108 protein-coding genes, 1 pseudogene and 3 riboswitches (2 of these 112 cut by a window edge) are annotated in these 115,343 nt (G+C 43.9%); of the genes and pseudogenes, 83 read left to right on the top strand and 26 right to left on the bottom strand.

Annotation, left to right across the window (positions count from 1 at the left end; genetic code table 11):
* Positions 1–920, bottom strand: the 5' end (the start) of a protein-coding gene (locus Q7P33_RS04245) for a cadherin-like beta sandwich domain-containing protein (protein ID WP_303867613.1). The gene continues 2,806 nt to the left of window position 1, outside the view; the window shows 920 of its 3,726 coding nt (coding positions 1–920); the start codon lies at positions 918–920; its stop codon lies beyond the left edge, outside the window.
* A 472-nt stretch (positions 921–1,392) separates the two neighbouring features.
* Between Q7P33_RS04245 and Q7P33_RS04240 the strand changes: the two genes are divergently transcribed.
* The 28 genes from Q7P33_RS04240 (at position 1,393) to Q7P33_RS04105 (ending at position 35,773) form a co-directional block, all read left to right on the top strand.
* Positions 1,393–2,121: a hypothetical protein gene (locus Q7P33_RS04240; protein ID WP_303867611.1), complete on the top strand. Its 729-nt coding sequence runs from the start codon at positions 1,393–1,395 to the stop codon at positions 2,119–2,121.
* Between the two features lie 344 nt (positions 2,122–2,465).
* On the top strand, positions 2,466–3,068 hold the full coding sequence (locus Q7P33_RS04235; protein ID WP_303867608.1) for a bifunctional 2-polyprenyl-6-hydroxyphenol methylase/3-demethylubiquinol 3-O-methyltransferase UbiG: 603 nt from the start codon (positions 2,466–2,468) through the stop codon (positions 3,066–3,068).
* 19 nt (positions 3,069–3,087) lie between these two features.
* On the top strand, positions 3,088–5,298 hold the full coding sequence (locus tag Q7P33_RS04230; RefSeq protein ID WP_303867607.1) for an MrcB family domain-containing protein: 2,211 nt from the start codon (positions 3,088–3,090) through the stop codon (positions 5,296–5,298).
* A gap of 68 nt (positions 5,299–5,366) precedes the next feature.
* Positions 5,367–7,739 (top strand): restriction endonuclease-like protein, encoded by a 2,373-nt coding sequence (locus tag Q7P33_RS04225; protein ID WP_303867605.1) that lies wholly within the window; start codon positions 5,367–5,369, stop codon positions 7,737–7,739.
* 109 nt (positions 7,740–7,848) lie between these two features.
* Positions 7,849–8,055, top strand: a complete 207-nt coding sequence (locus Q7P33_RS04220; protein WP_303867603.1) for a hypothetical protein — start codon at positions 7,849–7,851, stop codon at positions 8,053–8,055.
* 3 nt (positions 8,056–8,058) lie between these two features.
* A complete protein-coding gene (locus Q7P33_RS04215; protein ID WP_303867602.1) occupies positions 8,059–9,099 on the top strand; it encodes an LPO_1073/Vpar_1526 family protein in 1,041 nt (346 codons plus the stop codon).
* Positions 9,100–9,158: 59 nt separating this feature from the next.
* A complete protein-coding gene (locus Q7P33_RS04210; protein ID WP_303867601.1) occupies positions 9,159–10,229 on the top strand; it encodes an NERD domain-containing protein in 1,071 nt (356 codons plus the stop codon).
* A 40-nt stretch (positions 10,230–10,269) separates the two neighbouring features.
* Complete coding sequence (locus Q7P33_RS04205; protein WP_303867599.1) at positions 10,270–11,013, top strand: NERD domain-containing protein; 744 nt, start codon at positions 10,270–10,272, stop codon at positions 11,011–11,013.
* Between the two features lie 201 nt (positions 11,014–11,214).
* Positions 11,215–11,883 (top strand): alpha/beta hydrolase, encoded by a 669-nt coding sequence (locus Q7P33_RS04200; protein ID WP_303867597.1) that lies wholly within the window; start codon positions 11,215–11,217, stop codon positions 11,881–11,883.
* Positions 11,884–12,063: 180 nt separating this feature from the next.
* Complete coding sequence (locus Q7P33_RS04195) at positions 12,064–12,546, top strand: hypothetical protein (RefSeq protein WP_303867596.1); 483 nt, start codon at positions 12,064–12,066, stop codon at positions 12,544–12,546.
* A 227-nt stretch (positions 12,547–12,773) separates the two neighbouring features.
* The gene (locus Q7P33_RS04190; RefSeq protein WP_303867595.1) at positions 12,774–13,094 is read left to right on the top strand and encodes a hypothetical protein; all 321 of its coding nucleotides are present in this window, start codon (positions 12,774–12,776) and stop codon (positions 13,092–13,094) included.
* 42 nt (positions 13,095–13,136) lie between these two features.
* A complete protein-coding gene (locus tag Q7P33_RS04185) occupies positions 13,137–13,463 on the top strand; it encodes a molybdopterin-dependent oxidoreductase (RefSeq protein ID WP_303867594.1) in 327 nt (108 codons plus the stop codon).
* Positions 13,464–13,513: 50 nt separating this feature from the next.
* Positions 13,514–14,317, top strand: a complete 804-nt coding sequence (locus Q7P33_RS04180) for an EFR1 family ferrodoxin (protein ID WP_303867592.1) — start codon at positions 13,514–13,516, stop codon at positions 14,315–14,317.
* 164 nt (positions 14,318–14,481) lie between these two features.
* Complete coding sequence (locus Q7P33_RS04175) at positions 14,482–16,752, top strand: HD domain-containing phosphohydrolase (protein ID WP_303867591.1); 2,271 nt, start codon at positions 14,482–14,484, stop codon at positions 16,750–16,752.
* Between the two features lie 159 nt (positions 16,753–16,911).
* Positions 16,912–19,383: a hypothetical protein gene (locus Q7P33_RS04170; RefSeq protein WP_303867590.1), complete on the top strand. Its 2,472-nt coding sequence runs from the start codon at positions 16,912–16,914 to the stop codon at positions 19,381–19,383.
* A 156-nt stretch (positions 19,384–19,539) separates the two neighbouring features.
* Positions 19,540–20,097 (top strand): TetR/AcrR family transcriptional regulator, encoded by a 558-nt coding sequence (locus Q7P33_RS04165; protein ID WP_303867589.1) that lies wholly within the window; start codon positions 19,540–19,542, stop codon positions 20,095–20,097.
* 106 nt (positions 20,098–20,203) lie between these two features.
* On the top strand, positions 20,204–20,572 hold the full coding sequence (locus Q7P33_RS04160; RefSeq protein WP_303867588.1) for an HsmA family protein: 369 nt from the start codon (positions 20,204–20,206) through the stop codon (positions 20,570–20,572).
* Between the two features lie 256 nt (positions 20,573–20,828).
* Positions 20,829–23,261 carry a transporter substrate-binding domain-containing protein gene (locus Q7P33_RS04155; RefSeq protein WP_303867587.1) on the top strand — a complete coding sequence of 811 codons (2,433 nt, stop codon included), beginning with the start codon at positions 20,829–20,831 and terminating at the stop codon, positions 23,259–23,261.
* A 71-nt stretch (positions 23,262–23,332) separates the two neighbouring features.
* Positions 23,333–25,516 carry an HD domain-containing phosphohydrolase gene (locus tag Q7P33_RS04150; RefSeq protein WP_303867585.1) on the top strand — a complete coding sequence of 728 codons (2,184 nt, stop codon included), beginning with the start codon at positions 23,333–23,335 and terminating at the stop codon, positions 25,514–25,516.
* A gap of 330 nt (positions 25,517–25,846) precedes the next feature.
* A complete protein-coding gene (locus Q7P33_RS04145; protein WP_303867583.1) occupies positions 25,847–28,771 on the top strand; it encodes a chemotaxis protein CheW in 2,925 nt (974 codons plus the stop codon).
* A gap of 12 nt (positions 28,772–28,783) precedes the next feature.
* Positions 28,784–29,221: a chemotaxis protein CheW gene (locus Q7P33_RS04140; protein ID WP_303867581.1), complete on the top strand. Its 438-nt coding sequence runs from the start codon at positions 28,784–28,786 to the stop codon at positions 29,219–29,221.
* Complete coding sequence (locus tag Q7P33_RS04135) at positions 29,214–31,592, top strand: methyl-accepting chemotaxis protein (protein WP_303867580.1); 2,379 nt, start codon at positions 29,214–29,216, stop codon at positions 31,590–31,592. The genes Q7P33_RS04140 and Q7P33_RS04135 overlap by 8 nt, the downstream gene beginning before the upstream one ends.
* Positions 31,593–31,604: 12 nt before the next feature.
* Positions 31,605–32,216, top strand: coding sequence for a CheB methylesterase domain-containing protein (locus Q7P33_RS04130; protein WP_303867579.1), 612 nt, complete (start codon positions 31,605–31,607; stop codon positions 32,214–32,216).
* A gap of 1 nt (position 32,217) precedes the next feature.
* Entirely contained in the window at positions 32,218–33,072 is an 855-nt protein-coding gene (locus Q7P33_RS04125; RefSeq protein ID WP_303867577.1) for a protein-glutamate O-methyltransferase CheR, read from the top strand.
* Positions 33,069–33,443, top strand: a complete 375-nt coding sequence (locus Q7P33_RS04120; RefSeq protein ID WP_303867576.1) for a response regulator — start codon at positions 33,069–33,071, stop codon at positions 33,441–33,443. The genes Q7P33_RS04125 and Q7P33_RS04120 overlap by 4 nt, the downstream gene beginning before the upstream one ends.
* Positions 33,443–33,928 carry a chemotaxis protein CheX gene (locus tag Q7P33_RS04115; protein WP_303867575.1) on the top strand — a complete coding sequence of 162 codons (486 nt, stop codon included), beginning with the start codon at positions 33,443–33,445 and terminating at the stop codon, positions 33,926–33,928. The genes Q7P33_RS04120 and Q7P33_RS04115 overlap by 1 nt, the downstream gene beginning before the upstream one ends.
* Positions 33,929–33,942: 14 nt before the next feature.
* Complete coding sequence (locus Q7P33_RS04110; RefSeq protein WP_303867574.1) at positions 33,943–35,616, top strand: response regulator; 1,674 nt, start codon at positions 33,943–33,945, stop codon at positions 35,614–35,616.
* 25 nt (positions 35,617–35,641) lie between these two features.
* A complete protein-coding gene (locus Q7P33_RS04105) occupies positions 35,642–35,773 on the top strand; it encodes a hypothetical protein (protein WP_303867573.1) in 132 nt (43 codons plus the stop codon).
* Between the two features lie 213 nt (positions 35,774–35,986).
* Here the strand turns inward: Q7P33_RS04105 and Q7P33_RS04100 are convergent, their stop codons facing one another.
* Complete coding sequence (locus tag Q7P33_RS04100) at positions 35,987–36,133, bottom strand: hypothetical protein (protein ID WP_303867572.1); 147 nt, start codon at positions 36,131–36,133, stop codon at positions 35,987–35,989.
* Between the two features lie 468 nt (positions 36,134–36,601).
* On the opposite strand from Q7P33_RS04100, the gene Q7P33_RS04095 reads away from it, so the two are divergent.
* Both Q7P33_RS04095 and Q7P33_RS04090 read left to right on the top strand, forming a co-directional pair.
* The gene (locus Q7P33_RS04095; protein WP_303867571.1) at positions 36,602–38,350 is read left to right on the top strand and encodes an HD domain-containing phosphohydrolase; all 1,749 of its coding nucleotides are present in this window, start codon (positions 36,602–36,604) and stop codon (positions 38,348–38,350) included.
* Between the two features lie 150 nt (positions 38,351–38,500).
* Positions 38,501–38,773, top strand: coding sequence for a late competence development ComFB family protein (locus Q7P33_RS04090; protein ID WP_303867570.1), 273 nt, complete (start codon positions 38,501–38,503; stop codon positions 38,771–38,773).
* Between the two features lie 81 nt (positions 38,774–38,854).
* Here Q7P33_RS04090 and Q7P33_RS04085 read toward each other — a convergent pair whose 3' ends face one another.
* From Q7P33_RS04085 to Q7P33_RS04065, 5 genes are all read right to left on the bottom strand, one after another.
* Entirely contained in the window at positions 38,855–40,060 is a 1,206-nt protein-coding gene (locus Q7P33_RS04085) for an aspartate kinase (protein WP_303867569.1), read from the bottom strand.
* Between the two features lie 521 nt (positions 40,061–40,581).
* Positions 40,582–41,337 carry a 4-hydroxy-tetrahydrodipicolinate reductase gene (dapB, locus tag Q7P33_RS04080; RefSeq protein ID WP_303867568.1) on the bottom strand — a complete coding sequence of 252 codons (756 nt, stop codon included), beginning with the start codon at positions 41,335–41,337 and terminating at the stop codon, positions 40,582–40,584.
* 9 nt (positions 41,338–41,346) lie between these two features.
* Entirely contained in the window at positions 41,347–42,225 is an 879-nt protein-coding gene (gene dapA, locus Q7P33_RS04075; RefSeq protein ID WP_303867567.1) for a 4-hydroxy-tetrahydrodipicolinate synthase, read from the bottom strand.
* Between the two features lie 424 nt (positions 42,226–42,649).
* The gene (locus Q7P33_RS04070) at positions 42,650–43,648 is read right to left on the bottom strand and encodes an aspartate-semialdehyde dehydrogenase (RefSeq protein ID WP_303867565.1); all 999 of its coding nucleotides are present in this window, start codon (positions 43,646–43,648) and stop codon (positions 42,650–42,652) included.
* Positions 43,649–43,922: 274 nt separating this feature from the next.
* Positions 43,923–44,096, bottom strand: a riboswitch (Lysine riboswitch).
* 228 nt (positions 44,097–44,324) lie between these two features.
* Positions 44,325–44,537 (bottom strand): DUF1858 domain-containing protein, encoded by a 213-nt coding sequence (locus tag Q7P33_RS04065; RefSeq protein ID WP_070372286.1) that lies wholly within the window; start codon positions 44,535–44,537, stop codon positions 44,325–44,327.
* A 169-nt stretch (positions 44,538–44,706) separates the two neighbouring features.
* Here Q7P33_RS04065 and Q7P33_RS04060 point away from each other — a divergent pair, with 169 nt between their 5' ends.
* From Q7P33_RS04060 to Q7P33_RS04015, 10 genes are all read left to right on the top strand, one after another.
* On the top strand, positions 44,707–44,982 hold the full coding sequence (locus Q7P33_RS04060) for an HPr family phosphocarrier protein (protein WP_070372285.1): 276 nt from the start codon (positions 44,707–44,709) through the stop codon (positions 44,980–44,982).
* Between the two features lie 165 nt (positions 44,983–45,147).
* Complete coding sequence (gene cobS, locus Q7P33_RS04055) at positions 45,148–45,909, top strand: adenosylcobinamide-GDP ribazoletransferase (protein ID WP_303867563.1); 762 nt, start codon at positions 45,148–45,150, stop codon at positions 45,907–45,909.
* A gap of 208 nt (positions 45,910–46,117) precedes the next feature.
* Positions 46,118–48,106, top strand: a complete 1,989-nt coding sequence (locus tag Q7P33_RS04050; protein ID WP_303867562.1) for a YgiQ family radical SAM protein — start codon at positions 46,118–46,120, stop codon at positions 48,104–48,106.
* Positions 48,078–48,452: a metal-dependent transcriptional regulator gene (locus Q7P33_RS04045; RefSeq protein WP_303867561.1), complete on the top strand. Its 375-nt coding sequence runs from the start codon at positions 48,078–48,080 to the stop codon at positions 48,450–48,452. The genes Q7P33_RS04050 and Q7P33_RS04045 overlap by 29 nt, the downstream gene beginning before the upstream one ends.
* A 26-nt stretch (positions 48,453–48,478) precedes the next feature.
* On the top strand, positions 48,479–49,840 hold the full coding sequence (rlmD, locus tag Q7P33_RS04040) for a 23S rRNA (uracil(1939)-C(5))-methyltransferase RlmD (protein WP_303867560.1): 1,362 nt from the start codon (positions 48,479–48,481) through the stop codon (positions 49,838–49,840).
* Positions 49,841–50,453: 613 nt separating this feature from the next.
* Positions 50,454–51,362 carry a homing endonuclease associated repeat-containing protein gene (locus tag Q7P33_RS04035; protein ID WP_303867558.1) on the top strand — a complete coding sequence of 303 codons (909 nt, stop codon included), beginning with the start codon at positions 50,454–50,456 and terminating at the stop codon, positions 51,360–51,362.
* A gap of 495 nt (positions 51,363–51,857) precedes the next feature.
* Complete coding sequence (locus Q7P33_RS04030) at positions 51,858–52,625, top strand: type IV toxin-antitoxin system AbiEi family antitoxin (protein WP_303867556.1); 768 nt, start codon at positions 51,858–51,860, stop codon at positions 52,623–52,625.
* Complete coding sequence (locus Q7P33_RS04025; RefSeq protein WP_303867554.1) at positions 52,618–53,562, top strand: nucleotidyl transferase AbiEii/AbiGii toxin family protein; 945 nt, start codon at positions 52,618–52,620, stop codon at positions 53,560–53,562. Before Q7P33_RS04030 ends, Q7P33_RS04025 begins: the two co-directional genes overlap by 8 nt.
* Positions 53,563–53,618: 56 nt before the next feature.
* Positions 53,619–55,190, top strand: coding sequence for a hypothetical protein (locus Q7P33_RS04020; protein ID WP_303867553.1), 1,572 nt, complete (start codon positions 53,619–53,621; stop codon positions 55,188–55,190).
* A 20-nt stretch (positions 55,191–55,210) separates the two neighbouring features.
* Positions 55,211–56,104, top strand: a complete 894-nt coding sequence (locus Q7P33_RS04015) for a phospholipase D-like domain-containing protein (protein WP_303867551.1) — start codon at positions 55,211–55,213, stop codon at positions 56,102–56,104.
* 436 nt (positions 56,105–56,540) lie between these two features.
* On the opposite strand, the pseudogene Q7P33_RS04010 reads toward Q7P33_RS04015, so the two are convergent.
* A pseudogene (locus tag Q7P33_RS04010) lies at positions 56,541–56,673 on the bottom strand (IS30 family transposase); the annotation flags it as partial.
* Positions 56,674–56,928: 255 nt separating this feature from the next.
* On the opposite strand from Q7P33_RS04010, the gene Q7P33_RS04005 reads away from it, so the two are divergent.
* From Q7P33_RS04005 to Q7P33_RS03970, 8 genes are all read left to right on the top strand, one after another.
* Positions 56,929–58,029 (top strand): FIST signal transduction protein, encoded by a 1,101-nt coding sequence (locus tag Q7P33_RS04005; protein ID WP_303867549.1) that lies wholly within the window; start codon positions 56,929–56,931, stop codon positions 58,027–58,029.
* A gap of 11 nt (positions 58,030–58,040) precedes the next feature.
* Positions 58,041–58,997, top strand: coding sequence for a methyl-accepting chemotaxis protein (locus Q7P33_RS04000; RefSeq protein ID WP_303867547.1), 957 nt, complete (start codon positions 58,041–58,043; stop codon positions 58,995–58,997).
* 448 nt (positions 58,998–59,445) lie between these two features.
* Complete coding sequence (locus Q7P33_RS03995; protein ID WP_303867546.1) at positions 59,446–61,575, top strand: chemotaxis protein CheA; 2,130 nt, start codon at positions 59,446–59,448, stop codon at positions 61,573–61,575.
* 85 nt (positions 61,576–61,660) lie between these two features.
* Positions 61,661–62,182, top strand: coding sequence for a chemotaxis protein CheW (locus Q7P33_RS03990; RefSeq protein WP_303867544.1), 522 nt, complete (start codon positions 61,661–61,663; stop codon positions 62,180–62,182).
* On the top strand, positions 62,166–63,890 hold the full coding sequence (locus tag Q7P33_RS03985; RefSeq protein ID WP_303867543.1) for a methyl-accepting chemotaxis protein: 1,725 nt from the start codon (positions 62,166–62,168) through the stop codon (positions 63,888–63,890). Before Q7P33_RS03990 ends, Q7P33_RS03985 begins: the two co-directional genes overlap by 17 nt.
* 55 nt (positions 63,891–63,945) lie before the next feature.
* Positions 63,946–66,225, top strand: a complete 2,280-nt coding sequence (locus tag Q7P33_RS03980) for a PAS domain-containing protein (RefSeq protein WP_303867542.1) — start codon at positions 63,946–63,948, stop codon at positions 66,223–66,225.
* Positions 66,222–67,112 (top strand): response regulator, encoded by an 891-nt coding sequence (locus tag Q7P33_RS03975; RefSeq protein WP_303867540.1) that lies wholly within the window; start codon positions 66,222–66,224, stop codon positions 67,110–67,112. The genes Q7P33_RS03980 and Q7P33_RS03975 overlap by 4 nt, the downstream gene beginning before the upstream one ends.
* A 1-nt stretch (position 67,113) precedes the next feature.
* Positions 67,114–67,509 (top strand): response regulator, encoded by a 396-nt coding sequence (locus Q7P33_RS03970; protein ID WP_303867539.1) that lies wholly within the window; start codon positions 67,114–67,116, stop codon positions 67,507–67,509.
* A gap of 79 nt (positions 67,510–67,588) precedes the next feature.
* On the opposite strand, the gene Q7P33_RS03965 is transcribed toward Q7P33_RS03970, so the two are convergent.
* A complete protein-coding gene (locus Q7P33_RS03965) occupies positions 67,589–67,990 on the bottom strand; it encodes a bacteriohemerythrin (protein WP_303867538.1) in 402 nt (133 codons plus the stop codon).
* 231 nt (positions 67,991–68,221) lie between these two features.
* Between Q7P33_RS03965 and Q7P33_RS03960 the strand changes: the two genes are divergently transcribed.
* The 14 genes from Q7P33_RS03960 to Q7P33_RS03895 all read left to right on the top strand — a co-directional run bounded on the left by Q7P33_RS03960 (position 68,222) and on the right by Q7P33_RS03895 (position 84,001).
* Positions 68,222–69,049, top strand: coding sequence for a protein-glutamate O-methyltransferase CheR (locus Q7P33_RS03960; RefSeq protein WP_303867537.1), 828 nt, complete (start codon positions 68,222–68,224; stop codon positions 69,047–69,049).
* A gap of 51 nt (positions 69,050–69,100) precedes the next feature.
* Complete coding sequence (locus Q7P33_RS03955; protein ID WP_303867535.1) at positions 69,101–70,981, top strand: leucine-rich repeat protein; 1,881 nt, start codon at positions 69,101–69,103, stop codon at positions 70,979–70,981.
* A gap of 197 nt (positions 70,982–71,178) precedes the next feature.
* Positions 71,179–72,171: a sensor domain-containing diguanylate cyclase gene (locus Q7P33_RS03950; protein ID WP_303867533.1), complete on the top strand. Its 993-nt coding sequence runs from the start codon at positions 71,179–71,181 to the stop codon at positions 72,169–72,171.
* A gap of 296 nt (positions 72,172–72,467) precedes the next feature.
* On the top strand, positions 72,468–73,751 hold the full coding sequence (locus tag Q7P33_RS03945) for a helix-turn-helix transcriptional regulator (RefSeq protein WP_303867532.1): 1,284 nt from the start codon (positions 72,468–72,470) through the stop codon (positions 73,749–73,751).
* Positions 73,752–73,958: 207 nt separating this feature from the next.
* Complete coding sequence (locus Q7P33_RS03940; RefSeq protein WP_303867531.1) at positions 73,959–74,384, top strand: MarR family winged helix-turn-helix transcriptional regulator; 426 nt, start codon at positions 73,959–73,961, stop codon at positions 74,382–74,384.
* Positions 74,385–74,818: 434 nt separating this feature from the next.
* A complete protein-coding gene (locus Q7P33_RS03935) occupies positions 74,819–75,109 on the top strand; it encodes a helix-turn-helix transcriptional regulator (protein ID WP_070372257.1) in 291 nt (96 codons plus the stop codon).
* Positions 75,106–77,607: a DsrE/DsrF/DrsH-like family protein gene (locus Q7P33_RS03930; RefSeq protein WP_303867528.1), complete on the top strand. Its 2,502-nt coding sequence runs from the start codon at positions 75,106–75,108 to the stop codon at positions 77,605–77,607. Before Q7P33_RS03935 ends, Q7P33_RS03930 begins: the two co-directional genes overlap by 4 nt.
* 125 nt (positions 77,608–77,732) lie before the next feature.
* A complete protein-coding gene (locus Q7P33_RS03925) occupies positions 77,733–78,287 on the top strand; it encodes a zinc ribbon domain-containing protein (protein WP_303867527.1) in 555 nt (184 codons plus the stop codon).
* Between the two features lie 228 nt (positions 78,288–78,515).
* Positions 78,516–78,929, top strand: a complete 414-nt coding sequence (locus Q7P33_RS03920) for a Fur family transcriptional regulator (protein ID WP_303867526.1) — start codon at positions 78,516–78,518, stop codon at positions 78,927–78,929.
* Positions 78,930–79,173: 244 nt separating this feature from the next.
* Entirely contained in the window at positions 79,174–81,057 is a 1,884-nt protein-coding gene (cooS, locus tag Q7P33_RS03915) for an anaerobic carbon-monoxide dehydrogenase catalytic subunit (RefSeq protein WP_303867525.1), read from the top strand.
* Between the two features lie 12 nt (positions 81,058–81,069).
* Positions 81,070–81,519, top strand: coding sequence for a 4Fe-4S dicluster domain-containing protein (locus Q7P33_RS03910; protein ID WP_303867523.1), 450 nt, complete (start codon positions 81,070–81,072; stop codon positions 81,517–81,519).
* Positions 81,516–82,748, top strand: a complete 1,233-nt coding sequence (locus Q7P33_RS03905; RefSeq protein ID WP_303867522.1) for an NAD(P)/FAD-dependent oxidoreductase — start codon at positions 81,516–81,518, stop codon at positions 82,746–82,748. Before Q7P33_RS03910 ends, Q7P33_RS03905 begins: the two co-directional genes overlap by 4 nt.
* Positions 82,749–82,858: 110 nt before the next feature.
* Positions 82,859–83,353, top strand: a complete 495-nt coding sequence (locus Q7P33_RS03900; protein WP_303867520.1) for a peptidylprolyl isomerase — start codon at positions 82,859–82,861, stop codon at positions 83,351–83,353.
* Positions 83,354–83,413: 60 nt separating this feature from the next.
* Positions 83,414–84,001 (top strand): zinc ribbon domain-containing protein, encoded by a 588-nt coding sequence (locus Q7P33_RS03895; protein WP_303867518.1) that lies wholly within the window; start codon positions 83,414–83,416, stop codon positions 83,999–84,001.
* A 65-nt stretch (positions 84,002–84,066) separates the two neighbouring features.
* On the opposite strand, the gene eutL is transcribed toward Q7P33_RS03895, so the two are convergent.
* The 15 genes from eutL to Q7P33_RS03820 form a co-directional block, all read right to left on the bottom strand.
* Positions 84,067–84,711: an ethanolamine utilization microcompartment protein EutL gene (gene eutL, locus Q7P33_RS03890; RefSeq protein WP_303867517.1), complete on the bottom strand. Its 645-nt coding sequence runs from the start codon at positions 84,709–84,711 to the stop codon at positions 84,067–84,069.
* Positions 84,712–84,849: 138 nt separating this feature from the next.
* Positions 84,850–85,644 (bottom strand): acetyl-CoA carboxylase carboxyltransferase subunit alpha, encoded by a 795-nt coding sequence (locus tag Q7P33_RS03885; protein ID WP_303867515.1) that lies wholly within the window; start codon positions 85,642–85,644, stop codon positions 84,850–84,852.
* A complete protein-coding gene (gene accD / locus Q7P33_RS03880) occupies positions 85,631–86,518 on the bottom strand; it encodes an acetyl-CoA carboxylase, carboxyltransferase subunit beta (protein WP_303867513.1) in 888 nt (295 codons plus the stop codon). The genes Q7P33_RS03885 and accD overlap by 14 nt, the downstream gene beginning before the upstream one ends.
* Positions 86,519–86,533: 15 nt before the next feature.
* Positions 86,534–87,886: an acetyl-CoA carboxylase biotin carboxylase subunit gene (accC, locus tag Q7P33_RS03875; RefSeq protein ID WP_303867511.1), complete on the bottom strand. Its 1,353-nt coding sequence runs from the start codon at positions 87,884–87,886 to the stop codon at positions 86,534–86,536.
* Positions 87,887–87,897: 11 nt separating this feature from the next.
* Positions 87,898–88,314, bottom strand: coding sequence for a 3-hydroxyacyl-ACP dehydratase FabZ (fabZ, locus tag Q7P33_RS03870; RefSeq protein WP_303867509.1), 417 nt, complete (start codon positions 88,312–88,314; stop codon positions 87,898–87,900).
* A gap of 108 nt (positions 88,315–88,422) precedes the next feature.
* On the bottom strand, positions 88,423–88,896 hold the full coding sequence (accB, locus tag Q7P33_RS03865; RefSeq protein WP_303867508.1) for an acetyl-CoA carboxylase biotin carboxyl carrier protein: 474 nt from the start codon (positions 88,894–88,896) through the stop codon (positions 88,423–88,425).
* Positions 88,897–88,909: 13 nt separating this feature from the next.
* Positions 88,910–90,148: a beta-ketoacyl-ACP synthase II gene (gene fabF / locus Q7P33_RS03860; RefSeq protein WP_303867507.1), complete on the bottom strand. Its 1,239-nt coding sequence runs from the start codon at positions 90,146–90,148 to the stop codon at positions 88,910–88,912.
* A 9-nt stretch (positions 90,149–90,157) separates the two neighbouring features.
* Entirely contained in the window at positions 90,158–90,898 is a 741-nt protein-coding gene (gene fabG / locus Q7P33_RS03855; RefSeq protein ID WP_303867505.1) for a 3-oxoacyl-[acyl-carrier-protein] reductase, read from the bottom strand.
* Positions 90,892–91,833 (bottom strand): ACP S-malonyltransferase, encoded by a 942-nt coding sequence (locus tag Q7P33_RS03850; RefSeq protein ID WP_303867504.1) that lies wholly within the window; start codon positions 91,831–91,833, stop codon positions 90,892–90,894. Before Q7P33_RS03850 ends, fabG begins: the two co-directional genes overlap by 7 nt.
* Positions 91,821–92,768 carry an enoyl-[acyl-carrier-protein] reductase FabK gene (fabK, locus tag Q7P33_RS03845; protein WP_303867503.1) on the bottom strand — a complete coding sequence of 316 codons (948 nt, stop codon included), beginning with the start codon at positions 92,766–92,768 and terminating at the stop codon, positions 91,821–91,823. Before fabK ends, Q7P33_RS03850 begins: the two co-directional genes overlap by 13 nt.
* Before the next feature lie 20 nt (positions 92,769–92,788).
* The gene (locus Q7P33_RS03840) at positions 92,789–93,010 is read right to left on the bottom strand and encodes an acyl carrier protein (RefSeq protein ID WP_070372239.1); all 222 of its coding nucleotides are present in this window, start codon (positions 93,008–93,010) and stop codon (positions 92,789–92,791) included.
* An 82-nt stretch (positions 93,011–93,092) separates the two neighbouring features.
* Positions 93,093–94,052 carry a beta-ketoacyl-ACP synthase III gene (locus tag Q7P33_RS03835; RefSeq protein ID WP_303867501.1) on the bottom strand — a complete coding sequence of 320 codons (960 nt, stop codon included), beginning with the start codon at positions 94,050–94,052 and terminating at the stop codon, positions 93,093–93,095.
* A 15-nt stretch (positions 94,053–94,067) separates the two neighbouring features.
* Positions 94,068–94,550: a MarR family winged helix-turn-helix transcriptional regulator gene (locus tag Q7P33_RS03830; protein WP_303867499.1), complete on the bottom strand. Its 483-nt coding sequence runs from the start codon at positions 94,548–94,550 to the stop codon at positions 94,068–94,070.
* A 130-nt stretch (positions 94,551–94,680) separates the two neighbouring features.
* Complete coding sequence (locus tag Q7P33_RS03825; RefSeq protein ID WP_303867498.1) at positions 94,681–95,751, bottom strand: nitronate monooxygenase family protein; 1,071 nt, start codon at positions 95,749–95,751, stop codon at positions 94,681–94,683.
* Positions 95,752–95,827: 76 nt separating this feature from the next.
* Positions 95,828–96,757 carry a DMT family transporter gene (locus tag Q7P33_RS03820; protein WP_303867496.1) on the bottom strand — a complete coding sequence of 310 codons (930 nt, stop codon included), beginning with the start codon at positions 96,755–96,757 and terminating at the stop codon, positions 95,828–95,830.
* 131 nt (positions 96,758–96,888) lie between these two features.
* Between Q7P33_RS03820 and Q7P33_RS03815 the strand changes: the two genes are divergently transcribed.
* From Q7P33_RS03815 to Q7P33_RS03780, 8 genes are all read left to right on the top strand, one after another.
* A complete protein-coding gene (locus Q7P33_RS03815) occupies positions 96,889–97,596 on the top strand; it encodes a histidine phosphatase family protein (RefSeq protein ID WP_303867495.1) in 708 nt (235 codons plus the stop codon).
* Positions 97,597–97,618: 22 nt separating this feature from the next.
* The gene (gene ybeY / locus Q7P33_RS03810; protein WP_303867493.1) at positions 97,619–98,086 is read left to right on the top strand and encodes an rRNA maturation RNase YbeY; all 468 of its coding nucleotides are present in this window, start codon (positions 97,619–97,621) and stop codon (positions 98,084–98,086) included.
* A 34-nt stretch (positions 98,087–98,120) separates the two neighbouring features.
* Positions 98,121–98,504 carry a diacylglycerol kinase family protein gene (locus Q7P33_RS03805; protein WP_303867492.1) on the top strand — a complete coding sequence of 128 codons (384 nt, stop codon included), beginning with the start codon at positions 98,121–98,123 and terminating at the stop codon, positions 98,502–98,504.
* Positions 98,505–98,524: 20 nt separating this feature from the next.
* Positions 98,525–99,421, top strand: a complete 897-nt coding sequence (gene era, locus Q7P33_RS03800) for a GTPase Era (protein WP_303867490.1) — start codon at positions 98,525–98,527, stop codon at positions 99,419–99,421.
* 20 nt (positions 99,422–99,441) lie between these two features.
* The gene (recO, locus tag Q7P33_RS03795; RefSeq protein ID WP_303867489.1) at positions 99,442–100,194 is read left to right on the top strand and encodes a DNA repair protein RecO; all 753 of its coding nucleotides are present in this window, start codon (positions 99,442–99,444) and stop codon (positions 100,192–100,194) included.
* Between the two features lie 52 nt (positions 100,195–100,246).
* Complete coding sequence (locus Q7P33_RS03790) at positions 100,247–100,636, top strand: VOC family protein (RefSeq protein ID WP_303867488.1); 390 nt, start codon at positions 100,247–100,249, stop codon at positions 100,634–100,636.
* Positions 100,637–100,851: 215 nt separating this feature from the next.
* Positions 100,852–102,018: an MFS transporter gene (locus Q7P33_RS03785; protein WP_303867487.1), complete on the top strand. Its 1,167-nt coding sequence runs from the start codon at positions 100,852–100,854 to the stop codon at positions 102,016–102,018.
* Positions 102,019–102,109: 91 nt separating this feature from the next.
* Positions 102,110–105,037, top strand: coding sequence for an EAL domain-containing protein (locus Q7P33_RS03780; RefSeq protein ID WP_303867486.1), 2,928 nt, complete (start codon positions 102,110–102,112; stop codon positions 105,035–105,037).
* Positions 105,038–105,145: 108 nt separating this feature from the next.
* Here the strand turns inward: Q7P33_RS03780 and Q7P33_RS03775 are convergent, their stop codons facing one another.
* Positions 105,146–105,703, bottom strand: coding sequence for a DUF3793 family protein (locus tag Q7P33_RS03775; protein ID WP_303867485.1), 558 nt, complete (start codon positions 105,701–105,703; stop codon positions 105,146–105,148).
* Positions 105,704–105,705: 2 nt separating this feature from the next.
* Positions 105,706–106,038 carry a DUF2325 domain-containing protein gene (locus tag Q7P33_RS03770; protein ID WP_303867484.1) on the bottom strand — a complete coding sequence of 111 codons (333 nt, stop codon included), beginning with the start codon at positions 106,036–106,038 and terminating at the stop codon, positions 105,706–105,708.
* 484 nt (positions 106,039–106,522) lie between these two features.
* A riboswitch (cyclic di-GMP riboswitch) is annotated at positions 106,523–106,607 on the top strand.
* 79 nt (positions 106,608–106,686) lie between these two features.
* Positions 106,687–106,771: riboswitch (cyclic di-GMP riboswitch) on the top strand.
* A 79-nt stretch (positions 106,772–106,850) separates the two neighbouring features.
* On the opposite strand from Q7P33_RS03770, the gene Q7P33_RS03765 reads away from it, so the two are divergent.
* The 13 genes from Q7P33_RS03765 to Q7P33_RS03705 form a co-directional block, all read left to right on the top strand.
* The gene (locus Q7P33_RS03765) at positions 106,851–107,528 is read left to right on the top strand and encodes an A24 family peptidase (RefSeq protein WP_303867483.1); all 678 of its coding nucleotides are present in this window, start codon (positions 106,851–106,853) and stop codon (positions 107,526–107,528) included.
* Between the two features lie 54 nt (positions 107,529–107,582).
* A complete protein-coding gene (locus Q7P33_RS03760) occupies positions 107,583–107,750 on the top strand; it encodes a Flp family type IVb pilin (RefSeq protein ID WP_084633732.1) in 168 nt (55 codons plus the stop codon).
* Positions 107,751–107,803: 53 nt separating this feature from the next.
* Positions 107,804–107,971, top strand: a complete 168-nt coding sequence (locus Q7P33_RS03755; protein ID WP_303867482.1) for a Flp family type IVb pilin — start codon at positions 107,804–107,806, stop codon at positions 107,969–107,971.
* A gap of 55 nt (positions 107,972–108,026) precedes the next feature.
* A complete protein-coding gene (locus Q7P33_RS03750) occupies positions 108,027–108,194 on the top strand; it encodes a Flp family type IVb pilin (RefSeq protein WP_148637096.1) in 168 nt (55 codons plus the stop codon).
* A 53-nt stretch (positions 108,195–108,247) separates the two neighbouring features.
* The gene (locus tag Q7P33_RS03745; protein WP_148637096.1) at positions 108,248–108,415 is read left to right on the top strand and encodes a Flp family type IVb pilin; all 168 of its coding nucleotides are present in this window, start codon (positions 108,248–108,250) and stop codon (positions 108,413–108,415) included.
* A gap of 172 nt (positions 108,416–108,587) precedes the next feature.
* Positions 108,588–108,998 carry a TadE/TadG family type IV pilus assembly protein gene (locus Q7P33_RS03740; RefSeq protein ID WP_303867480.1) on the top strand — a complete coding sequence of 137 codons (411 nt, stop codon included), beginning with the start codon at positions 108,588–108,590 and terminating at the stop codon, positions 108,996–108,998.
* Positions 108,998–110,035, top strand: coding sequence for a Tad domain-containing protein (locus Q7P33_RS03735; protein WP_303867479.1), 1,038 nt, complete (start codon positions 108,998–109,000; stop codon positions 110,033–110,035). Before Q7P33_RS03740 ends, Q7P33_RS03735 begins: the two co-directional genes overlap by 1 nt.
* 68 nt (positions 110,036–110,103) lie before the next feature.
* A complete protein-coding gene (gene cpaB / locus Q7P33_RS03730; RefSeq protein ID WP_303867478.1) occupies positions 110,104–110,781 on the top strand; it encodes a Flp pilus assembly protein CpaB in 678 nt (225 codons plus the stop codon).
* Between the two features lie 51 nt (positions 110,782–110,832).
* Entirely contained in the window at positions 110,833–111,984 is a 1,152-nt protein-coding gene (locus Q7P33_RS03725; RefSeq protein WP_303867476.1) for an AAA family ATPase, read from the top strand.
* A gap of 31 nt (positions 111,985–112,015) precedes the next feature.
* Entirely contained in the window at positions 112,016–113,359 is a 1,344-nt protein-coding gene (locus Q7P33_RS03720; protein WP_303867475.1) for a CpaF family protein, read from the top strand.
* Between the two features lie 23 nt (positions 113,360–113,382).
* Positions 113,383–114,315, top strand: coding sequence for a type II secretion system F family protein (locus Q7P33_RS03715; RefSeq protein WP_303867474.1), 933 nt, complete (start codon positions 113,383–113,385; stop codon positions 114,313–114,315).
* Between the two features lie 33 nt (positions 114,316–114,348).
* Positions 114,349–115,263 carry a type II secretion system F family protein gene (locus tag Q7P33_RS03710; RefSeq protein ID WP_303867473.1) on the top strand — a complete coding sequence of 305 codons (915 nt, stop codon included), beginning with the start codon at positions 114,349–114,351 and terminating at the stop codon, positions 115,261–115,263.
* Between the two features lie 12 nt (positions 115,264–115,275).
* Positions 115,276–115,343, top strand: the start of a protein-coding gene (locus Q7P33_RS03705; protein ID WP_303867471.1) for a DUF192 domain-containing protein. 280 nt of this gene lie beyond the right edge of the window; 68 of the gene's 348 nt are visible here — the first part of the coding sequence; it begins with the start codon at positions 115,276–115,278; its stop codon lies off the right edge, out of view.

Below are 115,343 nucleotides of genomic sequence, written 5' to 3'. Positions count from 1 at the left end.
ATGGTCAGATTCCGGCTGATCAGCATATTCTGTAGGACAACCCGACTGGCTTTTATGGTTACGTCGCCGGATAGTGTTTCGAGCCCAATTTCCGGTCCATAAGTACCGGCCTGATCAAAAGTCTTTAAGGTAACCAGAGCCGCATAGGCATTTTGAATTGTTGCGGTTGCGGTGTCAATTTCAGCTTGAATATTGGCTTTCGAAACCGCATTTTCGGCAAGCACCGCCTGAAGATTACGCCATGTATCGGCGGCGTAGTCGTTTTCCTGTAACTGAGCGATCGTGTCAAGCAGCGTCTGATAGCGACTTAGATTGACTTCCTGTTTGACAAGTTTAACCTGCAATTCTTCCAGACGCAGGCCAGAACCGGTGGTTCCCAGCTCCGCCCCATTTTCAACCCAACCCCAAGCGTCGCCGGTTAGGGGAAGATCACCGCGGTTTTGGACATGACCGCGATAGCAGATATCATACCCGGGAAGATTTTCAAGCCAAATTCTGATCGACTCAACCCGCAGGCCGCGGCCACTGGTGCCGGCAAAGGCCCCATCACTGACCGGATCAAGCCAGCCCAGGTTCTCGACATGAACCTGGTACTTAAGACTGGCCCCCTCGGGGATGGCACCGGTCATTTCGATCCAGAAGCCTTCAATGCGGAGGGACTGGCCGCGCGTCCCGATGGCATCCGGCCCGATCAGCATCGTCCCTTCAGGCTTGGGCATATTGCCGTAATTCTGAATGTGTCCGCGATACTGTATCCCGATCGATGTATTTGCGTCAGCAGGGACATCGTCGGTATTGGCGGATACAGTGCCTGGGCTGCATAAAAAAATGATAAAAAAGAAAATAAACGAAACAATCGTCGCCAGTGAATAAGTAAAAAAAACCTTGTCACTGTTTTTGGGTTGCATAACCGTTTTCATCTCAACTTCTCCCTTTCTCCTAAACGATAAACGTTTTCTATGCCTTAATTATATCAAGCGCATCACGCTTCATCAAGTGAAAGCACTCCATAAAAATAATTAATAATGATTATCGATAACATATCATTGTGACAAAGCGGGGATCTGACAGAGTTCAGGCCAGTTTTGGGCTCAATGTAAAACCCGAAGCTCAATGGGTCAGGCGATTATTTACCGCTTTAAACCTTTGAATTATTTTAAAAACGGCGTATAATAAAAGCATTAAAAAAGCGCCGGGCCATCCGCCAGTCAAGGCCGGGTGAGGCAAAAGGCAGAAACGGAAGGACAATGGATAAACCCCCCCACAAAGGCCACCGCCAGCGGGTCAGGACCCGGGCCATCGTTGACGGCATCGACAGTTTTGAGGTGCACCAGATTCTGGAGCATCGGCTGTTGTGATGCGGTGCTTAAACGTTAGAAAAGAGGAAGTTTGATGATTAAACAGGGTTTGCGTTGGTGGCTGGTGTTGCTTTTGCTGTTGGCAGTGGCGGCGATTGCGGCCGGTTTGTTTATCCAAGACGAGTTGCTCTGGGGCTTGGGCCTGGGGTTTCTGCTGTTTTTTATGATGCTGGTGCCGGTTATTGCCATGCGGGCCAGACGGCTGGGGCGCGTTGACCAAACCCCGGCCCTGGCGACCTGGCGCTACACCCCCGATGAAGCCCGCCAGGTGGCCCGCGATCTGCTGGCCTGGCAGCGGCAGCGTAACCGCTGGCTGGTGCCGTTTACAGCCGGCTGTCTGGCGCTGCTCGGCGGGGTTTTTGCGGTGATTCTGCATCTGGAGTTTCCCGACCGGCCGCTGTGGCAATGGTTGCTGCTGGTAGTGCCGGCAGGCTTACCCTGGGTTGTCCGGGGGGCCTATCACGGCTATCTGCGCCACCGGATTAAAAGAGCCCCCTGCGAAACCCGAATCGGCCGCCATTTTTTAATCTGGGGCAATGTCCGTCCGGTCTTTAATGAACGCGATACGCTGGTCGTCACTGCCGCCGACTACCTGAGCGAAAACGGCCGGCACTACCTCAAGGTCTGTTATCACAGTACCGAGCGGATGCGCTATGGCAAGGCAGAGTTTGACGATTGGGTGCTGCTTTTGATTCCGGCGGGGCACGAAAGCGAAGCCCGGGCACTGTTGACCATAATCGGTGACCAAAGCGAGCAATCATAAGCACCGCCGATCCAGGAAACGGTCGCCGATAGCCTCCGGACATTACCAAGCCGCCCCTCCATTACTGCAATGGTGGGGCGGCTTTTTCGTTTGGCTGTGTGCGAGGCAAATAAGAGCTCGGGCGCGCTGAGCCGCCCGCTAAATTTAGCAGATGTCAACTTTTTCTAGGGCTGACTTTCTGTCAGGGCGTGGTAGTTGATAAAAAAGGCAATAATTTTCGCGGGAAGGTTTGGCATTAGGGGGGAATGGGCGTATAATAGAAAGGTAAGACTAAAATTTACGAAAATAAGCATTTTTAACACATTTAAATACCCAAAGGGGCCACCACCGATCAGGAGAAAAAGATGTCTCACAATCCTAATAAAACGCTGCACTACTATAACCATACCGCCCACACCTTTGTTCAGGGCACCGTTGATGCTGACCTTTGCAAACTGCATCGCCTCTTTTTAAAGCTGCTGCCAATCCAGGCCCACATCCTCGATCTGGGCTGCGGCTCCGGCCGGGATGCCAAGGCGTTTATAGATGCCGGATATAAGGTTACTGCGATGGATGGCTCCGACGGCTGTTGCAAACTGGCCGGCGATTACATCGGCCAGCCGGTGCTCTGTCAGACCTTTGACGAACTCGATTTTGTGAATGCCTTTGACGGCGTCTGGGCCTGTGCTTCGCTTTTGCATGTGCCCTACGGTGAACTGACCGGCATCTTTGAAAAAGTTGTTCGGGCCTTACGTCCCGGCGGCACTCTGTACGCGTCCTTTAAATACGGTGATTTTGAAGGGGAACGCAACGGCCGGTATTTTACCGATCTCACCGAAGAACGGCTGCTGGGGCTGCTGGAGCCGATGGCGGGGCTGGAGGTTGTGGAGACCTTTGTGACTGGAGATGTAAGAGAAGGTAGAGATGCGGAGAAGTGGTTGAATGTGATTGGAAAAAGAAAAAAATAAACAAGAATTTGGGGAGAATATGAAACAGAAGTTTTTTGATTATATCGGAGATAAAGAAAATTTAGCAAATTATCAGAAATCGTATAAATTAGTTTTTTTAAAAGCAATCTTTGAAAACATGGATCAAGAAGGAAAAGTTTCGGCAGCCAAGATAGCCGAGACCTTTAAAAGTTACTATGTAGCTCGTGTTGACAGCGGAAAAGAACCAGATTTTGATGTTGAGTCACGTATTCGTAATGTTAAAGAGTCTTCAATTGAACAAATCCTTGCTGTGATTAAAGATAATCCCTACCGAGTGATTAATGAAAAAGGCTATATTTCTTATAAAACAATAAATGATGTCGATTATTTTTGTCTCAATCCTGAGTTGCTTGCAGAGCTAGATTCAACTGACATCGATGAGCTTAAGAAAACTTTCGATTATAAACTCAACAAATATTTCAAACTACGTGATGAAACCCTAACGCTGCGCGACGGACTTAATACCATGTTGGAAAACTATGCGAAGGCGCGAAATTCGGAACCATTCACAAAGAATCCATTAGGTGACTTAATGCGTAAAAAAATCCCGAAAGCAATTGAACTGTTGCCTTTTTTTGATGGCCAAAAATATTTAATAAAAGGTAGTATTGGACAGGGCAATTGGGCAGTGTCACCCTGGATTGGGATTTTTGATAAGACAATAACAAAAACACCGCATAGTGGAGTTTATATCGTCTATACTTTTTCAGTTGATGGTGAAAGCCTTTACCTAACTCTCATGCAAGGCGTTACCGCATTACAGAAGGAGCTAAAGCCAAAAGGTGCATTACGAAGACTAGAAGAAATTAGAGATGCAATCCGTAGTCAAATCAATCCCCGTAATTTTAGTACAGACAACAATCTACTAACTGGCGAAGACTCTCTTTATGCAAGTACGATTTTTCATAAAACTTACAAGAAAGGTCAACTGCCTGACAATTCGCAATTAGCAACGGATTTGGAAGAAATTATGGGTCTTTATCAGGTGTATCATACATTATTTGTGGAACATCCAGAGAAAATTGGCCTTGAGATTGAAAGTTTACCAGAAGTATATATTGAAGATCAAAATGACATATCAGTAACCGACGAATTAGCTCGGATCAGTGATTATATCAAAACCAGAGGCTTTTCCTATGAAGCCGGGATGATTGAAAATTTTTACCTGAGTCTCAAAACCAAGCCATTTGTGATTTTAGCCGGCACCTCAGGTACCGGTAAAACTAAACTGATTAAACTTTTTGGTGAAGCCATTGGCGCGACCAGAGAAAACGGCCAGTATCTAATGGTACCGGTGCGCCCTGATTGGTCGGATTCGTCGGATTTATTAGGCTATCTTGATTTAAATGGCAAGTTTGTCCCCGGGGTGATTACTAATTTTATTTGTACCGCCATCGGCGACTTAGAAAAACCCTATATCCTTTGTTTAGACGAAATGAATCTCGCTCGGGTTGAATACTATTTCAGTGATTTCCTCTCGGTCATGGAAACCAGAGAAAAGTCAAATGAACGGTTAAAATCCACGGAATTACTAAACCCCAATCTCTTTGGCCAGGATGAAGCCGCCCGTAGTCAGTATCAGGGGCTCCACATTCCCGAAAATCTTTATCTTATTGGTACCGTCAATATGGATGAAACCACCTTTCCCTTTAGCAAAAAGGTTCTCGATCGGGCTAACACCATTGAATTATCCTATGTCGATTTGGATTTGATCATTGGACAACAAAAAAGCCCGGTATTTAATGTTGTTCCCAATACATTTCTAAAAACAGAATATCTCTACCTTAATGAATGTCAGGATTGTGAAGACATTTTGCTCGAAACCATTTCGACCCTCAAGCAAATAAACGCGGTTCTGGGTGCCGGCTTTGCCCAATTTGGTTATCGGGTACGTGATGAAATCTGTTTTTACATGGTCAATAACCAGAATAATGAAATTTTAGAACAGAATATTGCTATGGATTATTGCATCCTACAAAAGATTTTACCGCGTATTCAAGGGAGTAGCATGAATATTAAGGACGTGATGATTTCATTATTTGCAATCTGCGCTGGGACATCAAATGTTTTAATTGAGAGGGACAATGCCAGCACCAAGATGTTTGAATATTTGCAAGTAAAGAATATTTTTTATCGCAAGAGTGCTGAAAAAATTGCCTTTATGACACAGCGCTTAGAAGAAGATGGTTTTACATCTTACTGGTTATAAATATGGATCTCTTGTCATTCACGAATCAAAAGATTAGGGTAACCATTCGTGGTAATCCCGGAAATTGTTTGTATCATTATAGTGGAGAAGCTGAAGATGCGAGTATCCAAGTCTTTGCCCAGGATCATGGCGAACTCACTTACAATGAAGGAGACAACGAAAAAACCGCCAGTATTCAACCCAAACAGCGTTTCTTTATAAGCACCCAGCCGTTATTTTTTGAGTACCAGAGCTATGAAATGATCATCGAAAATGAATCGGGTAAAGTTTTGGAATTTTGGCATCAAAGTCCTTTGATCCGTGATAAGATCAAACCGCTGGGGCGATCCGGAAAGCTTTACACGGGGGTTGTCAATTTAGCCGGTGAAATTGGCTATAGCGATTTTGAAATTCTATTGGATGGCAAACGTAATCTCAACCTTACCATTGAGATATTTCCGACCAAGATCAGTTACCGCAAAGACTACAATGAGCTGATGATGGACGTCACCAATGAGGTTTATGAATTAGCTTTTGATTTTATCAAAAGAACCTACCAAGGCGCTAGCCTCAACCAGAAACAAAACAAAGATGCTACGGTTTTTTATAGCATCCTGCGACAACTCTATGACCCCTTTATCCAAGCCCTCGATCAGTTAATGTTGCGTCCCCATCATCAGCTTCATAAGGTGAGTGAGGTCGTGCCGGCAAACAAGGTCAAACGAACTAACCGCGACACCATCAAATGGCTGCGTAAAAATCAACGGGAGATCACAAAAAAAGATAGCGGCTATTGTATCAACCGAGCTTTGACAGTCAAAAAAGAAATCACCTACGACACTATGGAAAATCGCTTTGTCAAGTTTATCGTAAGCACCATTCGACAACGCATTCAAAATGTCAAGAATCATTATGAAAAATTAGCCCGTACCGCTGACCCTGCCTTACTGGATACCCTCCAAGGGATGATCCGCGGTATCGATGTCCGGCTGTATTCAGATTTTCTCAATCGGGTGGGGGAATTTGACAGTCGCACCAGCATGTCGTTGGTGTTTATGATGGCTCCAGCTTATCACAGTCTTTATCATTATTATTTAATGCTCAATCAGGGGTTGACCTTAACTGGGGATTTATTCCATATTTCCACAAAAGATTTGCCAGCCCTTTATGAATATTGGTGTTTTATTAAATTAAACGCGATCTTGAAAACAAAATATGAACTGAAAGCCCAAAATATCATCAAGGTCCATAAAAACCGTCTTTTTGTGACATTAAAGAAAGGGGCTGAGTCCCGGGTTCGTTATCTCAACCCACGAAATGGGGAAGAGCTGTTCTTAGCCTATAACCCCAAAAGTCACGCCTTACCAACGGTTACCCAAAAGCCTGATAATGTCCTGACCCTTAAGAAAAAAGAAAACGGCTTGACCTATAAATATATCTTTGATGCCAAATACCGCATCAATACTGCCCTTCCCGGAAGCGCCTATCAGCAGATTTATCAAAACCCCGGCCCACAAGAAGATGACATCAATACAATGCACCGCTACCGCGATGCCGTGGTTTATGAAACCACCGGCAGCCACCAATACCAACAAGGGATGTTTGGTGCCTATATTCTCTTTCCCTATCACAACGAAACAGAATACCTGCACCACCGTTTTTATAAAAGTATTGAAACGGTCAACATCGGTGGCTTACCCTTTCTACCATCGGCAACTAACTTGGTCGAAAAACAATTGGCAGAGCTGATCGATGAATCGGCAGAATCAGCCTTTGAACGAGCGCTCTTGCCCATTGGCATTGAGAACAAATTAAAGCAGGTTGACTTTAGCCACCGGGATGTTTTAGTCGGGGTGGTTAAAGACGAGAAGCAATTAGCCGCCAATCTAAGCCACTGTTTTTATCATATCCCTCAGAGAAGCGTGGCTGAAAAACGTTTTCCGATTCATACTATTGCCTTGTATCAATCCATTAGTGCGTTTGGGAAAAAGGAATCAGGTATTTGCTATTATGGCGAAGTGGTCAGCTATGAAACGATAAAACGTGAACAGATTACCGAAATTCCTAGCAAACAAAATGTTGATGAAGTTTACTATAAATTCACCGTAAGAGAATGGTTGCAACTGTCAACCCCCATCAAACCAAAAGAAATCGGGCCGCTTGTCAATACCTACACCAACCGGTACCTGTTAGAAAACGCCACCCACGTAGCAGAGCTATATATAAAAACGGAGGAAGAATACCGCCTCTACTACGAACTAAAAAGGATCACCGATATCTCGATTCAAGAACAGAATAGTGAAGTACAAGGATTTTTGTTTGGTAATAACTGCGTTGTGATCCGGGATGGCAAGATTCACCTCTTTGCGGAGGATGGGCGTGAATTAGAGTTTGCAGTTACGGAGTTTAGGAGGCGGCCTAGGGAAGTGATGAGAGGGATTGGGATTATGACGAAGATTTAAAATTATGTTTATTTTATAGTTTGCATAGTTTCGCAAAAAACATATCAATAATGCTGGGTTTTGCATTTCACAAATTCTTTTAATGTTTTAAGATAGGAGATCGTTATTTATGCAATGGATAAACGAAAATAAAGAATGGTTGTTCAGTGGTTTAGGCTTAACACTATTAAGCATAGTTGTATTTATTATAAAAAGATTTTTTAAAAGTGGTGTTTCTAAAAATGATCATGTAATAATGAAACAAAATAACAAGAAAAATTCAAAAAATATACAAATAAATGAATTTAATTTAAATATTGATAGGAAAGAAGAATGAAAAGTGGACGAGAAATTGTATCAAAAAAACGGTAGAGAAAGTAATAATATTCAAGTAGGAACGATTAACAGTTTTGGATTGAGTTATACAGAAACTAAAGAACTATGCCGTGATTTAATAAGTGATGAGTTGTCTATATATAAGAATGAGGCAGAAATAGAGGCACATAGAAGAAATGAAAAGTTTTTGGATGATTTCATTTTACGCTTAAAGGATGAAAAACTGACAAATGAAATAGTCTTAGAGGAATTTAAGAATCCGGACACACAGCATTGTTTTGTCAATGCGCAAAAAGCGTTTATTAGAACTGGCACACCCGAGATGGAAGAAATATTAACACGACTGATGGTGGATAGAATAAAAGAAAATAAGAGAACTCTTTTACAAATTGCATTGAATGAAGCGATTACAGTTGTTCCTTTACTTTTGCCTGAACAGTTTGACATACTTGCGTTGGTTTTTTTACTGAGATATACAATAAATAATACTATTGTTTCAAAGGAGACTTTTAAGAATTATTGTAAAAATTATTTATTGCCACAGATTATAGGCCTCAATAAAAAAGAATCACTATATCAACATATCGAATATGCAAAATGCGGTAGCATTACATTAGCTGAAAATAGACTGTCAGATATTTTCAGCAGAAGATATAGAGGTCTTTTTTTACATGGTTATACTAAACACGAGATAGAAGATTTGTCAAGTAAGTATCCTCAATTATTCACAAGTTGTTTGAATGATGTCGAATTAATTCAGTTTAATACTATAAATGAAGATTCTCTGGTAAATGCATTAAAAGAATACAAAATGAACGAAGAAGAAATTAATCGTACTGTCACATTATTTAATTCAAATGTTATGGATAATGAAAAGATTACTAGTACTGTATGTGATTTGGTACCTGATATGAAACAACTATTTGAAGACTGGGATAATTCTAGTATGAAAAACCTTACGTTAACATCCGTGGGAATAGTAATTGGAGCTACTCATCTGAAAGAACGGAGCGAAGAAAAGTTTGATTTAAATATTTGGGTTTAATTATTTTAAAAATATAAATCACGAAAAGAGAAAAAGTTTCAATTAGGAGGTACCCGCCCATGTCCCTATTCACCCCCAACACCACCCCCATCTTCTTAAAAGAAGATTCCGATACCAGCCAGCAGATTGCCCGACTAAAAGAACTCCATGAGCAGGCCACCGGCAAGCTCAAAGATGATATAGCCCGGGAGCTATCCCTGGTCAGCTATGGCGAAGTCGGTGAGAAAAACATTGCCTTTGAGTTGAAGAACTCCGGCATGCCGATGGTTATTATCCACGATCTTCGCCTGGAGTTTGAAGAGTTGTCCGCCCAGATTGACTATGTGGTGGTCACCCGCAAGCTGATCTTTTTTATCGAGTGCAAAAACCTTTATGGCAACATCGACATTGATGACCAGGGCAATTTTGTCCGCAGCTATCCCTGGAATGGTCGCACCGTCAAGGAAGGGATCTATTCACCAATTACCCAGAACCAGCGGCATTTAGAAGTGCTCAAACAAATTGGGCGATCGAACCGCAATAATGCTCTCACAAAAACGCTCTATGATAAGAGTTTTGAGGACTTTCATAAAAGTGTTGTGGTACTGGCTAATCCCAAGACGGTGCTCAATGCCAAATCGGCCCCAAAAGAAGTCAAAGATCAGGTGATCCGGGCCGATCAGCTGATTGCCTATCTAAAAAATGCAGAAAAACGATCAAAAGAAATGGGTAGTAATGATAAACGGATGCGCTCGCTCGCAGAAGGTCTTTTAACCCTGCACAGACCGATCCAAACTGACTACGTCCAAAAATTCGAAGACCTGATCAGTCAGCAAACAGCAACAATCATAAAAGCAGAACCCGTCCAACCGCTTGCGGCGGCCAAACAACCGGCGATAGAACCGGTGGTTGAACCATTGCCACTAGCCGCTCTTGCTGCAAACGATGAACTGGTCAGCAAACTCAAAGACTTTCGGCTGAAACAAAGTCGGGCTGAGAATATCAAAGCGTATTGTGTATTCACCGACAAACAAATGCAGGATTTACTAAACAAGATGCCAAAAACCGCAGATGAACTGCTGGGAGTAACCGGTTTTGGTCCGGTAAAGGTCGAAAAATACGGGGCTGCAATTATCGATTTATTAAAATAGAGGATGCGTTTTTTCTAAACAGTTGCTTTGGGGAGGGGTTATGTTTTTTATATTACTCGATCTGTTGTTAATTGGTGGTTTAGTCGCATTAATAATTCATCAAGTCAGGCTGAAAGGTTATCTTGGTGAAAAGGCGGTTGAAAAAATCCTTACTACGTTGCCAAAAGATCAGTATGTCGTTTACAACAATATTTTGCTTCAATCCGATTATGGAACGACTCAAATTGATCATATTGTTCTTTCCGTATTTGGTGTATTTGTCATTGAAACTAAAAACTATCAAGGTTGGATTTTTGGAAATGAAAGAGATGACTATTGGACACAGAATATCTATGGAAAAAAGACCCGGTTTAAGAATCCGATTCGCCAAAATTATGGTCATGTCAAAGCCATCGAGCGTATTTTTTCGGACATTGATGCATTAGAAATCATTCCGATTGTCGCTTTTTCAGGTAGAAGTCAGCTGAAGGTCAATGTGAGTTCAGAAAATGTGATCACATTTTCGCAATTAAAAGACCGAATTGGATCATATACAGTAAAGATGATGAATTTTGAAACAGTTCTGAAGATGGGTGAAGTTTTAATCAAAAACAATATTGACAGCAAAGAAAACCGCATTGAACACAACAGAACAATCAAAAGTAATTTAAAAAAGAACAATCTCAAAATTGCCAATAATGTTTGTCCCAGATGTGGGGGAAACCTGGTCAATCGCAATGGAAAATATGGTCGTTTTATCGGTTGTAGTAATTACCCGAAGTGCCGCTTTACTAAGAAAATTTAAAACAACTATGTTGAAATTTCTAACCATACTTTATATTACCAGTCATCCGTAGAGCCGCGTCCGATTATAGGCCAATAAAAATAGCAAAAAAAGGAGTCTCACTTCTGGGCACTCCCCTAAACGGTCGCGCTAAGCCCCGAACGGGCAGGCATTTCCATATGACCTGGCATTGGACAGGTGTGTTTTAAAAAGGAGAAGAGGATGAATCAACAGATTATCGAAATTGGTAAACGACACGTTACGGTGATGGCTGACCCAAAAGCAAAATGTGGCCCAATTATCTACCTCCACATGGTGGGGGCGGAGCTATCCGATCTGGCCGTTAAACAAGCTGGTGAGCCGGCGGTTCTGGTGGCCATCGATCACGTCGACTGGAACCGTGAGCTAACCCCCTGGCCGGCAAAACGGGCCTTCCGGGGTGGCGAAGATTTTGGCGGCGGGGCTGACGCCTATCTGGCGGAACTGACCGACACCATCGTTCCGGCGGTGGAAGCTTCTCTGGGCATCAGCCCGACCGTCCGGGGGTTGGCCGGGTATTCGCTGGCGGGCCTGTTTGCCCTGTATGCCGGTTATCGCAGTTCTTTGTTTACGCGCATTGCGTCAATCTCCGGCTCCTTATGGTACGATGACTTTCTCGAATTTTGCTTAAATAACCAGCCGCCTGTGGTTTTGGAGCGGGTCTATTTTTCCTTGGGTGACCGCGAAAAGATCGCCCGTAACCCACGCATGGCCCGGGTTGAGGAACACACCATAAAAATTGAAGCGCGGCTGCAAAGCCTGGGTGCTAAGACGATCTTTGAGAAAAACCCCGGCAACCATTTCGACAACACCCGCGACCGGATCGCCAGGGGGCTTTCCTGGATTATCTAAATGTGTGTCGCGTTAAATAAGGCTTAAGGAGACCTCCCCAAGCTGACATCCTCGCCAATCCCCGAAATGATCGCAAAAAACCTGCGGGAAGTTTCCGTCTTTGGCCCGGTTAAGAATGATGGCTGCTTGCCCACGCAGGTCAGCCCGGATCGCAATGAATTCCTTTGAAAGCAGGTAAAAATGAAAATCAATCGAATGCAATTATTTAAAATCGCCGCAGTTATTCTTTATCTATTGTTTTTTTTACTGATGCAGGAGCTGTTTACCAACCTTGAAAATTCGCCCAATACAATAATGTCTTTGGACGAAAATTTCTATCGGCTATTGGGGGTAAAGCTTGCGCTGACCCACTTTTTCCAATGGTTCTTGTTGGGGGTGGTGCTCGCTTTTCTTAATGTGAACGATCGTCCCAGCTTTCATTTTAAAAAGGGTCTTTTTCTGATTGCCATCGCCTGGATGGTTCTGGCTTTTTTGGGATTGTATCCGAATGTTGTTATTATGAGTTTCCCGCACTCAAAGTTTCTGGAATTATTGCGTAATGTGGTACCGGTTTTTTCTGGTTTCTTTCTTTTTAAAAGCCTGTTTGGTGAAGAAAAACGCACCGGTCCTGATCGGAACGAGATTGATACTGCCGATCCTTTTTCAGGTTGGCACTCATCCTAGGCCTGGGATACGGGTGTTTGGCTTTTGCAAAGGCATTGAGAATTGCTCAAAAAAACCGCCCTTGAGTTTTTCCCGATGGTTTGAATGAGTGATTTGGCCATGAAACGGACTAATTGCCAACAAAACAAGGCGACTGTTGCGATTACCTGTTTACAACGGCGTGGAGTGGATACAATATAAGTAAATTTGTCAGGTGGACGCTAAAAAAATGAAAAGGAGATCAGACCATGCGACGAACAGTTAGTATAATAAGTGCGGTGATTGTCCTGGGGATCGCCGTTTACCTGATCAGTACGATGAACTTGTTTTCAGAAAATAACAAGGGCACACCAGATGGGGTTTCCCAGGCGACAGCCGATCGCTATCAGGAAAAAGAAATCCGCGACTATCAGGGGGTTCGGCTGGACCCGGCCATCGGCCCCCGGGATAATTCAATCGCCGGGATTCAAACCGTCGCGCTTGACAGCTATCAGCTAAAGCTGACCGGTCTGGTTGAGACGCCGGTCAGCTTCAGCTATGACCAGGTCCTGGCCAAAGCGCCGGAGTAGCGCCTGATCACCCTCTATTGTGTTGAAGGCTGGCAGGCCACGGTGCTCTGGGAAGGGGTGCAGATCACCGATTTGCTGGCTGATGCCGGCATTAAAGACGAGGCCACCACGGTGATTTTTCACTGTGTCGATGGCTATACCACCTCGCTGCCCCTGGCGACCATTAAAGACCAGGAGATCATATTGGCTTATGCGGCCAATGGCGTGACCCTGCCAGCATCAATGGGATTTCCGTTTATTGTGGTGGCTGAAGATAAACTGGGCTATAAGTGGGCTCGCTGGGTCAGTGAAATCGAACTGTCCAGTGATGAAACCTACAAAGGATATTGGGAAAAGCGGGGCTATGATAACGACGCCGCTGTGAATTAAAATGCCTGCCGACCCGGCCCAAATAGTGTGATGATTGAGAAGGAGATAAAATGAAATTTACAACCTTTTATTTTAGCGGCACGGGCAACACCCGCTGGGCCGTTTATGAATTTGCCCAAATCGTCGGGGAAAAAGGCCATCAGGCCGACGTGGTATCCATCGATATCCAGACCAGGCTCAGTGACGAGCAGATCCGGGCAATTGTTGCCGATGCCGATGCCATCGGCTTTGCCAACCCCATTTATGGTGGCGATATCCCGCCGATCATGCGGGCCTTTATAAGCCGGGTGGTGGATCAGATCGGGCCGCAGAAAATGGCTAAAAGCGCCTATGCCATCAACACCTATGGTTATGTCAATGCCTTTGGCCCCACCGAGATGCAAAAGCTGCTGGATGGTTCGGGGCTTTTACTATCTGCCTACGTTAATCTTGGGCTGTGTAATAATGTCACCGGCAGCAAACCGCTGGATCGGGCCAAACTGGCCAAGCGGATGGTCAAGGGCCAAAAAGAACTAAATCGCCTGGCCGATTGCCTGATCGCCGGTCGCAAGCGGATCAAGGGCCATGGGCCGCAGCTGATGATTGGGGCGATGATCCGCAAAAAAATCCCCGAGGCGATTGCCAAATTTTATCAGACCCTTGGTGTTGATAGCACCCTCTGCACCCACTGCATGGCCTGTGTTGAGAACTGCCCCAGCGGCAGCATTCGGCTTAAAGGCAAACAGTTTGTTTTTTCATCCGGCTGCACCGCCTGCATGCGTTGCTATAATTTTTGTCCCACCGGCGCCATCACGATCGATGGCGTCCGAACCGATCCCCACAAATTCCCCCGCTATCAGGGGCCAGATGCCTAAGCCGAAGGGATGACCGCTCGCTATTTAAGACGCGCAAGGCCGTTTTTTTAAAAAACACTGGCAAACCCGCTCACTGCCCAAAAAGATAGAAACCGACAAACCGGGGTATATACGGTTACAAAAGGCTCGAAATCAACTATCTTTTGGGAGAAAGAGGGAAAACGATGAAACAGAATGATGATAACTTTTTGTTAAAACGGATTGCCAAAAAGAAAAGCACCGAAAGCCCGGCCACGGTGATTGCCCCTAAAGTCAAAAAAGGCTGGCGCCGACGGCTGGGCGAAGCGGACTATCTGGAGATGATGGTGGAGTATAACTCCGAGGCGATGGCGCTGCTTTATAAAACGACCACTGGCTGGGTCTATTGTTATAACAACTGGGAACACGAAAAATTAACCGGGTACAGCCAGAAAGCGATTCGCAATCAGAGTTTAAAAACGGTGCTTGGCGAAGCCTATTTTAAAGTCTACGAAAAAAACGCTGACTGGTGCCAGGAAAGTGGGGAAACCGTTCTTTTTAAAGGGACGGCCAGTTGGAATGGCGAAGTCAAAGAGCGGCTGTGCCGCATGACCCCGGTTACCGTTGCTAACCAGGACTATATTGTGGTGATTGAGCTAAATACCAAAGCGTTAAAGGACTGGATGGCTAAAAACCATCTGGCCACAACGCGCTTCGATGCGATGTTTCAGACCCATACCGCCACCATGCTGCTGATCGAACCGTCATCCGGGCGCATTGTCGAGGCCAACCCGGCGGCGCTGGCTTTTTACGGCTACACCCTGGAAGAGCTCACAGCAATGACCATTGACGAGATCAACACCCTGTCTTCGGCGGCGGTTGAGCAGCTGCGGCAGCAGGCGCTGTCGAGGCAGCAACGGTACTTTTTATTTCCGCACCGGCTTAAAAACGGCGAAATCCGGATGGTCGATGTTCATTCCAGTCCGCTGGAGCTTGACGGTCAGCCGTATCTTTTTTCGATCATCACCGATGCCACCGAACGGGAACAGAATGCTGCCGCCCTCTATCAGGAAAAGGAACTTCAAAAAACCACCATGGATGCCATCCATGACGGGGTGATCACCACCGATGCCGAAGGTAACATAAGCTACCTCAATCCGGCGGCTGAGCTGGCCAGCGGCTGGCAGGCTGGCGAGGTGTTGGGTAAATCCTTTGAGGCGATTTTTCCGATGGGTCATGAATATACAAGAGAACCGCTGATCGGGCTTGTGGCCGGGGTGCTGGCTGGTGGCCAGAGCGTAGAAATCACCGAGCCCACGGTGCTGTTTAAAAAGGATGGCGTGATGATTCCCATCGAAACCAGCCTTGCCCCAATCCGCACCAAAAACGGCACCATCGGTGGGGTAGTGATGGTCTTTCGGGATATTACCCTGTCCCGGGAAAAGAAACGCCGCATCGAATACTTAAGCTATCACGATGAGCTTACCGGCCTTTATAATCGCCGCTTTTATGAGCAGTATTTCAGTCAGAAGGAGATCCGGCTAATCCATCCGATGGCCTTTATTATGGGCGATGTCAACGGTTTGAAGATGACCAACGACGTGTTTGGACACACCATCGGCGATCTACTCCTTAAAGATATTGCCGTCACCCTTAAGCATGCAGCCGGTGCCCGCCATCAGGTGATTCGCTGGGGTGGCGATGAGTTCATGATTGTGATGCCCGGCTCGGACTTAAAGGATGCCGAACGGCTGGTCAGACAGATTAAGGAGCAGCTCCAGGACATTCGTATAAATGGCACCATCGAAGCCAGTGTCTCCTTTGGAGTGGCGCTCAAACAGAGCCGGGATGATGAGCCCGGGGCAGTTCTTAAAAAAGCCGAAGAAATGATGTATCAGATCAAGCTGCTCGAAAGCAAAAGCATGCGGGGCACCACCATCAACGCCCTGCTGGCGGCCCTCGACGAAAAAAGAGCCGAAACCAAGGCCCATACCTTGCGCTTGTCCGACCACGTCTTGAAGCTGGCCGAGCAGCTTAGCCTGAATGTCGAAGCCAAAAACCGCCTGATCCTTTTGACGATGCTCCATGATATCGGCAAAGTGGGGATTCCCGATTATATTCTTGGCAAGCCCGGGCACCTCACCGAGGAAGAATGGCAGATCATGCAAACCCACTCAGAAATCGGCTATCGGATTGCCAGCAATGTGCCGGAACTTCATGTGGTCACCGAAGAAATCCTCCATCATCATGAAAAATGGGACGGCAGCGGTTATCCCTCGGGGCTCAGTGGCGAGAAGATCCCCCTCAACAGCCGGATTCTGGCTATCGTAGATGCCTATGATGTGATGACCCATGATCAGGTGTACCAGCCGGCCCGTTCCCATGAAGACGCCATCCGGGAATTACAGATACAGTCCGGCAGCCAGTTTGACCCCCGCCTGGTCGACCGTTTCATTGACCAGGTGTCCCACTGGTGATGCTTACGACAGCCAAGCCGTAGCCTTGTAAAGAGTTAAAGCCCTTACAGACAATCAGTAATAATGAATAAAAAAGAATGAAAAATGTGAAAACGATGCTTTTATTTGAGGTTGGATCGGGTATAACCAGATTAAAATAAATCGAAAAAGGAGTATTTTATGAAACAGTTGAAATGTCTACTTTTTATCGTATTGCTGGCGGCCGTAGTCGGAGTCAGTCCGGTGCTGGCCCAGGAAGCCACCGAAAACTGGCAAAAAAGTGACGGGGTCTGGAGTGTGCCGTCTGACTGGCCGGACAGTCAGCCCAGTCGGGACACCAGCCAGCCCAGTAACCTGGTTTCCAGTGCTGGTGGGCCGGTCATTGTCCAGCAGCCCCAGGACGTCAGCTTCAACATTCCCCACCCGGCCAGTATGTCCATTACGGTGGAGAACCCGGAAGCCTGCGATTTTCAGTGGCAATGGCGTCTGCATCAAGAAGGGAAAGAAGATGAATGGTTTGATTTTGAGGGATATGGCTCCCAACGGGCGACCCTGGAATACAAAATAACCGGTTTTCTGCTCTCTAACGAGACCGTCCGCTGTATTGTGACCAGTAAAAGCGATGCGTCAAAGGTGACCGTCTCGGATGCGGCCACTTTTATCCAGGACGGCGAGCCATCGGATTATTATGCCACCCTCGGCGACCAGTTTGTGGAAATGGGACAAACCATTGATCTGACCGGCGGTGGTCAGGCCCGGCTCAGCAGCGATGGCAAAACCCTGACCCTGGAAAACGCCACGGTCAGCTACAGTAGTGATTTCAACAGTGATTATCAGGGCCTTGGGGTTGAGTATGTGTCAACTGCCGATGACCAGGACAATGCAGTAACCGTCGAATTAATCGGTGAGAATATCATTTATGCCGACACCGAAAAAAGCTACCGCACCGGGGATGGCATCCGCCCGAGTTTTTCCGGGTTGAAGTTTTTACAAAGAAATTCCCTAAACGCCGATCTGATGACCTTCAAAATTGGCGGCAGTGGCCAGTTGCGGCTGGACAGCCCGACCCAGAAGGCGGGCGATATCTTCGACTATTATGGTATTTATGCCCCCGCTTTTGTACGTTTGACAGATCAGGCCCAGGTGACTATCAGCAATAAATTTGTGGGCATTCGCTGCGCCGAGCTGGTCATGGATGAAAAGACGACCTTAACGGTTGCAGCCGAATACAGTGGCCTGGAGATCAATAAATTAAATAATGCGCCCGGCAATCTGACCCTGAAGCCGGAGACCGTGCTGGATGCCAAGGCCAAGATGGGTCCGGTGGTGTCCGTGTCCGGCGATGGCCAGGTGAATGCTGAGGCAGCGACGATTAAGCTGGAGGGCAAAATGAGTGCCACGGATCTGCCTGTCAATGAGGATCCAATTATTGTGGTCGGTTTGATGACAAGCCGCTCGCAGACAGCAGATCCGGGCGCCGGTGATGTGAATCTTAAAAACTGTCAGCTGGAGACCAGCCTCAGTACCAATCATCAACAGATTCAGTTTCAGCAGGGCATCCGCGTATCCGGTGATTTGGTGGTTGATGGCGGGTCGGTGACGATTGGTTCGGAAATTCTTGATAAATCGGCCAATAGCCGGGGCGTGATTGGTCTCCAGGGCGACAATGTCAGCTTTAAAAATGGGGCGGTCATTGAATCAAACGTTGCTGGTTCCAATCTGGTCATGAGCGCAATTGCTGGTGACCAAATGAGTATCGACGATGCCGTCGTTAATACGGTAATCGATAACAGCGCCGGACGCTTTGATGCCAGCGATACTGAAGTGGTTGGCCTCGGTGCTCAGCATATGAATATTAATCTGACTGGGGCAGGCGGTCGTGTCAATGCCCAGATTCTCGGCTATGACAATGGCCTGCCCCTGGCCAATTATCTGACTTCCAGCGACACCCGCCAGGACTATGATCCGGCCTATCAGGCCGTGGCCCTGACTTTAGCCGGAAAGGCTCAGTTTATTTTGCCGGCAGGTAGTCAGGCCACCCTCAATCAGGCCAGCCTTGAAGCGCATCAGGTTTTGGGCAAGCCCCAAAATAAATATTCCGTGTACGAGGCGACCTACAATAAAAATGATACCAGTAAAGCGGTTCAGCAGATAACCATTGCCGACAGCACCCCCGTCGGTACTGTCAGTTACAGCACCCAGATCCAGGACATCGGCTGGCAGCAGGCGGTGACCAATGGGGCCATCAGCGGAACCACTGGCCAAGCCCTGCGACTGGAAGCGATTAAAATAAACCTTGATGGTTTCCCGGAAACCGGCAGCATTGAGTATCGCAGTCACATTCAAAATAAGGGCTGGGAACCGGGCTTTAAAAGTGCCGGAGAAATTAGTGGTACGGTTGGAGAAGGGCTCCGTCTGGAGGCGATCGAGATCCGCTTAACCGGGGCCATGGCAGAAAAATATGATGTGTATTATCAGGTCCATGCCAAGAATTTTGGCTGGTTAAACTGGGCGAAAAACGGCGACCCGGCCGGAACTGAAGGCCAGTCCCTGCGACTGGAAGCAATCCGGATTCAGGTTGTTCCCAAAGGCACCGTGGTCAGCAGTGAAGGCACCAATCCATTGGCCTATGTTACCCTGGCTGATCTCTAAACCTTGTAATAACCCAAAACGTGATTGATCACAGTTAAAAAATAGCGGTCAGGCTGGCCGCTATTTTTATTTCTGGTACGAACGACTTGCTTGACAATCCCGGTAAGATATTTTAGAATGAACGTAGTTCATTTTATAACGGAAGGAGGGAGGATCGTGGCAAGGGTCATTGAAAATCCCAAACAGCTTATCTTAAGTCACGCCAAGGAGATCTTATATCAACAGGGGTACCAAAAGTTAAGCATGCGGGCTTTGTCAAAAGCCTGCGGCATCGCTCTCGGTACCATCTATAATTACTATCCGACCAAAAAAGACCTGGTGTTTGAAATGATGACCGACTATTGGCAGCACTTCCTTGATGCCGTTACTGCAATCATTGCAACAGATGCTGATATTTATCAGAAGCTGAATCAGGTTTTTAATGAATTGGAAATCTTTATCAGCAACTTCCAGCAATATTGGCTGACTCCGGCGCTCTACGGGGATCAGGCGTATCGCAAGGGAGGAATACAACCGGATCATCGTTTAATCGACCAATTGATTGACCTGATTGCCGGAGAGTTGACCCGCGCAGCGGCGGACAATACCATCCGAATCAGATTGGGTGCACAGGAAACAGCAGAATTCATCGTCCTAAATTGCATCACCATGGTTCAGATGCCGTCATTTCGGTATCAATCGTTTGAGTTGTTTCTTGCACAGCTACTGGAATAAATCATATCACGTTGATGTGATTTTATTTTTAATATCAAATGAACGTTGTTCAGATAGTAGCTCGATTTAGTTTAGCACAATCTAAAAATAGTCAGGAGGAATATTAATGCTAGTTTATGCAAGTACCGCCATTACGATGGCGTTGGTTTTCTATTCGATCGGGGTCTGGAGTGAGAAGCTTCAGGGCCAACTAAAAGTGTGGCATCTGATCGTGTTTTATCTTGGTCTGGTCTGTGATACCATCGGTACCATGCTGATGGGTGAGCTGGCAGGCGGTGTCACATTGCTTAGCTTCCATGGACTCACCGGCCTGTTAGCGATTCTATTGATGCTTTTTCACGCCATTTGGGCCACGGTGGTGCTGGTCAGAAATGATCACAAAGCCCGGGCCAGTTTTCACAAATTCAGTTTGATTGTCTGGCTGATCTGGCTGATCCCCTTTGTTTCCGGAGCGATCTTTGGGGTCGCCTTTTAACGGCGCAGTTTCTGTTAAAAGCCCCCCGGATCAAAACCATCGCCGGGATTCCCACCATCGCAACTAGTCGGGAACTGCCAGCCGGTTTGATCCCCGGCTGGTGAAGCACTCGCTGAGCAGGTGGGTGCCCTGGGAAATACGCTTAAATAGCCCTGATCGGATCAACAGGGTTGACGGTGTGAAACGCTTGACTTTTGGAGTCGCGCTTTATACAATGTAGATACATTAAGCGCTAACGAAGGGATGGTGGCAGACAATGAAAACAAATAAAAAAGTCTTCATGATGATCCTCTTCGTCCTGCTCTGCCTGCCAATCGTGACGGTTTTTTCTCAGGGTAAATCAGTATCCGAAAAACCGGTGCTGATCATCGGCGATGACATCAACTATCCGCCCTACAGCTTTCGTGATGCCAATGGAAATGCGACTGGTTTTAACATCGATTTGGCCAGAGCGGTGGCAGCGGCGATGGGCTATGATGTCGAATTCCGGCTGGATGAATGGGACAAAACCCGGGCCGCGCTGGAAGCCGGTGAGATTGATGCCATTGCCGGGATGTTTTATTCCGATGAGCGAAAGGAAACCTATGCCTTCACTGCCAAACACAGTGTCACAAATGGGGATATCTTCACCCGCAAAGATATCGTAATCGAAACGGTTGATGCCTTGCGAGATCAGACCGTCGTGGTTCAGCGGGGAGATATCGTTGCAGAGTATCTGTCCCAACTGGATTTAAACATTAACCTGGTTGAGGTTGCCACCGTCAATGAAGCGCTGAGATTGGTTGCCGAGGGCTACTATGACTATGCTGGTGTTTTGAAGTTGCCAGGCCTCTACAACATCAAACAAATGGATCTTAAAAATCTTCGGGCCCAAAATCTGGTTTTGACCCCCAACGATTATTGTATGGCGGTTGCCAAAGACAACGAAACGCTGCTGATCACCTTAAACAGTGGCTTACAGATCATCAAAGCCACCGGCGAATACGATCAGATTTATGAGCGCTGGCTTGGCGTATACGAAAAACAAACGGTTTTCACCCTGATTGAAGAATATCGCTGGCCAATCACAATTGTTTTGGCAATCATCCTGATATTGGGAGCAATGAATCTGCTGCTCAATCGGATGGTTACGATCCGAACCAGGTCACTTAACGAAATGAATGCCCGACTGCAGGCCAATCAGGAACAGCTTGAAGCGGCTAATCTTCAGTTGGAAGACAAGATGAGCGAATTAATTTCCATGGAGTCCTCGATTCGCGAGCAATACGATTTACTCCAGGCCAGTCAGGCCCAATTGCAACGCAGTGAAGAAAAGAATCGCTCAATCGTTCAGGCCTTGCCGGATATCGTCTTTACCATCAATGACGACGGTCGCTATCTCGAGTGTCAGGCCAGTGATGAAAAGCTTCAGGCCGACTTAGTATCGCGATATCTGGGTAAATCCCTCAAAGAGGTGTTTCCGCAGGATATTGCGGCCGAAGCGCTCGCAAAAATCAGCACGGCAATTGCCACAAAACAGCTGCAGACCTTTGAATATGAACGGTTTATCGATGGCCAAAGGGAGATATTTGAAATGCGGCTGGTCAGAAATAATCAGCATGAAGTGATCGGCATCACCCGCAATATTACTGCGGCGAAATTATCTCTGGAGCGAATCGAGTATTTAAGCTACCACGATCAACTGACCGGACTCCATAACCGCCATTATTTTGAAGTTGAGTTACGACGCCTGGATCATCCCTGGAATTTGCCGCTTTGCCTGATGATGGCCGATGTCAATGGACTTAAACTGGTTAACGACACCTTTGGGCATGCCTTCGGCGATCAATTGCTAAACCGGGTGGCAAAAGTCTTACAAAAAGCCTGTGGTCTGCAGGGCATAATCGCCAGAATCGGCGGTGATGAATTTATCATTCTGGTGCCCAATTGTACTGTCAACGAGACGCTGCTTCTCGTTGAGCGGATTCAAAAACTGAGTGCCCGCGAAAAGATCGGTTCGATCCAGCTTTCAATCTCATTGGGATGGGGCATCAAATCGACCATCGATCAAGATGTTCAGGAGGTATTAAAGCTTGCCGAAACAAAAATGTATAAGCAGAAACTCTTTGAAGGCCCGAGCATTCGGGGTAACACCATTCAGGCCATTATCTCAACTTTAAACGAAAAAAATAAACGGGAAGAGCAGCATTCCGATCGGGTCTCAACGCTTTGCCGTCAATTTGCCCAGGCCTTACATTTCTCGGAACAGGAGACGAAGGAAATTGAATCTGTTGGCTTGCTCCATGATATCGGAAAAATTGCCATCGACGAAGCGATTCTCAATAAACCCGGGAAGCTGACTGACGCTGAGTACGAAGAGATGAAGCGACATCCGGAGATTGGCTACCGTATTTTAAATACCGTCAATGACATGGCAGAAATAGCTGATGTGGTCCTTAATCACCATGAACGCTGGGATGGAAAAGGGTACCCCCGCGGTTTAATAGGCGACCGCATTCCGCTTCAGTCGCGTATGATCGCCATTGCCGATGCCTATGACGCCATCACCAGTGATCGCAGTTACCGCAATAAACGGACCGATCAACAGGCCTGCGATGAACTGCGAAAAAATGCCGGCAGTCAATTTGACCCCTGGCTCGTTGAGGTCTTTATCGAGGTCGTCTGTCCGGCTGCGTCAGGCAGGGAGTAATTTTTTTAATAAATAGCGGAACTACCGACGATTTGGCGATTGGCTAAACATCAGAAGGGAACGGAATCATCGTGAAAACTAAAAATCAGAGAGAACTGGGTAACGATAATCAGCAGTTTACCGTTAACATAAACCAAAAACAAAAAATTTGGGGAGTCGCACTGCTCACGCTCTGTGTGATCGGTCTGAGTGGTTTGTTTTTGTGGTTTCAATGGCACCGCTACCAGGAAATGGCGAAAAATGAAGCCATCCAACTCGCCGAATCGGTGGAAGCTTTGTTGCACACCGAACATATTGCCAAACTGACTGGAGCGACCACTGATCTTTCGCTTCCCGAATACATCATGACCAAGGCCAGCTTTGTCCGTTTGGTGGCAGCCACCAATCCGTTTCATTTTGCCTACCTGATGCAGGAAAAGGATGGCCAGATTATCTTTCTTCTCGATTCGGAAGAACCCGACTCGCCAGATTACTCGCCTCCAGGGCAGGTCTATGATGAAGCGGATGCGGTTTTGTGGGAGGTCTTTACTGGCGGTAAAACCGTTCTTACCGAGCCGACCGGTGATCGATGGGGCAACTGGATCAGTGCCCTGGTGCCGGTAAAAGATCCTGTCACCGGCGAAACCATAGCCGTTTTCGGGCTTGATTATTCGGCCGAGGAGTGGAATACCGCCCTCTTAAAAAAAATGATCCCCGATCTGATTATTGTTTTATTTATGATCATACTATTGTCAGCGATTCTGTATATTTCGTTTCAGAATCGCAGCATCAAAAAACTGGTCACTAAAATCGCATTGGATGAAGCCCTCTACCGGAGTGTCTTTGATCAGACCCCGGTTGGTATTGCAATCATGAGCGATAAAAGCTTTTCATCACAATCGGAACTGGGGCGCGTAAATATTAATCCAATGTTTGAAACAATTCTGGCCCGAAGCAGCCAGGATCTCGAGCAACTGACATGGATCGAAATTACCCATCCGGAGGATCTTAAGGAAGATCTGGAAAAATTTGATTTGTTCACGAAGCGCGTCATTCCCGGATATTCCATGGAAAAACGGTTCATCCGGCCGGACGGAACAAGTGTCTGGACCAATATGAAGGTGGCTCCGCTGCTGGGGCTACCCTATCAACACACGATGCATCTCTGCTTGATCGATGACATCACAAAAAGCAAAGCCGATTTGCTGGAAAAAGAAGAAATCGCCAGAGAAAATGCTTTTTTGGCCTACCACGATTATCTGACTGGCAGCTATAACCGCCGTTTTTTTGAAAAGGAATTTAACCGCAGAGTCCTCCGTGGCGATTTTCCGGTCGCAATTCTGAGGGGAAACATCGATGGTTTTAATGAATTCAACAGCACCTATGGGCATCTGGCCGGTGATCAGCTCTTAGTTACGATCACCGAACGAATTACGGCCTGCCTCAGCGACAGCGATATTCTCGCCCGGATGTGCGGCGATGATTTTGCCATTCTCGTCTCCGGCCGGGATGAAGCTGATATCAGACAATATCTGGAGACGCTCAATCATCATGTGGTCGCTGATTTTATCAACCACGAAAAGTATCAAATGGTTGATATTTCCTGGGGGTATAGCATCCAAAAAAAACCGCAGGACCCGTTAGATAAGATTTTTGATGAAGCCGAAACCTTTATGAATAACCGTAAGTTCTACAATCAGAAAAGCATCCGCAGTAAAACAATTAATGTCATTATGCAGACGCTGTTTATTAAGAGTGAACGGGAGAAAAAACATTCCGAGCGGGTTGGAAAGCTGTGTGAAAAAACTGCTGAAAAACTCGGATTGAATAAGTCTCAGATTGATAAGGTTCGCGTCGCTGGATACCTGCATGATATCGGAAAGATAGGTGTCGATGAAGCCATCCTCAATAAACCCGGTAAGCTCAATGCCCAGGAGTGGGAAATAATGAAACATCATCCATCTAAAAGTGCAGAAATACTGGCAACAACCCGGGAATATCGCGATATCGCCGAGATTGTCAGTTCCCATCACGAACGTTATGATGGCAGCGGTTACCCGAACGGCTTGACTGGCCCAGAAATCCCCTTGATGGCTCGGATTATTGCGATCTGCGATGCCTATGATGCGATGACTGAAAAACGGACCTATCACGATCCCTTACGAAAAAAAGAAGCGATCGTCGAGCTTAAACAATGTGCCGGCACCCATTTTGACCCGGAAATCGTCGCTGTTTTTGTCAATAGGGTGATTGGCGAAAAAACATCAGCTCAATAATAAAGGTTTCTTTAGAATATCAGGATGATGATGTGTGATCTGGTTGATCCCCTTTGTTTCCGGAGCGATCTTTGGAGTGGCCTTCTGATTGTTTTTGGCGAAAAGGTGTAAAAAATTGAGTTGTGCGTTGTCGTACGCCGGATAGTTTGTTATAATGATCAAAGTGGTTGACCCCACGGAACGCTGATCTTTGGAAGCAGGTTCCCTGGGGTTTTTCCGTGCGCGATAAAATGAGTGGTATAAAAAAACCACGATGTATAACCGACGTCAGATAACCGCAGGCCTTAAGAAACACGAACAGGCGAATACGAGCGAAAAGGAGGGATAGCGTTGCTTAAAAACGAAGATTTTATTCAGGAATTTGTTGACGAAGCCCGGGATCATCTCGAGAATTTTGAACAGGCATTGCTGACGGATCCGGCCGAACTCTGTGCCGACCAGATCAACGATGCATTTCGGGCGGTACATAGCATCAAAGGCACCGCTGGCTTTTTTGGTTTAACCCGGATTGTCGCCATCGCCCATTCGATGGAAACCATTCTGGATTTCGTTAATCGAAAAAAGATTCCTTTTGGCGACGTTGAGATTGACCTGCTGCTGGAAGCCAAGGACCGATTAAAGGTTCTGGTAAATGATGTCAAACAGAGCGAAACCTATCCCATCGACGATCTTCTGGAAAAACTGACCGTCGCCGAGGCGGATATTTCAAAGCAGGCTGCAATTGAGCCGGTTGCTGTATCAGAACAGGCGTTTCCGGATAACACAAAGTATGACGACTGGTTTGATTTTGATTGGCAGACACAGGAAAAAATTGCCGCTTACCGAAAATTCGGCCATTATATTTATGCCATCAATCTGCCCCTGACCGAGCAGTATCTTAAGAACAGCGGCGGGCTGGCGGCGTTTATTGATAATTTCACGGCGGTTGCCAACGTTATTTTGATCACCAGCCCGGAAGGTGAGCCAATTGGCTGGGATGACCTCGCAGCAGATTCGGCTGATGATCAGCTTGTCCGGATTCTTTCTTCAAGTATTCTCGAAGAAAGCCTGCTACTCAAGGTGCTGGGTCTGTCCTCCAGCTGTATCACCGTCCTGACCGAGAATCCCGACACGCCGGTGGTCGAGCCGCTGCGCTTTTTGGGTAGCGAGCCCGATCTTGGCGCGTCACAGCGTTCCGACCGGTGCCCGCCGGAAAGCAGCGAAATATCAGAGAGCCTTCGGGTTAATATCCGGCTGTTGGATGATCTGATGAATCTGGCCAGCGAGCTGGTATTGGGACGTAACCGGCTGCTGACTCTTCTGGAACCCGAAAAGAAACGGATTTCAGAGCTCCCTCAGGTGCTACAGAATATTGATCGGCTCACCAGCAGCATTCAGGAAAAAATCATGCAAACCCGAATGCAGCCGATCGGAAGCCTGTTTAACCGTTACCCGCGCCTGATAAGAGATCTGTCCAAAAAGCTCAACAAGAAGTTGTCGCTGCAGATTGAAGGCGGCGATGTCGAACTTGATAAGTCGATTCTTGAAGGGTTAAGCGATCCGCTGGTGCATCTGCTGCGCAATGCTGCGGATCATGGCATCGAAAATGCGGCGATCCGCAAACAGAACGGCAAAAGTGAAATTGCCACCATCAGCCTTACGGCCAGCTATGAAGGCAGTGTGGTGAATATTTTAATTTGTGACGACGGCGCCGGGATCGATTTGGCCAAAATCGCCCGTACCGCCCGGAAAAAAAAGCTCTACACCGAAACAGAGCTCGACCAGATGTCCGAAAAAGAGGTGTTAAACATCCTCTTCGATCCGGGTTTTTCAACATCAGACCACTTAAGTGAAGTATCTGGCCGTGGCATCGGCATGGATGTGGTTCGAACCAATCTTGAAAAAATGGGTGGCAGTGTTGAAATAAAAACCCAACTTGGCCAGGGCACCCGCATCAAACTGATGATGCCACTGACGGTCTCGATTATTCAGTCGTTGGTGGTGGCATCCAGTAAAATAAAAATGGTCATTCCCCAGGCTGATGTCCAGGAGACCATCAAGATCAACAAAGAATCCCTGGATCAAAAAATCGAAGCGATCAATGGCAACTATTTCTATCGGCTCCGTAGTGAGCTACTGCCAGTTGTCTACCTGAGTGACTTATGGCAGCCGCCTCCGGCAAACCGGATTCTACTCGACTCCAAAATTGTGGTGCTCAAGTTTGGGCAGCAGCGATTCGGGTTACTGGTTGAGGCGCTGCTAGGTATCGAAGAGACGCTGATTAAGCCGCTGCCGGCGGTTCTTAAAGCGTGCGGCATTTATTCCGGTTTGACGATCATGGGCGACGGCAAAGTTGCCCCGATTCTTGACATTGCTGCAATAGCCCGAAAAACGGCCCTGGTAAATGAGAGCGAGATGAAGTCTCAAACCGTCCCCGACTACCCGGGCTTGACTGCGGTAGCCGGGGATGACCGCGAGGATTTTGTGTTGTTTAAAGGATCCGGAAATGAAACGCTGGCGCTCAATATTGCTCTGATCAAACGCATTGACAAAATTAAAAAAGCCGATATTGAAAAAATCGGCGACCGCACCTACATCACCCGGGGTGGGCAGCCACTGCGTGTCATCCGACCGGAGGATTACCTGGCGCTTAACCGCAACCCGAGTGATTGCGACGACTATTATGTGATCACGCCCAAACTGGTGCCCCAGCCGATTGGAATTTTAGCAAAAGAAATCATCGAAAATGTCAACTTTGAGCCGGTCATCGATGCCAGTCAGCTGAAAATGGACGGGATCTTTGGGGCGGCGGTCTATCGCGAAAAAATGATCCTAATCATTAATATTTACGCCCTGTTGGAACGGGTTGAACCGGAAGCCTTTACCTTTATTGCTTCACCCCAGGTAACCGGGTGCAAAATTCTGCTGGTTGAAGATTCGCCGTTTTTTCAAAAGGTTGAGCAGAATTACTTAGAAAGCGGCGGTTACCAGGTAGCGTTGGCAGCTAATGGTCTGGAGGCCCTCGAGATTCTTAAGCATGAGCCGATCGATGTGGTCTTGACCGATATTTCGATGCCGCTGTTAAATGGGTACGAGCTGCTTCAAAGAATCAGGCAGCAGCCAGCCTATGATCGCATCCCGGTGGTGGCCATCAGTGCCCTGACTGGGGCGTTGAATCGGGAGAAGGGCCTGGCCAGCGGGTTTGACCGCTACGAATATAAACTGGATCGGGAAAGTTTGCTTAGAACCCTCGACGAACTCATCAGGAAGGCCTAAAGAGGTGAAAAGATGCTAAAAGTACTGAGCTTTAAATCAGGAGATAATCTTTATGGTATCGAAACGCGATTTGTTAAAGAAATCAACCGCAATCCCGAAATTACCTCGATCCCACTGGCCCCGAAAACGGTAGCCGGGGTGATGAATCTACGAGGGCAGGTCGTCAGTCTGCTGGATTTTGAGGCAATTATGGGAATTCCGGCAGCGGAGGAGAAAAAACACTCGATTGTCCTTAAAAAAGAAGTGGGTAACCCTGATGTCATGGCTTTACTGGTTGAAAAAGCTGCCGATGTCATTGACGTTGATACGATGATCTGTGAAAAACCCACACCAGAGTTGGAAAAACACTACGGCCAAACCATTCAATGCATTGCCAAACTGGCGCAGCAGCTGCTGATTATCGTTGATAAAGAGAAATTAATAAAAGTGAGTGAGGAGTCAAATGTTTAAATTTTTTGATAATGCAAAAATGCGGAGCAAGTTAATCATCTTTTTTATCCTGACCGGGTTGATCCCGATTGCGATTATTGCCGGGCTTTCCTACAACCAGGCCCGTAACAGTCTGACCGAGATGAAACTCGAAGAGATGGCCCTTTATTCCAAAGTCACCCAGACCCGGTTTATCCAGGAATTTTCCGACAAAGCCTTTTATACCAGCAATATTTTGTCAAATCTGGCAATTGTCGAAAACCTCCTGACCCAGTCGCCACCAGGCGGCGCCAAAGGGGAACAATGGGATGCTACTTATGCCCGGGTTGAAGCCGGGCTACCGGCCCAGCAGACCGCCAATCAGATCGAAAGTATCTATGTGACCGATACAGCCGGTAACTGCATCTATGCATCGGGTCAGCTGAAGGCGACCCTGGAAGGAACCAACCTGTCGTCCCGGGATTACTTCAAGGCGGCCATGCAGGGGCAGAGCAGTGTGACCCCGATCCAATATTCGGATATCATCAATAAATATTATGTGACCCTGTCGGCACCTTTTTACAGCTCCCAGAATGGCAGCATTATAGGTACCGTCAATTCGCTTATTTTAATGGACAGCATTGAAGAAATACTCAATGAAGGGATCAGTGATATCGGTGCAACCGGTAATATCTATCTGGTTGACAAGACGGGCTTGCTCAATACAAACCCGAGTATCGGCGGAGAAACCGAAGCAAAGGCCTTTACAACCACCATCGCAACGACGGCGGTGGATCAACTCAACTCGCATTTTGACAGTGACAGCAATGATTTTAGGTACACCGGGATTTATCAGAACTATCGCGGCAAACAAGTATTGGGAACAGCGTCCTTCGTCGAAATTGGCGCAACCAAACTGGGTATGATTATCGAAGACGATGAAGCTGAGGCATTAGCTCCGGTTAAAGATCTGCAGATTATGGTGCTGATTGTGCTTTTCCTTGCCATTGTCGCCAGTGTGGCCATCGTATCGGTTCTATCGCGACGCATTACCAAGCCACTTAAGACCGTCTCAGCATTGATGGGCGAGGCCGGACAGGGAAACCTTGCGGTTCGCGGGGAGTTTGAGAGTAGTGATGAAATTGGCAAACTCTGTCTTGATTTTAATCAACTGGTAGAAAAAATTAGTGGCTCATTAAAAGAGATCGTTCAGGCAACTGAAGTATTAAACGATTCGGCGGATGCGATGGATCGGGTTGCCAGCAGCATTGCCGTCGGCTCTGAAGAAACCAGCGCAAAAATTAATGTAGTCAGTGCAGCAGTTGAAGAAATCTCGGCCAGCATGACACAATTCAATGTTACCCTTCTGACAACGGCAGACAATACCAATCAAATTGCTTCAGCCATCGAAGAAGTCAGCAGCACCACCAGAAATTTGGCGGCGGCCTCGGAAGAAACAGCGTTAAGCGTGAATCAGACTATTTCACTGATGGGCCAGATTTTTCAAAGCATCCGTGAGGTGTCCACATCGGCGGAAAATGTCAACGCCGAAGTCAATACGGTGGTCGATGCTGTCAAAGAAGTGAATCTGTCGGTCAATGAAATTAACAAGAGCTGTGAGCAATCACTTAAAGTAACCCAGGTGGCCGACAACGAGGCCAAAAACACTGAGGAGATCATTCGCACCCTGAATCTGTCGTCCAAAAAAATCAATAAAATCGTTAAAATCATCGATGACATCGCCGACCAGACTAATATGCTCGCCCTGAATGCAGCCATCGAGGCGGCCGGAGCCGGTGAAGCGGGCAAGGGATTTGCCGTGGTTGCCAATGAGGTGAAAGAACTCGCCAAGCAAACATCAGAAGCCACCGACGAAATCGCTGACCAGATCGAGGGTATGCAGGAAAATATGGAGCAGGCGGTTTTGGCCGTGGCGCGCATCAATGCAGTTGTAGATGAAGTGACGACGATCACCACCTTAATTGCCACGGCAATCACTGAACAAAATGCCTCAACCCAGGGGATTTCCGAAGCGGCGATCCGGGCTTCGCAACGCCTGGATACCATTACTCTTGAAATCAGAGAAATTGATAAGAAAGCCGGTGAAGTCAAACGTGGTGCCGAAGAATCCGGACAGGCAGTGAGCGAGATTGCCAAAAGTACCGCAGAGCTGGCACGTGCCGCTGATGATGCGGCAGTGAACACCGAACGGATGTCGGTCAGTATGACCCAGTTAAGCCGTGCCACCGATGAAACCGTCAAGGGCGCAGTCGAAATTTCCCACAGCATCCAGGAGATTAACAAAGCCTCGGATGAAATCAGCGAGGGGGCATCAAAAACCTCGATTGCCGCCAGCCGTCTAGTTGATTTATCACTGAAACTGGGCGAATCCGTTTCGCAGTTTAAATTATAACGTGATGCACCCATGAACAGAAATAAACCCAAAACCGGTTTTTCACCGGAACTCCTGATTTTGGCGGCGTCCACCGGAGGCCCGGTGGCACTCGAGCAGATAATTGGGACACTGCAAAAAGATTTTACAATTCCGATTGTGGTGGTTCAGCACATGCCGAAGCACTTCACTGCGGCTCTGGCCAAGGCCTTAAACCGCAAGAGTGAACTGGAAGTCAAAGAAGCCCGGGATGGAGATTGCTTAAAAGCGGGATACGTCTATATTGCTCCGGGCGGATCTCATCTGAAATTAAACCCGAAGCGCAAAGGGGTTCTGGCACTTTCGGATGAAGCGCAGATTAATGGCGTTCGCCCTGCTGTCGATGTGCTGCTGTGGTCGATAGCCGAGAATCTCTTTATCGAGCGTATCGTAGTGGTCATCTTAACCGGGATGGGCGCCGATGGCCTGGCTGGCTTAACGCACCTGCACCAAAAAAAGCAGGTCTACTGCCTTGTTCAGGATGAAGCAACCAGTACCGTTTACGGGATGCCAAAACGCATTGTCGAAGCGGAACTGGCCGATGAAGTGCTGCCACTGTCAAAAATCGCCGCAAGGCTATCTGTGCTGGCCGGAAAGGAGAAATAAGATGGTTGCTTTGTCAGATCAGGAATATCATCTGTTTCAGCGCTATATCGCCGAAAAATGCGGGATCGCGCTGGATGAGAACAAGGCCTATCTGGTCGAATCACGGTTGGCTAAGCTCTTGATTGATGCAAAGTGTGACAGTTTTTCTGAACTGTTTTTACTGCTGCAAAACCATTCTGATGCCAATATTGAAACCCGGGTGATTGATGCCATTACCACCAATGAAACCTATTGGTTTCGCGATCCGGGCGCATGGCAGATGATTACAAAGGTCTGGCTGCCGCAAAAAATTGCGGCGTTTCAGGCCGGCAGGTGTGAAAAAATCCGGGTCTGGAGTGCTGCGGCATCAACTGGCCAGGAAATCTATTCACTTGTCATCCACATATGTGAGTACTTAAAAAACAACCAGATTACCACAGTGACACTCGATGATTTTGAATTTGTCGCGACGGATATTTCAAGCAGTGTTTTATCCATTGCCCGACGCGGTCACTATGACCCGATAACCATCATGCGTGGCCTAAAAGCGGATCTCCGCGAGGCTTATTTTAAGCGCGAGGGTACCTCCTGGGTGTTGGATGAGGCCTACCGGAAGCGGGTACGCTTTGAGTCGTTCAACCTGCAAAACAGCTTTTTGCTGTTGGGCAGCTTTGATCTGGTTTTCTGCCGCAATGTTCTGATTTATTTTACCGACGCATTGCGCCGTGATGTGTTAAAAAAAACGGTCAAGATACTAAAACCGGAAGGTGTTCTGCTCATCGGCGCCGCCGAGATCTATTATGCGATGGATGATTATTTTGATAAAAATCTCACCAGTGATGGGACTTATTTTACAGTGAAGGAGGCAACCAAATGAAGATGTTGACGATCGACGATTCGGCCGTTGTGCGTAAAATTATTGGGGCAGCGGTGGAAGTGCTGGGTCATGACTGTCTGGAGGCGGAGTCCGCCCAGGATGCACTCAATCTGTTGGATGGGCCGGAAACCATTGAGCTAATCTTTCTGGATTGGAACATGCCGGGGATGAACGGTCTGGAGTTTTTAAAAACGATCAAAAAAAATGATCAGTTCAAACACATTCCGGTGGTGATGGTAACCACCGAAAACATGCCGGAGAGCGTTATCGAGGCGGTTCGGGCAGGAGTGTCCCAATACATCACCAAGCCCTTTTCGATTGAAGAACTGATGAAAAAAATCATTGACAGTTTGGGCGGGGAGGTCAATTAATGAATAAAAAACCGGATTACACGACCTATGAGGGAATACCTGGACAGGTTTTTGTTGCTGCTTTACGAGAAAGCGTGGAACGGATGAGTGGCTTTGTTTTAAACGTAGTGAAAAACGAATCCGACACCGTGCCGGTTCACGAAATTATCGGGGCAATGGTGCTCCAGGGTGATAACGCCTTACTGTTGACCCTGGAAACCAATAAGTGCAGCGCCGCCCCGCTGGTTTCATTTATGACCGGCATTGAAACCGCCGCCCTGGATGATGCATTGTTAAATGACGGGATCACCGAGTTGATCAATATGGTGGGCGGATCGGCCCGGGCCCGTCTGGAAGCCAGCAATTACAAGTTTTACTTATCGGTTCCTTTTACGATAGCTGGTGAAGGGATCAACATTGTTGTAAAAAAGCGAACCGACAGCTTTACGGCCAGACTGGTCTGTGACGGGATTGATCTGATGCTGAGGTTATATAAATTATCATGAGTACGGAGTATCAAATGGACACAGTTGAACAAAGCAAGTTGGCCATATTATCAGAAATTGACGCGTTGCTTATAAAAGCACTAAAAAATTTTGTGGTGTTTAGTATTGAACCAAACACCATCAGGCTACAGATGATGGCAGCCTTTTTCTCGGATGTTAAAGCGCTGGCAATTAAAAATGATTTTCGTGAGTTGGGGTATCTCTGTCTTAAGAGTGAAGAATTCATCAAGCAAAACGAGCGTGAACTTTCTTATGACAGTACCTATCTGATTAAATTGGCAAAAGGATTTGGCGAGATTACCCAGTCCCTGGAAAATCTTCTAACGGTGGCAACTTATCAGGAAAGCGGTGCGGAGAATTTAGTCTGTTGTGTCGCGACTCGTGAGGTGATCAATCTCGCGGCTCAAAACTATCCGATCAGTTGTCTCACCCTGGGACGTGTTCTGGTGTTTGATGATGACATGGTGGTTCTTAATATTATCGAAAGCGTTTTACGGAATCGCGGCTATGATGTCCTGGTTACTAATGATGCCGATCAGGCGCTGGAGATACTACGGGCCCATGACGCCGATATTCTGATTCTGGATATTGTTATGCCAGGTAAAAGCGGCATCGATTTTTATCGGCAATTGAAACAGGAAAAAATTGCCCTGCCAACAATCGTACTGACAGCCTCCACCAATACCGAAGATCATGTGTTGGCACTGAAGGAAGGGATTGATAATTTTTTACGCAAACCCTTTGAAGCGGATGTGCTTGTGGCCAATGTCGAAAAATTGCTCAATAAAGAGCACAAACATAAAAATGCCTTATTAAAAGATGCCTTGACATCGGCCTATACCCGCAGTTTTTTTGCAGAGCGGTTTGCTCAGGAAAAAGCTAAATATCTGCGGGACGGACGGTTTTTTTCTGTGGTTTTTATTGATATTGACCATTTCAAAGAAATCAATGACAGCTATGGGCATCTCTTTGGCGATACGGTGCTTAAAAGTTTTGTGTCGGAATTTAAAAAAGGTTTCCGGCCAACTGATCAAATCTCGCGGTTTGGCGGCGATGAGTTCCTGCTGCTGTTACCGGAAACAAATGCGGTTGAAGCGTTTAAGGTGGTTGAACGCATCCGCCAGAGATTTCAGCGGAAAGCCTTTAATCCACCCGACTGCAAACATCAGCTTTATTTGACTTTCAGCGCCGGTATTACCGAGTTTAACGGTGGCGATAAAACCCTGGAAGCGGTACTTGAAGAGGCCGACCGCCAGTTGTATCGGGCCAAAGAACGGGGCCGGGCGTGTACCAGTTTTATCTACGATGCTCTGGATACCGGCACTGAAAAAAGCCGCATCCTGATTTGTGACGACTCATCAACTGTCAGCCGCTTGATCAAAAGCCGACTCAGTCGCTTAGGGTTGGAGACCCAGGTGGTTTCAACCGGCACCGAGGCTCTGGCTGTTTTTTCAGAGTTTAAACCGCATCTTCTGATATTGGATATTATTCTGCCGGATTTAAATGGCGTGGCCGTTCTTCAGGAAATCCGCCGGATGGAGCTCGAAAAGCAGGTCAAGGTTATTCTCATCAGTGTCAAGAACCTGGGCGAAAATGCTCAACTGCTGAGTGATCTCGGTTATGATGACTTCATTAAAAAACCGATTTCGCTGGAGCGGTTGGAGCACAGTGTCAAGCGTCTCATTTAGCTGAGCCCGGGGAATATGCTTCAGATTGTCAGAACAGACAGCCTGGCTCCAACCTGCGTTAGAAGAGCTTTTTCAGCGGGTCGCCTGTACGTTGATCGACCAGTTTACGGGTGGTCAGAAACGGCGTTTATTGAAAAAACCGGTTAGCGGTAGCTAGCCGGTTTTTTATTTAATTCTCTTCAGTATCAAAGAAATCCAGCTCATTCAAGACTGTAAGGATTTATGCAGATAAATTTCGTTGGTCAGTAGCTAACGGTGGACGATCCGGTTTAAGATATACAGGCAAGATGCCGTCGGCTTGTTACCGGGTAAAATACAAAAAAACTCTCGTCCTGGCTGCTAAACTTGGACAAAGTGTGGGCAAAGACTGCTAAAAAAATACTTGGGCAGTAATCCCGGTGGCAGTCAGCCGGACCGTGATCGTCGCCGGGGCAAAGCTGCGGGAAAAATCGCTGCCGACCCAGGCCGAAGGAACAGCCGTGCGGCTGAGGTTTTCGGAAAAGTCATAAATCGGCATGGAATCAATTTCCAGTCCGCAAAAATGCCGGTAAAATAGCGAGAACTCTCGCTGCTTGTAGCTGCGTCGAAGGTAAAAACGATTGCGCTGTGCGGGGCTTGTTTGTCGTTTAGATCAATCATGAGGAAATTATTCCTTCCTCGATGCGATATTTTGATGAAAATTCGTAAAATGATGGTGATTGGCTGATTTTGTAATTTTTATGTTGTTGTTATACCATAACATTTGTTAGTGAGACTATTTTTAGATGGATCGCTCTGATTCTTAATGAAAGCCCCCGCGCTGAAGGATATGGTTGTTGATTAAAAGTCTGTTCAGGGGTGGGGTATTATGGTAAAATAGAAAGAAATTTAGTTAAAGTAGTAAAAAAAGCGAAATATATGGGACAAAACAACAAAAAAGCATCGACAGAAGCACCTAGCTGTGACTGTCCCTAAAAATAAACCAAAATGAAAAGAGGTTACATTTATGGAAAGATCGCAGTCAATAACCGCCAATCAGCAAATCCGGATGACCATTGTTGGTCTTTGTCTTCTGGGAACAATATTTGTGGCAGTGTATTTTAATTACTTTAAAGGGATTGATGTGGTTTACTCCCACCTGTTTTATGTCGTGATTGTACTGGTCGGTCTTTGGTACAAGCGCTACGTCATTCAGGTGGCGATTTTTCTGGGGGGCTTCCATATTATAATGGATTTTCTTAGTCAGGGGGCTTTTTTGATGGCACCAATTCTGCGGGCCGGCATCCTGTTGTTTGTCGCATCAGGGATTTATTTTCTGATCAGCCAGTTAGAAAGCAGTCACAAAAATCTGGATCGGGTAATGAAAAGCGTCGGTGATGGCATTATCGTGGTCGATCTGGAGAAGCGGGTAACGCTACTCAATCGAGTGGCTGAAGAACTGACTGGTTGGGCAAGTGACGAGGCCCGGGGAAAACGGTTCGAGCTGGTTTTTAAGCTGTCCCATGAAAATCCCGAATATCAGGTTTCAAATCCGGTAGATGAGGTTCTAAAAACCGATCACAGTATCGTCTCATCTCACCATGCCGCGATCACTGACCGTCAGGGCCATTGCTTTCATATCGAGAATAGTGCTACCCCAGTGAAGGACGGAGACGGGGCCACCACCGGGGTAGTTCTGATCTTTCGGGATATTTCAGAGCGGATGGCCCAAAATAAGCGGATTGAGTACCTCAGCTACCATGATCACTTGACCGGACTTTATAACCGCCGCTATTTTGAAGAAGAACTCAAACGGATCGATGGCCGTCGTCATTTTCCACTATCAATTATTATGGGTGATATCAACAGCTTAAAAATGATCAATGATGCTTTTGGCCACCTGACCGGAGATGAGGTGATCTATGCCGCCGGCAAAATGATTAAGAAATTCTGTCGGCCCAACGACGTGGCGGCTCGCTGGGGAGGAGATGAATTTGTTTTGCTGTTGCCCAATACCGATGCGGAAACCACCGCGAAAATCGTCGAGCGGATGAACCAGGCCGTGGCCCTGGCTCCAGTCGATCAGGGGATGCTCTCGATGGCCTTTGGCTGGGACACCAAAAAAAACCTGTCGGAAGATGTGCTGACAGTATTTAAGAACGCTGAAAACTACATGTACAAGCACAAACTGCAGATGAAGCCTCAGGTTCGGGACACGACCATCCACCTGATTATGGCATCGCTCTATTTGAAATGCGGGGCTGAGAAAAGCCATAGCGACGCCGTCAGCGATTATGCTCGGCAAATTGGAGAAGCCTTGCAGCTCAGCAAAAAAGAGCTGGCAGCGCTTAAATGGGCGGCCCAACTCCATGATATTGGCAAAGTCACCCTGGCCTCGGGACTGCTTGATAAAACCGGGAGCTTGGCCCCGGAAGAATGGCTGGCGATCAAACGGCATCCGGAAATTGGCTATCATATTACCAACATTGCCGCCGATATGGCCGAAATCGCCCTGGCGATTCTTAGTCATCACGAATGGTGGGATGGCAGTGGCTACCCCAAGGGCCTAATTGGCCAAAAAATTCCCCGGCTCGCCCGGATCATTGCCATTGCTGAAGCCTATGATGCGATGCGCAGCGACTATCCCTATCGTCCGGCATTGTCTCCCAGTCAGGCACTCCATGCCATCGTTCATGGTGCTGGCACCCAATTTGACCCGACCATCGCCGGGGTTTTTGTAAACAAGGTGCTTGAAAAGCAATCAGGATGCGAGTAAACGAAATTTTAGTCATGTTTACAATAAATATCGAACCGTGAACTGAAAACGGTTGAAATAGCGCTGTTTTAATAGTATACTAATGTCAGGAAAGTGTTTTTCTGAATCGATAAAATCAATTACTAAATCGACAAACTTTGGAGGGAAAAGATGTTAAAAAATTACATGGAGGATGCGGTTGATTCATTTTTACCACACATGCTCAAACAGTATCCAGATATTTGCCGCTGTGAGCTCTGCATTGAAGATATTAAAGCGATTGCCCTGAACAAGCTAAAACCCGCTTATTTTGTAACCCACGAAGGGCTGTTGTTTTCCAAAATCGATGAAATGACGACCCAGCATAAGGCCGATCTGACCAGCGAGCTAACTCGGGCTATTGATATCGTCTCAAAAAACCCCCGTCATCCCAAACAAGCATAAACCGTTACCCAACAATAAAAAGCCAGTAGTTCAAACCTCAGGGTCTGAAATGCTGGCTTATTTTTTAAGATCCGATAAATTTTATAAATCGAAGGCTTCGGCTGTGGCTGTCACCGCCAGATCCTTATCTTTTTCGGGAATGATGCAACTGATCCGAATTTCGGAGGTCGTAATCATCATCATCTGGATGTTGTTATCGGCGAGTAGCGCAAAAAACTTGGCGGCCACGCCGGACTGGCTGCGCATCCCGATGCCGACCACCGACAGCTTGGAAACCTGCTCGTTGATAATCACACCGATGCCGGGGTGTTTTTCCTGAAAAGCGTTGAGGACTTTCTTGGCATCTTCCAGATCGGAAGCCGGGGCGGTAAAGGAAATATTGATCAGATCATCGATGGGGGCACTTTGGCTGATCATATCGATGTTAATACTTTTGGTGGCAAATTGACTAAAAAATTGGGAGGTGATGTTCCGGTCAAAGGGAACGTCACGGATGGTGATCATAATTTCGTCATTGTCAATGGCCACGCCGGTGATGGATTGTCCTTCCATGTTGTTTTCTCCTTTTGTAATGATGGTACCGGGTATTTCCAGTTCGCTGGAGGCGACCCAGATGGGGGTGTCATACTTGCTGCCCAACTCAATCGCCCGGGGATGCATAACTCCGGCGCCGAGACTGGCCATTTCCAGCATTTCTTCATACGATACGGTGTCGAGCTTCTTGGCTTGGGGATAAAGGCGGGGGTCGACCCCATATATACCTTCGACATCGGTGTAGATTTCGCAGGGGGCCTCAAGCACACAGGCCAGCGCCACGGCACTGGTATCCGAGCCACCCCGGCCGAGGGTGGTGACATCGTCATTTTCATTAACGCCCTGAAAACCGGCAATAATGACAATTTTATCGTCGTTTAATGATTCTAAAATCTTGGTGGTGTCGATCCCTTCAATCCGGGATTTAGTATGACGGCCACTGGTGCGGATGCCGACCTGGGGGCCGGTAAAGGAAATGGCATCGTGACCCATGGCCTGTAGCGCCATCGACAGCAGTGAAATGGAAATCTGCTCGCCAGTGGATAAAAGCCGATCCATCTCCCGCTTGGGAGGAGTGGGGTTGATGTCATAAGCCAGCTTGACCAGCTCATCGGTGGTTTTGCCCATGGCAGAAACCACTACGACAATCTGATGGCCGCTTTGTTTTTTGGCAATGATGCGCATGGCAACATTTTGAATCCGTTCGGTGGAACCTACCGAGGTTCCACCATATTTCTGCACAACAATATTCATGTAATGAACCTCTAAATCAGTAGCAGTTATGATAAGTCGACTGTTATGTGATCCTTTCTGTTAATGGTGTGGGGAGCGATGTGAAATACCATACCGATACGATTCTCTGTAATTCTTACACGGAGGTCTTAAGATCGGGGGTTGCATCTTAATACCGTACCGACCAATTATTAATCTGTTGTTCGCTGCGGAATCGGACAGGTTTATCAACCTGTTCGTTCCGATGCGAACAACATGATGTAACAATTGTCGGTACTACTTGGGTATAATACAAAACGTTTCACGATTCAAGGTAAGAATTAAAAACAGTGTTTTCTTTTTAACGGTACTGGTGCGTGCTTTGTTTTTCGGCGCTTACAGCTAGACTCAATTGCCTGGATACGGGTTTCATAATCAATTTCGTAACGTGTAGGCGAACTGGCGATAGCCTGTACGCCGTACAGTGTAGAAATTGCTTTATGAAAACCAGTAGCTAGGCTAACAGTACTTAATATAAGCGCCTTGAGGGCCATGGTCGTCAACTAGTCGTTGACGACCATGGCCATGTCGTAGCGGCCGGGGGCCTGGCCAACCAGGAATTGAGCGGCTTTGACGGCGCCTTCGGCGAAAACTTTTTTGGACAGGGCGATGTGGTTGACTTCGATGATTTCGTCGTTGCCGGCAAAGATTACCGAGTGTTCGCCGGGGATGGTGCCGCCACGGATGGCGTGGATGCCCAGCTCGTTTTCGGTGCGTTTGGCGTCCCGGCCGTAGCGGCCGTAGGTGTAGTCTTTTTTGGTGACCAGGCCGTCGTTGATGGCGTCGGCTAAAAGCAGGGCAGTACCGCTGGGGGCATCGAGCTTTTTATTGTGGTGCTTCTCAATAATTTCAATGTCAAAGCCCTGTTCCAGTTTGCCAACCATTTCGTTTAACATCTTGGCAATCAGGTTGATGCCCAAAGACAGATTGGCGGTTTTAAAAACTGGAATTTCCTTGGCCCCTTCATCGATAGCAGCCAGATCCGCCTCAGACAGGCCGGTGGTGGCGATAACAATAGGGATTTTACGGCTCCGGGCAAAGCCGAAAATTGACGGAAAGGCGGCAAAATGAGAAAAATCGATAATTACATCGACCGCCTCACTACACTTGGTCAGATCATTGTAGACCGGAAAGGGCAGAGTGGTCAGCGCCTGCTGATCAAATCCGGCCACTACCTGAGTATCGGGGTTGGCGGCAATGATCTGTTGTAAGGTGCTGCCCATGGCACCGGAGACGCCGCTGAGTAAAATATTGATCATAGCGGCCTCCTATAGCAAGCCGTAGGTTTTTAAATCGGCAATCAGTTTTTCTTTGTTGGCTTCTTCCATCTCAATCAGCGGCAGCCGCATTTCTCCGGAATCCAGACCCATCAGGCCCATGGCGGTTTTAACCGGAATCGGGTTGGTTTCATAGAACATCGCCAGATTAACCAGGTTGGTTTTAAACTGCAGTTCCCGGGCTCGTTCGATATCCCCGTCCATAAAGCTGGCGACCAGCGCGTGCATATCTTCAGGAATAATATTGGCAGAGACCGAAATCACGCCTTTGCCGCCAACGGCCAGAATCGGCAAAACGTGGTCATCATTGCCGCTGTAAATATCAATATCGTTGCCACAGACCCGGGCAATTTCAGTCACCTGACTGATATCGCCGCTGGCTTCCTTAACGGCCGCCACGTTGGGGATCTTGCTCAGTTCTTTAATGGTAGCCACCGAGATGTTCATGCCGGTGCGGCTGGGGACATTGTAAATAATCACCGGAATCGTGATGGCATTGGCAATGGCAGTGATATGGGCAATGATCCCCCTCTGGGTGGATTTATTGTAGTAGGGGTTAATAATCAGGCAGGCATCAGCGCCAGCCTTTTCGGCTTCTTTGGACAGCATGATCGAATAGGCGGTATCATTACTGCCGGTTCCTGCTACAAAAGGAACCCGGCCGTTAATGTACTTGCCGGCATCCCGGAGCAGTTCGAGATGCTCATCATCGGTCAGGGTAGAGGTTTCACCGGTGGTGCCGGCAATCAGAATGGCATCGGTTTTGTTTTCAATCTGCCAATCAATCAGTTTATGAAAGCGTTCAAAATCAACTTTCCCATCTTTAAACGGGGTCACCAGTGCGACACAGCTTCCTGTAAAAATACTCATTTCAATCTCCTTTGATTGTAGTTTTTGTGTATAATAGCGTACCGACCAATTGTTAATCTGTTGTTCGCCACAACCACGAGAAATCCGCTACGATTCTTTCTCTTTGGTTCACGGGCAGTCGCCAACTATAAGCAAGCTTATGATTGGCGACTGCCTTCGCGAAAACTCAGACAGGCTAGCGCCGTGTCCGCCTTGATGCGTAGGGTCTGAGCCCTAGGTCACAACATGATGAAACAATTGTCGGTACTGGGTTAGTGTTCTAGATAATTGTTCTTTAAAAAGAATAACCTTGATTGCTTTGGTACCGGTTTTCAGAAATAGTTTCGTAACGTGTAGGCGAACAGGCGGTAGCCTGTACGCCGTACAGTGTAGAAACTGTTTGCTGCATGGCGGTAGCAAAGCCAACGGCACTTAATTTTTGAGTTTAGATCAAGCCCCGTTTAGCCAGTTCGAAGGCAATCTGGACAGCGTTGGAGGCGGCGCCTTTGCGGATGTTATCGGCGACAACCCAGAGGTTTAGACCATTATCAACACTCTCATCACGACGCAATCGGCCGACGTATACTTCATCGGTATTTTCAGCGGTGCGGGCCAGCGGGTAGACGTTGTTGGTCGGGTCATCCTGGAGTACAATCCCTGGCGCGTTGCTAAAAATCGTGCGGACGCCATCCAGCTCAAAGGGTTTTTTGAGCTCAACATTGACGCTCTCGCTGTGGCTGTAGAAAACCGGCACCCGGACGGTGGTGGCGGTAATCCGCAGGCTGTCGTCGTGGAGAATTTTCCGGGTTTCGTTGATCATCTTCATTTCTTCCTTGGTGTAGCCATTGTCAAGGAAGGAATCGATGTGCGGCAGCACGTTATAGGCAATCGGGTGGGGGTAGAAGGCATTGGCTTCGCCTTTGATGCCGTTTTCCAGATCGACATAGCCCTTGACGCCGGAGCCAGATACCGCCTGGTAGGTGGAATAGACTATTCGATCGATGCCAAAGGCATCATAGAGCGGTTTTAAGGCTACTACCGCCTGAATGGTAGAGCAGTTGGGATTGGCGATGATATTTTTATGCCAGTCCAGATCTTCGGGATTGACTTCCGGAACCACCAGGGGCACGGTGGGATCCATCCGGAAAGCGCTGCTGTTGTCAATGACAATGACACCTTTCGCGGCTGCCACTGGCGAGAAGCGTTCGCTGGTGTCGCCACCGGCGGAGAACAGGGCAATATCAATATCCTGGTCAAAGGCTTCGTCACAAAGCTCTTGCACCACGTAGGTTTTTCCATTAAAGCTTATTTCTTTGCCGGCCGAGCGTTTGGACGCCATCGGATACAGGTTTTTGACCGGGAATTTAAGTTCCGCCAATACCTGAAGCATTTTCTGTCCCACCATCCCGGTAGCACCAACAACTGCAACATTATAAGATTTCATAAGTCCTCCAAAAAATGAAATTATAGTTAATTGCAAAATTTACATCAGCGAACATTCATTGCTTTGATGTTGGTTTCCACAACACACGCGTGTAACGTGTAGGCGAACAGGCGGTAGCCTGTCCGCCGTACAGTGTAACACGTGTTTGTGGGAAACCGGCAGCGAAGCTCACGGCAGTATAGCAGTTTCGCAATCGTCCATTTGAAATTAAAAAAAAGCCGGTAACGGGTACCGGCTAAAAAACAAAGAAACACTCAAAAAAAGCTTTCATTGGGTTTTAGATAGCACTCCATCATAAAAATGATGACAGTCTCACTGCTCTTAACAGTAAGCCCAGGAAAAATGCTGGCAAAACATTGTCCTTCGGCGAGCTTTCCTTTCACAACGCGTCATCCCACTAGCCATGGTCACCGCCGTTAATCTTAAAGTCCGCACCTCTATCGTAATATTCGATTCTGATTATTGTAACAATTATTCCTGGTTATTTCAAGGGGTATTGACAAAAAAATAAAAAAAGCAACGCATTGATTAAAATGCGTTGCTCAGACTATCAAAAAAGATAACCCAGTACCGACAATTGTTACATCATGTTGTGACCTAGGGGTCAGACCCTACGCATCGGAGCGGACAACAGATTAACAATTGGTCGGTACGGGAGTTTAGCGACAACCTTAAACTATTTTGTTAAATCAACAGCGTCAATGGCGTCATTAATTGATTTAATCAAGGCATCGACATCAATGCCGTGGGCCAATGCCCCTTCTTCGATGCTTTCAAAACGTGCTGCCATACAACCAAAGCAATGCATGCCATAAGCCTGGAAGACGTTGACAGAATCCGGATATGCGTTAACGGCATCAAGGATACCCATATCTTTAGTAACTTTCATTTTTTTCACCTCCGCAAAGTGTTAATCACATTTGACATATGATACATTATAAAACTTAAAAAAAGATTTTACAAGTTAAAAAGAAATAAAAGTCGTTTACTTGCTAAAATTGCAGTCTAAGGTTATAATACTAACATAGGGGAATTTTATAGTAAAGGGGTGGATTATTGTGATAGTTGATAAAGTAATCGTTAATAACAAGGCCGGACTCCATGCAAAACCAGCCTCTCTTTTTGTCCAAAAAGCAAATGAGTTTAAAAGCGAAATCTATATCAAAAAAGAAACGACCCGGGTTAATGCCAAAAGCATTATGGGTGTGATGATTTTAGCTGTTCAAAAAGGTGATGAGATACAAATCGAAGCGAATGGCGATGATGAAAAACGGGCCATTGAACAATTGAAACAAATGATTGAAAATCGTTTTGATTTTGTGGATGAAGTTTAAGATGATCTATGTCTTATAAAAACGAAAATTCAGAAACCATGGCCGGATAAAGTATGAATGCAAATTCATGCTTTTCTTTTTTCGGGCAAAACTGGCGTAAGCTCAGTGTTTATTTTTAAAACCACAAAAAACCATGAATTTTTAAGAGTATATTTGGAGAACAACATGAGAAAACTACTGATTGCAATATCATTTTTTACCCGCATCCCGATTAAGCTTAATGATGTCAGTGCCGAGGATTTTTATGAGTCGATGATTCTGATTCCTCTGGTGGGGGTTTTTATCGGGGTGGTGCTGTATGGAGCGGCCCAGCTGTTTTCATTGATCCACTTTGTTCAGCTGCAGGCGCTACTGATGGTGATTACCTATATCTGGCTCACCGGCGGTCTTCATCTGGATGGCTTTGCAGATACCACCGATGCGCTGTTCTCGGCCAGGGATCGGGAAAAGATGATGGAAATCATGAAAGACAGTCGTTTAGGAGCCTTTGGCGCCATTGGACTGATTCTGATTATTTTAACCAATTGGATGGCGTTTACGATGATTCTGCCAGAATACAGCAGTGCCCTGCTGGTGATGCCGGTGTTTGGCCGGACAGCTGCGATCATGTCGACCTGCTTTTCTACCTATGCGCCTGGCGGCGGTGGTTTGGGTAAACGCTTTGTGGAAATGACCCAACTCCACCATTTTATTATTTATCTGGTGTTACTCCTGGGTTATGCCACCCTGATTCTGGGTCTGCCCGGACTGCTGACGGCGGTGATCTGTCTATTGCCAGCGCTATTGCTGATGAAAAATCTCCAGCATAAAATCGGCGGGATGACTGGCGACACCATCGGGATGACCATCGAACTCAACCAAACCTTTTTTATGGTGGTGTTTGCGATCATCCTGATTAACTTTCCAGTTTATTTTAAACTTTTTTAGAAAAAGACCGAACAATGGTTGCTTTGATGGCTGTCTTCACTACATATGTGAACGTGTCGACGAGTTGGTGGCAGTCTGTTCATCGTGTTGCGTAACACATGTTTATAGGAAACAGGCTGTGAAGCGTACAAAGGTTTTGTCAAAGTGTCTAAATCTTTTTAGCGGTTTGCAGCAAATAGATGTGAAAAATTATTAAGAAAGGGTATAAATGTATAAGTCAAGCAACGATTCCGGGCAAAAAGCCCGAGTCGATAAAACCCCCAAAGAAAATCGGGGGTTTCTGCCAATGTCGATAAAAGAGATGCAGGCCCAGGGAATAACCCAATGCGATTTTATACTCGTAACGGGTGATGCCTATGTCGATCATCCCTCGTTTGGGGCGGCGATCATTGGCCGGGTACTTCAGTCCCGGGGTTTTTCCGTGGGGATTATTGCCCAGCCCAACTGGCAGGAAAACACCGACTTTAAGCAGCTGGGGGCCCCTCGGCTGGGGTTTCTGGTTACCGCTGGCAACCTTGATTCGATGGTCAATCATTTTACCGTCAACAAAAAGCGCCGTCGGGAAGATGTCTATGCCCCTGGCGGTAAAGCCGGCCTGCGGCCAGATCGGGCAACGATTGTATATTGCGGTAAGATCCGCGAGAATTTTGGCGAAATTCCCCTGATCATCGGTGGGATTGAAGCCAGTCTGCGGCGCTTTGCCCATTATGATTACTGGCAGGAGAAAGTGAGACGGCCGATTCTTTTTGACTCCCGGGCCGATCTGTTGGTCTATGGAATGGGCGAACGAGCGATACTTGAAATTGCCGAAAGCCTGGAAGCCGGAATTCCGGTACACCAGCTGACCCATATCCGGGGCACCGCGGTGATCAGCCGGGAAGCCGGGGAAGGGGTTATGTTGCCGTCCACCGAGCTGGTCAGCGCCGATACAAAGGCCTATGCCACGGCTACTGCCCTGATTTATCGGAGTAATAATGCCTATGATCCCCAGGCATATATTCAACCCACTGGCAATCGCTATCTGTGGCAGAATCCGCCCCAACCACCGCTTTCCCAGGCGGAGTTTGATGATCTGTACGATCTGCCGTTTACCTATCGCTGGCATCCGGCCTATGATCCGGTCGGGGGTGTACCAGGGCTTAGCGAAGTCAAGTTCAGTATCACTGCCAACCGGGGCTGTTACGGCAACTGCACCTTTTGTGCGCTGGCCATTCACCAGGGTAAATATGTCCAGATGCGCAGCCGTGATTCAATTGTCCGGGAAGCCAAGCGAATGACGAAAGAGCCGGACTTTAAGGGTTACATTCACGATATCGGCGGACCGACGGCTAATTTTTCTCATCTGGCCTGCAAAAAACAGGCCACCCGGGGTTACTGCAACGATCGGGAGTGTTTGGCGCCAACTCCCTGCAAAAACATTGATCCCAGCCATAAGCCGTATCTGGAGACGCTTCGGGCGGTTCGGAATCTGCCGGGAATCAAAAAAGTGTTTATCCGTTCGGGAATCCGTTATGATTATTTGGCGCTGGATTCAGACAAGGCCTTTTTTCGGGAACTGGTGGAGCACCATATCAGCGGCCAGCTGCGGGTCGCTCCGGAACATGTATCCGATACGGTGCTTGCTCACATGGGCAAACCGGCCTTTAACGTCTATGAAAACTTTGTACGTCAGTTTAAGCAGATTGATGGGCAGCTGGACAAAAACCAGTTTGTATTGCCCTATTTCATTACCGGTCATCCCGGTTGTACCCTTCAGGATGCTGTCAAACTGGCTGAATACATTCGGGAGATGGGCTTTTTCCCGGAACAGGTACAGGATTTTTACCCGACTCCGGGTTCAGTGGCAACCGCCATGTACCATACCGGTGTCAACCCGCTGACAATGGAAGCGGTTTATGTACCCAAGGGCCGGGAAAAAAACATGCAGCGGGCACTGGTGCAGTATAACAAACGGGAAAATTATCTGCTGGTGCACGAAGCATTGACAATGGCCTATCGGGACGATCTGATCGGAAGTGGCAAGAAAGCATTAATTCCGACCAAGGTAAAAAGTGGCGATCGTCAATCCCCGCAGGCAAATCTTAGCCGGAACACAAAGGGAAAAAAAGCCAGACCCACTACAACAAAGCAATCAAAAATAAATCAAAAAGATAAAAGCAGAGGTAAAAATGGAAAAAAAACTAACAGAATCCATTGAGGATTACATCGAAACCATTTATCTGGAGAGTCAAAAACACGGCAAAGGGGTGCGCATTACCGATGTCGCCCTGGAACTCAAGGTCAGTAAGGCCAGCGCCAATGATGCGGTTCGCAAACTGAAGGACTTGGGCTATGTCGAACATGAGCGCTATGGCCAGATCTATCTCACTGAAGCCGGAAAATGCCGGGCGGTAAAGGTCTACGAAAAGCATCGGCTGATTACCGAGTTTTTGATGAAGGCCCTGGATGTGTCCCTGGCTAATGCGGAACAGGACGCCTGTGGTATTGAGCATGTTATCTCGGATGAAACCTTCGAAAAAATGAAGGCTTATCTCGCGCAGTAAAAAATAAGAAAATTAAGGAAGTAAGAATGAACGAAACAAGCAACCCGTTACAAGTTGGCCAACAGTATTCCATGGAATTGATCGATATTACCCATAGCGGGGAAGGGGTGGGTCGGCTTGACAACATGATTGTCTTTGTGGACGGCGGCCTTCCCGGGGATGTGGTGGAGGTGGAAATTAAGAATGTCAAAAAAACCTACGCACAGGGAAAACTACTGTCAATCAGTCAGGCATCACCCGTTCGGGTAACCCCGGATTGTTCCTATTTTGACCAATGTGGCGGTTGTCAGATCCGCCATATGAGTTATCCCGGCCAACTTCAGGCTAAGGCCAAAATGGTGGGGGATGCACTCCAACGAATTGGGGGCTTTAAAGAAATCGAAGTGGCACCGATTATTGGCATGGACGATCCGTTACGTTACCGCAATAAGGCGCAGTTTAAACTGGATCGCAAGGGAATGGGCTTTTATGCCAAAAAATCCCACCAGCTGGTTCATATTGACGACTGTCTGAACCAGCCAGAATCAACGGCGGCGGCCATCAAAACCATCAATGCGCTGGTTCAGGAATTGAATTTAAGCATCTATGATGAACGCACCCATAAGGGTTATCTCCGGGGTGTATTGCAGCGTACCAACCTCCAGGGCGAAAATATGATCACCCTGATCATTAATGGTAAAGAGTTAAGTCAACGGCAGGCCATTATTGAGGGCATTCTGGCTGGAATTCCCAATGTTAAAAGTATTTATGTCAATATCAACCGTGAAAAAGGTAATGTCGTACTGGGCAAAAAAAGCCTCTGTGTTTATGGCGCAGCTCGGCTGGTGGAGCAGATCGGGGAACTTCGTTTTTCGATTTCACCAAACTCCTTTTTTCAGGTCAATTCAAAACAGACGAAGAAGCTCTATGATACGATCAGAGCCTTTGCCGAGTTGAAGGGGACTGAAACCGTCTTTGATCTCTATTGCGGTACCGGCACCATTGGCCTGTATCTGGCGTCTCAAACAAAGCAGATCGTTGGGATTGAAAGTGTTGGCGATGCAGTTCTTGATGCCCGGGAAAACGCCGGTCTCAATCAGATTGAAAATGCCCGTTTCTATTTGGGCCGGGCCGAAGATGAAATGCTCAAGATTACCAAAGAAGAAGGGATCAATCCCGATCTGATCATTCTTGATCCACCCCGTAAAGGCTGCGAAGAATCATTGCTGCAAGCCATCAGTAAGTTGGATACGCCCAAGCTTATTTATGTCTCCTGCAACCCTTCAACCCTGGCCCGTGATCTTAAGTTTATGACCGAAGCCGGTTATAGCATAAAAACTGTTCAACCGGTGGATTTGTTCCCGGGAACCGGTCACGTTGAGACGGTCGTATTGATGTCACGGGTATAAAAATAAACCGCTGAAAAGTGCTGAAATAAAGGGATTCTGCAGTTCCAACTTCGCTGGAATTGCAGAATCCTTTGTAGAATAACCACTTTGAAGGGACTCATCTACCGATTAAATTCGGATAGTTGAGTAGACAGAATTACTTTCGGGTAGGTTGAGTTGACAGAATTGTTGCAAAATAGGCTAAGCATCATGCTGAAAATAAGTGTCATTGATGATTAGTCACCGATGATTACAGGCCCAGTGACCATTGAATGCTATAAGTGTTGGCAATGTCTTTTGATGGATTGAGTGATATCAGCACCCAATTCTCGTTTTTGCTGACGGAATAGCATTCATAAAATATAGTTCAAAAAATATAGTTCAAAAAATGGAATAGCCTAATCAATAATTGATTACATTGATAAGACAAATAGGATGACATGCGAAAACCATTCAAAATACTGTATTTTTGAGTAACATCTAAATTGACTATTCGACCTATAGTGTGTTTTTGCGTTCATGGAAACATATCGACAACATCTAAATCGGCAAATCAACTAGGTATAGTGGATGAGGCGGATGTCGGGTAGGTTGAGAAGCCAATATAGATAGCGGCATGAAAGTGGGTGAATTTATGAAGTTTGAGTTAAATCAGTATCACAAAAATATAAGAAAAGAAGATCTCTTAGAGGATTTGTGTATGGTAGCTGAAAAGTTGAATAAAAGCTATCTTTCCCGAAGTGAATATGAGAAGAATGGCAAATTTTCGGCAACACCGTATATTAGTACCTTTGGTTCATGGCTGGCTGCTTGCGAAAAAGCGGGACTTCAAACGATTAGAAGTAGAGAAGATTTCTTACGCATATCAGATGAAGATTTATTGAAAGATATGCTATTGGTATCAAGACGATTAAATACTGAATCTATTTCTACAAATGATTATAGTAAATATGGAAAATATAAAGTACAAACAATTCTTTCTAGATTTTCAACTTGGTCTGAAGCACTGACAAAAGCTGATCTTGAGCAAACCAGCTTCAAGATGATAAGCGATAAAGATTTGTTCGATGAAATTGAAAGAATGTGGATTCAAAAAGGCAAACAACCGACCACAACAGACGTAAAGAATGGCTTATCTGAATATTCCTTAAATACTTATAGTCGTAGATTTGGTGGGTGGAGAGCTGCATTGTTAGCTTTTGTTGAGAATATAAATAATGATGAGGATTATAAGAATACCGTACAACAAGAGGTAACCCAAGTCGATAATAGTAATAAAGAACAGAAGCTATTTGAAAATATTAAAGAAGAAATTACATCGCGTCATAAAACAAGTCGAGACATCAATCTTCGTTTGAGATTCAGAGTAATGCAACGTGATAGTTTCAAATGTTGTGCCTGCGGTGCTTCACCAGCGAAAGATCAATCTGTAGTTTTACATGTAGATCATATAGTTCCATGGTCAAAGGGTGGAGAAACTGTAATGGATAATTTGCAAACATTATGTTCAAAATGCAATCTTGGGAAAAGCGATATAATATAAGTCGATATGTTCCCCAAAATGAGCAAAATGAGAAATTCACAGTGACATATTGCGGGAGCGTTTCCTTTTTCTCAGTCCAGTGTCAAGTTCCTTGATTTTTGTTTTAATGACAGAGGGGCGTTTAGGATTCGAAAAAACGAGTTATTGTGGAGCTTTTTTGAAAAATTACTCTATCGCCAAGGAACTAATGGGTCTTATCGACATCATCGAGGCAAGGAGGAGACCGCTATAATAATGTGATTAGGTAGATCCTTTATAGCCAGGGAAACAAAGATTTTGGCCATTGAATGCGATGTGTATAGATTGCATTCAATGGCTTTACTTACGTGGATAGAGGTCAATAAGATTCATGTAATTTTAGTTTTGTCACGATTTTCTTTACTTACGAAGAATAACATGCTAAAATTAAAACAAACTATCATTTTAATATTGGAATTTTATTATGCAAATATAAAGAATAACGTTCCGATATTAAAATAAAATGAGGTAAAAAAAGTGGAAATCTATAATCAACTGGCAAAATATCCGGTCTTTACAATAACTGAGGTAGAACTGTTAACTGGGAATTCAAATACCGCATACTCCCTACTGGATCGCTTGATAAAAAAGGGTTTGATGAAAAAAGTTCGGAAGAACATCTATTCTGCTGTAAATCCGGTAACTGGACAAATTGTAGCCACGCGGTATCAAATAGCCTGTGCGATAACGGATACTGCTTATATTTCTCACCACAGTGCTTTTGAGTACTATGGACTTGCAAATCAAGTGTTTTATGAGCTCTATGTTTCTTCAGAATCAAAATTTAATGCTTTTGAGTACGATCATGTGACATATAAATATGTTGCCTCAAGAATACAGGAAGGAATTGTAGAAGCGAAGAATACGACAGGCGTTCGGGTTAGTGACTTGGAAAGAACCGTGATCGATAGCATTCGCGACTTTAATAAAATTGGCGGTTTTGAGGAGCTTCAGAATTGCCTTGAAGGAATCCATTTTCTAGAAGAAGAAAAGCTTCTTAGGTACTTAGCAATTTATAATACTCAAGGTCTTTATCAAAGAGTAGGTTATCTGCTGCAGCATTATCAAAAAGAAATGCAATTATCAAATGATTTTATAGAATGTTGTAAAGAGAAAATCGGGAAAAGCAGGCGGTACCTGCTAAATGAGACCAATCAGCAGAACATTTATAATCGCGAGTGGAAATTGATGATACCGGAAGGATTATTTGAAATAACAGAACAAGGTGGTGATCTTCTTGTCTAGGTATGACATTATTTATCTTGGTAAAAAAGCAGAAGAACTAGGGTTTGTGAGAGATACTCTTGAGAAGGTGACGAGGCTTGCAGATGTTTTGGAATATCTGAATACAAATCCGATTCTCAAAGAAAGTCTTGCGCCAAAAGGTGGTACTGCAATTAATCTGACTATTTTTAATTTACCCCGGCTGTCTGTAGATATCGCTATGGATTATTTGAACAATAATAGCCGAGAAGAAATGCTTGAGCACCGTGAGTTAATTAACAGCATGATTGATCTATACATGCTGTCCCAAGGTTATACAAAAAATGAGAAAACGAAAAATCCCCATAGTTTGGACTCTTGGGTGTATGACTATATTGGTGCAAGCGGTAATAAAGATAATATAAAGATTGAAATCAACTATTCTCTGCGTGCTCATTTATTAACAGCAGAAGAAAGGCCAATCATCACGGAGCATCTTTTAAGTGAATATAGAGTTAAAACCCTTTCTCCGATTGAAATTTATGGAAGCAAAATCAATGCATTGCTAAGTAGGGCTGCAGCAAGAGACTTATATGATGCAAAGAATATGATTCATTTTAAACTTTTTGACGAATCGGAAGAAGCACTTCTAAGAAAGACAGTAGTCTTTTATGCAGCAATATCTGCAAAAGTGATTAACAAGACCTTTGATACCAGTGCAATTGACTCCATCACAAAACAAAAAATAAAGACTGATCTCTTGCCGGTGATAAAAAGAAAAGAGGATTTTGAATTGGAAACGGCAAAGAAAATGGTAAAAGCTTATATTGCTGATTTAATGGTTCTAACAAATGATGAGAAAGAGTTTTTGAATAGATTTGAAAACGGTGATTATATTCCTGAACTGTTGTTTGAAGACGTAACAATTTTGGATCGAATCAAAAATCATCCAATGGCTTTGTGGAAGATGAGACGATAATTCTGAATGAATGTTGGTTGATATATAGAAGAAAGGTCTGTAAACGGTGAATTCCTATGGAAAATAAGGATAAAGTTATATGCGAGTTACAAGAAAAAATACTTCTTCTTGAGTCAAAAGTTGAATATCTTCAGGGGATTTTGCTGAATGCGAATATCCCTTATGAAGTGAGTCTGAATAATGAAACAAAGAGTAGAACTGCTGATAGTGATAATAATCAGGGGGCTCGCATTATAAAGGAAGAAATAACAAGGAGCCATTTCAGATTCTTCTATTCCATGTTCAAAGGAAGAACGGACGTGTATAGCAAGCGTGGGGGTAAACCGAACCTAAAAACAGGAAAAACCGGCTATTATACGCAATGCTGGAATTTTTGGAAAGATGGGCTGTGTCCTAAAAAGAATGCGAAGAAGATAAAATGTGGTGAGTGCAGAAATCAAAATTACAAACAACTTAGAGGCGAAGTGATTATGCAGCATCTGATTGGAGAAAAAGAAGATGGATCTGATGTCATAGGATTGTATCCTATGTTGCAGGATGAAACCTGTAATTTTCTTGTTTTTGATTTTGACAATCATGATGAAAAGAGCAAGGTCGACGATTTTGCCAATACAGATGATGAATGGATTGATGAAGTGAATGCAATGCGGTCTATTTGTCAGTTCAATAATGTAAACGTCTTAGTTGAGCGGTCGAGATCTGGCAAAGGCGCACATATATGGCTGCTTTTTGAAGAGCCTATTCTGGCAGCTACTGCTAGAAAATTCGGAACTGCCTTACTTACAAAAGGCGCAGAGTCTGTAAATCAAAAGAGTTTTAAATCCTATGACCGAATGCTTCCAGCACAAGATCATATGCCAGAGGGTGGACTTGGAAATCTTGTTGCTTTGCCTTTACAAGGACAGGCATTAAAAAATGGAAATAGTGCTTTTATCGATGAAAACTGGAATGCATATCCTGATCAGTGGCAAGTACTTAAATCAACCAGTAAAATATCAAAAGCATTCATTGAAGGAAAAATAAATGAATGGTCTGCCGATGGTTTGCTGGGAATGCTCGCTGAAGATATGAGCGGAACGACAGAAAAAAGTGACAATAGCATCTCCAAGCCATGGGAAAAGAAAAATAAAAATTTTGTACTTGCGGATGCAGAAGGTATATTGGATATTACAATGGCCAATCAGATATATATTGATACGAGGAATGTAAAACCAAGGTTACAAAATCAAATCAGAAGATTGGCTGCTTTTAGTAATCCAGAGTATTACAAAAATCAAGCCATGAGATTTGGGACAAGAGGAACGGCTAGAATTATATCTTGTAGCCGGGATATTGATCAATATCTGTGTATACCCCGTGGCTGCGAAAAAAAGCTGGTAGAAAAACTTGAAGAGGCAGGTATAGCTTACAAAAAGACAGAGCGCAGGCAAAATGGCAGAAAAATAGCGGTTACTTTTATTGGTGAACTACGCCAAGAACAAAGGGAGGCTTCTGAAGAAATCCTTAATCATGATATAGGAATTTTGGGAGCTGCAACTGCCTTTGGAAAAACAGTTGTCGGTGCATTTTTGATTGCAGCCCGCACTATAAACTGGCAAGAGAAAGTGAAATCAGAAATAATCAGATAGTTGCTGATGTTTCAATATGCTTGGAAAATGGAAGAACACCACTGGTATTGACAAAATTTAAAGAACATGCCGCTATTTTATTCGACATGTTAATAGACAGTGCTGATCATATTTACCTTTTACAAGGCGGTAAAAGAGCTAAAGAAAGAGACCTGATCAGACAACAAATGAAAGAAGTTCCTGAAAATGAAACGATTATCCTTGTTGCCATTGGACAGTATATTGGTGAAGGTTTTAATTATCCAAGATTGGATACGATGATGCTGACTACGCCAATCGCCTGGGAAGGCAATGTAGAACAATATGCCGGTAGGCTTCATAGGGACTTTGAAGGGAAACTGGAAGTTATTATTTATGACTATGTGGATTCGCATATTCGTGTACTGGAAAAAATGTATCACAAGCGACTTAGAGCTTATAAGAAGATTGGTTATGAAATATGTATGGCGCTGATAGATAAAAAGCAAAATGATAATGCAATCTATGATAAGAAATCGTATCAGGAAATATATTTAAAGGACTTAACAGAATCAAACAAAAATGTGATCATTTCCAGTCCCGGAATCAACGAGAGAAAAGTAAAGCAATTGGTTACTTTGATGCAGAAAAGACAGGAAGCAGGCATATCGGTTATGGTTTTAACTTTATCTCCAGAAAGTTATCCAGAAAAAAGAATTGATAAGACAAGAGAATTGATCGGGCAACTCGTCGGAGTCGGTATCAAAGTTATAGAACGGGCAGTGATGCACGAGCATTACGCCGTCATCGATGAAGAAATTGTGTGGTACGGCAGCATGAATTTGCTGTCAGGAGAAAAAGAAGATGATAATTTGATGCGAGTGCTAAGCAAGGACATTGCACTAGAGTTAATGGAAATTTCATTTCAAAAAGAAGAAAAAGGTGAAATGCTATAAAAAATCGTTGATCGATATCTTGAAAGATAATAAAATGATTAATGTGTCCGACGCGCAATCCGACGATGCGAATGAACGTTTTGAATCAACAATTTCATTTCTGAACTTCTTATTGCAAGTCAATGCTGTCATGAGAAAAATCGGAGACGAAGATGCAAGTTTTGACGATATACACTTGATCTTTCGTGAAAACACTTAGTAATTGGTCGATTTATTTCTAAGAACGGAGACATCAATAATGAAAACTCGACCCACGTTGAGACGGTAGTATTGATGTCAAGAGAAAAATAAACGATGTGTGGAAAGCCCGGTATTACTGGGCTTTTTCTGAGGTATAATTTTATTATGTCCTAAATTGTAATAACAAATTGAACTAACCCTGTTAAAGATTAAATTCTAGAACTCGAATGATAACATCAAGAGATTTATCAAATAATTACTCAGGTGTTTTAATAACCTAGAATTTTTCTTGGAAGTTGGTTGCACCAGTCTTCGATAAAGGCGATATCTTGAATAGAAAAGTTTGATATTGCCGCACCTTTAGGGATGAATCGCCTGATTAAAGTATGATCATCAACAACCTCGTTCTTTCATTTCACCGGCATGTTGTTGGGATGTGAAGGTGGCTAACAGCAATTGAAAAGTAGATAAGATGCTGGTTAAAGATAAACTCAAATAATTCGAGACGGTACAGATCTCGACTATTTGGGTTTTGTTTTTTTGAAAAACTTTACAAAAGTTAGCTTGAATTAATATTTTTCGTGGTGTAGTATTGTCACTATGACTTAGAAATGGACATTTTAGTTCTGTGAAAGGGAGTAACGATGAATTATAAGATAGGAAAAAGCTCTAAAGCCAATCCCGATGCCGCCGTCACCGAGGCGACCAGTCAGCTGAAGAACCCCCAGCTGATTCTGTTTTTTTCAGGAGTGGACGATTTTACCGCATATACCAGAGAAATAAAGGCTCGATACCCGGAAGCTGTTTCGATGGGTGCTACCACCTTTGCGGCCTTTTGTAAAGATGGGGCGTACAAAGACAGCCTGTTAGTGATTGGCTTTGAAGATGGGATCATCTGTGAAGCGGGTCTTTTAAAAGATGCAGATAAATATCCGCTAAAATATGTGGATCAAGTTGAAAAAGCTGCGGCACGGTTCACAAAATCACAAAATACCATCTGCCTGGAGTTTTCCAGCGCCTTAATCAGCTGTGAGGAATTAGTTTTATCAACCCTTAATGCGGTGTTGTCAAAAAAGAAGATACCAGTTTTTGGCGGCTCTTCAGGTGATCGGGGACGGGCTGAAAAAACCATCATCGCATTAAACGGCGAGGTGTATCAAGACGCCTGCGCCTTTGTGATGATTGAAAATCTGGGTGGAAAGATCCGATTATACCGGGAGAATATCTATAAACCGACCCGTCATTATTTTAAATCCACCAAGGTAGATGTGCGCAAACGGATTGTTTATGAATATGATCACAAACCAGCCGCTTCAGTAATGGCCGCTGCCTTAGGTGTCAAGGTCAGTGAATTGCCCAAATATCTGGACAGCTATCCGTTGGGTCGGATTATTGGCAATGAAATGTTTATTGTCGCCAACAATCAGGTTGTCAACGGCAGTGGCATGGAGTATCATGCCCGGATCTATAATAATTCCCAGATGGTTTTGCTGGAGCCTGATGATTATCAAACCGTGCTTTTACAAACGCTTGACAAGGTACGGCAGGAATGCGGCTGCCCCAGTTTAACGCTGATGGTCAATTGTCTGGCCCGTTCGATTCTTTTTGAATCCAATGGCGAGTTAAATCAGTTTGCCGCCACTGTAGGAAACGCCTTGGGAAATTATGTCGGTTTTGCGGGATATGGCGAACAGCTGAATCAGCAGCATTTTAACCAGACCATGGTGCTGGCTGTATTTGAGTAGAGGTGAGAGAGATGAACGTGCTAGATAAGAATTGTATGGACGGCAGAGTGATAAATGAAACTGGCTTTATGATACAAAAACGTGATAAAACTATGGAAAAGAGCATTCAGTTTGGCGTCAAGCATATTGAAGAAAAAATCGAATTGCTGATGCAGGAAGAGGTGGAAGTATCAAACTATTTGGATGATGTGGCTAATACCTATTCGCAAATCACCAATATCAGTGAAATGACAACCAATATTAATGACGATTTTAAAAGCTTCAGCTCCTATGCCAATCAGATTAATACGGTTATCGATAACTCGGATATGATGATTAGTCAGACCGGTACAAATGTAACCGAATTGGCGAACAATATTTTGCACACCTATGATCAACTTGATAACATTGCCGAGTTTTTTCAACAGCTGGAAAAGGACTTTTCCAACATTAAAAATATGTCCAACGGTATTAATGGTATTGCTATGCAGTCCAACCTGTTGGCGTTTAATGCCTCCATAGAAGCTGAGCGGGCTGGTGAGGCAGGCCGGGCATTTGCCGTAGTTGCCCAACAAATGCGGGTTTTATCGACATCGACCAAAGAACTGGTTGATGGTATTGATGACAGTGTCAAAGCGTTGTATAAGAGTATCAAAGATGTCAATATCGAAATCCAAGCGTCAAAGTCTGCAAGTATGGAAAACCTGCACAAAGTTAATGCGGTAAAAAGTAATATTACCCAAGTTAGTGAGTGTACTGATGAGGTTAAGAATTTCAGCAAACAGATCATTAACGGCATTGATTCGACTAGCGAGCGCATCAATGGTGCGGCAGAAGGGTTTGGGGCGATTTCAGAGGTCGTTGATTCGTTTGGTGAAAAAATCGACACACTTAATCTAAAAATGAGCAAAAAATCCAGCATTATCTGCAGTGTCATTGATTTTTTGCAACAAATGGAGAATATGCTGGCAGAGCTGGTCACAGATTAACCTGTTTCTGCAGTAGCTGATAAAATAAATGTTACATAACTAATGCGATGTTTGGGTTGTTATGACACAATCAAGGGATTGCCTTAAAATAAAGAAACGATTGTATTAATGACGTTGAACGACCGGATTGTTTGGATCTGGTTGGACAATGTCTTTTTTTGTTACGAAACCGTGTAAGGTATACTCAATGATGAACAAGCCTTTTGATTTAAGTAAAAATAGATAAAAAGACGGAATTGTTTAAAATATTAAATGCAAATCATTTTTTTGTTTAAATTCACTAAATCGGTGTATAAATGACAGGGAATAGGCCTTAGTTGGGTAATCTGTAATGATGTTGCAACAGATTATAAAAAAGTGGATGCTTTAGCCGATCAGGTCGAAAGAATTTAGTGTGTGGTAGACAAAAGATAGGTAAAGAAAAATCGAAGTACGTGAGGTGACAAATGTGACAAGAAATTTCGAAAACGAACCAATGGTGGAAGTCTACATTTTTGAAACGATCCAAAATCTTGAGCAGCTGGAGCAGGTGATCATTTGTAGTGAAAAAAACGGTGGTTTCACCCCGGATGATGTTAGCGAAATCTTTCGATTCATGCATACCATCAAGGGATCATCGGCAATGATGCTGTTTGATAACATCGAAAAGGTGGCCCATGCGATGGAGGATATTTTTTTCTATATCCGTGAGCAAAAACCCTCAGATCTGGATTTTTCAGCAGTTTCTGATCTGGTATTGTCATGTGTGGATTTTATTAAAGCAGAGATCGAAAAAATAACCAATAGTTATGACGCCGACGGTGACCCCGCTTTTCTAATTGAATCCTTAAAAGTATTTCTAGGCGATTTGCGGCAAAGTTTTGGCGAAGAAGATAGCCAAAACCGGAGCCAGCAAAAAAAACAGCAGTATTACATCCCTCAAGAAAAAAAAACGGAGCCCCCTGCTACTGCGTCTCCGAATGAGTACGCCGAAGGGAGCGTTGCGGGTTCCTGTTACCAGGTGATTATTCAATATGAAGACGACTGCACGATGGAAAACATCCGGGCATACACGCTGGTCTTCGGGTTGGCGGAGCTGGCCGAGGAGGTTTATTTTTTGCCGGCCGACATTGCCGAGAATCCCGACACAGCGGCTTATATTCGGGAGAATGGTTTCGAAATCTATTTTACAACCAAACTGGGCTATGAAGAAATCAAATCTCATTTTGAAAATATTATCTATGTGGAGCAACTTCTACTTCGGGAAATTGAGGATGAACAGCTGGATCTATTCAGGCAACCGCAAGCTTTGACAGCACCGCCGGAAAACTTTGTCCTACCGGATCAGGAACTCGCTATACCGGCATCACCCACCAGCATTCAAACTGCTTCTGAGGAAACTCCCAGAAGCAGCGGAGGTGTCACCCAAAAGATGATCAGTGTCAATGTGGACAAACTGGATAATATGATGAATCTGGTGGGGGAACTGATGATCACCGAATCGATGGTTACCCAATGTCCGGAAGTGGAAATTATTCAATCAGAGAACTTTCATAAAGCGGCCATTGAGCTTCATAAAATAACGATGGAGCTTCAGGACATGGTTATGTCGATTCGGATGGTGCCGCTATCGACCACCTTTGTCAAAATGAACCGGATTGTCCGGGACATGTGTAAAAAACTCAACCGGGAAGTGGTACTCGATCTCTATGGCGAAGAAACCGAAGTCGATAAAAATATCATCGAACATATTTCCGACCCGCTGATGCATATCATTCGCAATGCCATTGATCATGGCATTGAAAACGAGCAGGAACGGTTGGCCAAGGGTAAAGAAAAAGCCGGGCGGATCATTCTTGAAGCCAAAAACGTCGGTAGTGATGTGCTGATTGTTATAAAGGATGATGGCCGGGGTCTTGACAAGGAACGCATTCTTAAAAAAGCCCGGGAAAACGATCTCCTGACCAAGCCCGAAGCGGAAATGAGCGACCGGGAAATTTTCAAACTGATTTTGCTGCCAGGGTTTTCCACTAAGGAAAGCATTACCGAATTTTCCGGACGGGGCGTGGGTATGGATGTAGTCAGCAAAAATCTCGAAGAGATCGGAGGCACGGTGCTGGTGGACAGTGAAATAGATCAGGGCACCACCATCACCCTGAAAATTCCCCTGACTCTGGCGATTGTCGAGGGGATGAATGTCCGGGTCGGTAAGTCCCGTTATACAATCCCAATAACGACGATTTCTGAATCCTTCCGGCCCAATCAAAAGGACTGCATGATGGATCCGGACAACAACGAAATGGTAATGGTACGGGGGCAATGCTTCCCGATCCTTCGACTCCACAAGCATTATCAGATAAAAAATGCTGAAACTGATTTGACCAAGGGGATTTTGATTATGGTGGAACAGGACGAAAAGGTGATTTGCGTATTTGCCGATGAACTTTTGGGGCAACAACAGGTGGTGGTTAAAGCGCTCCCCAATTATGTCAATACCATGAAAAAAGTTATGGGACTGGCAGGTTGTACCCTTTTGCCTGACGGCAGTATTAGTTTGATCATGGATATCAGCGGTCTGACGGGTTTGCGGATTCAATAGCCATGATGGCTCAAATTAACTATAAATTACAGAACCTGTGGCAGTTTCACAATTACCGAATATATGTGTTGATAGGAGTGATACGATGATAAAAGAAGTAACCGAAGAATTTGATCTGGACGATGATCAACAGGGGATGTATTTAACCTTTGAGCTGGCGAATGAGTACTACGGGATATGGATTGGTTATGTGACCGAGATTATTGGCATCCTACCGTTTACTGAAGTACCGGAACTACCGGCCTATGTTCGGGGGATTTTTAACCTTCGGGGTCGGATCATTCCATTGATGGATATGCGCCTGCGGTTTCAGAAAGAATTTGTCGCCTATGATGAACGATCCTGTGTGATTGTGATTGATGTCGGAAAAAATACCGTTGGTTTGATCGTGGACAGTGTTTCAGAAGTGATTTCATTTGAAGCGTCAGACATTATTGAACAACCATTGCTCAGTTCGGGCATTTCCAATCAGTTTATTAAGAGCATCGGCAAGGTGGGAAATGAGGTCAAACAACTGCTGGACTGTGACAAGTTATTATCTAGTCAGGAAGTGGAAATTCTAATCAATCAGAAGGATGAGAGGTACAACGATGAGATGGTTTTATAATCTAAAAATTGGTACAAAGTTGATTCTCGGTTTTATTGTAGTTGCATTGATAGCTGGCGGAATTGGGGTAATGGGTGTCATCAACATCCGAACAGTGGATCGCCAGGATACTTATCTTTACGAAAGAATGACTGCGCCATTAGGTGAACTTTTGTATATCACTGAAGCAATAAGTACAATCAGTAATAATGTTAAGGACATTATTCTATCTGGAAACAGTGATGAGATCGCCCGGCTGGAAGCCGGTATTCAGGAACAGAATACAGTGTTTGACACCAACTTAAAGAGCTTTCAGACAACGCTTGTGTCTGATGAAGGCGTTAAACTGATGGAGAGCCTCTTCTCTCAAAAAGAACAGATGGACAAAGCTGTAACTGAGATTATTGCCCTGGTTAAACAAGGAAAACAGACCGAAGCGATTGCACTGATGAAAAATGGCGATTACGCCAATGCTGTTACCCAGATGGATAGCGACTTTGCCCGTATAATAGAAATCAAACTTCAAGTAGCTGGCGAAACGGCCGAGGCGAATACCGTCATTGCCAGTTCCTCAACTGTTATGACTATTGTTTTAATTGTCATCGGGATGGTACTTTCGATCTTGCTGGGAATCTTTATTGCCGCTACCATTAAAAAGCCAGTGCATCAAATGGTGGATGCTTCCAAACGGATGGCCGATGGCGATCTGGATGTCGCCATTAATATCAATACCAAAGATGAAATGGGCGATCTTGCCAACGCCTTTAATCGGATGGCCACCAATATCAATGAGGTCATGTTTAATATTAACGAAGCCACGGAGCAGGTCGCCTCAGGCTCCCGGCAGGTTTCTGACTCCAGCATTTCGCTGTCTCAGGGTGCCACGGAGCAAGCTTCTTCGATTGAAGAACTGACGGCATCGATTGAACAGATCGCCGATCAGACTCGGCTCAACGCCGAAAACGCCGAGCAGGCTAATCAGCTGGCTGAAAATACCAAAGAAAATGCCAACCAGGGAAACAGCCGGATGCAACAAATGCTGGGCTCCATGGAAGACATCAGCGAATCATCCAATAATATTTCCAAGATTATCAAAGTAATTGATGAAATCGCCTTCCAGACCAATATTCTGGCTCTGAATGCGGCAGTTGAAGCGGCGAAAGCCGGACAAAATGGTAAAGGTTTTGCAGTCGTCGCTGTAGAAGTTAGAAATCTGGCGGCCCGATCCGCCAGCGCTGCCAAGGAAACCACAGCACTGATTGAAGGTTCCATCAAAAAGGTGGAAGGTGGTACTAAAATAGCCAATGAAACGGCTGCAGCCCTGGTCTCGATTGTGGATTCCATAGAACAGGTCTACGGGTTGATTAATAATATTTCAGTGGCCTCCAATGAACAGGCGATTGGTGTGGAACAAATCAATCAGGGCATTACCCAGATTGCCAATGTTGTTCAGGGTACCTCGGCGACTTCTCAGGAAACGGCTGCCGCCAGCGAAGAATTGGCCAGTCAGGCAGAACTTCTAAAACAACAGGTGGATCGATTTAAACTAAAACGGGGCGGCTTCATGGGTGCGGCCAGCTATGAAAATATCAGTCCGGAAATGATGCGGATGTTCGAAACCATGAAAAAACAAAACCGCCAGTCGGTTAAAAAGAGATCGGGTCAGAGTAACCATACACCGGTTCCTCAAACCATCATCCTTAGTGACGATGAGTATGGTAAATACTGACAGTCAGCCACTGGATTTGGCTATGACTTCAGAAAAAATGTGACGGAGTAATCAGATGGATGAAATGAGACTGCATCTCAAAAACAAGGATAAAGCATGGTTGGTGTCAACCCTAAATAGTGCCGGTGATGCGATCTTGACCTGTGATTTGGATAATCGGCTGGACTTTGCCAATGCTGAAGCGCTAAGAATACTGGGGCGGCGACTGTCAGACGTTCTGGGCAAATCACTAAATGACGTATTGTGTCTGTATCGGGATGGTCAACAGGAACCGATTCAATTTTGGGAATCTGGTGGAAATAATCAAGTCATGACAGCTGTGGGATTGCCCCGACGCAGCTATTATATCCGACCAGACGGCCATAAAAGTTATTTGTCGGCGCATTTGTCACCACTGCTGTCAGAAGTGGGAGACTATCTGGGGAAGGTTGTGGTCTTTAGGGATATTTCCCGGATTATTGATGCTGAAAAAACCATCAAAAAAGAGCGTAACAATCTTAAAATGATGTTTGATCTGTTACCAACCAGTATGCTGGTAATTGATGAAGAACAATCAATCACCCGGGTGAACCAGGCCTTTCTCAAAACCTTTATGCTGGAGGAACGCCAGGTCACCGGGAAAGCCTTTGGCGATGCTTTAGGCTGCGTATTTAGTGTCAGCGGTGGCTGTGGCTACTCATTAAATTGTAGCAACTGTCAGTTTCGACGGACTATCAACCAGGCCATTACTGACAAAACCATGGTGCGCGATAAGTCCATTAAAGTTAATTTCTTCCACCAGGCCAGCGAGGAAATACGTTATATTAACCTTAATGTGCTGCCAATTGTCACCTCCAATCACGCTGAGTATATTATTACACTAGATGATATCACTGAGCAGGTATACTATGAAAAAGGTTTAAAGGAAGCCCGGGAGTCCAGCCTTTCTATATTAGACAGCTTGCCCGTAATGATTTTTAGGATCGACCACGATCATCGCTGCGATTTCATCAATCAGACCTTTAAAGCCTTTATGAACATTGCCCGGGAATCTTTTATGGAAGATATTCAGAGTCATATGAAAAAAGCGGATCAGACTCGCTTTATCGAGATTCTCAAAGATTCGCTGGAAGAACAATCCAACTTCAATATGGAGCTGGAATTATTGTCCCCCAACAATACCTATCGCACCTTCCGGGGAATGGGTCGGCCTTTTTATGGCAAAAATCAGGACTATGCTGGCATGATTGGGATGTTTCTGGATATTCATGACGAACGCTCTGCCGAAGAGTTGTTTATTAAAAGTCAGAAGAAATACTACTCGTTGTTTAAATATATGGATAGTAGTATTTCCTATTTTAAAGCGCTATATGATGAAGGTCGAAATCTGGTTGATGCCGAACTGGTGGAAATGAATCTGGCCACAGAAAGACTCTTTGGCATCAAGCGGAACGAGGTTATCGGCCATAAATTATCGGAAATGGGGTTTCTGGAAACCGAAGAAAGTCAGGGTTTGTTCAATCGCTTTCAGGCGGTTCTCAGTCGAGGGGAAAACATCCAACTGGAAGAATACTATATGATCCGGCTAAAAAAATGGGTGGAAGCTTCCATATATAGCCCTGAAGCTGGCTATATTGCGGTGCTATCATCCGACATGGACAGCAAGAAAAAAACCGAAATCAAACTTAAACAGGCCATTGCCCGATCCGAAGAAGCCAATCGGGCCAAAAGCGAGTTTCTGGCCAACATGAGCCACGAAATACGAACACCACTCAATGGAATTGTTGGGATGATTGATCTGACCGCTCTGGAACCGCTGACCGAAGAGCAGCAGGATAATCTGCAGACTGCCAAGGTCTGTGTCAGCTCACTGATTGGGATTATCAACGACATTCTTGATTTTGCCAAAATGGAAGCCGGAAAGCTGATGATTAATCCTATGAGTTTTAATCTCATGGATCTGATCGAATCGACGGTTAAATCCCATAAAAAACATGCCCTGGAAAAGGGCCTTGAGTTATCGGTTGACTATCACAGCATCATTTCAAATTTTGTCATCGGTGACAGCATTCGCCTTAAACAGATTATCAATAATTTGCTCAGTAATGCCATCAAATTTACCAATATCGGCTCGGTAAAAATCACAGTCAGTCAGGAGACAGTTCCCGAAAAGAGCGATGAAATTATTCAAAAAATTGCCATCGCTGACACCGGGATCGGCATTGACGTAAAAGACTATTCCATGCTTTTCAAGAGCTTTACCCAAATTGACGGTTCCTATACCCGGGAATACGGGGGAACCGGTTTGGGTCTGGTGATCACCAAACAACTCTTGGAAATGATGGGGGGGGTGTGACTTTCAGTAGTCAATTGGGGGTCGGGAGCACTTTTTCTGTTTTTCTGCCGATGATTGTAACTAAAAAACCAGGTCAATCAGCCCGGAATCCCCAGGAAGATACCAGTTTTTCTGGACAGCAGATCCTACTGGTGGAAGATGACCGGGTCAATCAGATTGTCGTAACAAAGATGCTTAAAAGTATGGGTGCCGTTGTCGATGTGGCGGGCAATGGCGTAGCGGGAATTGACGCAGTGTCCAAAAAAAAGTATGATCTCATTTTAATGGACATTCAGATGCCAAAGATGGATGGGCTCGAAGCAACCCGAATCATCCGAGGTGGGCAACAAAATAATCCTTCTGATGAGAATTTATATCGACCGGAAAACCAACTTAATCGAAAGACACCCATTATTGCCCTGACTGCTTTTGCTCTAAAGGGAGATGAAGCGTCATTTAAAGCCAGCGGGATGGATGGCTATCTGTCAAAACCGGTAGATCGCATTCAAATGCAGAGCCTGCTAAAAAAATATCTGGATACGAAGCAACAATCAAAGGATCAATCTGTGCCACTAGTGACCAGTAGCTTTGATGTGCAAATGCGGCTAATGCAAGAAGATGCTTTAATGGAACCACCCAAGTCAACTGTACAGGAGCGGGAGGCGGTTACACAACGAATTGATCAATTACATCAGCTGTTGGATCAGAAAAATCTGGAGTTAATGGAAGTGATTGCCCATCAACTTAAAGGAATATTTGAACGAATGAATGCGGACGAATTAAAAAATCTGGTTTTTAAAATGGAACTAGAAATCCGTAAAAGCCGGATCGGAACAGTCAGTGAATACCTTGAACAAATTGCAGCAATCTGGTTTGAAATGAATGCCGGAGCTGCCGGGGAGAATTGAAATGAAACGAATTTTAATTGTGGAAGACGATATGGTCAGTCGCAAATTCCTTGCCAAATTTTTAAGCCGCTATGGCGACTGCGATATGGTGGTAGATGGGCTGGAAGCCATTGATGCCTATCTCCTGGCCAGTCAGGATGGCCAGCCCTATGATCTGATCTGTCTGGATGTGATGATGCCAAAAATTGATGGCATCCAGGTTTTAAAGACCATCCGGGATCTGGAACGACAGAATGGCATCACAGAAAATGAAACCTGCAAAATTATCATGACCACCGTCCTGGGAGAAACCCCGGTTGTTCAGTCCGCCTTTGATTATAACTGCAATGCCTATGCATCAAAACCTCTCGACATGAAAAAATTGACAGCAGTATTAGGTAAAATCGGATTTATTTAAATGGGATTTCCCGTTTGGGCGCTGTTTGAAAAACATGATCAAAAAAAACCGCAATCACTGACGACTGCGGTTTGATGGTTTATAGCGTTTTGGCGTAGGTGCCTATTTTTTTATCAACATTCGAAATATGTTTGGTTAGCCAGTTTACAATCATCTGATTTGCACTGATAATAAGGGTGATATTTCCGCCGGATTCTTGATAATCTTTTTTTAGTTTGGCCAGCTCTTCAATAAACGCCTTGTGTAATTTTTTTTGTTCTTCAATTTCGGGATAGTTTATTTTGGCCATATAGGCTTCTTCATCTTTAAAATGCTGCTTGGTATAATCGTCAAGAAAATCAAACATTTGCGCAATAACTTCTTTGGATTTTCCGGTCTTACCGGCTTCAAAAAGCTGATCTGCCTTTTCAAACCAGATTTTATGTTGTGAGTCAATGTTGTCAACGCCCACTGACAGAGCTGGGGTCCATTCGATAGCCATATTCATTCTCCATTCTAAATTAGATTTATTCTAGTATAGCCTTTTTCAAAACGATTGACAAGAAAATAATTTGCAGATGAGTATGATTAATTCAGAAAAATCATCAGCAATGACGGTAAAATTCAGTATTTACAAGAGTCCTGGTCTGAGTTAAACTAGTCTAAGTATTCACCATTGTCAGGCACAGTCAAACGATGGCTGAACATATAACAGGATTGAGGATGTGGAAAAATGATTCAAATCACCGAAAAAGAATTTGCCATGTTAACAGAATATATTCATAGTGAATATGGTATTGAGTTAAAAAAGGAAAAACAACTTCTACTGATGGGGCGGCTTCATAAGCTACTGGTGGAGTTAGGTTTTGATAGTTTTACCGACTATTATCATTATTTAATCTCTGATAAAACCGGAGAAGCCAGTTCGGTGCTTATTGATAAGGTTTCCACCAACCATACATTTTTTATGCGGGAACCGGAGCATTTTGAGTTCTTCAAGAATACCGTATTACCTTATCTCAAGAAAAAAAAAGAAGCCGAAAATAACCATGATATCCGATTGTGGTGCGCCGCCAGTTCCACCGGCGAAGAGCCGTATACATTGGCGATGATTATGGCCGAATTTTTCGGAGCCGAGGCCCATCTCTGGGACAAAAAACTATTGGCAACGGATATCTCTAACAAGGTTCTGGATATCGCAAAAAAAGGCATCTATGAAAAAGATCGGGTGCAGGTACTTCCACCCAACTGGAAATTGAAATATTTTCAGAGCTTTGACAGTGATCACTTGATGGTAGTGGATGAGATTAAAAACGAAGTGATTTACCGTCGTTTCAATCTGATGACGCCCACTTTCGTCTTTAAGAAAAAGTTTGATGTTATCTTCTGTCGAAATGTGATGATTTATTTTGACCAGGCAACCAAAGATCGTCTAGTCGAAAAGATGTACAATTATATGGAGCCCGGCGGCTATCTCTTCATTGGTCATGCCGAGTCCCTTAATCTGAAACAGACTAATTTTAAATTCATTATGCCAGCGGTGTATCGCAAGCCGTGTTAACCTTGCTATCACCACCCGGAATTAATGCTACCACGTAGAGGAGGATCGGTTATGGAACAACCAAATAAAATAACAGTTGAAATGAACGTTGCAAAAAAATATCGGGTTAAAGATCGTGTTTTATCTCAAGCAGGGGCCCTTGAATGGCCTTTCTTTTTCACGCTTACCCGCAGAATTCGCTCAGTTGAGCAAACGGTTGAGGAACTGACTCGGGAAACACTCTTAAAAACCTATGCCCCGGTGGCAGTGCTTGTGGATCAACGAGGTACGATTCGCTATGTTCATGGTCATACCGGGTTGTTTTTAGAGCCGGCACAGGGCTATGCCGGGGTCAATAACATTTTAAAAATGGCTCGCAAAAAACTACGTCGTGATTTGAATACAACGCTCTATCAGGCCATCACCCGTCGTTCGGCGGTTAATTCTCCAATCATTGAAGTACGGCGGATAAAGGCTAACGAGGCGCTGATCATCCGGGTGTTGCCTCTCTTAAAAGAAACCTCCGCTGGCCAGAAAGAAGATTTTTATTTGGTCATCTTTGAACAGAATCCTATGGCTGAAACCATTGCCAGTAAGGGACGTGGTGATGGTGTAGAACCAGTTGATCAGGAACTGATAGCGATTAACGATGAAATAACATTTAAAAAAGCAGCCCTAACTAAGATCACAGTGGAGTTGGAGAGCAGTCATCAGGATCTCGATTTATCCCGCAACAAACTCCATACAGTGAAAGCGCACCTATTTGATGCCGAAACCGAATTTCAAACACTGACAGAGAAAATCCGCCAAGCCCAGAAAGAACTGGAAATTCTCCAGGACGAATTGTTAGTTTCCAAAAATGAACTTGACGCAAACCAAGCTGTTGAAAAATCCATAGCAACGGAACGACTGCCGCTACGGACAGAATTGGATAATCTCAAAAACGAGATGTTTGTGGCTAGCCTGGCACTTCAAGAAAAAGAAGCGGTGCTAAAACAATTTAATAGCCCCGAGCAGCCCGTAGCGAATGAATTTGCCAGCATTAAACAGGAAATAACTGAACCAGAACACAGTGTCAAAGCATTTGTTACGGAAAGTGCACCTGATACAACAACGGATGAGCATTCATCAAGCGTCACAAATTATCAACCCAATCCAGAATCTTTTAACGACGCCCCCTCATTAAATGCAACGAGTGAAACGAAAATGGGATTTTTCTCAAAAACTGAGCCAAAGCCTTTTTTCAAAAATCCAGGGCTTAGCTTTGGCAATGAAGCCGGTCTTGATCAGGTGGATGATACAAAAGAACTTGTTTTTAAAGATTTTGCTGAATTTCAAACAGCTGCAAGTCATGGATACCGCCATGATTCTGAGCTACAATCTGTGGTTATTCCTGAAGGTGTTGAGATTATCAAACGCAGTATGTTTTATCAATGTACGAAGTTGGAACGTGTAATCATTCCGAGCACCCTGAAAATTATTGAAGATTTTGCCTTCTATGGCTGTGAGTCGTTGAAAAGCATTAATCTGGACAGTGCCAGAGTTCTGGAAAGAATTGGCACTTCTGCATTTGAAGGGTGTCGCTCGCTAATACAACTGGTTATCCCTGATGCTGTAATTGAAATTGAAGAAGCGGTATTTCTTGGCTGTCAACAACTCCAATCAGTTGCATTTATGGATAATAGTCAACTGGAAACATTAGGTAGCCATGTCTTTAAAGATTGCGTCATGATCAGTGAAATGATCCTGCCAAATCAGCTAAAGCATATCGGTATTAGCTGTTTTTATGGCTGTGACAATCTGACCGCAATTCATCTGCCTGATGAATTGGAAACCCTCGGGGAATACGCTTTCTATGGCTGTAACGCACTGAAAAAAGTCGACTTCTCCAATAATAAGCTCCTTAAACAACCCGGCTTTTCAGTAGGATTTCCAGACGGAGTTAACCTTTAGTCTAAAGTTTTGGCGATGATAAAAATTACAGGATATCTTCAGTCCGGTTGCGTTATAAATAATAATGATGCAAAAATTATAGGCAAAAAAAGTAGAATCTTAACGCTAGAAATGTTACAATATATAAATATTTCTGAATAATACAGGAATATTTTAATTAAATCTAAGATTTAAATAATTTTGGAGGTTGAGGCTTAGTGAGTAAAAATATGAGTGTTGTAAATATTGAGACCATCAATGAAGATAACCGAAAAAAACTTGAAGAACAGTCATTTGAAGAAGCCGTACTAGCTTTGACTGAGAAGTTGGAGTTGGCAAATAGTCTGTTAAAAACCATGCTTGAAACCACTCATGAGTTTCTTGTTTTTGGTCTGGATCGGGACTATCGGTATTTAAGCTTTAATAATCGCTATAAAGAGATGGCAAAAGATCAATGGGGGGCCAATATTACGATTGGAACCTGTATTTTGGATATTATTAACAATAATGAAGAACGGCAAAATCTACGAGGCTTTTTTGATCGGGTGCTGGCCGGTGAGCAGTTTTCTTCCCTTGAAGAGTACGAAAGTGAAAGTGGTAATGTCATTGTTGGCAAAAATCATTGGGCGCCAATCAAAAATAGTAATAGTGAAATTATCGGAATCCTCTGTTTTATGCAGGATGTCACCGAACACCGGAGTTTCATCAAGGAGATGCTTAAAGATAAAAACAGTCTTGATCAGAACATGGAGTCCTTATCCTTTTATGATCAATTAACCGGAGTATACAACCGCAAATTCTATGAAAAAGAACTTCAACGTATGGACGAAGAGCAATACTACCCACTATCGATCATTTTTATGAACATCAATGGCATGTCCAAGATCAACAATGAGTATGGTCACGCCGTTGGCGACATTCTCATGCGAAAAGCAGTTCAAGTTCTTAAGTATGGTGTTCGGGGTGATGATGTGGTGGCCCGCTATGAAGGCGATGAATTTGTTGTACTAATGCCCAGAACTGAAGGCGCCAAGGTTGAACGGGCTTTGGAGCGCTTCCGAAAGAGTCTTGATGAAGTTAAGGTTCAATCCATTAAACTGTCGGTTTCTTTTGGGTTTTATACCAAGTACGATGAATCGGATAATACGGAGTCGGTCATCAAAGCCGCACAACGACAATTGGAACGACAGAAAGAACTTGATTATATCTAGTAAACTTCAGACACACTTACAGAAAGAGGTACCCTCAAATCATTTCAAACCAATTTTTATCATGCGTGCGCGGCATCTGGCTGACGTGCGCTTTTTTTGCGCTCAAAATATAGCTGACGAGAAGCAAGTGATGCCAATCATTAATGAATAGTAGCTCTTTGTTATTGATTATTTTGCATCATGATGTTAAAATAAAAGCATCAATATGCAAACGTTATTTATCATAAAATACAATTTGTTAAAAGTTACCCCTTTTCATCAAGATTCACAGATGAAGGCGGAAGACGGAGGAAAGAATGAGCCAGAAAATCGGTAATGTATTAAAAGAAATGATAAAAGAAAAAAATATGACGATTTTTTCACTTGCTAAAGAAGTGGGGGTCGATCGTTCCACCCTTCAGCATTTTTTATCTGGAAAGCGCCGTTTAAATCTGGAGGATCTTCAGAAAATTATGGTGGCTTTAAACCTGAGCAAAGATAAAAAAAAGATATTATACGCTCTTTATGAGAATGAGTATGACGATTGCGAAGTTCTTAAAAACTGTCATGATATCTTTGTTCTTTATAACGAAATCAGTGCTCAAGCAAACCAGAAGAAAATGTTGATTGAAACAGAAGAATATCTGGTAAAAACCCAGTTAGCTTCAGAAAAAGCCCGGATTATCAAAGGACAGGTAAAAATTGAAGGAATTATCCGAAGTTGTTTTATGGAAGAAATGGGGCGGAATGAAGATGCCCATGTCATCATGTCAATCAATTTCAAACACTATTTTCTTTATGAGTTGATTATGCGGATCAGTTGTCATAATCATCGCTGCGGAAAAATTCAGAACATTATCCCTCTAGTCAATAAGAAGAAACTGGGAAATAATCTTGATATCCTCAAAACCGTTCTATTGCTGAAAAGTCTCCCAAATGTTGATTATGAACCGTACTACTTCTATTCAGGAACCAAAATATATGATGATATCAGTATTATTGTTCCCAATTATTTTATCACGTCAAAGCAGGTAATCACCATTGACCGGGATTTTGAAAGTGCGATTATCTATGAAGATCCTGAAATTCTAGACTATTACCAGAAAAAATCCCAGATGATTCTGCGAAAATGTATGCCTTTTGTTGAAAAAGAATCAGTACAATGGATTAATTGCACTCTTCCGGTATTCGAAAAAGTAAAAAATAGTACCATCTCAGAAAAGTTCATTGCTTATGATCAGCTTGAAATGATCCTGGATAAAAACGCTAATCCAGAAGAGAAGGTTTCTACCACAATCGCACCGCTGGAGACGGGTATCACTCAACAATCTAATATTTCGGTACTACGGGACGGCTTGGTTGGTACCGCAAAAAACCTGTGCATTCGTTATTCTATCAATGAAGAGACCGTTGAATTTATCCTGCTCAATGAGATGAACCAGAACATCCAAAAACTGATTGTCAAGGAAATTGGAATAGTGATTATATTCAGAGATTTTTTAAACTATCTACCCCATAGTGTCCATGTCTGCTCACCTGAAGAAATAAAAAACAGTCTCCGTAATATTCATTATATCGGTAGCGGAATAAAGACTGTTTGAGCAGTTTTCATTTAACGGCTCGAAAGAGTGGTAATCCTTATTAATAAACACGGCCAGGTTGTAAAACGATTTGCTCCAACCGATGTGGCCGAAAAAATTGAGAATGATATCAAGAAACTATTAGCCGAATAGTCCCCAGTGAAAAATTGCCTGCAACAGAATTGTGATGTATAATGTTTGGTATATTATTTCAAAGGAGTGATTGACTTGAACAACGATCAACTGAAACTGGAAAACCAATTGTGCTTTCCGCTTTATGCTAGTGCAAAAGAGGTGATTAAGCGCTATAAACCCTATCTGGATGAAATCGGACTAACCTACACCCAATATCTAGCCATGATGGTGCTGTGGGAACATCAAACCATCAACGTAAAAACAATGGGAGAATATCTCTATCTGGATTCGGGGACTTTGACACCGTTATTGAAACGTCTTGAATTAATCGAATTAATTGAGCGAAACCGTGATCCCAATGATGAACGAAACGTGATCATTAAACTCACCGAAAAAGGCAAAGCCCTCAAAAAACCTGCCAGTCAGATTCCAGGTAAAGTTAAAGAATGCTTACCCATCACCCAAGAGGAAACAATTACCTTGTACCATATATTATATAAATTATTAGGACGCAATTAAATAATTTACATTGATCCATTACACGTCGACCTTTTTATGGGTTTAGCCCAATTTATTTGGTTTAAAAGAATATTAAAAATGCTCAGTGAATTGAACTGAGCATTTTTTGTACAGTGAATCAGAAAATTCATGATATCTTAAAAAAAACGACAAAACAATCCCCTTGATTAAAGTATTAGAATGTGGTAATGTGTATGTAATTAGCAATTAAAAACCAGTTTAAGGAGTAACATTCCTTGACTGTTAACTTAAAGCAGGCACAACTGTTCATTTTTCGTCTTTGAGAATAATTACGAGTCTATAGAATTTTCGATGACAGAATTACGAATAAAAGCGCTGTAAGTAAAACAAAATAAAAAAGAGTTGACATATTAGAAAAGTCTAATATAATAATAATAGGCTGATTTATTATGTTGATGCAAGGAGAGTTTTTCATGGAAATGGATTTGAAAGATCATGAGGTTACGGCAGAAATTCTAAAAGCACTGGGACACCCAGTCCGGTTATGTATTACAAAGGGATTGATCGCCAATGGCAGATGCAATGTTTCCTATATGGAAGAGTGCCTTGAAGTTTCCCAATCAGGGGTTTCCCAACATTTATCAAAGCTGAAAAATGCCGGCATTGTCAAGGGCTACCGAACAGGAAATGAGATTTATTACGAAGTCATCAGTAAACCAGCTCAAAATATTATTAAGGCATTGTATGGAGAGGATTTATCATGAAAAAGATATTAATTATTGGAGGCGTTGCCGGTGGTGCGACGGCTGCTGCACGACTACGTCGTTTAAATGAAAACGACGAGATTATTTTGTTTGAACGGGATGAGTACATCTCTTTTGCTAATTGTGGGTTGCCCTATTATATCGGCAATGTGATTAAGGATCGTCAAAAATTACTGGTGCAAACTGTTGATGGCATGTCAAAACGTTTTAATCTGGATATCCGAAATTTCAGCGAAGTTATCAGTATTGATCCAATCGCCAAAACCGTGGCAGTTAAAAACCACCAGACCGATGAAGTATATACTGAAAGTTTCGATAAGCTTATCTTATCTCCGGGTGCCAAACCAATTGCACCTCCGATTCCCGGTTTGTCAGAAGCCCAAAATGTCTTAACCCTCCGAAACATTCCTGATACCGATAAAATCAAAGCCATTGTCGATGGCGGCAAGGTCGGACGGGCGGTCGTCATTGGCGGTGGATTTATCGGCGTTGAAATGGCTGAAAACCTGCAGGAGCTGGGAATTAACGTAACGTTGGTCGAAAAAATGAATCAGGTGTTAAAACCTTTAGATTTTGAAATGGCTCAACTGGTTCATCAGGAAATTAATGCCAACTGCGTTAATCTGATTTTGGAAGATGGTGTGGATCATTTTCAAAAGCAGGGAACCGAAGTGGTTCTCGAGAGCGGCATGGTTTTGCAGGCTGATCTGGTTATTTTAGCCATCGGTGTTGTTCCGGAAAACGGATTAGCAAAAAATGCTGCTTTCAAATGCGGGCCTCGGGGTCATATCATCACAACTGAAAACTATGAAGTCATCAATGCCGATTCCGAAGTCGTTAATCCCGATATTTTTGCCATTGGTGATGCTATTGAAGTCCAGGATTTTGTAACTAAAAACCAAACCGCCATTCCCTTGGCCTGGCCGGCAAACCGTCAGGGCCGGGTCGTAGCCGATTATATTAATGGTATTAAAACGAAAAACGAGGGAATTCAGGGCACTGCTGTCGCTAAAGTTTTTGGCAAAACAATTGCTTCCACCGGCAATAATGCCGCCCAGCTGGATATGAAGAAAATCGATTATCAGGTGGTCATTGCGCATCGGGCTAATCATGCCGGTTACTATCCCAATTCCACCAATATTGCCTTAAAACTGCTTTATGATCCAAAGAGTCTTCAAATTTTTGGAGCCCAGGCGGTTGGTCAGGACGGCACTGAAAAACGGATTGATGTTATTGCCACCGCTATGAAAACCGGTGCGACGGTTTTAGATCTTCAGGACTTCGAATTATGTTATGCACCACCTTTTTCATCAGCCAAAGATCCAGTTAACATCCTGGGTTATATCGCAAGCAACATTGAAACCGGAGTTTATAAAACTGTAGAGTGGTTTGAGATTGATGAGATTATTAAAAACGGTGGCTTTCTGCTGGATGTTCGGACGCCAATTGAATTTAGCGCCGGTGCCATCAAGGGCGCAGTCAATATTGAACTCGATACCTTAAGAGATCGCATCGATGAAATACCCATTGCCAAAGACACCCCCATTTATGTCAGTTGCCAGGTCGGCCAGCGGGCGTATCTGGGAATACGTATCTTAAAAGGCCATGGCTTCACCAATGTCTATAACTTATCGGGTGGCTACAGTACCTACAAAGCCGCCCACTATCAACTGGCTCAGCCAGATTTCACGGTTGGCGAATGTATACCCAAAAAAGACGAAAACGATGATGGTGATGTCGATCAGGGCGGTGACGGAAGCCAAGTGATTGCGAAAAAGGTGGATGTCACCGGATTGCAATGTCCAGGACCGTTAATGGCTACGTATGAGGCGATCCAAAGTGTTGACGCCGGGGAGCTGGTGCAAATCATCGCCACTGATTTTGGTTTTGTCAGCGATATTAAAAGCTGGTGCGAAACCAACGGTCATACGCTGGTATCACAGGAAACCCAGGGAAAAAGCTTTATCAGCGTGATTCGAAAAGGTAATGCTGGCGAAACCTGTAGCCTGATGCCCGCTGTATCAACGCAGAAGAATGCCACCCTGGTAGTTTTTAGTGGGGAACTGGACAAGGTTTTGGCCTCAATGATCATCGCTCAGGGTGCCGCAGCCCAAGGGAAAAATGTCACCCTCTTTTTCACATTCTGGGGACTCAATGCATTGCGAAGACGAGATGGCAAAGGTCAAAATAAAACCTTTATCGAAAAAATGTTTGGAGCGATGATGCCAAAGGGAGCTGCCCGACTGCCACTGTCAATGATGAATATGTTGGGCGCCGGTCCGGCGATGATCAAGGGAATCATGAAAAAGAAACACGTTGATGACCTTGATACAATGATTAAAAAAGCTCAGAATGCTGGAGTTCGTTTTATTGCCTGCACGATGAGTATGGATCTGATGGGTATTAAGGAAGAAGAACTGATTGATGGGATTGAGTTTGCAGGCGTCGGAACCTATATCGCCAGTAATGAGAATGCCGGAACCACCTTATTTGTATAAACAAGAATTGTATTAGTAACCATTTTATATAAAATACCAAGCAGGCTGTTTCAGGATAAATATTTCTGTAACAGCCTGTTTACATTGCTTAATCAAAGCTTTATATAAATAGTTTCGAAGCGATTATGATTTCTTTCATTTGTAAAAATACTGAACCTATGATAAAATACAGATGGAAGGAAGTGAGTAAAATGCCGAAGTATTGTCCCAGATGTACTTACATTTTGAGTATTGACGATACAAAATGCAGTTTTTGCGGCATGGTGATAACAACGGGCATCGTTGTTGATAAGAAGATCGCTGATGAATTCCTTGAAGAGGAAATGATGGAAAGCGGAAGTTTTTCACGGGAATTTCTCGATGGTGGCAGGGAAATGACACCTGCCAGAGAAACAAAACAGCTTCAAACAGATGATGTGGCATTGACAGATGAATTGATTGCTGATGAAATTATTGGCGATAAATGGTTCAGTGATGAGACGGAAAAAGCTTTTGAGGTCGAAAGTTTATCAAGAGGATTATTGGATCAGGGGCGGGAAATGATGCCAGCGGTAGAAACTAGAATCCTGACCACAAATGATGAACTTTTTGCAGAAGAAATGATTGGAGATGAAATCACAGCTGATGGATTTTGGGCAAATAAAAATCGTCCAAATCTTCCAAAATCAATGCAGTTGTGAAGGCGAGAGATGACTAAATGAAGATTGATCAAAAGCAATTTGTGAAGATGAGGAAGTGTCCGGTGTCGCACTGATATAATTACTAAGCTTGTCAATGACAAGGTATGTAATTGTATGATCGTGTGAAATCGGACACTTTTTTAATAGAAAAATTAAAAGCAGTTTGACAAGATCAGTAAATCATACTATAATTAAAATTAAATTATTAGTTAGGAGTTGTTCTTAATCATGAAAAGTAAAAAGATCCAAATGTATACAGATATGATCCGTAGTGTCGGATTAAAAGCTACGCCCCAACGGATCAGCGTTTTAAAGGTATTGTCAGAAATGACCTCCCATCCCAGTGCTGATATGTTAATGGAAGCCCTTGAAAATCAAGGTTATGTGATGTCAGTGGGGACGATTTATAATATTCTTGAAACCTTCTCAGAAAAAGGTCTGATCTTAAAATTAAAAGACAATCAGGAAGTGATGCGTTTTGACGCTAATACCCAATTTCATGTACATATCTATAATAAAGAAAACAACGGTATTTGCGATTACTATGATCCGGAACTGGAAATTCTGCTTTCCGATTATTTTAAAAATAAGCTGCCAGGAGATGTTTCACTCAATCGCATGGAAGTCTCTCTTTTTGCCTGATCGTTTTTAAGAACCATACAACTTTTACAAAAATAAATTATTAAATTCAAAAGTCTGATGCCTTGGTATCAGACTTTTGAATTTTTTGTGATGATGCGTTATGACAAATATTTATCATGAACCATTCTTGACAAATATTTATTCTAGACATATAATCTATATAAGATTTTAATAGGAACAATTCTTTTAAGGAAACGGTTAAAATTAATATCGACAGCAAATATAAATTTCTGGAGGGTATCATATGAATTCAAATTTTAGTTGTAAAACCTGTGCAAGTGCGGATAAAAAACTGGAAACGTTCATTTCCAATCTCAGCGTGGATACATCGCATCATCGGATGGAAGGGCAAAGTATAAAATGTGGTTTTGGGCTACAGGGAATTTGTTGCCGGCTTTGTTCCAATGGTCCATGTCGAATCACACCAGACGGACCCAAAGGGGTTTGCGGTGCTACGGCTGACACCATCGTGGCCCGAAATTTCCTGCGTGCGGTTTCAGCCGGGTCGGGATGTTATATACATATCGTTGAAAATACAGCTCTTTTGCTTAAAAAGACCGCTGCCAACAAAGGGGCAATTAAGGGAAAGATTGCATTGGCCAAACTGGCAGAAATATTTGAAGTGAATGAAACCGATGAACACGTCTGTGCTGAAAAAATTGCCGATCTGGTTCTAGCTGATTTATATAAGCCTGACTACATCAAAATGGAACTGGTTGAGAAAATGGCTTATAAACCCCGCTTTGATCGTTGGAAAGAATTGGGAATCCTGCCAGGCGGGGCAAAGTCGGAAGTGTTTGCTGGGGTTGTCAAAACGTCTACTAATCTCAATTCAGATCCCGTCGATATGTACCTGAACTGCTTGAAACTGGGTATTTCTACCGGTCTCTATGGTTTAACACTAACGAATCTGCTAAATGATGTGATGCTCGGAGAACCCTCTATCCGTTTGGCGCCGGTGGGCTTACGAGTTATTGACACCGACTATATCAATATCATGATCACGGGTCATCAACATTCAATGTTTGCCTACTTACAGGAGCGGTTGATTCAGGAGGATGTCATTGAAAAAGCCAAAGCAGTTGGGGCCAAAGGGTTCAAACTGGTTGGCTGTACCTGTGTCGGTCAAGACCTGCAATTGCGTGGCGAACATTATAAAGACGTATTCAACGGTCATGCCGGAAACAATTTTACCAGTGAAGCGATTCTCGCTACTGGGGCTATTGATGCGGTATTATCCGAGTTCAACTGTACCCTACCGGGAATTGAGCCGATCTGTGATGAATTAAAAATTAAGCAAATCTGCTTAGACGATGTTTCCAAAAAAGCGAACGCTGAAATGAAGCCTTTTGTATTCGAAGAAAAGGAAAGCCAAAGTAATGAAATTATTGCTTCTGTAATCGAAGCGTATCAGGCCAGACGAGGAGTGGTTGCCTTGAATCTTGATGCTGAACACGGCAATGATGATACCTTAACTGGCGTTAGTGAAGGCTCCTTAAAATCATTTCTGGGGGGAACCTGGAAACCGTTGATTGACTTAATTGTCAAAGGAGAAATTAAAGGGATTGCCGGGGTAGTTGGATGTTCAAGTTTAACAGCTGGTGGTCATGATGTGCTGACAGTCAATCTGGTAAAAGAATTGATCGCCAAAGATATTCTGGTTTTGTCGGCGGGATGTTCATCCGGTGGGTTGGAAAATGTTGGCTTAATGTCTCCTCAAGCGGCATCTCTGGCCGGACCAAAACTGCGGGCTGTCTGTGAAAGCCTGGGGATTCCACCGGTTTTAAACTTTGGTCCCTGTCTGGCAATTGGTCGACTGGAATTGGTTGCCACTGAACTGGCCGAAGCCATCGGCGTCGATTTGCCGCAATTACCGTTGGTTTTATCAGCGCCGCAATGGTTGGAAGAACAAGCCCTTGCAGACGGTGCCTTTGGTTTAGCTCTTGGTCTACCACTTCATTTGGGCTTACCACCGTTTGTAACCGGTAGTTCTGTGGCGGTTCAGGTATTTACTCAGGACATGCTAAACCTCACTGGGGGACAGTTGATCATTGATGACAATGCCCAATCAGCCGCCCAAACTTTGGATTCTATCATCGAAAAGAAACGTCAGGAATTAAACATCTAAGGAGGTGTAATCATGAAACGAATCATCATTGATCGTGAAAAATGCGATGGCTGCCTAAACTGCAACATCGCCTGTATCAGTGCCCATGAAGAAGGTAGTAATTTTTACACCGTCAACCTGCAAAGTCCTGATGCCGAAACCCGGAATTTCATCAAATTCGATGTGGGGAAGGGTTATCTACCAATTTTCTGTCGCCACTGTGACGAGCCGGAATGCGTGCTCTCCTGTATGAGTGGGGCGCTGGAAAAAGATCCGGTTAGCGGCCATGTACAATATGATGAAAACAAATGTGCTGCTTGTTATATGTGTGTGATGAACTGCCCTTTTGGGGTGTTAAAGCCAGATAAAAAAAACCGGACTAAGGTCATAAAATGTGATTTCTGCGATGATAAGCCAGATGGACCCAGTTGTGTCAAAGCTTGTCCCAAACAGGCCATCGTAGTGAAAGAGGTAAACCTATGAAAATCGTAATCATCGGAGCCAGTGCGGCTGGCATCAGTGCGGCCAAAACCATTAAAGTCTCAGAGCCGGAAACAGAAGTCGTCATTATTTCCAAGGAAGATAGTGTTCATTCCCGTTGTATGCTGCATAAATTTCTGGGGCATCAACGGGATGCCAAAGGAATCAGCTTTATTGCCGATGATTTCTTTGAGACAGCAGGAATAACCTGGCTTAATAACACCACGGTGATCAGCCTGGATCCTGACAAAAAAACCGTAACAACCCATGACAATCAGACAATCAGCTATGACAAATTATTAATTGCCACCGGGGCAGCCTACTTCATTCCGCCGATCCCGGGACTGCGGGAGTCGAAAAATGTCTATGGATTCCGGGATCTAAACGATGCAAAACTTTTAGATCGGGAATGTCAAACTGCTAAGAATGCAGTGGTAATCGGTGCCGGTCTGGTGGGGATGGATGCCGCTGTGGCCCTATTGGAACGGGGGTTAAACGTCACCGTGATTGAAATGACTAAGGATGTAATGAGTTTACAGTTGGATCACCAGGCTGCTAGGGCCTATCAGCAGCTGTTTGAAGAAGCTGGAGCCGAGTTTATTCTGGAAGATAAGGTTGTTTCGGTAGATGTCAATGATGTCGGTCGTGGCACAACAATCCATTTGGCCAGTGGTAAAGCTGTTCCTGCCGATGTTATTGTGATTGCAGCTGGAGTGCGCCCTGCCTTTAACTTTACGCAAGGATCCGGGATAAAAACCAACCACGCGATTCTCGTGGGCGACGATCTTAAGACGAATTTAAAAGATATTTATGCTGCTGGAGATGTTACCGGGATTGCGGGGATCTGGCCAAATGCCATGAAACAGGGCCGTGTCGCAGCGATTAACATGCTGGGTGAAAAATTATTATACGAAGATCGCTATGCCCTTAAAAACACCGTTAATTTCTATGGGTTGACTACCTTATCGCTTGGGAACATCAACCCCGAGCCGGAAGAAAACTGTGAGATCCTTATTCGAGAAGATCGCCACAATTATCAGAAAGTGGTGCTAAAAAATGGCATCGTTCTGGGCGTAATCATGCAGGGCGATATTGGTGGAACTGGTTTCTGGCAGTATTTGATCAAAAATAAAATTGATATTTCTGGAAAAAACAAAGATGTCTTTAGTTTAAGCTTTGCTGATTTTTATGATCTCGATCAACAAACGGGTGAATACAAATATGCGGTCTAAAGAGCTTCGCAATCAAAATACTTAAGACAGAAGATCACCTCTTTTCATTTTATTACATTTGGTGTATACTACATTGAAATGAAAATTATCAGAAATATTTGGAGGAAATAATGTCAGAAACAGTAAATCCAATTGTAAAAATTGAAATGGAAAATGGCCAGACCATGGAAGTAGAACTGTATCCCGAAGTTGCCCCTATCACCGTTGAAAACTTTTTAACCCTGGTCAATGACGGATTCTATAATGGCTTAATTTTTCATCGGGTCATTCCCGGTTTTATGATTCAGGGCGGATGTCCCCAGGGGACTGGCATGGGCGGTCCAGGACACACTATTTTAGGTGAGTTTTCCGGTAATGGCGTTGTCAATGACTTAAAACATGTCAAGGGTGTCATCTCAATGGCTCGTTCCGGCATGCCAAATTCAGCTGGTTCGCAGTTTTTTATCATGGTAGATGATGCGCCATTTTTAGATGGCCAGTATGCCGCTTTCGGCAAGGTGATCTCTGGCATCGAGACAGCTGATGCGATTGTGGCGGTAGATCGGGATCGATCCGATAAACCCTACAACGATCAGATTATCAAAAAAATTGAAGTTGTGTCCTGAATTATATTTTGAAATCATCCTGCTTTTATGATAAAATAAAATAAAAAGGATGTGAGCGCAATGGCAAAGTATTGTCCCAAATGTTACGCCGGAATCAGTTCCGAAGATGTAGTTTGTGGTAACTGTGGTAATGTTTTGAAGGAAAATCCTGGTGAGGTTGAAGATTTCACAGCAGGTGTTTTCGACAATGAAAATCTTTCTCATGATGTTTCCGGAAAAGAGATTCCTGGGGATACCCCGGATGAAGAAAGCTTATCTCAAGAAATTGTTGCCGATGAGATCATTGCAAATGGTATTGTCGAGGAAGCAGTTATTATCTCAGAAACCATCACGACGACACCCCCAGAATCGACCCAGAGCGGATCATCATATCAAGCTCCACCGAAATCTCAGGCAGCTCCTGATAATGTCGAAGCCCCGATGACTCTGGGTGACTGGATGCTGACCCTGCTGCTTTTGTACATTCCAATTGTCAATATTGTGATGCTGATTATCTGGAGTGTTGATTCAAAAACGGCTACCACTAAAAAGCACTTTGCCTGGGCAACCTTGATCTTTATGGGCATCGGCATTGTCCTCTCGATTATCTTCTCTAGCATCGTAATGGCCATCATTGCATCGATGATGCAGTCAATGTATTATTACTAAAATTCACACCGATAAAAAAAAGAACCGTCAGCGACGGTTCTTTTTACGTTCATGATTAACGCTACTCAATAATCAACAGGGTCTTCGACACAACTGATAATGGCGTTTTTAAAGGCTTCACAGGCAGTTCGGCAATTAGCTTGGGTACCCGTCAGAATGGCGCCACTGAGGTTTGAATTGGTTGGTGGTCCGAAAAATTTAACCACGTCAACATCAGCAACGGTTAAGGCTTCATCGATGCCGACAACGCCTTCCAGAGCTGGAGCAAACAGAAAAGCAATTGAGGAACCCATCGGCAGACCATAGGTTTTCGAAAAATACTTGCCGATCTTGGGTACCAACTGAGCATAAATCAGGTTGCTGTCATCTTCATTGACGCTGTAAACACTGGCTTTATTCTCAGCGTAGTCGCGGATGTATCGTAGTCCATTTTCAACGTCAGAGATGGTTGGCCCAGTAATGACGCCGAATACCTGACCGTCATTGAGACCGGCACCAGCTCCATAGAGGGTTTTTACGTAGACAACCTCAACATTGGAGTTTTTAGTGGCTTCATCGGCTGCACAGTAGCCAACACCATCATATTGGGTGGTAAAAATCCCGATGTCAATACAACCCTCCGGCAATTCAAATTCCTCTAACATGATGTCTTCAACAGCGGTAAGCAATTTACTATAAACAAGTTCGCATTTAATTCGATCTCCAGTCATGGCATCATCTCCTTTTGTGAATTCTGTGAAAATTTACTTATTGATTATAATAGCATTTATTTTGTGTTGGAACAATAAAAAAAAAGCAGAACTACGGGTAGTTATCTGCTTTTTGAGACGGATTGGATGATCAGGAACTTATAATTTTGCGATACTTTCAATGGCACCGTATTTGCGGAACCTTTGATAGCGGTTGATGGTTAATTGGTCACTATCGAGGGTCTGGTTCTTTTTAAAACTTTTATATAACCCGATTTTCAGTTCCCGATAGACGTTTTTGAAATCGCGATGGTTCTCCGAAATAATTTTATCGATGACTTGGAGCTCCAGTAAATCATGAGCGGTCAATTTCAGGCAATTAGCCGCATCTTTAGTTTTGGAAGCATCTTTCCAGAGAATACTGGCACACCCTTCCGGTGAGATCACTGAATAGATGGCATTTTCCAGCATCCAGACCTCGTCGGCTACTCCCAGGGCCAACGCACCACCACTGCCGCCTTCGCCAATCACAACCGACAGAATCGGAACCGTTAAGCTCATCATTTCCATCAGGTTAGTTGCAATGGCCAGTCCCTGTCCCCGTTCTTCGGCACCGATGCCACAAAAGGCGCCTGAGGTGTCAATCAGACAAACAATCGGGCGATTGAATTTCTCGGCCAGTTTCATCTGTCGCAGGGCTTTTCGATAGCCTTCCGGGTGAGCGGAACCAAAGTTGCGTTTGACACGAGATTTGGTGTTTTGACCCCGTTCCTGGGCAATAACTGTTACCGGCATGTCCATTAGCTGGCCCAGACCGGTAATCACTGCCGGATCATCACCAAAACAGCGGTCGCCATGCAATTCAATAAAATCGGTAAAAAGATTGTCAATAAAATCCTGTCCGGTTGGACGGGTCTTTTTCCGAGCCAGGGCCACTCGTTTATATGCTTCCATTTTGATCACCACCTTTGGGAATCCCGTGAAGGGTTAATAATTGCGTCAGGGTTTCTTTTTGGGTGCTGCGAGGGACAATCGCATCGACAAAGCCTTTCTCCAGTAAAAACTCTGCCCGTTGAAAGCCTTTGGGTAAACGCTGACGAATGGTCTGCTCAATCACCCGGGGACCGGCAAAGGCAATTAAAGCTTCCGGTTCAGCCAGAATAATATCGCCTTCCATGGCGAAGCTGGCAGTGACGCCGCCAGTGGTCGGGTCGGTAAGGACGGTCAGGTAAAGCAGACCAGCATCACTGTGACGTTTGACGGCACCGCTGGTTTTGGCCATTTGCATCAGTGCCAACATCCCTTCCTGCATCCGGGCGCCACCGGAAACGGTGTAGCCGATAACCGGGAGCTGGTGCTTTAAGGCGTATTCAAAGATCAGCGTGATTTTCTCACCGACAACCTGCCCCATACTGCCCATCATAAAGGTGGCTTCCATGACGAATAGCGCTACCTTGCGATTGTCAATTTTTCCAGTGCCGATAATAACCCCTTCGCTTTCGTGACTAAATAGGGTAGCCTGCTCAAGTTTTTCATCGTACCCAGGAAATTCCAGACGATTGTTTGAGGACAGATCATGATATTGCTCTACAAAGGTATCCTGATCAATAATCATATTCAGACGTTGGCGAGCATTGATCCGAAAATGATGGCCGCACTTGGGGCAGACATGGAAGTTGTTTTCTAAATCGGAGGTGAAGCTCAACTGCTTACAGGATGGACAGCTCCGGCACAGTTCCGAAGGAATCGCCGGATCTGTTTTACGCTTATTTCGGTGCTGCGCTTCCAGTTCGTTTTTCGGTTTTTTAAATAGACCTTTACTAAGCATTTAAAACCTCCCTTTCTATTCCGGCAATGGCTTGCCAAATTCATTTTCCATAAAGTCAGTGAAGTAATCACCCGAAATAAATAGAGGCTGACTAAGAATATCCAACTGCACTTGACTGGTGTGGTCAATTCCTTCAATTACCAGCTCACACAAGGCGGCCTTCATTTTGCGGATCGTCAGCTCCCGGGTTTTAGAGTGAACAATCAGTTTACCAACCATCGAATCATAATAGGGAGGAATTGCATAACCCTGATAGAGCAGCGTATCGAAACGTACCCAGGGACCGCCCGGTACATGGAGAAAGTCGATGGTACCGCAGTTGGGCCTGAAATCGAGTAGTGGATTTTCGGCATTGATTCGGCATTCGATGGCGTGACCCTGAATGTGGACATCCTCCTGGCCAAAGGTCAGAGGCAATCCAGAAGCAATCCGGATCTGCCATTTGACAATATCAACTCCAGTCACCATTTCGGTTATTGGGTGTTCAACCTGCAACCGGGTGTTCATTTCCATAAAGTAAAAATGACCCTGAGGATCCATTAAAAATTCGATGGTACCAGCATTTTCATAGCCAATTGCGAGCGCTGCCTGGCGCGATACTTCCATCATCGCCGTGCGGACTTCTGGGGTCAGGGATGGGGAAGGGCTTTCTTCTAGCAACTTCTGATTCTTTCGCTGCACCGAGCACTCCCGTTCACCTAAGGCCACCACATGCTGGTGCTGATCGCAGAGTAATTGTATTTCGATATGTTTGACTCGGGTTAAAAACTTTTCCAGATAAACCCCATCGTCATTAAAAGCATTTTGGGCTTCCTGCCGGGCAAGCGAGTATTCGTTTAAGAAATCTTCGGTTCGTTCGACCAGCCGGATGCCTTTGCCGCCGCCGCCGGAGCGGGCCTTGACTAATAATGGATAGCCGATTTCATCGGCCTTGCGATGGGCTTCATCGGGCTCACTGATAATATCCGTACCGGGAACAATCGGAACACCGGCTGCCGCCATTGTAGCCCGAGCCTGATCCTTATCGCCCATTTTCGAAATGATTTCCCAGCTCGGTCCAATAAAGGCAATCCCGCATTGGGTGCAGAGTCGGGCAAACTTGGGGTTTTCCGATAATAGGCCGTACCCGGGGTGAATGGCTTCCGCTCCGGTTAATACAGCGGCTGATAAAATCGCTGAAATATTCAGATAGGAATCTGTCACTGCTGCCGGACCAATGCAAATGCTTTCATCGGCCAGACTGACGTGAAGGCTGTTTTCGTCTGCGGTGGAAAAGACAGCCACAGTGGCGATGCCCATTTCTTTACAGGCACGGATAATTCGCAACGCAATTTCGCCCCGGTTGGCAATCAGTATCTTTGAAAACATCAAAAGCCTCCTTACTCAATCAGGGCAAACGAAAATTCTCCGACCACTGCCACCTTGCCATTTACCGAACCCGAACCGCTGGCAAAATAAAATGGCGGTTTGGATTTTGTCAAACTGCAGGTAATCTCAATGGTATCACCAACGTGGACTTTTTCTTTGAATTTTACTTTATTCAGACCTGTAAAGTAGGGTGTTTTGTTAGCACCTTCCAACTCAGCCAGTAAGACACAGCTGGTCTGGGCCATAATTTCGCAGAGGATAACCCCTGGTACGACTGGGTTGCCGGGAAAATGGCCCTGCAAAAAAAACTCATCGCCGGTAACGGTATAACGACCGGTGGCGGTATTGTCATTTATTTTTTCAGCCTCATCAATCAGCAGCATCGGCTCCCGGTGAGGCAGGATCTTCTTTAATTCATCACGTTTCATTCTGATTTCCTTCTGAATTTTTCTAAAATTCGTTGTTGCAATTCTTTCATCACAACAAGTTTTAACCGTACCAAATGAGATCAGTACGGTATTGGTTTATATTAAAAATTAATCTTCTACAATACGATAGAGAACCTGTCCGAATTCCACCACCTGGCCGTTGCTGACGCAAACTTCCATAATGGTACCAGCGGTTTCAGCAGTAATTTCATTCATCAGCTTCATTGCTTCAATGATACATAGGGTATCGCCGTCGGCAAAGTGTTGATCTTTGGTGACGTAGGGTGGTTTGTCCGGTTGACTGCTTTGGTAAAAAACTCCCACCATCGGGGATTTGATTTCTTTCCAGTGAGTGCTGTCAGAGACTTTAGGGGTTTCGGCTTGAACAGTCAGATCTTGTGGGAGTTGTGGGGCAGTGATTTTTATTTGAGGTTCACAAGAAGTTGGTTCTTCCGAGAAAGTTAAACTGTTTTCCCGGGTTATTTCGATTTTCAGATTCCCCTGATCCAATGCCAGACTGGTCAGCTTTTCGGCTGACATTATTTTCGCCAGGGCCTGAATGGTTTCAATAGTTAATTCCATTACTTATTCTCCTCTATTTTACAAAAGCCAGGCACGCATTATGACCGCCAAATCCAAGTGAAATCGATAGGGCAAGATCACTTTGAACAGTTCGTTTCTGATTGGGAACATAATCCAGATCACAGTCTGGATCAGCTTCCTGATAACCAATAGTGGGGGGAATTATCCCCTCTTTTAACGCCATCACAGCAGCAATCGCTTCGATGGCACCAGCAGCGCCTAACATGTGGCCAGTCATTGATTTGGTTGAACTGACCAGAGTGCGACTGATATGCTCACCTAGGGCATTTTTGATGGCAATGGTTTCTGATTTATCGTTAAGGGGGGTACTGGTACCGTGGGCATTTACATAGATTTGTGCTTCTTCGAAACTGACACCGCTCCGGGTTGCTTCGTCCATCGCCAGATGGATGGCCCGGGTTCCGCCGATGGCGTCAGGGTGGGGGGCCGTAATATGGTAGGCGTCACAGGTATTGCCGTAGCCGACAATTTCGCCATAAATTTTAGCGCCCCGGTTCAGGGCCGATTCCCTTTCTTCCAGCACCAGGGCGCCAGCGCCTTCGCTCATGACAAAACCGCTGCGATTCTTATCAAAGGGAATCGAGGCCCGGGCCGGGTCGTTAACGGTTGTTAACGCCGTTAAATTTGTGAAACCGGCCACTGATAGTGGCGAAATACTGGCTTCGGTACCGCCAGCAATAATCGCATCAGCATAACCGTGTTTGATGCTGCGAAAGGCTTCACCAATAGAATGGGTACCAGTGGCGCAGGCTGTAACAATTGGCAGGCAAGGACCTTGGGCATTATAGCGAATGGCAATGGTGCCAGCAGCGATGTTTGAAATCATCATCGGGATAAAGAAGGGTGAAATCCGACTGGGACCTTTTTCATCCATTTTGTGGCATTCATCAATAAAGGTATGAATACCACCAATGCCGGAACCAATAAAAACACCCAGTCGGGTGGGATCGACATGTGCCTGGACACCACTGTCTTCCATCGCCTGAACAGCGGCACCGATGCCGTATTGGGTAAATTGATCAGTTTTGCGGATTTCATTTTTTTTAATATAGTCAAGGGGTTCAAAATCATGAACCTCACCTGCAATTTTCACTTTTAAGTCGGTGGTATCAAACTTTTTAATAAAGTCGATGCCGCATTTTCCGTTTGTCAGGTTTTCCCAAAAACGTTCTACAGTGCTACCCACTGGAGAAACGACACCGCATCCTGTTATAACAACTCGTCGATTCATAAATAACTCCTAAATATAGAGACCGCCATCAACTTTAATGACTTCTCCTGTAATATAGCCGGATAAATCGCTACTTAAGTAAACGCAGAGATTGGCAATGTCATCGGCCTGTCCCAAACGTTTTAAGGGAATTTGTTTGAGTATTTCTGTCTTTATTTCGGGTTTTAATTCCTTTGTCATATCGGTGTCAATAAAACCGGGGGCAATGGCATTACAGGTGACTCCCCGAAGCGCCATTTCTTTTGCAGCTGACTTGGTTAGACCAATCAATCCGGCTTTGGCAGCTGCATAATTACACTGACCGACGTTGCCCATCAGACCGGAAACTGAAGAAATATTAATAATCCTCCCTTTGCGCTGCTTAAGCAGATAGGCTCCAACGTGTTTTGTCATATTAAAGGCACCTTTTAAGTTGGTGTTGATGACACTGTCAAAATCGTCTTCCTTCATTGCGATTAACAATTTGTCATTGGTAATCCCGGCGTTGTTCACCAGGATATCCAAATCGCCAAAATCTTTGATAATTTGGGCCACTAATTCTTTAGTGGCGTTGAAATCGGACACGTCACACTGATAGCTTTTGGCCTGAACACCTAAAGCCAGCAATTCTGCAATGGTAGCTTCGGCATTTGTTTTGCTACCGCGATAGATGATAGCGACATTGCCATTAGCTTCGGCAATCTTTAAAGCAATCGCCCGGCCAATTCCTTTGGCACCGCCAGTAATAAGTGCAGTTTTTCCTGTTAGCATATAAAAGTCCATTCCTTTCCGGAGTTTTTGGCTTCCAGATAATCAGTCAACACGGTTTCAACGTGATGACAGGTTACCGATTTGTCGATTTTTTTTAAGAATCCGCTCAATGTTTTGCCGGGGCCACATTCAATAAAGGTGGTAAAGCCATCGGCAATCATGTTGCGCATGGTTTGTTCCCATAACACCGGATGATTAATCTGGTGCAGAATATAGGATCGGATATCAGCCGGAGCGACCGGGTAGGGTTTGGCATAGGCGTTGGAATAAAGGGGAATTGAAGCTTCAGAGAAGCCCAATTCATAAATCCGTTCTTCCAGTAGTTTGGTGGCATAGGTCATAAAAGGCGAGTGAAAACCACCGGACAGGGTCAGGGGAATCCCTCGACCACCCAGCTCTTTTACCCGGGTTAAGAATAACTCCTGATCGGCCTTTAAAAGTGCGACAACCAGCTGCCCGGGACAATTATAGTTAACCGGGTAACACTGGTTGAATTCCTTACAGAGTGTCTCCACCGTAGTATTATCCAGTTTTAAAACCGCTATCATGATGGCTGGCGTCATCTGCGCGGCTTCTTCCATTGCCCAGCCACGTTTTTTAACAAACTTCAAACCATCGTCCATCGATAGAACCCCGGCTGCAATTAACCCGGTGACTTCGCCCAGAGAGAATCCGGCGATTCCCTGGGCCTCGATACCGACACATCGCAAAGCAGCCAGAGCGGCCAATTCGACAGCAAAAATACAGGGTTGAGTGTTTTCGGTTCGGTTGAGGGCTTCGGACGGCCCTTCAAAACAAAGGGACGTGGTGCCTTGATGAACGGCATCAACCTGGTCAAAAATCATCCGTGAAGATATACAATGTTCATAGAGGGGTTTACCCATACCAACATACTGAGATCCCTGTCCCGGAAAAAGCAGTGCTATTTTACCCATTGTAAGCCTCCTTTTAATACTGTTTCGGTTTCTTCGGCCAGTGTTAAAATGATTTCCTCCACGCTTTGTTTTTCTTTAATCATGCCGGCAATCTGACCAGCCATAAAGCAACCTTTTTGAGAGTCACCTTCCTGAGCGGCAATGCGAAGGGCGCCCCGACCATATTCTTCCAGAGCTTCTGGTGGCGCAGTTGGGTCATTTTCCAATTTAACGAAATCTTTTGAAAAGGTTGTTTTTAAAGATCGTACCGGATGACCCAGAGATCGGCCGCTGAGGATGGTGTCAATATCTTTGGCTTTAATAATTTTGTCTTTATAATTTTCATGAATGTTGGTTTCGTGGGCGACTAAAAAACGGGTACCCAGTTGAACACCAACCGCCCCCAGTAGTAGTGCCGCAGCAATTCCCCGGCCATCGCCGATACCGCCCGCGGCAATGACTGGAATTGAAACCACATCACAAACCTGGGGAATCAATGCCATGGTGGCCATTTCACCGACATGTCCGCCGGATTCACCACCTTCGGCAATTACTGCAGTGGCACCAGCCCGCTCTGAAAACCGGGCTAAACCGGTGGAAGGAACGACCGGAATCACCTTAATACCAGCTTCAATCCACATTTTCATGAATTTTCCAGGATTACCGGCTCCAGTTGTAACCACCGGTACCTGTTCATCAATCAGTACCTGGGCAATTTTATCGACATGGGGATTCATCAGCATGACATTGACTCCAAACGGTTTGGCGGTCAGGCTTTTTGCTTTGTGAATTTCATTGCGAAGCCAATTTTCATCGGCGTTCATTGAAGAAATAATCCCTAAACCACCTGCATTTGACACGGCAGCTGCAAGCTGAGCATCGGATATCCACGCCATTCCTCCTTGAAGAATGGGAAATTCAATGTTTAATAGATCGCAGAGTGGTGTTTTAATCATCCTATTTCACCTATGCGATCCTATGCGATTGCTTTTTCGATCAGCTCTACCACATCACCAATCGTTGTCAGTTCACCATCCATTTCAATGCTGGTATCAAAGGCTTCTTCTATTTCCATAACCAGTTCCACCGTATCCAGTGAGTCCAGTTCCAGTTCCTCGAAGGTCGAATCCATTGTTACTTCCAGATCTTGTTCGTCTTTGTAATTCCGTAAAATTTCCACTACTTTTTCTAATACCATTTGATTAATCCTCCTAAAGATTATAATTTTAACTTGAGATTGGTTTTGTTGCTTTAGTAATTATAATTGTGATTAGACCATATCAGGCCCATTCAATCACACAGGCCCCGGTTGTCAGTCCACCGCCAAAAGCGGTTAAGGCAATTCGGGTGCCGGATTTGAATAAACCATTACGGTTAAGTTCATCCAGCACCAACGGAATACTGGCTGCTGAAGTATTGCCGCAGCCGTCGACCCGCAGAACGAATTTGTCGATTGATAACTTCAGACGCTTGGCAGCTCCTTCGATAATCCGCAGGTTGGCCTGATGGGGAATAATAAAATCCAGATCGGCCAGTTCGATACCAGCGGCTTTTGCCACAGAGCGTAAATCACTGCAGATGGCCGCTACTGCAAAACGATAAACCTCCGGCCCATCCATCAGCAGATAGGGAGGCGGATTGTTCTGATCGTTGGTCAGGGGATGGTTGCCCTTGGGCCAGGGAATACTTAAGGCATGTTGATTTCCGACGGCAGTCAGTTGGATCGCTTTAAGACTATCGCCACTGGTCAACACCGCCGCACCGGCACCATCGCCAAAAAGAACGGCGGTGGCCCGATCCTGCCAGTCCACCAGTTTGGACATCGCATCAACAGCAATGACTAAAATTTTCATATCATCATTGCGGGAAAAATAAGCATCAGCCACGTCCAGCCCATAGACAAAGCCAGAGCAGGCCGCATTAAGGTCAAAACTGGGGCAAGTAGCACCAAGTTGTTCCTGAATCAGGCAAGCCAGGGATGGGGTGACAGTATCGCCGCCAAGAGTGGGGCAGATAATCAGATCGAGTTCAGTTGGCTTTATTTTAGCGTTTGCCAGAGCGTTCATACTGGCTTCCAGGGCGATATCCAAAATGGACTCGTCGACACAAATATGCCTGGCTTCAATGCCAGTTCGAGAAACGATCCACTCATGGGACGTATCCAGAAACTGGGCGAGGTCTTTGTTGGTCTGAATTGTTTTTGGCAACGCAGAACCGGTTCCGATAATTGTAAAGGACATTTGTTCCTCCAAACATCAAGGCTCAGACGACTCATTTTCATCTGCGAGTCTTGATAATTTTTTTCTGAAAAAACCATTTAATTTTTCCATGCCATGAATTAAAACTTCTTTTTCTTCATCAGTCATTTCTTTAGAAATATCTTTCACCATTTTCACATGAAAATACTGGTGAATTTTATCGATCCGCAAGCCCTTGTCGGTTAGACGGACGTACACAACCCGTCCATCGGTATTGCTTTTCTCTTTTTTTACATACCCCTTCTTGACCAGTTTATTGATGGCTACAGTTACTGATGGTAGGGTAATACTTAGACTTTGAGCAAGATCACTTATGGTTCTTCCGTCATTTTTATTTTTTCCCACATGCTCAATCAGGTGCATTTCATTAATTGATAAATCAATATTTGTCGATTGCTTGAGTAAATCCTCTTCAAACTTTAAAATATTATTGAATGTATCAACCAGAACGGCGTTGAGTTGGGAAGAAAAAGAGTCCAAAGGGTCACCTCCATTTTTGTTAGATTGTCTAACTAATTATAACGCTAAAAAAATATTTGTCAAGAAAAGCTCTGGCACAAGCCAGTTTCTTAGGCGGTATTAAGATTTCAACTCTCTGAAAAATAGTTTTTTAATCAAGCTCACTGGTTAATTCGTTCATTAAGGCTTCCACGGTGGAAATTTCAGAGATCTTGTAGGCGTTGGCCCCTGAAAAAACATAGCCGTTATCGAGATCACCTTTTCTACCGGCAATCAGTGCCATACCGATACAGTAGGGTGCCGTTTTGTAGTCGCAACTCTTGATGCAGTTGATGGGACAGGTTTTGGGGTGCCGCAATCCAGCTTTGACTTCTTCAAGAAAACGGTTGTGAATGGCCCGGCCTGGCAAACCAGCAGGACTGACAATAACCTCAATGTCGGACGCAGTTGCGTTAACCATGGCTTCTTTAAAAGCCTGCGAGGCATCACATTCGTTGGTGGCGACAAAGCGAGAACCAATCTGAACGGCATCGGCACCAGCTGCCAGCGTTTCCCGGACATCGGCTGCTGTGGTAATTCCACCACCCGCGATTAGGGGGATGTGTCGTCCAACCAGATCTTCGTAGGGCTTTATTTCTTCCAATACGCCGGGAATTAACGCTGGTAGCGCTTGCTCAGCCAACCGTTGTGGAGTCAGATCTTCATTTTTAAACCCTAAATGACCGCCTGCCAGGGGACCTTCCAGAACGATGGCATCGGGAACAACTTCGTAGTGACGCCACCAGTGTTTTAAGATCAGCTTGGCCACTCGCTTAGACGAAATAATTGGAGCAATTTTTGTTAAGGAATTTCGGGTCAATTCCGGCAGGGATAAGGGTAGGCCAGCACCGGCAAAAATGATATCGTATCCGGTTTTCACGGCATCTTTAACCAGTTGCTCGTATTGGGTTAAGGCCACCATAATATTAATTCCGATGGGACGATTGCCGGATATTTCTTTCGACCGTTTAAAGTGATCCATCATTGCTTGACGATTTGCCAGCTTGGGATTTTTTATATAGTCAGGGTAATTACTACCCATTTCCACTGCCGATAAAACACCGAGCCCGCCAAGTTTTGAGACATGTCCGGCCAGACTGGAAAGCGAAACACCGATCCCCATGCCTCCCTGAACAATCGGTTTGGAAAATTCCAGATTTCCAATATGAAATTGAGTTTTCAAAAAAAAACCTCCTTTGCAATTATTTTGCGATTGGAGGTAATCATAGCATATTGAGAATTAATCTGTAAAGAAAAAGCTAAATCTCGGTAATTTTTTCCGGATTATCCCGTTTTGTTTTAAGAAATACTGTTTTTAAAAAAGACCACTTGGTTTCGGCGGTAAGGATGCCCATAAAAATAACCAGACAACCCAAAAACATCATGAACGTAAAATCGTCGCCAAGGATCATGATGGATAACAGACTGCCAAAGACTGCTTCAAGACTAAGGATAATGGCGGCATGAGTAGAATTAGTATATTTTTGGGCCACCGTTTGTCCCAAAAATGCGAGGAATGTACAAAATATCCCAAGATAAAAGCCATTGAGAAGACCGTTTAGTGGGATCGCCAGAGTAAATTCACCAGCTAGTAAAACATAGGCTAAGGATACGACTGCCGCAAAACCCAGTTGAATCACTGTCAAGGCGATGGGATCATGTTCCTTTGAGTAAATCCCCACGGCGACAATATGACAGGCGTATAATAAGGCACACAACAGTGTAAGGGCGTCCCCGGGATTAAAGGAAAAACCAACCGAAAAATCGATGGTCAACAAGGCCAGTCCCAGCAGCATAATAAAGGCAGCTACAAAATTATACTGATCTGGCCGATGTTTTTTAACAGCCCAATAAATAAAAGGCACCATAATCACATTGGTCGCTGTTAAAAAGGCCTGTTTTCCGGCCAGCATATATTGCAGACCAATCATCTGGGCGGCAAAAGCTGTGAACAGAAAAAACCCGATCACACAACCGGCCTTGAAGGTATCTTTAGAGAGATTCTGTAAATTTTTTCGGAAGATAAATCCGGATAATAGGGCGGCAACTGTAAATCTGACTGCCATCAGCATCATCGGTGACATGGAGTCCAGGGCATTTTTTGAAGCAACAAAACCGCTGCCCCATACAAATGCCACAGCGACCAGACCCAGATCAGCGTAAAGCGCTTGTTTTTTTATTTTTTCCATGGTGACGTCCTTTCTAAGGTACTAGATTAATTATAACTAAAAAGATCGAGGATGGCAAAAATATTTTGGTTTCCCTGATTAAAATGAGTTATAATAGAGAAGAAGTATATAAATCACATAAGGACGAATAAATGAAACTTGTATTAGTTAGACATGTAGAAACTTTTGGAAATGTGGAACATCGCCTCAATGGCCATACCGAATCCGACTATACGCCCCGAGGCGAGGCCATGAAAGAAATTCTGGTGGAAGAATTAATTGCCTTGGATAAGAAACTGTCATTTGATAAAATCTTTGCCAGTCCAACAACCAGGGCTTACAAAATTGCCCAAGCAGTGGGAGCAGTAACCGGGAAAGAGATTCAAGTCGATCACCGCCTCCGGGAATTTAACTTCGGAATCTTTGAAGGAAAAACCCGTGACGAATGCATCGAAATTTTTCAGTCAGAATGGGATCAATGGATGTCAAATTATATAAATTACAAAGTTCCCCAGGGTCAGAGCCAACGGGAATATCATGATCTTTGCGCCGAATTTTTAACCGAACTAACCGAAGGCGAAACGGTTTTGATGGTGGCTCACGGTGGTACTATTCACGGCATGTTGACCAATATGCTGAATCTGCCGCTGGACTGTAAATGGCATTTCGACATTAAATTGGGTAGTATCACGATGATTGATTATAATCACGGCTTTGGGATGCTATCCCATATGACCACCCCACCCTATGATGAACTGATCCCACACCCAACCCCCTTGACGGATACCAAAAAATCAGCCATGCGGGCGGCAGCACGAGCCGAAGCGAAAGCTAAAGCAGCCCACATAAAAAAGAAATAACAAAATTCAGAGAGGAACTAAAATGCTAGTAGTCGCTTATGATAACCGCAGTGGTTTTGAAATAGATGAAACGGTATTGGAAGAGGTCGAAGATGCAATGTTACGAACGCTGCTTCACCAGGAAATTGAAGTGGAGTGTGAAGTGAGTTTTTCATTTGTCAGTACCTCCGAAATAAACGATTTGAATCGGGACTACCGGGATAAAGATAGTGTCACCGATGTTCTGTCGTTTCCAATGTATGAAGATTTCATGCATAATCGGGAGCGAATTATCAAAGAGAATCCTTTTCTGCCCCTTTTACTTGGTGATATTGTTATCTGCATTAAACAGGCTGAAACTCAGGCCAAAGAATACGGGAATACCCTGACCCGGGAGCTTTCCTATCTGTCGGTGCACAGTGTCTTGCACCTGTTGGGTTATGATCATCTGGAAGATGATGAAAAATCGGTGATGCGTCGTATTGAAAAAGAAATCATGGGTGACAACTAACGCCGCGCTCAACTAGCATCCTTTCATCAAGCAAATGAATCGGGAGGTGGGAACGATCAGACGAAAGCTACAAAAGAGTTTTTCCTTTGCCATTGAAGGTATTTTACATACCTTCAAAACCCAGCCGAATATGCGCATTCACGTTGGCATCGGTTTATTGGCGGTGGCCTGCGGTTTTATCTTTAAAATCGAAAGCTATGAATGGCTGGCTCTGGTGATTGTAATTGGCTTTGTTTTTATCCTCGAAATTATCAATACCGCCATCGAAACTCTGGTGGATCTTTATACCGAAAAATATCATCATCTGGCCAAGGTTGCTAAAGACACTGCCGCCGGCGCTGTAATGGTGGCGGCTGTCATGTCAATATGCGTGGGGCTGATTATCTTTTTACCCAAAATTATCAATTGGTTTTTTTAACCAGAGAAAGAATGTGAATCATGAATGAAAACTTTAAATCCGGATTTATCAGCATCGTCGGTCGTCCGAATGTCGGAAAATCGACCTTGCTTAATAATATTATGGGAGAGAAGCTGGTAATTACCTCAGCCAAACCCCAAACCACCCGCAATGCGATTCGTTGTATTTATACCGATGAGCTGGCCCAAATGGTTTTTATTGACACTCCGGGAATGCACCGTCCCAAAAACCGGTTAGGAGACTACATGCAAAAAGCGGCGGAAAATACCGTTGCTGATGTAGATGTGGTTTTATACCTGGTCGAACCCGAAACAAAAATCGGGCCGGGCGATCAGTACATTTTGGAAAAACTCAAGGCCAGCAAGACCCCAGTTATTTTAGTCATTAATAAAATTGATCTTCTGCCCAAAGAAGAACTTCTAAATACCATTGCGGCTTATCAGAAATACGATTTTTTAAAGGCAATCATTCCAATATCGGCGGCTCAGGGAGATGGTGTCAAAGAACTACTGGATCTGATTACCGATCTGCTCAGTCCGGGCCCAATGTTTTTCCCGGCCGATATGATTATTGATCAATCCGAACGTTGGATTGTCCAGGAGCTGATCCGGGAGAAGATCCTAAACCTGTTAAATGATGAGGTGCCCCATGGTATTGCAGTTGAAGTGACAGCCATGAAACCCCGAAAAGGGAAAGATATCATTGACATTGAAGCCACCATTTTCTGCGAACGCAAAACGCACAAGGGTATCCTGATCGGTAAGGGCGGCTCGATGCTGACCAAGATTGGCTCACAAGCCCGTAAAGATATTGAATTTTTCCTCAAAACCCAAATCAATTTGCAGCTCTGGGTGAAGGTTCGCACAGATTGGCGGGATAAGAATTTTGATCTGAAGGATTTAGGCTATTTTGAATAAATCTTTCTATTTGGAGCAATATGGCACTGATTAAAACAAAGGGCTTGGTCATCAAAGAACAGCCCTACAAAGAACAGGATAAGATTTTGACCATTTTCACCGAAGATGAGGGTAAGATCCAATGCATCGCTCGAGGCGTCCGGCGTCAGAAAAGCGGTCTTTTAGCCAGCACGCAAATATTTGCCTATAGTGAATTTGTCTATTATCCAGGCAAAAATTTTGGCATTATTAATCAATCAAACTTAATCGAAGCCTTTTATCCTTTGCGGAATGATCTAATCAAAATGGCCTTGGCTTCATATTTACTGGACTTGATGTATAACGCCTACGAATTTTATCAGAAAAGTCCGGAGATATTAAAACTGCTGCTCCATGTGTTGTTCTACATCTCCGGTGGCAAAGCCAGAAACGACCTGGTTCTGGTCGGTGCCTTTCAGATGAAGCTGGTCAGCTACTTAGGCTATCGTCCCGTTCTGGAAACATGTATGGGTTGTCAAAATGATCAGGCGTTAAGCCACTTTAGCATTGATCAAAGTGGCCTGGTCTGCTGGAACTGCCGGGAGCAAAGCCCAGGCTATCTCTATAAGATAAGCCCAGCCATGCTGGAATTGCTACGGGATTTTTTAAAACAACCGATTAAACAGCTCAAAGACCGAGAGATCGACCCAGCAGAAGCCGTAAAACTTAGTGATCTACTGGATCATTATATCAGCTATTGCATCGGGAAATCTTCCAAAGCCTATGCATTTTATAAAACCATGCTCAACCCCTAAATTAGTCGGGAAAATTGCGATAACATAAATATGAATTATAAAGGAGAATATGATGGGAAACTACAAAATGGCACATACGATGATTCGGGTATTGGATTTAAACCGCTCGTTGGCGTTTTACAAAGAGGCTCTGGGATTTGAGGAAGTGCGACGACGGGACGAACCAACTTATGAGTTTACTTTGGTGTTTTTAGGTGACGGTAATCCCAATGGTCATCAGTTGGAACTGACCTATAATTATGGTCAGGTTGTTCCCTATGATTTAGGTACAGCCTACGGTCATTTAGCCGTCATGGTTGATGACCTTGAGGCATCATGGGCTGCGCACGACGCAAAGGGCTATCAACCCACACAGCCAAAAGGTTTAAGCGGCGATGGTAAACCCCGGTATTATTTTATTACTGACCCGGACGGCTATAAAATTGAAATTATCCGCAATTAAAAATTTGCCATAATTAAGAGAGGAAAAACCTCTCTTTTTTTGTTCAAAACGAAATACTGTTTAAGTGAATGAAAGCTATAAATCACGATCGTTATCATCCGTCATGAAAAACATTGTTGGACATTGAAACTTGAGCCTTCGAATATTTGCGTATATCGGGGGTAAGAATCATACTGAAACAAGAAACAAATCTGTACTGAAAAATGGAGTCGCTATTGGAGAAAAAACAAATTAAACTGGCTATTTTATCAGTTGCATCACTTTTAATGATATCAATGACCGCTTCCGCCATTCTTGCCGATATCAAAGAGTATTATCCCAATGCGGCAGAAACCATGATTCAATTGGTTTTGACTCTGCCTGCATTAATGGGTCTGATTTTTGCATTTGCGGCAGGGCCACTATCGATGCGGATCTCAAAAAAGACTCTTGTCATCTTTAGTCTAACTTGCGGTCTCTCTGGCGGATTAATGGGTTTGATCCTGGGGCCGCTGGCGATTGAATATTTATGGCTTTCCAGTGTTGTAATTGGTGTCGCTCAAGGAATTAATGCAACCATGACCCTTGCTTTAATAACAGTTTATTTTTCTGGCGAAGAAAGCGGAACGATGATGGGACTCCAATCGGCGTTTCTTAACGGCGGTAGCATGGTGCTGCTGTTTACTTCCGGCCTACTGGCAAATATAAAATGGAATACAGCTTATCTGGTTTATCTGGTTTTTCTACCGATTCTGCTGATCGTAATAAAATACCTGCCACATGACCAGCCGCTTTCATCAACCCATCCAAAAGCAGCAAATCGCTCTGAGAAACTGAGTAGTGCTGTCTATTTTATTTCCCTGATCATCTTTTTATTTGGTAGTTGCTTTTTTGTTTTTCAGACTAACATAGCCTTGCTGGTAGTGAGCAAGGGTTATGGGGATGCGACGCTCAGTGGCATTATCAATGCTCTGGTATCAGTAGCTGGAATGATCACTGGTTTTCGTTACAGCCATATCATTCGCCGCCTAAAAACAATGACCATAACCGTCGGAATCGCAGTTGTGGGACTGGGGATGGGACTAATATTTTTTCTGGGGTCGTTAGCCAGCATCTGTGTCGCCGCTCTTTTTATCGGCTTTGGAATAGGTGTTGTTATGCCAACCGGAATTTATCTGGCTGCCAACGCTGTAAAAAAAGAGATACAATCCACTGCCATTGCATTGGTAACGGCAGCGGTCAATTTAGGAATGTTTGTCTCACCATTAATCTTTGATTGGGTAGCGTTCCAGATTCCTGATCAAGATCCGAGTATTAAATTTATGATCGCATCGCTTATCTTACTGCTATTGGCAGCAGTATTTGCACTTAGTCGGCAGTTTATTTTAAAAAAGCAGCAATAGATAACGCATCGTCATATTGGGATATAGAACTAATCAAATCCTGATTTGTACCGGATAAGTACAAAGTGATCAAAACAAAGGAGAGCTCACCATGAGAATTCAATTAAAAAAAATCATCATTACAGTAATATTGGGAGTCGCTTTTACAAGCATGATTTTGTTGCTCTGTTTTCCAATGATCGGCCATGCCCTTAATGAAAATAAACGGGTGTTGTTTATCAGTTCATACAGTGAAAGTTTCCCAACGGTTCCGCTGCAAATCAAGGGGATTCAATCTGCCCTTGATGAGAAAGTCAGTCTGGATATCGAATATATGGATACAAAACGGCTGGATACTGCGGAGAACAAACAACTGTTTTATGAAAATCTTGCTTATAAATTAAAAAATCTACCGCCTTATGACGCCGTACTCGTTGGAGATGATAATGCCTTGCAGTTTATGATTGATTATCACGATACGCTGTTTCCCCAAACACCAGTGGTTTTTTTCGGAATCAATGACTTCGATCGGGGAAAGTCAGCGGCTGAAAGCCCTTACTTTACCGGAATGTTCGAAAAATTTTCAATGGTCGAAACGATTAAAATCGCCAATAAATTCAATCCCGAAGCTTCACAAGTTATTGGTATTGTGGACTCATCCCTGACCGGACAAGGTGATCAGGGGCAATTTCTGGCTACTCAAAGTGAATTCAACGATCTTGATTTTCGAGTTTTAAACGTATCGGATTATACCTTTGCTGAGTTTGCGGAAGTGCTTAAAAATCTGGATAACGATACAATTCTTTTATATCTGAGTATGAATCAGGACAAAAACGGTGTTGTCAAAGACTTAAGTGATCAATATCAGTTTTTAAAAGATAATACCACGATACCGGTCTATCGAACCAGTATTGGCGGTATTGGCGAAGGCATATTGGGCGGAAAACTGATTGACTATGAGGGATTTGGACGGATCTCTGGTAATTTGATCATGGATATATTAAATGGCAAGTCCGTGGAGTCAATGGGTCTCATTGAGGATACACCCTATTACTATATATTTGATTATGATCTCATTAAAAAATACAATATTCCCGAGACGTTGATTCCCCAAAATGCGGTATTAATTAATAAAGAACCTTCGCTCCTGGAAAAATACCGGGAATTTTTTGTTAGCATCGGGGTTCTGATACTTTTTCTTTTGATTGTTTCATTAATTCTTATCGTCGATAATTTAAAACGGCGTGCCATTCAAAAACAATTACAGGAAAGTTATGAAAAACTGAAAATAACCAATGATGATCTTGAAAAAACAGAAGACAAATTAAGATCACAGTATGAGGTTATCGAAAAAAGTCTCAAGGAGGTCGGAATCCTGAACCAGAAATATGCCATTGCTACAGAAATTACAAACAGTGCTGTTTGGGAATTGGATTTAGATACCAACCAAATTTTGATATCTGATAACATTTCTTATGTCAATCGAATCCTCAATGAAAATGAAAAATTTGAAGATTTATTGGGTCGATTAACTGATCCGGAACACAAAAACAGATTATTATCTGAAATACAATCGTACTGTGATGGGCGTAAAAATGAGATTGATATTCAGATTCCCATTAACGATGAGAATAATAAAGTGAAATGGATATTATTCCGGGGCAGAGGAATATCCCAGGGAAATGGTGTTATTAAACAAATTCATGGAATTCTTATGGATACGACACGAATGAAGGAACAGGAAGACTATATTGAATACCTTGCTACCCATGATTTTTTAACCGATTTACCAAATCGAATGAGTTTTTTAGAAAAACTCTCTGATGCATTGGACTCTGGCAAACCTGGAGCCGTTTTATTGTTTGATATCGATAACTTTAAAGCGATCAATGATACCCAGGGTCACGTCTATGGTGATGAGATCTTAAAGATGATTGCCCATCGACTCAGTAACATATCCAACGAAAAGACATTTGTTTCCCGTTTTGGCGGTGATGAATTCCTGATTTTATTGAAAAATGTTAATGGAACGCAGGAAGTTGAAAAATTCGCCCAAACTACAAAAGCAGCCTTTGACAAAACATTTGTACTCAACGACAAAGCCAATAATATCAATATCAGTATGGGATTAACCTGTTTTCCGGAAGACAGTTGTGATATCAATCAAATAATAATGAATGCCGATACAGCGATGTATCATGTTAAACATAGCGGCAAAAACAACTACATCTTTTTTTACTCTGAAATGAAAGATATTATAAATACTCGAATCGAAATAGAAGCGATTATTCGAGAAGCCTTAGAAACAGATGGTTTCAAACTTCTCTATCAGCCACAAGTCGACTTGCGCTCAGCTCAAATCCATGGGTTCGAAGCATTATTGCGATTTAAAGATCATAACATCCGACCAGATCAATTTATCCCAATTGCAGAAGATACCGGTCTGATTATTAATATCGGCCGTTGGGTTGCTAAAACTGCTATTGAACAATTTGCTAAATGGCGAGATATGGGGCTCGGAGAAAAAATAATTGCGATTAATTATTCCAGTAAGCAATTGAAGGATAAAGATTTTATCGCATATCTGGGGCAACTTATAACGGCTTATTCAGTTAAACCAGAAATGATTGAATTCGAAATTACAGAAAGCATTCTGTTGGAGAATGATACTGAAACGATGTCTTTTTTACAGGGATTAAAAGATGCTGGTTTTAAAATCGCCCTGGATGACTTTGGTACCGGCTATTCATCGCTAAATTATCTGACATATATACCGGTTGATAAAGTTAAGTTGGATAAATCCATCAATGAAAAATTTCTGAATCTCAAAAACAATCATGTTATGGATAGTCTAATTTCATTAGCACACAGTCTAAAGCTAGAAATTACCGCAGAGGGAATCGAGGATTGGGATCAATATTGGGAATTAAAACGCGGCGGTTGTGACTATATTCAGGGCTATCTTTTCAGTAAACCACTGGATTCTGTAGTGGCAGAAAGCATTTTTAATCGAATCTTTGAAATAACTGATGAAAAATAAACTTGTAAATGATCGATTAACCCAAAAACCATTTAAGAAGGCCATTCATTTTAGTTAATATCAGATGGATGGCCTTTCACAGAGCAATCACAACAGTCAATTTTTCAGCTAGGCAGCAACAGTTAATCTCATAAGTGATGATCCACTGAGCAACCGTTGATAGTAAGTTTGTGTACATTTTTTATATTTGTTAAAAAGTTTGATTGTTTCATTTTCGTTACCATATACTTTCCAGCAACCACAATATTTACAGTTTCTTCCTTCATGTTCAATAAATCCTTGAACATCTTCAAAGGGATAACTTAAAAACAAGCCGATCTCATGGGGAAATTCGTTGGAAATCTGAATCCGTTTGGATAAAAACTCCAGACAGGTCTTCAAATCGTTGGTATGGTAGCCAATATCCTGAAGAAAGCTACTTACCCGAGGACAAGAAAAGTCTTTACTCAGTCGACCTTGACGATAAACATAGATTAAAACCCGACTTGAATTTACTCTGAGTACCTCCAGATAGACCCCGCGAGCATTCAACATATCATTACACTGATCCAACTGTTCTGCAAGTTGACAATAACTGGTAAAGGGATAACTGAATAAATTTCCGGTTTTCATACCAGCTAATGTAGGCGAGCAGTGGCGTATCAATTCTTTCTCGAATTTATTCATGACTATATCTTTCGGATGTGTGGTTTTAAAACACATCCTTCACAATTCTCACAGCGAGAACAATGCTCTTCCAAAATGTTTCGTAATGCAGCCAAACTGCTGCTATGTGACCGTGCCAGGGGTAAATTGAGTCTTTTTGCCTCATCGGTCGCACAGTTTACCATTTTATGAGAAACTGTCCCCGTAAATAACACAATCAAATCTGGGACACCGATTTTCTTTTTCAGTGTACCTTGCATTTGGGTGAAAACTTTAGCCCGACAATCATACTTTTTGCACAGATCTTTATATTGATAAATCATGCGATCATTTCCGCCAATAATAACGATGCTCATTAGGTGCCCTCCATTCTTACGTGTTAGATATATCTAACTGCATATAAACTAGCATAATTTATGACCTCTGTCAATTATTATTAAACAATCATTAAGAAATCTTTATTGGACATTGGTGGCTGATGATGAAGCGCATATCTATATATTATGTCGCATATATCAACTCAACTGTTTTTTGTATTTCTTCTGTATTGATTAACGGTTTTCGCGAGTGGACAAGTGACAGATGAAATATGGCAGAAACATTAGATTATTATAATACAACAGATAATTGATAATAATATCACAAAACTAAACAACAATATTAATCAAAATACGATTGATGCACAAGAAACATCGACGCATATAATGAATATTTTGTATTTAATTTCAGAAATAATCTAAAACATTTTGATCAAAATATTACTGCTATAAATAAAATAAAAAAATAACAATCAAAATATTCGCTTGACAATTGACAATATATGCCTTATTATGATGCCAATAGAATATTTAGCAAACTTATCGAAAGGTAAGGACGCAAAGCTTTAGGGTCTAAGTAATTATTTATATGACAGCCAGTTGCACAGCCTCATCTTTTTATGATGATTATAATGCAACGTGTCAATGCGTTGTTTTTTTATTCTATATAATTTAGGTGTTGATCAATTTAATATTTGGCAAACTTATCGAAAGGTAAGGACGCAAAGCTATAGGGTCTAAATAAGTATTTACATGACAGCCAGTTGCAGTTTATAGGTGTATTTAATTCGCCTTTATTGCAACGAGCAAATCGTTGCTTTTTTATTACAAAAAATTAATGGAGGATGCTGATGGATCATTTACTGATAGCTGTAGAAGTTTTTATAACTGGAGCAGTAACCGGCGTATTGATGAAAAAAACGACTGATTATTTGATCAGTCAGAGAGTCAAGACTTTGACAAATCATCAGTTGTCCGGCAGTGTTACAAAAACAATCTTTTGGGCGATTCTTAACGCAACCATATGGTTGGTCTTTGTAAAGCTCAACGGACTTGAACCAAAAACACTGGAATGTATGTTACTATTTTCGATCTGTGTCATCCTTTCTGCGGTAGACATTAGCATCAAAAAAATCCCCAATGAGCTGGTATTAATGACGTTATTCGTAGGAGGTGCCTTCATCATTACCGGACAACCCATTACCAGTATCGGGATCAATATCGTTGGTTTAGTAATTGGTTTTATTATATTCTTTTTACCGGCAATAATTGGAAAGGGCGCTGGTTGGGGAGACGTAAAATATGCTGCTGCAGTTGGTTTTTGTTTGGGTGTTTATGGAATAATATCTGCGATTATGATAATGACTTTCTTTCTGATGATCTACACAGCTTACTTGATCATTAGACGAAAAGGTAATTTGAAATCAAAGGTAGCCCTGGGACCCTTTATGGCTTCCAGTTTTGTATCTGTATTAATTCTAAATCTTATCAATACAAATTATCTGATGGATTTTAGAATGTTGTTTTAAACCACAGCGAAAATGTAACAACTACAAAAAAATATAAAAAAGGGAGAAGAAAAAATGAAAAACGGATTATCACGCATGATCAGAGAAGAAGATGGACAGGGCATGGTTGAGTATGGCTTAATTATCGCCGGGATTGCATTGGCTGCCATTGCTGCCATTTGGCTATTGGGGCCTCAAATCGGGCAAATGTTTACAGATATCGGCACCCAGTTAGCAGCATAATAACACATGTTAGTTAGACTAACAAATATTAAATCCATTAAGGAGAATTTGATATGAAAAACGGATTATCACGCATGATCAGAGAAGAAGATGGGCAGGGCATGGTTGAATATGGTTTGATTATTGCCGGGATTGCACTAGCTGCTATTGCTGCTATCTGGCTGCTAGGACCACAAATCAGTCAATTCTTTACCGATATTGGGACGCAAATGGCTGCATAAATAATAGCCTGACAAAGCAACGATTCAATAAATTTATTTTAAGGAGAAGAAAGAAATGAAAAACGTATTATCACGCATGATCAGAGAAGAAGATGGACAGGGTATGGTTGAGTATGGTTTGATTATTGCCGGGATTGCATTGGCTGCCATCGCTGCCATCTGGTTACTGGGTCCACAAATTGGACAGTTCTTTACCGATATCGGAACTCAATTAGCAGCTTAAACGATCGATTAATAGAAATATACCGAGAATACTAAATAAAAGGAGAAAACAAAATGAAAAACGTATTATCACGCATGATCAGAGAAGAAGATGGACAAGGCATGGTTGAGTATGGTTTGATTATTGCTGGGATTGCATTGGCTGCCATTGCTGCCATCTGGTTGCTGGGCCCACAAATTGGTCAATTTTTTACAGACATCGGAACCCAATTAGCAGCATAAAGACTATAGGTAGTTATTGTGTTTACTGTGAAGAAACCAGTGGCATATTGGCAACGTCAAAGTGGAGATTTCTGCCGGACGTAATCAATATGCCTTTTTTAATCGGCTAAACGATCTACTCCAGTTACATTAAATAAATCAGATCTTCAGGATGAATGATCAGGGAGGAAATATGTTTGCAAACATAATCAAGAGGATAAAAAAAGAAGACGGGCAAGCGATTGTTGAGCTTGCAATCACCCTGCCAATTTTGATTATGATTTTGTGCGCAATCATCGATTTTGGTTGGCTGTTTATGAATCAAAACAGTATTGATTATTGCTCGAGAGAAGGCGCGCGCTATGCGATCGTTCATTCAGCCAGCAAAACCGCGATTGAAGAGCATGTCCGGGAAATTGCCCCGGAAAATATTGCTGACACGATGAACATTAGCATTACATTTACAAACACATCAAACCCCCGCCTTGGTGATGTAATTATCGTTATCAGTGATGATGTGAATATATTGACCCCAATTGTTGGCGTCTTTGTTCAGGGTGAGACCATGAATCTTTCTTCATCCTGTACTATGAAGGTGGAGTAATGACAAAGATAATTAACCTACTTAAAAAATTTCCTTTTAGATGGATAAAAAAATCTGAACAAGGTGACGCATTGATTATTGTGGCCGTTTCGATGGTATTTATTATGGGAATGCTGGCTTTAGTAATTGATCTGGGTTTGGCTTTTTTAAGCACAGGAGAGCAACAAAAAGCTGCAGATGCTGCCGTCTATTCAGCGGGACGCTTACTACCAATCGAAACGGGAAATACAACAAAAATTAATCAGATAAAAAACAGTTCAATTAATTATGCAAGTCTGAACGGATTTAATGATCTGACCCAGGAGGACATCATTTTAGGAAAGATAAGCAATGGTCAGTATACGGAAATACGCGTGACCGTCGATAATGCCGTGCCTATGCATTTTGCCAAAATATTTGGGATTGATTACCTTGATCTTTCGCGAACGGCTGTAGCCAAACTGTCACCTGTTATCCGAACCACAGGAGTTGCACCGATTGGTTTAACTAAAGATGAAATGGATGCCCGAATTGCCAGCAATAACCTGACCCATGTCACCCTGAAATATGGAGTTCAAGATCGTACGCCGGACGAATCGCCGTCATTCTTTGGTGCTTTGGATCTGGATGGTCAAGGGGGCGGCGCCAGCGATTATCGGATTTGGATTACGCAGGGTTACGCCGGAGAAATCAGTGTTGGTGATGTACTGCTTGAAGAGAGTGGAAATATGGTGGGCCCGACTTATCAGGGGTTTGAAGAACGATACACAGCCTGCACCCATTTTGGAGCCCTTAGCGGCGGTGATGGTTGTACTTCAGACAATTTTGAACCCACTTGTCCACGAATTGTCAAGGTTCCGGTTTATTCGTATGGTGTCGATAAAAAAACAGTCGTAGTCGAAGGTTTTGCAGCATTTTTATTGGAAAACCAGACGAATGATGGTTACATCACCGGTTCTTTTTTAAACATGGTATCAAATGGTGCTTCTTCCGGAAGCAATGTTGGAGAAGGAACCGATGGGGATTTTGGATTATATAATTTGATCCTTTCAGAATAATTAATAATTGTCTGCCTAGTGGGTAAGTATTACTTATAAACCCACTAATCAGTTGAATGGAGAAATCGATGAAAAAACTCGTAATAATTGCGTTGATCGTATCGGTGATCACCGGATTTGCTGTTTTTCAATTTGCAATATCCCTGCAAAAAGGTAAGGATCAGGAAACACAACCGGTTGTTATGGCAGCACAGGCCATTCCCAAGGGGACCGTTATTGATAAAGAGATGTTAAAAACAGAAGAAATCCCCGTTGAGATGGTGCATCAACTGTCAATTGCCAATCAGGAAGATGTTCTGGGACGGATCACCAAAGAAAACATTGAAGCCAATGAACAGATCCTGACCAGTCGTCTCAGTGATACCAATCAGGAAAACAATAATTTATCCTATGCCATTGAACCGAATTATCGGGCATTGACAATTCTGGTCGATGAAGAAAAAGGTGTCGGCGGATATTTAGTCAAAGGAGATCATGTTGATCTTGTGACGATTTGGATTAAACAGGATAAAACAATTGTTGGTGAATATGTTGTCGAAAATATTGAAATATTGGAAATAGGTCCTAAAAGCAGTGGCGATAAAGGGGGGGAGTACACTTCAGTGACGGTATCGGTTCCGGCAACCGAGGTTGAAAAAATCACCTATGCACTAAATATCGATCAAACTCCCAAATATCGTCTGGTACTCCGATCTCCGGTTGATAAGGCCATTATAGGACCAAAGCCCTTCATGCCAGTAAACTGATTTAATGAACGTCTAGTAATTTATAAATGATAAAAAAATGGGGTAAATTCTATGGAAAAGATAAAGGTAATGATTGTTGGTAACAATGACAATCGGATCTATGAAATTAAAAGCTTGCTGCGAAATGACAATGTAGCATTTATCGGTTTTTCAAAACAGGATGAAAATGTTCTGGAAAAAGCCATCAGCCTGAAACCCCATGTGTTGATTATTCAATGTGAAGATGATTACAAAGAAGCCATTGATCTGGCTGAAAAAATATATATTCGTATTCCTGGATGCGCAGTGATTCTCATCTGTGACAGTTTTGACGTGCGAATGATTGAAAAAGTCATGCTGGCCGGGATCCGCAAAGTATTACAATTTCCCATTGATGCCGATTCGTTGATGGATAATATTGAATGGGCCCATTACATGGAAAAATCCCGATTGGAAAATGCGGATATCACAGCATCCAATAATATGCAATCCCGGATTATCACAGTATTCGGAGCCAAAGGCGGGATTGGCAAGACAACGATAACGATAAATTTAGCAGTATCGCTGGCAAAAATGGGCAAAAAGGTTGCAGTTATCGACGCTGATCTTCAATTTGGCGATGTCAATGTTTACTTTGACATTGACCCGAAGGATACCATTTCTGAATTATCTCAGGGTAATGATGCTGGCGATATTGATGCCATCAAACGGATGATGGCCTTGCATTTTTCTGGGGTCAGCATTGTCTGTGCCCCCAAAAGCCCTGAGTATGCAGAGTATGTGACCCCTAAAAACATTGAAACCATGATTAATACCATGCGCCCCTTCTATGACTATATTCTGATTGATACGGCACCGGTGTTCAGCGATATTACCATGGCGGCCATTGAGAATTCAAACCTGATTCTCCTGATTACCGTTCAGGATATCTCAACTTTGCGCAATACCAAAATTACCCTTAATATTCTTGAGTCCCTGCAACAAAAAGAGAAAACAGAACTGGTGATCAATCGGCTAACAAAGGGGTTGATCAGCTTAAAAGATATGCAGCGAGTTTTAAATGAGCCTGCAAAGAACACCATCGTTTTTGATTTCAAGACAGCGACGACAGCTCATAACAAGGGAATCCCCATTGTCTTGGACGCACCTAAATCGGAAATTAGCAAAAACCTAAAAAAACTCGCCCAACATATCGTCCATACCATTGACCATCGAGTCAGTTAATTAAGAAAGAATCAATAAATGAGGTAAGAAAATGGGATTGCTGGAAAGAATGGAACAACAACGGCTGGGACAAAAAGACAAGACCCAGGAAGAAGGAAAAAAGGACATTATTCATGTTGATATCCATCAAGATCTGAAGAATCGGGTTCATCAGGAAGTAATTAATGAAATAAACAGCAGCAAAGTTGACACTGTTGGTAAAGAGAATCCGATTGAAATCCTGCGAATTCTGGAAAATGTTATGGCGGTTGAAGCGGAAAATGTCAACCGTCTGGATCGCAGCCGTATCACCGAAGAATTGCTCAATGAGATTATCGGCTATGGACCACTGGAAGTACTTTTAAAAGATCCGGATATTTCCGAAATCATGGTTAATGGTTACAACCGGGTTTATATTGAAAAAAAGGGGAAAATTCAATTATCACCAGTAGTCTTCAAAGATAATCAACATGTGATGAATGTCATTGACCGAATTGTTTCTTCAGTAGGCCGTCATATTGATGAGTCCAGTCCGATGGTGGATGCCCGGTTAAAGGATGGTTCCCGGGTCAACGTGGTGATTCCACCGCTCTCTCTGGTCGGGCCGGTTATTACCATTCGAAAGTTTTCCAAAAAACCAATTACCACGGATCAATTGTTGGGGTTTGGTTCGATATCAAAAAAAATGCTGTCGTTTTTGGAAGCTTGTGTTAAGGGCAAGCTAAACATTATTGTATCAGGGGGAACCGGCAGCGGAAAAACAACCATGCTCAATGTGCTCTCCAGTTTTATTCCAGATAACGAACGGATCATCACCATTGAGGACTCGGCCGAACTTCGGTTATTACAGGATCATGTCATCACCCTAGAAAGTCGGCCATCCAATCTGGAAGGACGGGGGAAAGTTTCAATTCGGGAACTGGTCGTCAATGCCCTGCGAATGCGGCCGGATCGGATCATTGTCGGAGAGGTTCGTTCGGCAGAAACCATTGACATGCTTCAGGCCATGAACACCGGCCACGACGGTTCATTGACCACCATTCATGCCAATTCACCGCGAGACTCTCTGTCGCGTATTGAGACGATGGTTTTGATGTCCGGTATGGACTTGCCATTACGGGCAATCCGGGATCAGACGACTTCAGCCATTGACATCATCATCCAACAGTCCCGACTCCGGGATGGGACCCGAAAAGTGGTTAATATAACAGAGGTTACTGGCCTGGAAGGGGATGTCATCGTAATGCAGGATATTTTCAGCTATGAAATGACTGGACAATTGGATACTGATGGAAAATTCAAAGGGCGCTTCAAAAGCATGGGGATCAAGCCTCGATGTTTAGAGAAAATTGCCCATAACGGTGTGATGATCAATGACGACTGGTTTATTGAGTAACTGATCTTAATTGGAGTAATGCAATGAATGCAATAATTATCACCTTTCTCATTATGCTGACTGTATTTTTTCTGGTATTGCTGTTACTTTATGCCATTTCAGCGGATCAGCGCCAGATGCAAAAGCGGTTTAACGGCTTGACAAACCTGAGTACCGCCGACTTGACAAATTTAAAAAAAGCCCGGAAAAATCGGGAAAAATCTAAACACAAGGTGCTTAAAAAACTGGAAAATGATTTGTCCATGTCCGGAATTTTAATCAGACCGTCTGAATTTCTGCTTATCTGGATTGGCTTGGCGATGATTCCGTCAACGCTGATCTTTATGATGGGTGGAAATATTGTCTTTTCAATTATCTTGTTATTGTTTGGACTGCTTGTACCACCGCTTTATGTGAACAAAAAACGAGCTGCCCGGGTCGAATTGTTTGAACAGCAATTAATTGATGCCATCAGTATTATGAGCAGTTGTTTAAAAGCTGGTCTCACCTTTCAGCAGGCGCTGGTCAGCATTTCAACTGAAATGCCAAACCCTATCTCTGAAGAATTTGGTCGGGTGGTTAAGGAGTTAAAATTAGGCAGTTCCATTGAAACGTCTTTAACCCGGCTGTCCGATAAAATAGGCAGCCAAAACTTTATGATGATTGTTTCTGCAATCCTGATTCAGCGTCAGACCGGCGGCAATCTCTCCGAAATTTTGACCAATATTTCGGGAACGATCAAAGAACGGTTTAAAATTAAAAATGAGATCAAAGTCTTGACAGCGACCGCCAGAACTTCCGGCCTGGTTGTTGGTTTAATGCCCTTGGTAATTATTCTTGTATTTTTGCTATTTAATCCCGATTATATAACCATATTCTTTGAATCCAATCTTGGTATTGCCATGGTAGTCATTGCCATTATCATGGAAGTGATTGGCTACTTGATTATCCGAAGAATCGTCAATATAAAATTCTGACGACTAAATACGTAAAGAAATGAGGTGACGCAGATGGTTTTTTTGGTGATCAGTGTTTCATCACTGATTTTTATCCTGATTCTAATCATGTTTTACAATCAGGCGAGCATTGCCGATACCAAAAGGAAAAGACTTGGTTCGATTAAAAAAAGAAATAAAAACGATCTTGATGATGAGTTTGAGAAACCTTTTTTTCAACGGGTCATTCTGCCCATTTATCAGTCGTTAATCAAAAAAATATCATCACTGTTTCCTAAAAAAGGGAGCGCCACAAATAAAAAAACCGAGACAAATCTCAGACTCGCCGGACTTCAGCTTGCCGTCAATGAGTATAATGCGATCCGGATTGTTGTTTTTGGTGGTTTTTTTATTGGCGGGTTTTTTATAACTTTGTTCACCCGTTGGAATATTTTAAATGAATTATTATTCGTATTTGTCTGTATGTTATTGGGGATTATCGCACCAGTTGTTTTTTTAAAACTCAAAATAAACAAACGTCAAGGGGCAATATCTAATGAACTACCGGATATTATGGACATCCTTTGTGTCACCATGGAAGCTGGACTGGGGTTTGATTCGGCTTTGATTAAAATTGGCGAACGCTTAAGTGGTGTTCTGGTGGCCGAGCTGAATATTGTTCATTCTGAAATTAATTATGGGAAGCCCCGTAAAGATGCCCTCAAAAGCTTGGCTGATCGTAATTCGGTTGAAGAATTGAAAACCTTTGTGGGTTCAATTATTCAGGCTGAACAATTGGGTATTCCCATCAATCATGTCTTAAAAGCACAATCCGAAGAATTACGGATAAAAAGAAGACAACGAGCCGAAGAAAAAGCCATGAAAGCACCGGTTAAAATGATGATTCCACTGGTATTTTTCGTTCTTCCGGTTCTGTTTATCGTTCTTTTAGGGCCTACAATTTTACAGCTTGTTAAACAGTTTGGTTAAGGGGTATAATAGATGAAAACATGTCGTATATTTAAGAATGATACACTCTTATTTAGTGAAATACAAGTCGCGGATTATTT

The organism is Acetobacterium wieringae (assembly GCF_026646375.1).
GTDB lineage: Bacteria > Bacillota > Clostridia > Eubacteriales > Eubacteriaceae > Acetobacterium > Acetobacterium wieringae_A.
Note: the sequence above shows the minus strand (reverse complement) of the source record. Positions and strands in the feature narration are given on the sequence as shown.

What these genes read in the sequence shown, in the direction of transcription:
- Q7P33_RS04065 (WP_070372286.1), bottom strand. Translation starts at nt 44,537, where the DNA reads ATGAAAGTTACTAAAGATATGGGTATCCTTGATGCCGTTAACGCATAT.
- Q7P33_RS04000 (WP_303867547.1), top strand. Translation starts at nt 58,041, where the DNA reads ATGAACGTGCTAGATAAGAATTGTATGGACGGCAGAGTGATAAATGAA.
- fabK (WP_303867503.1), bottom strand. Translation starts at nt 92,768, where the DNA reads ATGATTAAAACACCACTCTGCGATCTATTAAACATTGAATTTCCCATT.
- Q7P33_RS03780 (WP_303867486.1), top strand. Translation starts at nt 102,110, where the DNA reads ATGAGAATTCAATTAAAAAAAATCATCATTACAGTAATATTGGGAGTC.
- Q7P33_RS03965 (WP_303867538.1), bottom strand. Translation starts at nt 67,990, where the DNA reads ATGGCTATCGAATGGACCCCAGCTCTGTCAGTGGGCGTTGACAACATT.
- Q7P33_RS03990 (WP_303867544.1), top strand. Translation starts at nt 61,661, where the DNA reads ATGATAAAAGAAGTAACCGAAGAATTTGATCTGGACGATGATCAACAG.
- Q7P33_RS03745 (WP_148637096.1), top strand. Translation starts at nt 108,248, where the DNA reads ATGAAAAACGTATTATCACGCATGATCAGAGAAGAAGATGGACAAGGC.
- Q7P33_RS03760 (WP_084633732.1), top strand. Translation starts at nt 107,583, where the DNA reads ATGAAAAACGGATTATCACGCATGATCAGAGAAGAAGATGGACAGGGC.
- cobS (WP_303867563.1), top strand. Translation starts at nt 45,148, where the DNA reads ATGAGAAAACTACTGATTGCAATATCATTTTTTACCCGCATCCCGATT.
- Q7P33_RS03770 (WP_303867484.1), bottom strand. Translation starts at nt 106,038, where the DNA reads ATGAGCATCGTTATTATTGGCGGAAATGATCGCATGATTTATCAATAT.
- Q7P33_RS04110 (WP_303867574.1), top strand. Translation starts at nt 33,943, where the DNA reads ATGGACACAGTTGAACAAAGCAAGTTGGCCATATTATCAGAAATTGAC.
- Q7P33_RS03750 (WP_148637096.1), top strand. Translation starts at nt 108,027, where the DNA reads ATGAAAAACGTATTATCACGCATGATCAGAGAAGAAGATGGACAGGGT.
- Q7P33_RS04190 (WP_303867595.1), top strand. Translation starts at nt 12,774, where the DNA reads ATGCGACGAACAGTTAGTATAATAAGTGCGGTGATTGTCCTGGGGATC.
- dapA (WP_303867567.1), bottom strand. Translation starts at nt 42,225, where the DNA reads ATGAGTATTTTTACAGGAAGCTGTGTCGCACTGGTGACCCCGTTTAAA.
- Q7P33_RS03710 (WP_303867473.1), top strand. Translation starts at nt 114,349, where the DNA reads ATGGTTTTTTTGGTGATCAGTGTTTCATCACTGATTTTTATCCTGATT.
- Q7P33_RS03765 (WP_303867483.1), top strand. Translation starts at nt 106,851, where the DNA reads ATGGATCATTTACTGATAGCTGTAGAAGTTTTTATAACTGGAGCAGTA.
- Q7P33_RS03725 (WP_303867476.1), top strand. Translation starts at nt 110,833, where the DNA reads ATGGAAAAGATAAAGGTAATGATTGTTGGTAACAATGACAATCGGATC.
- Q7P33_RS03840 (WP_070372239.1), bottom strand. Translation starts at nt 93,010, where the DNA reads ATGGTATTAGAAAAAGTAGTGGAAATTTTACGGAATTACAAAGACGAA.
- Q7P33_RS04115 (WP_303867575.1), top strand. Translation starts at nt 33,443, where the DNA reads ATGAATAAAAAACCGGATTACACGACCTATGAGGGAATACCTGGACAG.
- recO (WP_303867489.1), top strand. Translation starts at nt 99,442, where the DNA reads ATGGCACTGATTAAAACAAAGGGCTTGGTCATCAAAGAACAGCCCTAC.
- Q7P33_RS04090 (WP_303867570.1), top strand. Translation starts at nt 38,501, where the DNA reads ATGTTAAAAAATTACATGGAGGATGCGGTTGATTCATTTTTACCACAC.
- Q7P33_RS04235 (WP_303867608.1), top strand. Translation starts at nt 2,466, where the DNA reads ATGTCTCACAATCCTAATAAAACGCTGCACTACTATAACCATACCGCC.
- Q7P33_RS03820 (WP_303867496.1), bottom strand. Translation starts at nt 96,757, where the DNA reads ATGGAAAAAATAAAAAAACAAGCGCTTTACGCTGATCTGGGTCTGGTC.
- Q7P33_RS04070 (WP_303867565.1), bottom strand. Translation starts at nt 43,648, where the DNA reads ATGAAATCTTATAATGTTGCAGTTGTTGGTGCTACCGGGATGGTGGGA.
- Q7P33_RS03920 (WP_303867526.1), top strand. Translation starts at nt 78,516, where the DNA reads ATGAAAAGTAAAAAGATCCAAATGTATACAGATATGATCCGTAGTGTC.
- Q7P33_RS04085 (WP_303867569.1), bottom strand. Translation starts at nt 40,060, where the DNA reads ATGAATATTGTTGTGCAGAAATATGGTGGAACCTCGGTAGGTTCCACC.
- Q7P33_RS04035 (WP_303867558.1), top strand. Translation starts at nt 50,454, where the DNA reads ATGAAGTTTGAGTTAAATCAGTATCACAAAAATATAAGAAAAGAAGAT.
- Q7P33_RS04100 (WP_303867572.1), bottom strand. Translation starts at nt 36,133, where the DNA reads ATGCCGATTTATGACTTTTCCGAAAACCTCAGCCGCACGGCTGTTCCT.
- Q7P33_RS03720 (WP_303867475.1), top strand. Translation starts at nt 112,016, where the DNA reads ATGGGATTGCTGGAAAGAATGGAACAACAACGGCTGGGACAAAAAGAC.
- Q7P33_RS03735 (WP_303867479.1), top strand. Translation starts at nt 108,998, where the DNA reads ATGACAAAGATAATTAACCTACTTAAAAAATTTCCTTTTAGATGGATA.
- Q7P33_RS04210 (WP_303867601.1), top strand. Translation starts at nt 9,159, where the DNA reads ATGTCCCTATTCACCCCCAACACCACCCCCATCTTCTTAAAAGAAGAT.
- Q7P33_RS03985 (WP_303867543.1), top strand. Translation starts at nt 62,166, where the DNA reads ATGAGATGGTTTTATAATCTAAAAATTGGTACAAAGTTGATTCTCGGT.
- fabG (WP_303867505.1), bottom strand. Translation starts at nt 90,898, where the DNA reads ATGCTAACAGGAAAAACTGCACTTATTACTGGCGGTGCCAAAGGAATT.
- Q7P33_RS03935 (WP_070372257.1), top strand. Translation starts at nt 74,819, where the DNA reads ATGGAAATGGATTTGAAAGATCATGAGGTTACGGCAGAAATTCTAAAA.
- Q7P33_RS03970 (WP_303867539.1), top strand. Translation starts at nt 67,114, where the DNA reads ATGAAACGAATTTTAATTGTGGAAGACGATATGGTCAGTCGCAAATTC.
- Q7P33_RS04180 (WP_303867592.1), top strand. Translation starts at nt 13,514, where the DNA reads ATGAAATTTACAACCTTTTATTTTAGCGGCACGGGCAACACCCGCTGG.
- accC (WP_303867511.1), bottom strand. Translation starts at nt 87,886, where the DNA reads ATGTTTTCAAAGATACTGATTGCCAACCGGGGCGAAATTGCGTTGCGA.
- accD (WP_303867513.1), bottom strand. Translation starts at nt 86,518, where the DNA reads ATGCTTAGTAAAGGTCTATTTAAAAAACCGAAAAACGAACTGGAAGCG.
- Q7P33_RS03905 (WP_303867522.1), top strand. Translation starts at nt 81,516, where the DNA reads ATGAAAATCGTAATCATCGGAGCCAGTGCGGCTGGCATCAGTGCGGCC.
- Q7P33_RS04195 (WP_303867596.1), top strand. Translation starts at nt 12,064, where the DNA reads ATGAAAATCAATCGAATGCAATTATTTAAAATCGCCGCAGTTATTCTT.
- cooS (WP_303867525.1), top strand. Translation starts at nt 79,174, where the DNA reads ATGAATTCAAATTTTAGTTGTAAAACCTGTGCAAGTGCGGATAAAAAA.
- Q7P33_RS03715 (WP_303867474.1), top strand. Translation starts at nt 113,383, where the DNA reads ATGAATGCAATAATTATCACCTTTCTCATTATGCTGACTGTATTTTTT.
- Q7P33_RS03955 (WP_303867535.1), top strand. Translation starts at nt 69,101, where the DNA reads ATGGAACAACCAAATAAAATAACAGTTGAAATGAACGTTGCAAAAAAA.
- Q7P33_RS04220 (WP_303867603.1), top strand. Translation starts at nt 7,849, where the DNA reads ATGCAATGGATAAACGAAAATAAAGAATGGTTGTTCAGTGGTTTAGGC.
- rlmD (WP_303867560.1), top strand. Translation starts at nt 48,479, where the DNA reads ATGAACGAAACAAGCAACCCGTTACAAGTTGGCCAACAGTATTCCATG.
- ybeY (WP_303867493.1), top strand. Translation starts at nt 97,619, where the DNA reads ATGCTAGTAGTCGCTTATGATAACCGCAGTGGTTTTGAAATAGATGAA.
- Q7P33_RS03910 (WP_303867523.1), top strand. Translation starts at nt 81,070, where the DNA reads ATGAAACGAATCATCATTGATCGTGAAAAATGCGATGGCTGCCTAAAC.
- Q7P33_RS04095 (WP_303867571.1), top strand. Translation starts at nt 36,602, where the DNA reads ATGGAAAGATCGCAGTCAATAACCGCCAATCAGCAAATCCGGATGACC.
- Q7P33_RS04020 (WP_303867553.1), top strand. Translation starts at nt 53,619, where the DNA reads ATGGAAAATAAGGATAAAGTTATATGCGAGTTACAAGAAAAAATACTT.
- Q7P33_RS03895 (WP_303867518.1), top strand. Translation starts at nt 83,414, where the DNA reads ATGGCAAAGTATTGTCCCAAATGTTACGCCGGAATCAGTTCCGAAGAT.
- Q7P33_RS04050 (WP_303867562.1), top strand. Translation starts at nt 46,118, where the DNA reads ATGTATAAGTCAAGCAACGATTCCGGGCAAAAAGCCCGAGTCGATAAA.
- Q7P33_RS03775 (WP_303867485.1), bottom strand. Translation starts at nt 105,703, where the DNA reads ATGAATAAATTCGAGAAAGAATTGATACGCCACTGCTCGCCTACATTA.
- Q7P33_RS04205 (WP_303867599.1), top strand. Translation starts at nt 10,270, where the DNA reads ATGTTTTTTATATTACTCGATCTGTTGTTAATTGGTGGTTTAGTCGCA.
- Q7P33_RS03925 (WP_303867527.1), top strand. Translation starts at nt 77,733, where the DNA reads ATGATTTCTTTCATTTGTAAAAATACTGAACCTATGATAAAATACAGA.
- Q7P33_RS04170 (WP_303867590.1), top strand. Translation starts at nt 16,912, where the DNA reads ATGAAACAGTTGAAATGTCTACTTTTTATCGTATTGCTGGCGGCCGTA.
- era (WP_303867490.1), top strand. Translation starts at nt 98,525, where the DNA reads ATGAATGAAAACTTTAAATCCGGATTTATCAGCATCGTCGGTCGTCCG.
- Q7P33_RS03755 (WP_303867482.1), top strand. Translation starts at nt 107,804, where the DNA reads ATGAAAAACGGATTATCACGCATGATCAGAGAAGAAGATGGGCAGGGC.
- Q7P33_RS04005 (WP_303867549.1), top strand. Translation starts at nt 56,929, where the DNA reads ATGAATTATAAGATAGGAAAAAGCTCTAAAGCCAATCCCGATGCCGCC.
- Q7P33_RS04140 (WP_303867581.1), top strand. Translation starts at nt 28,784, where the DNA reads ATGCTAAAAGTACTGAGCTTTAAATCAGGAGATAATCTTTATGGTATC.
- Q7P33_RS04200 (WP_303867597.1), top strand. Translation starts at nt 11,215, where the DNA reads ATGAATCAACAGATTATCGAAATTGGTAAACGACACGTTACGGTGATG.
- eutL (WP_303867517.1), bottom strand. Translation starts at nt 84,711, where the DNA reads ATGACTGGAGATCGAATTAAATGCGAACTTGTTTATAGTAAATTGCTT.
- Q7P33_RS04160 (WP_303867588.1), top strand. Translation starts at nt 20,204, where the DNA reads ATGCTAGTTTATGCAAGTACCGCCATTACGATGGCGTTGGTTTTCTAT.
- Q7P33_RS04120 (WP_303867576.1), top strand. Translation starts at nt 33,069, where the DNA reads ATGAAGATGTTGACGATCGACGATTCGGCCGTTGTGCGTAAAATTATT.
- cpaB (WP_303867478.1), top strand. Translation starts at nt 110,104, where the DNA reads ATGAAAAAACTCGTAATAATTGCGTTGATCGTATCGGTGATCACCGGA.
- fabZ (WP_303867509.1), bottom strand. Translation starts at nt 88,314, where the DNA reads ATGAAACGTGATGAATTAAAGAAGATCCTGCCTCACCGGGAGCCGATG.
- Q7P33_RS03790 (WP_303867488.1), top strand. Translation starts at nt 100,247, where the DNA reads ATGGGAAACTACAAAATGGCACATACGATGATTCGGGTATTGGATTTA.
- Q7P33_RS03805 (WP_303867492.1), top strand. Translation starts at nt 98,121, where the DNA reads ATGAATCGGGAGGTGGGAACGATCAGACGAAAGCTACAAAAGAGTTTT.
- Q7P33_RS04125 (WP_303867577.1), top strand. Translation starts at nt 32,218, where the DNA reads ATGGTTGCTTTGTCAGATCAGGAATATCATCTGTTTCAGCGCTATATC.
- Q7P33_RS03960 (WP_303867537.1), top strand. Translation starts at nt 68,222, where the DNA reads ATGATTCAAATCACCGAAAAAGAATTTGCCATGTTAACAGAATATATT.
- Q7P33_RS03835 (WP_303867501.1), bottom strand. Translation starts at nt 94,052, where the DNA reads ATGTCCTTTACAATTATCGGAACCGGTTCTGCGTTGCCAAAAACAATT.
- Q7P33_RS04240 (WP_303867611.1), top strand. Translation starts at nt 1,393, where the DNA reads ATGATTAAACAGGGTTTGCGTTGGTGGCTGGTGTTGCTTTTGCTGTTG.
- Q7P33_RS04155 (WP_303867587.1), top strand. Translation starts at nt 20,829, where the DNA reads ATGAAAACAAATAAAAAAGTCTTCATGATGATCCTCTTCGTCCTGCTC.
- Q7P33_RS03945 (WP_303867532.1), top strand. Translation starts at nt 72,468, where the DNA reads ATGAGCCAGAAAATCGGTAATGTATTAAAAGAAATGATAAAAGAAAAA.
- Q7P33_RS03885 (WP_303867515.1), bottom strand. Translation starts at nt 85,644, where the DNA reads ATGGAAGCATATAAACGAGTGGCCCTGGCTCGGAAAAAGACCCGTCCA.
- accB (WP_303867508.1), bottom strand. Translation starts at nt 88,896, where the DNA reads ATGGAATTAACTATTGAAACCATTCAGGCCCTGGCGAAAATAATGTCA.
- Q7P33_RS04135 (WP_303867580.1), top strand. Translation starts at nt 29,214, where the DNA reads ATGTTTAAATTTTTTGATAATGCAAAAATGCGGAGCAAGTTAATCATC.
- Q7P33_RS03900 (WP_303867520.1), top strand. Translation starts at nt 82,859, where the DNA reads ATGTCAGAAACAGTAAATCCAATTGTAAAAATTGAAATGGAAAATGGC.
- fabF (WP_303867507.1), bottom strand. Translation starts at nt 90,148, where the DNA reads ATGAATCGACGAGTTGTTATAACAGGATGCGGTGTCGTTTCTCCAGTG.
- Q7P33_RS04045 (WP_303867561.1), top strand. Translation starts at nt 48,078, where the DNA reads ATGGAAAAAAAACTAACAGAATCCATTGAGGATTACATCGAAACCATT.
- Q7P33_RS04130 (WP_303867579.1), top strand. Translation starts at nt 31,605, where the DNA reads ATGAACAGAAATAAACCCAAAACCGGTTTTTCACCGGAACTCCTGATT.
- Q7P33_RS03980 (WP_303867542.1), top strand. Translation starts at nt 63,946, where the DNA reads ATGGATGAAATGAGACTGCATCTCAAAAACAAGGATAAAGCATGGTTG.
- Q7P33_RS03740 (WP_303867480.1), top strand. Translation starts at nt 108,588, where the DNA reads ATGTTTGCAAACATAATCAAGAGGATAAAAAAAGAAGACGGGCAAGCG.
- Q7P33_RS03815 (WP_303867495.1), top strand. Translation starts at nt 96,889, where the DNA reads ATGAAACTTGTATTAGTTAGACATGTAGAAACTTTTGGAAATGTGGAA.
- Q7P33_RS04230 (WP_303867607.1), top strand. Translation starts at nt 3,088, where the DNA reads ATGAAACAGAAGTTTTTTGATTATATCGGAGATAAAGAAAATTTAGCA.
- Q7P33_RS04175 (WP_303867591.1), top strand. Translation starts at nt 14,482, where the DNA reads ATGAAACAGAATGATGATAACTTTTTGTTAAAACGGATTGCCAAAAAG.
- dapB (WP_303867568.1), bottom strand. Translation starts at nt 41,337, where the DNA reads ATGATCAATATTTTACTCAGCGGCGTCTCCGGTGCCATGGGCAGCACC.
- Q7P33_RS03930 (WP_303867528.1), top strand. Translation starts at nt 75,106, where the DNA reads ATGAAAAAGATATTAATTATTGGAGGCGTTGCCGGTGGTGCGACGGCT.
- Q7P33_RS03850 (WP_303867504.1), bottom strand. Translation starts at nt 91,833, where the DNA reads ATGGGTAAAATAGCACTGCTTTTTCCGGGACAGGGATCTCAGTATGTT.